A 115,343-nucleotide genomic window follows, 5' to 3' on the forward strand; every position below is an offset into this window, starting at 1 on the left:
GCCGAACATGGTGGCGGGGTCCCAGCGTTCCGCGGGCGCCTGGTCGGGGCGGCCCTGGCGGCCCTCCCCCCGCGGCGCGTCCGGGCGGCGGGGGCCGCGCGGCGCCGGCCGTTCGGGTCGCACGACACCGATCCGGGCCGGTGCGGGCGGGCCGAACTGCCCTTCCTCCATCGGCGTCCCGGGCAGCAGGCGGAAGCCCATCGCCTCCAGCGCCATCGGCAGCGTGTCGCCTTTCACGCCGAGGCGCGAGGCCAGTCCTTCGGGCACGGGCGCGGGGGCCCGGCGGGTCAGGTAGCCGATCTCGCCCGCGATCCGCTCCGCGACATCGAGCCGCAGCAGCACGCGGCCGGCCGGCATCCAGCCCATCGCCACGGCGAAGCCCTGCGGCCAGCCATCCGGCCCGCGCGGCTGGTTCGGGTCGGCGGGCGGGGGCAGCGGCGTCTCGGCCAGCGTCACGGAGACAAGGCCGGGATTGGGCAGCAGCGGGGTCGGTATGTTGCGCCGCAGGGCCCAGAGCTGCGCGCGCAGCCCCATGGCGCGCGGCTTCAGCACCTCCGGCAGGTATAGCGCATAGCGCCCGGCGCGGATGCCGATGGCCTTCAGACGCGCCCGCAGCTCGGCCGGCACCTCGCGGTCCGTGGCGCCGGGGGCGAGGCCCATCGCCTCCCGCAGGCGCCAGGCGGGGCCGCGCAGCGTGTTGTCCTCGGCGGCCTTCGCCTCCACCGCCTCGAGCCCGCCGAGTTCGCGCTTCACCATCGCCTCGAGCCAGGCGACGAGGCGCAGCCGGACCCGTTCGCGCTGCGTGTTGTCGAGGAATTCGGAGGCGATGACGTCGAGATGCGGCTTCAGCGGTTCCGGCCCCGGCCGCAGGCGCGCCACCTCGGACCCGTCCCACATCACGCGGTGCTGCGGGGTCAGGGTGAAGGCCTCGTCCTTCGCCGTTTCCAGGCTCGCCAGGCGGCGCGGCATCTCCTCCCGGAGCGCGCGGCGGGCGGCGCGCAGCACCAGGCGGCGCTCCTCCTCCTTCGTCGCCTCCGGGTCGGGCTCGAACTGGAAGCCGCGGATGCGGCCGACCGTGTGGCCTTCCACCACCACCTCGCCCTGGCGGGTGACGGCGGAGAGCAGGTCCTTCTCGGTGTCGTCGAGGCTGCGGATCAGGTGCGCGGCGCGGCGGTCCACGAAGCGGGCGATCAGGCGCTCATGCAGCGCGTCGCTCACCGCGTCCTCGGCCTTGCGGGCCTCGGCCTGGTGGGCGGCGGCGTCGGCGATCCAGTCGGCGCGGGCGGCGACGTAGGACCAGACCCGGATGTTGGCCAGCCGCGCCATCAGCGTGTCGAGGTCGCCCTCAACGTTGCCGAGCGCGGCGATGCTGCCGGCGACCCAGTCCGTCGGCAGGCGCCCGGCGGTGGACAGTTCGCGGAAGATGCGCGCGCAGAGCCGGGTGTGGCTGTCATCGGCGATCTTGCGGAAGTCTGGGACCTGGCAGGCTTCCCACAGCAGCCGCACGCGGGCGCGGCCCTGGGCGAGCTTCCGCACCTCCTCCTCCCGCGCGAGGTGGGAGAGGGTGATGTGGTCCGTCGCGTCGTTGCCCTTGGCGAGGCCGGGCTGCGGCGGCGGCAGGGCGAGGCTGTCGAGCAGCGCGTCCACCGACCCGAAGTCGAGATCGGCGTTGCGCCAGGCGATCTGCGACAGCGGCTCGAACTCGTGGCCCTCGATCTGGCGGGCCATCTCCTCGGGCAGGGGCGGGCAGTCGGCGGTGGTGCCGAAGCTGCCGTCGCGCATGCCGCGGCCGGCGCGGCCGGCGATCTGGGCGGCTTCCTGGGCGTTCAGCGTGCGGATCTGGTGGCCATCGAACTTCTGCAGCGCGGCGAAGGCCACATGGTCCACATCCATGTTCAGGCCCATGCCGATGGCGTCCGTCGCCACCAGGAAGTCCACTTCCCGGTTCTGGTACAGCGCGACCTGGGCGTTGCGCGTGCGCGGGCTGAGTCGGCCCATCACCACCGCGCAGCCGCCGCGGCGCCGGCGCACCGCCTCCGCGATCGCGTAGACCTCGGTCGCGCTGAAGGCGACGACGGCCGAGCGCGGCGGCAGCTTGGTGAGCTTGGCGGGACCCGCATGGGTCAGGCGCGACAGGCGGGGCCGCGTCTCGATCTCGGCCTGGGGGACCAGCCGCTGCAGCAGCGGGCGGATCGTCTCCGCGCCCAGGAACATCGTCTCCACCAAGCCGCGGGCGTGCAGCAGGCGGTCGGTGAAGATGTGGCCGCGGTCGGCGTCGGCGCAGAGCTGGATCTCGTCCACCGCGACGAATTCCGCCCGGCGGTCGAGCGGCATGGCTTCCACCGTGCAGGCGAACCACCGCGCCTCGGGCGGGACGATCTTTTCCTCCCCCGTGATCAGCGCGACATGCCGTTCGCCCTTGGCGGCGACCATGCGGTCGTAATTCTCGCGCGCCAGCAGGCGCAGCGGGAATCCGATGATGCCGGAGGCATGCGCGAGCAGCCGCGTGATGGCGAGGTGCGTCTTGCCGGTATTGGTCGGGCCGAGCACGGCGCGGACCCGGGGGGCGAACATCTGGCGGTCGGACATCTTGTTGGTCGGCTTGGTCCGTCGGGGGTATGGGTTCCGTGACACGATGAGCCGCCCTTGGCAACTGCGGGCGGATCGCCGCGCCCGGATGGCGGTGCACCGAACCGGCCTTGGCGCGCGGGCAGGCAGCGGGCAGCTTGCCGCATCGTGAACGTCGCCGCGCGCCATTCCTGGCTTTTCGCCACCCAGTTCTTCGCCTTCGGCATCGTCCTGCCCTTCCTGCCGGCCGTGCTGGCGGCCCGCGGGCTGGATGCGGCGGAGGTCGCGGCGGTGCTGGCCCTGGGCTCCGCCGTGCGGCTGGTCGCGGGGCCGGCCGGGGGCTGGGCGGCGGATGCGCTGGGCGCGCCGCGCCTGGTGCTGGCCTGCGCGGCGGCGGCAAGCGCGCTGGCCGCCTGCGGCCTGCTGCTGCTGGCGGGCTTCGTCGCCATGCTGGCGGTGCATGCGGTGCTGAGCGCGGCCATGGCGCCGATCGTGCCGCTGACGGATGCGGTGACCACGGCGGCTATCCGGGGGGCGCGCTTCGACTACGGCCGGGTCCGGGCCGCGGGTTCGGTGGCCTTCATCCTGGCCGCGCTGCTGGGCGGACAGGCGGTGGCCCGCTTCGGGGTGGATGGCGCGGTGGCGTTGATGGTGCTGGGCTGCGCCGGCGCGGCCGTGGCGGCGCTGCTGCTGCCGGCGGCGCCGCAGGCGGTGGTGGGCCGGCCGCGCGGCCTTGCCGCCTTCACCCTTCCCCTCCGCATCCCCGCCTTCCGGCGCCTGCTCCTGGTCTCCGCCCTGGTGCAGTCGAGTCACGCCTTCTACTACGCCTTCGGCACCCTCCATTGGCAGGCGGCGGGGCTTGGCGCGGGGCTGATCGGCGCGCTCTGGGCCACCGGCGTGGTCGCGGAGATCGCGCTGTTCGTCTGGGGGCGCGGCCTCGTGCTGCGGCTCGGGCCGGTCGGGCTGTCGCTCCTCGCGGCGGGGTGCGGCGTGCTGCGCTGGGGGGTGACGGCAGTGACGGCCGATCCCTGGCTGCTGTTCCCGGCGCAGGTGCTGCATGCGGGCACCTTCGGGGCGCAGCACCTGGCGACGATGGCGGTGCTGGGGCGCGTCGTGCCGGTGGCGCAGGCGGGCACGGCGCAGACGGTGCATGCCGCGCTCGGCCCCGGCCTGGCGATGGGCGTGCTGACCCTGGCCTGCGGGCCGCTCTACGAGGGCGCCGGCGGAGGCGGATTCTGGGCCATGGCGCTGCTCTGCGCGGCGGCGGTGCCGGCCTCGATCATGCTGGGGCGGGCGCTGTCGCGGGCGTAGCGGGCTGGTCGTGCCAGGCCTCTCCGTTCCAGACGCGGGTGGCGACCCGCGCCTGCCCGTCGCGTACCGTGATGCGATGGTAGGCGTTGGGCGTGCCGCGCAGCCGGTGGGAGGTGGCGGTGGCCGCCTGCACCAGCAGCATCCCGTCCGAGACGGCGGCGGGGCGGATGTCCGGCAGGTGCAGGTGCCCGGTCAGCACCAGGCGCACGCCGTGCCGGGCGAAGGCCGCAAGGGCGGGGCCCGCATTGCCCACGGTGCGCGCCCCCGGCGCCAGCGCCGGCGGCGCGAAGGGGTGGTGCGCGACGACGATGCGGAACAGGCCCTTCGGCAGCGCGCCGAGCCGATCCTCGACCTTCGCGAGCCGCGACCGGCTGACCCGGCCGCGCGCCCAGTTGAGGTAGAGGCCGCCGCGCCGGGCGGTGTTGATGCCCACCACGGCGATGCCGCCGCCCTGCCAGACCGGCTCCGTCTCCGCCGAGACGTAGTGACGCCAGCGCCCCCAGGGGTCGGCGAAGCGTTCCAGCAGGTCATAGGGGGTGACGTCGTGGTTTCCCGGCACCGCGAGGACGGGGGCGGGCAGGGCGCGGAGGAAGCGGATCGCGGCCTCGAATTCGCGGTGGCGGGCGCGCTGCGTCAGGTCGCCGGAGACGGCGACGAGGTCGGGCGGCGTGAGGGCGATGTCGGCCGCGAGGGCGGCGACCACGGCCGGGTCCTCGGCGCCGAAATGCAGGTCCGACAGATGCGCGATGCAGGTCATGCGGGACGGGGCGGCCGGCGCTTCGCGCGACGCTGGCGGGGGCGCATGCGGCTAGGCAAGCTGGCGCCCGGCACCGGTGGTGGCCATGGCGCCCGCCGCCCCGGACGGCGGCGGCACGATCACCCGCAGGGCCCGGGGGTGGATGCGGTAGACGAGGGGCGAGGCCAGGATCATCGCCTCCCCATCGCTCATCACGCGCAGCGCAGCGCGGGGGGAACGGATCGTCACCTGCCTCGCCGTGCGCTCATGCACCAGCCGCGCGCCGCGCCAGCTGCCGAGGAACATGCCGGTGACGAGCCGCACCCACCACCACAGCCCGTAGCGCCGCGCGACGTAGAGCGTGAGTTCCCCCGCATCGAGCCGCGGGCGCGTCATCACCAGGCCGAACCCCTCCGCATAGCGGTTGTTCGCCACCGAGAGCGCGCGTGTCCAGAGCCGCACCGGCCGCCGCCCACCATCGAGCTCGACCCGCAGCCGCATCGGCCGGTGGCGCCAGGCGGCCCGCAGCCCGGCGATGGCGAAGGCGATGCGCGTGCGGAGGCTCGCCCGGCCCCGGTGGCGTTCGCGGTGCCGGCCGAGCCAGGAGGGCGAGCCGATGACGGAATTGCACAGGTAGACGTGGCCATTCACCTCGGCGACGTCGATGGCGCGGATCGTGCCATGCGCCAGCGCATCCGCGGCCGCGCCGAGTTCCAGCGGGATGCCGAGGTCCTTCGCCAGCATGTTCATCGTGCCGAGCGGCAGGATGCCGAGCGCGGTGCCGCTGTCCTTCAGCCGCGCGGCGGCGGCGGCGATGGTGCCGTCGCCCCCGCCCACCACCACCGCATCCGCGCCATGGGCGACGGCGTCGTCGAGCCGCGCGAGCAGTCCGCCGGGGTTGTCGGGGATCAGCACCGCGTCGAGCCCGGCGGCTTCGAGATGCCGCGCCACCTCGGCCTCCGCCTCGTGGCGGCCGAGCATGGAACCGGCGGAGGCGTTGAGGACGACGGCGATGCGCATGCGTGATGCGGAACGGTGCCGCGGCGCGGGGGTTCGCCGCGGCGCGAAAGGAAAGGGGCGCGGCCCTTGCGGACCGCGCCCCAGGCACTTCGCCAGCCAGTCCCCGCCCCCTTTCCCGCTTGGGGCAGGGGCAAGGGGGTCAGGCGGCCTTCGCCATCCCACGCAGCACGTAGTTCAGGATGCCACCGTTGCGGTAGTACTCGACTTCGTCCGCCGTATCGACGCGGCAGAGCAGCGTCGTGCGATGGGTGGAACCGTCGGGACGGTGGATCACCATCGTGACGTCCATCCGCGGCTTCAGCTCCTCGATCCCGAGCAGGTCGATCGTCTCGGCGCCGGTGATGCCGAGCGACTTGCGGTCCTCCCCTTCCTTGAAGACCAGCGGAAGCACGCCCATGCCGACCAGGTTCGAGCGGTGGATGCGCTCGAAGCTCTCGGCGATCACCGCCTTGACGCCCAGCAGGAAGGTGCCCTTCGCCGCCCAGTCGCGGGACGAGCCGGTGCCGTATTCCTTGCCGCCGAAGATCACCAGCGGCACGCCTTCCTTCTTGTACTTCATTGCGGCGTCGTAGATCGGCAGCACCTCGCCCGAGGGGTGGTGCTTGGTGACGCCGCCCTCGGTGCCGGGGGCCAGCTCGTTCTTGATGCGGATGTTGGCGAAGGTGCCGCGCATCATCACCTCGTGGTTGCCGCGGCGCGCGCCATAGCTGTTGAAGTCGCGCTGCAGCACCTGCCGCTCCAGCAGGTAGTCGCCGGCGGGCGACGCCTTCTTGATGGAGCCGGCGGGGGAGATGTGGTCGGTGGTGATGCTGTCGCCGAGCGAGGCGAGGATGCGCGCGCCCTGCACCGGGGCGATGGCGGAGACCTCCATCGTCATGCCGGTGAAGTAGGGCGGGTTCTGCACGTAGGTGGAGCCGCCGTTCCAGCGATAGGTGTCGCTGTCCGCATCGACGCGGATGGCCTGCCACTGCGCCGGGCCCTTGAAGACGTCGCCGTAGCGTTCCATGAACATCTTGCGGGTGACGACGGAATGGACGGTGTCGTTCACCTCCTTCTGCGTCGGCCAGATGTCGCGCAGATAGACCGGCTGGCCGTCGCTGCCGGTGCCGAGCGGCTCGGTCGTCAGGTTGATCTTCACCGTGCCGGCCAGCGCATAGGCCACCACCAGCGGCGGAGAGGCCAGGTAGTTGGCGCGGACATTGGCGTGGACGCGGCCTTCGAAGTTGCGGTTGCCGGACAGCACGCTGGACACCACCAGCCTGTTGTTCTCCACCGCATCCACGATCTCGTCGGCGAGGGGGCCGGAATTGCCGATGCAGGTGGTGCAGCCATAGCCGACGGTCTGGAAGCCCAGCGCGTCGAGATCCGCGCTCAGCCCCGCCTTGTCGAGGTATTCGGTGACCACCTGCGAGCCGGGGGCGAGCGAGGTCTTCACCCAGGGCTTCGGCGTCAGGCCCTTGGCGCGGGCCTTGCGCGCCACCAGGCCCGCGGCGACCAGCACGTAGGGGTTCGAGGTGTTGGTGCAGCTGGTGATGGCGGCGATCACCACGTCGCCATGGCCGAGGTCGTAGTTCGCGCCCTCGACCGGCACGCGCAGCTCCGCCTTGTCGCCCGGCACGCCCATCGTCCCGGCCGCGAGATCCTTCGAGAAGGAGGCCGCGACGTTCGACAGCGCGACCCGGTCCTGCGGCCGCTTCGGGCCGGCCATCGAGGGTTCGACGGTGGAGAGGTCGAGTTCGAGCGTGTCGGTGAAGACCGGGTCGGGGGTGGAGGCGTCGCGCCACATCCCCTGCGCCTTCAGGTAGGCTTCCGTCAGCGCGATGCGGTGCTCGTCGCGGCCGGACAGGCGCAGGTAGTCGATGGTGGTCTTGTCCACCGGGAAGAAGCCGCAGGTCGCGCCGTATTCGGGCGCCATGTTGCCGATCGTCGCGCGGTCGGCCAGCGGCAGGTCCTCGAGCCCCGGGCCGAAGAACTCCACAAACTTGCCGACCACACCCTTCTTGCGGAGCATCTGCGTGACGGTCAGCACCAGGTCGGTCGCGGTCACGCCTTCGCGCACCTTGCCGATCAGCTTGAAGCCGATGACGTCGGGGATGAGCATCGCGATGGGCTGGCCGAGCATCGCGGCCTCGGCCTCGATCCCGCCCACACCCCAGCCGAGCACGCCGAGGCCGTTGACCATCGTGGTGTGGCTGTCGGTGCCGTAGCAGCTGTCCGGGAAGGCATAGGTGTCCGGCCCGTCCTGCGCGGTCCAGACGACCTGCGCGAGGTATTCCAGGTTCACCTGGTGGCAGATGCCGGTGCCGGGCGGCACGACGCGGAAATTGGCGAAGGCGGACTGGCCCCAGCGCAGGAACTCATAGCGTTCGCCGTTGCGCTCGAACTCGATGTCGACATTCTTCTGCAGCGCGTCCTTGCTGCCGGACACGTCCACCATCACCGAATGGTCGATGACGAGGTCCACCGGCACCAGCGGGTTCACCTTGCGCGGGTCGCCCCCCAGCGTGCCCAGCGCGTCGCGCATCGCGGCGAGGTCCACCACCGCGGGCACGCCGGTGAAGTCCTGCAGCAGGATGCGGGCGGGGCGGAACGGCACTTCCTTGGCGGAGCGCGCATCCTTCACCCATTCGGCGATCGCCTTCGCGTCGGCCACGGTGTAGCTGCGCCCATCCTCGAACCGCAGCACGTTCTCCAGCAGGACCTTCAGGCTGAAGGGCAGGCGGGAGATGTCGCCGATGCTGGCTGCCGCCTCGGGCAGGCTGAAATAGTTGTAGTCCTTGCCGTCCACCTTGAGGGTGCGGCGGGTCTTCAGGCTGTCCTGCCCGATCATCCGCATGGTCCGGGGTCCCCGTATCGCCCAGAAGGGCACGCTGTTGGGCGCCAGGCCCGGTGCGTCCCGGCTGCGGGGCGCGTTACGCCGGATCGAGGCGCGGTTCCGCCGGGCCGCTTTCGCGGCCGCAGCATGCGGCTTAAACCACAGGGGCGGGGGCCGGTCCATCCGGCCCGGAAGGGGACCATACCGGACAGATGCTGGAAGCGCAGGACCTGGCCTGCTGGCGAGGGGAGAGGCCGGTCTTCGCCGGGCTGTCCTTCACCCTTCCCCCCGGCGGGGCGCTGCTGCTGACCGGCGCGAACGGCGCGGGCAAGTCCACGCTGCTGCGGCTGCTGGCCGGGCTGCTGCCGGCAGCCGAGGGACGGCTGCTGTGGCGGGGGGAGGATGTGGCGGCGGACCGCGTCGCCCATGCCGCGCGGCTGCGCTACCTCAGCCACCAGGACGCGCTGAAGCCATCGCTGAGCGTGGCCGAGAACCTGCGCTTCTACGCCCGGCTCTGGGGGGGGGAGGTCGCGCCGGCGCTCGATGCGCTGGGCCTTGGCGCGCTGTCGGACCTGCCGGGGCGGGTGCTTTCCTCCGGCCAGAAGCGGCGTCTCGCGCTCGCGCGGCTCGCGCTCGCCCCGGCGGCGCTCTGGCTGCTGGACGAGCCGACGGTGGGGCTCGACGCGGCGTCCGTCGCGCGGCTCGGCGCGCTGCTGGCGGAGCACCGGGCGAGGGGGGGGGCGGTGATCGCGGCGACCCATCTGCCGCTGCCGCTGCCGGATGCCGGGGGCCTGCGGCTGTGACCGCCTTCCTGGCCGTGCTGGGGCGCGAATTGCGGCTGGCGATGCGGCACCCCGCGGACACGCTCGCCGCCGTGCTGTTCTTTGTGCTGGTCTGCGCGCTGTTCCCCTTCGGCGTCGGCCCGGCTCCGGAGACGCTGGCGCGCATCGCGCCGGGCGCGCTGCTCGCCGCCGCGCTGCTGGCGGCGCTGCTGCCGCTCGACCGGCTGTTCGGGGCGGAGGCGGAGGACGGGTCGCTCGACCAGCTGCTGCTGTCGGGCCTGCCGCCGGCGGCGCTGGCCGCGGCGAAGGCCGCGTGCCACTGGGCCACCACGGGGCTGCCGCTGCTGGCGGCGACACCGGTGGCGGCGGCGATGCTGAACCTGCCGACCGAGGCCTGGGTCACGGCGGTGCTGGCGCTCGGGCTGGCCACCGCGGTGCTGTCGCTGTTCGGCACGGCGGGGGCGGCGCTGACGCTGGGCGCGCGGCGCGGCGGCGTTCTGCTGCCGCTGCTGGTGCTGCCGCTGGCGATCCCGGCGGTGATCTTCGGCGCCGCCGCGATCGAGGCGGCGGCGGCGGGGCTGGAGCCGCGGCCCTACCTGCTGCTGCTGGCGGCGGTGCTGGCGGTGGCACTGCCGATGGCGCCGCTCGCCGCCGGCGCGGCGCTGCGGGCGGAGTAGCGCCCGGCCGGGAACCGCACGCCCCGCGCAACGCTTTCCTCCGCACGATGGCGTGAGAGGGAGCCATGGCGTTCAAGGGTAAGCCGCCGGGCGCCGGATCGGGCGAGATGTCGCGCCGCACCGCGGCGCTGCGGCCGGCCATCGCGCTCACCCCGGAGGAAGCGTCGAAGGCCCGCGCGCTGCGCCGGCGGGGAGCGGAGCCCGACGCCATCGCCGCCCATTTCGGCGTGCCGGTGGTGGAGGTGGAGAAGGCGCTGGTGCAGATGCGCTCCCCGCGGCCGGAGACGACGCGCGGAACGCTCAACGTGACGCTCGCCGCGCACCGGCTGGTGATGGCCGAGCGGATCGGCGACGAGCCGCTGTGGCGCACCGTCGACCGCCTGCTGGACGAATTGCTGCGGCGGCGCGCGGAGGCCATGCGTCGCCGTCCTGGCCCGGGCCGGCGACCGGGAGCCGCGCCGTTGCCGCTGTTCCCGGCCGAGGGCAGTTGAGGCCGCGCCCGGCGCGTAGGGGCACGAGAGGAGCAGGCGGCCGATCGGATCAGATGATGAAGATGTCCGGCGTGATCTGCGCCACCCGGATGCCGGTGAGCACGACCGAGCCCTGCCCGCCGAGAGAGAGCTCCGCCCAGCCAGCGCCCCCCAGCGCCGCCATCGCTTCGTCGAGGCCGGCGAAGAACGCCGAGACATGGAGCCGATCCTCGCCGAGGGTGAAGCCGAGGATGAGGTCCCTTCCCTCCGTGTCGCCCCCGAATTCGAAGACATCCGCGCCGCCGCCGCCGATCAGCGTGTCGACCCCCTGCATCCCGAGCAGGGTATCTGCCCCGTCGCCCCCCAGGATCTGGTCGTCACCCCGATTGCCCGAGAGCAGGTCGTCCCCCGCGCCGCCCAGGATCGTATCCTGGCCGTCCTGGCCCAGCACCGTGTCCGCCCCGGCCCCGGCGCGCAGGAGATTGGCGAGCAGATTGCCCGACAGCATGTTGTCGGCGCCGTTGCCGGTGCCCTCGACCGCGTAGCCGGCCAGGGTCAGGCCCTCCACCCCGTTCGGCAGGCGGTAGGACAGGCGCGACACCAGCAGGTCCACGCCGCCGTCCGGCGTCTCGATGATGCGGTCGGACAGGTCGTCCAAGATGTAGGTGTCGTTCCCCGCCCCGCCCGAAAGCGTGTCCTGGCCGGCGCCGCCGACCAGCCGGTCGCCGCCGGCGCCGCCGAACAGCGCGTCGTTGCCGGTGCCGCCGTCGATCAGGTCGTCCTCCGTCCCGCCATCCAGGCGGTCGTCGCCGCCGAAGCCGAACAGCTGGTCGTTGCCGGCGCCGCCGCGCAGCAGGTTGGCGAAGCCGTTGCCGTGCAGGCTGTTGACCAGGGCATTGCCGGTGCCCTGCGCAGCGCCCGCGGCCTCGGCCAGCCGCAGGGCCTCGACATGGTCGCCGAGCCGCCAGGAGGTGGAGGCGAGGACGGTGTCCGCACCGCCGTCGCGCAGTTCCAGCACGCGGTCGCCCGCATCCTCCACCAGGAACAGGTCGCCTCCCGTGCCGCCCGCCAGGCTGTCCGCGCCGGCCCCGCCATCCAGCGTGTCGCTGCCGGCGAGGCCCGAGAGCGTGTCGCCCCCCGCACCCCCCTGCAGCCGGTTCGCGGCGGCGTTGCCGAGGATGCGGTCGTCGCCGCTGCCCCCGATCGCGTTCTCGATCAGCGCGCGTGGGTCACCTTCGTGCAGGAAGGCGTTGTAGACGCTGGCCTGTGCGCGGAAGGGCGCGCCCGGCTCCGCCTCCATCCCATCCGGCGTCAGGTTGGCGAGCTGCACGTCCGAGAGCACCGAGCCGGCGCCGGGGGTGAGATCGATCCTCAGCGCGTCCGCATATGCCGAGAAGTCGTACGTGTCCCGCCCGTTGCCGTCCCAGATGGTCAGCAGGATGCGGTTCGCACCTGGCGCGCCCTGGCCGACCCCGTCGACCTGCACTTCCCCCGTCGCCGGGTCGAACCGGTATGTGGTGTCGCCGGCATTGGTCGCGTAGTTGGCGCCGTAGAGATGCTGCAGGGCGCGGATGTCGTAGGCCATCCAGGTCTGCGGGAAGTCCCAGCTCAACTCGGGCGGTCCGTCGCTCGTGTCGCCCCCGGGGTGCATCTTGTACGCCATGTTCGTGAATTCGATGGCGTTGAGCGCGGACGGCATCTCGACGACGCCGCCACCGGCCAGGCCGGGACCCTGGTGCGGATGGGCGAGGCCGAGCGCGTGCCCCAGTTCATGCATGATGACATGCCAGGCGACCGAGCCCGGCTGCGGGTCGAGCAGCCCGCCGAAGCCGGCGCGGAAGAGCGAGGTGTTGAGCCAGACATCGCCGCCGCGGCCGGCCGGCGAGGCGTCCGAACCCTCGGCGCCCCAGGTCTCGAAGCCCGGAAACCAGGCGAAGCCGTAGACGCCCTGGATCGAGGGTGCCGCGCCGAAGCGGAGCGTCGCCGCCTCCGCATCCTCGGTCCGGGTGACCGTAAGATGGGTGAAGGACGCGAGCGAGCCGAACCGTGCGGCCGTGCCGCCGGGAATGTCGGACGTGCCAGCCAGGATGAGGTCCAGCGCGCGGGTCAACGACGCGGTGGGCGCATCGAAGCCGGTGGCAAGGGCGCGGGGATAGGCGTCCCCCCACCCATCGGGACCGAGTGTCCGCGGCAGGGCGAAGGTGATCTGCGCCGATGTCCAACGCGTGCCGACCAGCAGGGCATCGAGGGTCGGATCGCCGGTATAGGCCACCCCTTCCCATGCGCGGCCATCCGCTGCGCCGGAGTTGTCGAGGAAGGAGGATCCGCTCACCGCATATACCCCGAGGCGCTGGACTATGCGGCACGGATAGCGTGCGATCGGATTGAATTCAATTGTGAGTTGAATATCAGATAGTTGGATGCGGAGTTCCAGGGCAGGAACGCGGCCGCTTCGTATGGCGCCCCATGAAAAAAGAAGCCCGCTAATCCATTGGATTAGCGGGCAGTCAAACAGGGAGGCTTCACGTCTGGGAGACGAAGGGGTTCGGAACAGTCATCCGAATGACCCTGTTCCAGCGTCGCCGCTGGAACGCCCCCAATCTAACCCCGAAGGTCGCATGCGCGATTGGTGAAAACGCCCGATCGGACATGCAGAATACGCATGGGTAGATCCTCGGCCTAATGAGGAACCCTATTGCGCGGCCATCCGTCCGGGTGCGGCAAGTTCCGCCACCAGGAAGTCCCGGAACACCGCCACGCGCTTCGAGTGTCGGAGCTCCTCGGGGTAGACGAAGAAGGCTTCGATGCGCGGGGCCTTCAGCTCCGGCAGGACCTGCACCAGGCCTTCCAGCTCATCGCCCATGTAGTCGGGCAGGGCGGCAAGGCCGAGGCCACTGCGCACCGCCTGCAGGATGCCGGGGAGGCTGTTCATCTCGAGCACGGCGCGGCGGGGTGAGCCGGGGCGCCGCCCGGCATCGGACAGCCAGTTCACGCTTTCCACCGGGGGGCGATAGTCGCCATAGACGATCATGCGATGGGCATCGAGATCCTCGGCCCGGTTCGGCATGCCCATCTTCTTGAGGTAGGAAGGTGCACCGCAGACGCGCCATCCGAAGGTGCCGAGGTTCCGCTGGATCAGGTCCGGCTGCCGCGGCGGGTGCATGCGGATCGCCACATCGGCTTCCCGCATGGCCAGATCGAGGTCGGCATCGTCGAGCAGGACGGTCAGCGTCACATCGGGGTGCAACTGCATGAAGCGGTGCAGGCGTGGGGCAAGCCAGACGCTGCCGAAACCCGTGGTGGTGGTCACCTTGAGCCGCCCGGTCGGCCGTTCCCGGCTCTCGGTCAGCAGGGCTTCCGTCATCGCCAGCTTGGCGAAGACCTCGCGCACCGCCCGGTTCAGTGTCTCTCCCTGCTCCGTCAGGATGAGGCCGCGCGCATGGCGGTGGAACAGCGGGACCTGAAGGGCTTCCTCCAGCGCCTGGATCTGGCGGGACACGGCGGACTGGGAAAGATTCAGCGTCTCGCCGGCATGGGTGAAGGACCCGGCCTCCGCGACGGCGTGGAATACCCTCAGCTTGTCCCAGTCGAGCGGCATTCCCGCGGCATCTCCCGTTGCGTCCGAATCGTGGCAGGCTGCCACGATCCGCTGCGCCCTGGGTAGGCCATGCGCGGAGGGAATGGCAGCACTTTTCTCGCGTTCGATGTGTGCGGATCAATCCCACGCCGCAAGGGCGGGCGCATCCTCAGGCATGTGCGCCAGGAATTTCTCGGCTTCCAGCGCGGCCATGCAGCCGGTGCCGGCGGCGGTCACGGCCTGGCGGTAGATGCGGTCCTGCACGTCGCCCGCGGCGAAGACGCCGGCCACCGAGGTGCGCGTGCTGCCTGGCTCGGTCAGGATGTAGCCGTCCCCGTCCATCGCGACCTGGCCACGGAACAGCGCCGTCGCGGGATCATGCCCGATCGCGACGAAGACGCCATGCACGGGCAACTCGCTCCGCTCCCCTGTCACGCTGTCACGGAGCGCGAGGGCGCGCGCCACGGGCACGCGGCCCGTCGTGTCGGCCAGCACCGCTTCCGCCACCGCGTTCCATCGCAGCGTGACGTTGGGGCGGGCGAAGAGCCGTTCCTGGAGGATCCGTTCCGACCGCAGGCTGTCGCGCCGGTGCACCAGCGTGACCGACCGCGCGAGGTTGGAGAGGTAGAGCGCCTCCTCCGTCGCGGAATTGCCGCCGCCGATCACCGCCACGTCCTTGCCGCGGTAGAAGAAGCCGTCGCATGTGGCGCAGGCGGAGACACCGAAGCCCGACAGCTCCTTCTCGCCCGGGATGCCAAGCCACCGCGCCTGCGCACCCGTCGCGATCACCAGCGAGGCGGCGATGAACCGGTCGCCGGAATCGGCCTCGGCCACGAAGGGGCGACGGGAGAGATCGACGCGGGTGATCACGTCCTGGATGACGGCGGTGCCGACATGCTCCGCCTGGGCCTTCATCTGGTCCATCAGCCAGGGACCCTGGATGGGCTCGGCGAAGCCGGGGTAGTTCTCCACCTCGGTCGTGATGGTCAACTGGCCGCCGGGCTGCATCCCGGCCACGAGCAGGGGCTTCAGCCCGGCGCGCGCGGCGTAGATGGCGGCGGTGTATCCGGCGGGGCCGGCGCCTATGATCAGCAGGCGGGTGCGGTGGGTCTGGGGCACGGTCTGGGTCCGGAAGGTGGGGCAGGTCCGGGGCATTCGGCCCGCCCTGCGCATCACGCCATCGATTCCGCGAATTTGGCCGCAGCACAAGTCTTGCAAAATTTTAATGTGGAACTATATTTCGTCCAACGAAATCGCCGGGACATGAAAGCCTGACCATGAAGCGCGCCGAAGCCCCCGACCTTGATCAGGTGGACTGGACGATCCTTGCCGAACTCCAGGCCGACGGCCGGATGACGAATGTGGAACTGGCCCGTCGCGTGGGCCTGTCCGCACCGCCCTGCCTGCGCCGCGTGCGGCGGCTGGAGGAGCAAGGGGTCATCCGCGGCTACCATGCCGATCTCGACCGCCACATCCTGGGATGGCAGATCACCTTCTTCGCCCTGGTGGGGCTTGAGACGCAGAAGGAGGCGGTTCTGTCCGCCTTCGAGCGGATGGTGTGCGGCTGGCCGGAGGTGCGGGAGTGCCACATGATCCGTGGAGGCGGGGACTTCCTGCTTCGCCTCGTGGCGCGGGACACCCAGCACGAGAACGCCCTGACCTCGCGCCTGACGGAGGCGCCCCACGTCCTGCGCGTCCAGACGCTGCAGACCATCCGCACGGCCTGCGACGTGACGGGCGTGCCGGTGGAACGCGAACTGGTCGAGGGCTGATCCGCGCCGCGGTCGTCGCGCTTTCCCTGTGCGCGGCGACGGCGGCAGGGGCCGAGGCGCCGGTGGCCGCCGCCTGTCCCCCCGGCCTGCCGGAAGGGCTGACCTGCCTGCGCGGGCGCGACGGGAACGGCGCGCATCTGCTGCTTGCCAGGCCCGCGCACTGGAATGGCGGATTGGTGGTGCATGTCTTCGGCGGCCCGCGCATGGCGCCGCCCGCGCCCGACACCACCGACGAGGACCTGATCCGCTACGCCGAATTCGTGCGGGAGGGCTGGGCCTGGGCGTCCACCAGCCGCCGCCGCGCCGGATTCGGCGTGACCCGCGGGGCCGAGGACACGGAAGCGGCGCGCCGTGCGGCGGTGGCCGCCTTCGGCCGTCCCGCCTTCACCGCCATCCACGGCCAGTCCTGGGGTGCGGCCGTGGCTGCCAAGGCGATCGAGGTGATGAACGTCCCCGGCCCGGATGGCCGCCGGCCCTGGGACGCCGCGCTGCTCACATCGGGCGTGCTGGCCGGGCCGACGCGGGCCTACGACATGCGGGTCGACCTGCGCGCCGCCTATCAGGCCGTCTGTGGCACCCACCCCGCCCCGCACGAGGCGCAGTATCCGGTGGTGCTCGGCCTTCCTGCCGGCGCCACGATGCCGCGGGAGGAGGTGATCACCCGCTACCTCGCCTGCACCGGCGCCGATCTCGCGCCGCAGGCGCGCAGCGCGGCGCAACGCCAGGCACTGGCCGACCTGGTGGCGGCCAGCCGCGTTCCGGAATGGGCCATCCCCGGCCATCTCTGGTGGGCGACGCAGGTCTTCGCCGACATCTCCGCCAACCTGACCGGGGGGCGGAGCGCCTTCGGCAATGCTGGCGTGCGATACCGCGGCACCGCCGACGACGAGGCGTTCAACGCCCGCATCCCGCGCTATGCCGCCGATCCGGCGGCGCGCGCGCGATTGGCCGCGGATGGCGACCTCGGGGGCGACGTCGCGATCCCCGTCCTGACCCTGCATGGCGTCGGTGACACGACCGTCTTCGTCGAGAACGCGGCCGCCTATCGCACCACGCTCGAACGCGCCGGACATGGGGACCGGCTGTTCCAGGTCTTCGTGGACGATGCCGAGCACCAGAAGCTCTCGCCCGTGCTGTATCCGGCGGCTCTCGCCACCCTGCGGCACTGGGCGGAGACGGGCCAGCGCCCGACCGCCGCGCTGTTCCGCGCACGCTGCGAGGCGATGCGCGCCGCCTACCCCGGCGACTGCCGCGTGCTGGAGGACTATGCCCCCCAGCCCTGGGAGGCGCGGGTCAACCCGCGGGAGCCGGGCGCGCAGCAGGCCGCGCGCTGAGCGTCAGCCGCGGCGCACCACGTAATTGCCGGCCTGCAGCGCCGCGATGATGGCGTTGCCCTGGCCCGCGTCGCGGACCTCCACCATCAGGTCGAGCTCGGTGCTCTGCACCGTCGGCGCGCCGAACAGCTGCTGGTGGTTGACCTCGATCACGTTGCCGCCGAGGGCGGAGATGCGCGTGGCGATGTCGGCCAGCATCCCCGGACGGTCGGGAATGTCGAGATGCAGGCGCAGGATCCGCCCGTCGCGCAGCAACTGGCGCAGCAGCACGTTGGACAGCGCCCGGGCGTCGATGTTGCCGCCGCAGACCGGAATGCCCACCGCCTTCCCGGCAAAGCGTGCCGGATGGGCGAGGAGCGCCGCCAGCCCGGCAGCCCCGGCCCCCTCGGCCACCACCTTGGCGCCTTCCGCCAGCATGGCGATCGCTTCCTCGACCGCCCGTTCCGGCACGACCAGCACCTCGATGCGGTGGTGCTTCAGCCAGGCGAAGGGCTTTTCGCCGACGTCGCGGACGGCGATGCCTTCCGCCACGGTGGGTCCGCCGACGCTGACGGGTTGGCCGGCGAGCCGCTGCGCCATGGCGGGGTAGCCCTCGACCTCGACGCCGAATACCTCGATCCCCGGCTTCAACTCCAGTGCCGCCGCGGCGCAGCCCGTCAGCAGCCCGCCGCCGCCGACCGGCACGGCCAGGGCCTCCAGCCCCGGGGCGTCCTCGAGCATCTCGAGGGCGGCGGTGCCCTGCCCGGCGATCACCGCGATGTCGTCATAGGGGTGGACGAAGGTCAGCCCGTCGCGCAGCGCGAGGTCATGCGCATGGGCCGCGGCCTCGGCCAGGGTTTCGCCGTGCAGCACCACCCGCGCGCCCCAGCCTTCGGTCCGCGTGACCTTGGTGGCGGGCGTGAAGCGCGGCATCACGATGGTGGCGCCGATGCCGGCGAGCGCGGCATGCCGCGCCACCGCCTGCGCATGGTTCCCCGCCGACATGGCGATCACGCCCGCGGCACGCTCGCGCGCCGTCAGCAGTGCGATGCGGTTGGCCGCCCCGCGTTCCTTGAAGGCGCCGGTGGCCTGCAGGTTGTCGAGCTTGAGGTGGACCCGCGCGCCCGTCGCGCGCGACAGCGCGTCGCAGCGGATAGTGGGCGTGCGCAGAACGGCGCCCCCGATCCGCGCCGCGGCCGCGCGCACATCGGCGAGCGTGACATGCGGCACGGCCGCGGGTTCGAGGATCGCGGCCTCGCCACGCAGGGGGGACATGCCGCGTTCAGGCGAAGCGGACGGCGGCGATCTCGTACACCCGGGCGCCGCCCGGGGCCGGCACCTCGACGCTGTCGCCCACCTTCTTGCCGATCAGCGCCTTGGCGAGCGGGGAGGAGATGGAGATGGACCCGGTCTTCATGTCCGCCTCGTACTGGCCGACGATCCGGTACGTCTTCTCGTCCTCCGTCTCCTCGTCCACCACGGTCACATGCGCGCCGAAGCGCACCTGGTTGCCCGTCATCTTGGAGACGTCGATCACCTCGGCCGAGGGGATGATCGATTCCAGTTCCGCGATCCGGCCCTCGATGAAGGACTGGCGCTCTCGCGCCGCGTGGTACTCGGCATTCTCCGACAGGTCGCCATGCGCACGCGCCTCGGCGATCGCGCGGATGACCGCGGGGCGCTCCTCGGCTTTCAACTGCCTGAGTTCGTCCTGCAGGCGAGCCAGTCCCTCCGCGGTCATGGGGAACTTCTGCACGTCGCGTCCTTCCTCCAGACGAGCCCGCCGGCCCCGCCTGCCGGCGCCGCGCCCGGGTTCCGGGACAGGCGCATGCACGGGGAAGCCGGTCGGGGGAAAACAGGCAGGGCGGGGGAAGGGTGACCCCTTGCCCCCGCCCGCTCAGAATGATCGCTCAAAGTAGGCCTGAAGCGGCGCCACATCAAGTGTTCCGCCCTTGAGCGCCGCGATGGCATGCACCGCGGCCCGGGCGCCCGCCATGGTGGTGTAGTGCGGGACGCCGTGCGTCAGGGCGCTGCGGCGGATGTCGAAGCTGTCGGACACGGTCTGCCCGCCGCTCGCGGTGTTGATCACCAGCTGGATGGCGTTCGACTTGATGGCGTCGACGCAATGCGGCCGGCCTTCCAGCACCTTGTTGACCACCCCGCAATCCAGCCCGGCCTCCCGCAGGCGCGCGGCCGTGCCGCGGGTGGCGATGACCCGGAACCCCATCTCGAGCAGGCGCCGCGCGAGCGTGACGGCGCCGGTCTTGTCCGCATCCTTCACCGAGATGAAGGCGGTGCCGGCTTCCGGCAGCTTCACCCCGGCGCCGAGCTGGGACTTGAGGAAGGCGCGCTCGAAGGAGCTGTCGAGGCCCATCACCTCGCCGGTGGACTTCATCTCCGGGCCGAGCAGCACATCCACGCCGGGGAAGCGGTTGAAGGGGAACACCGCCTCCTTCACCGCGACGTGGCGCGACACCGCGCTGTCATCCAGCCCGAACTCGCGCAGCGGCGCGCCCGCCATCACGCGCGCGCCGATCTTCGCCACCGCGACGCCCGTGGCCTTGGCCACGAAGGGCACGGTGCGGGACGCGCGCGGGTTCACCTCCAGCACGTAGATCTCGCCGTCCTTCACGGCGTACTGCACGTTCATCAGGCCCTTCACCTTCAGGGCCTTGGCCATCGCCTCCGTCTCGGCCTTCAGCTCCGTGATGATGGCGGGCGGCAGCGAGTAGGGCGGCAGCGAGCAGGCGCTGTCACCTGAATGGATGCCGGCCTCCTCGATGTGCTCCATCACGCCGGCCACATAGACCTCGCCATGGCCGTCGGCGATGCAGTCCACATCCACCTCGATGGCGTCGACCAGATACTGGTCCACCAGGATCGGGTTCTCGCCCGAGACCCTCACCGCCTCTGCGCCGAAGCGGCGAAGCTGTTCGCGGTTGTGGCAGATCTCCATCGCCCGGCCGCCGAGCACGTAGGAGGGGCGGACGACGACGGGATAGCCGATCCGCTCCGCCTCCCGCTCGGCCTCGTCCAGGTCGCGAGCCGTGCCATTGGCCGGCTGCTTGAGGCCGAGGCCCTTCAGGAGGTGCTGGAAGCGTTCCCGGTCCTCGGCGATGTCGATGGCTTCCGCGCTGGTGCCGAGAATGGGGATGCCCGCCCGGTGCAGCGCCTGGCTGAGCTTCAGCGGTGTCTGCCCGCCATACTGCACGATGCAGCCCAGCACCTCGCCGCGTTCCTGCTCCTTGCGGACCAGCGCGATCACGTCCTCGTCCGTCAGCGGCTCGAAATAAAGCCGGTCGGAGGTGTCGTAGTCGGTCGAGACCGTCTCTGGGTTGCAGTTGACCATGATGGTCTCGAAGCCGGCGTCGCGCAGCGCATAGGCGGCGTGGACGCAACAGTAGTCGAACTCGATCCCCTGGCCGATCCGGTTCGGCCCGCCGCCGAGGATGACGATCTTCTTCCGGTCCGTCGGGCGGGATTCGCAGGCGGGCGCGCCGAAGCCGCCCTCGTAGGTCGAGTACATGTAAGGCGTGTCGGAGGCGAATTCGGCGGCGCAGGTGTCGATGCGCTTGAACACCGGCACGACGCCGAGCGCCTGGCGTGCCGCCGCCACCTTCGCGTCCGGGAGCCCGGCGAGCTTCCCGAGCCGCCGGTCGGAGAAGCCGAGCGCCTTCAGCGCGCGGAAGGCCGTCGCGGTCCTCGGCAGGCCCTCCGCCTTCACCACGGCCTCAGCCTGGACGATGCGGTCGATCTCGCGGATGAACCAGGGATCGAAGCGGCAGGCCTCGTGGATCTCCTCCACCGACATGCCGGCGCGAAGCGCCTGGGCGACGACCAGGGAACGGTCGGGCGTGGGCGTCGCGAGCGCGGTGCGCAGCGCCGTGGTGTCCGCGATGTCGAGGTCGTCGAGGCCGGAAAGCCCGGTCTCGAGCCCGCGCAAGCCCTTCTGGAGCGCCTCCGCGAAGCTGCGCCCGATCGCCATCGTCTCGCCCACCGACTTCATGGAGGTGGTGAGCGTGGCGGGCGTGCCGGGGAACTTCTCGAAGGTGAAGCGGGGGATCTTCACCACGACATAGTCGATCGTCGGCTCGAAGCTTGCCGGCGTGACCTTCGTGATGTCGTTCGACAGTTCGTCCAGCGTGTAGCCGACGGCGAGCTTCGCGGCGACCTTGGCGATCGGGAAGCCGGTCGCCTTCGAGGCGAGCGCGGAGGAGCGGCTGACGCGCGGGTTCATCTCGATGATGACCATGCGGCCATCGGCGGGGTTGATGCCGAACTGCACGTTCGACCCGCCGGTGTCCACGCCGATCTCGCGCAGGCAGGCGATGGAGGCGTCGCGCAGGCGCTGGTATTCCTTGTCCGTCAGCGTCAGCGCGGGGGCGATGGTCACGCTGTCGCCGGTGTGCACGCCCATCGGGTCCAGGTTCTCGATCGAGCAGACGATGATGCAGTTGTCCGCGCGGTCGCGGACCACCTCCATCTCGAACTCCTTCCAGCCCAGCACGCTCTCCTCGACCAGCACCTCGGTCGTCATGGAGGCGGCGAGGCCGGCGGAGACGATCTGCTCGAACTCCTCGCGGTTGTAGGCGATGCCGCCGCCGGTGCCGCCGAGCGTGAAGGAGGGGCGGATGACGCAGGGCAGCCCGACCTCCTCCAGCGCGGCCTGGGCTTCCGCCATGGTGTGGGCGATGGCGGATTTCGGGCTCTCGATGCCGATCTTCGCCATGGCGTCGCGGAATTTCTGCCGGTCCTCGGCCTTGTCGATGACGTCGGCCTTGGCGCCGATCAGCTCGCAGCCGTATTTCGTCAGCACGCCCGATGCATCGAGCTTCAGCGCGGTGTTCAGCGCGGTCTGTCCGCCCATGGTCGGCAGCAGCGCATCCGGGCGTTCCTTGGCGATGATCTTCTCGACGATCTCGGGCGTGATCGGCTCGATGTAGGTCGCATCCGCCAGGCCGGGATCGGTCATGATCGTGGCGGGGTTCGAGTTCACCAGGATGACGCGGTAGCCCTCGGCCCGCAGGGCCTTGCAGGCCTGCGCGCCGGAATAGTCGAATTCGCAGGCCTGGCCGATGACGATCGGGCCGGCGCCGATGATCAGGATCGAATGGATGTCGGTGCGCTTCGGCATGTTCGTTCGGACCTATGCGTTGTCGTCCGGCGCGGTGCGGACCGGCCGGATGATCTCGGAATGGGATTCGCTGCGCAGGCTCTCCGGCCGGCGCAGCGCGGCATGCAGCACCAGCCCCAGGCCGCACAGCAGCGTCGTCGCGCCAGCGATGGCGGACAGCCAGGCGATGCCGGCAGGCAGGGGGATGGCCGCCAGGATCAGCCCCGCGCCGACGAGAAGCAGGCAGACCAGCAGCATCGGCAGGCTGCTATGCGTCGCGCTGCTGCGCAGCCGCTCGCCGGGCATGTCGCGCGGCGTCACTGCGCCGTCTCCTGCCGGCGTGCGGACCACAGCAGCACGGGCAGCAGCAGCACATGCGGCACGCCCCAGAAGGCCAGGGCGAGGGACATGTGGTTGCCGCCCAGCAGCGGCGTCGTCAGGCCGTGCACGGCGGCCGAGATGCCGAAGGCCGTCCAGGCGGCGCGCACCGGCGGGAAGACCCGCCGCAGCGACCCCGCCAGCACGAACAGCACCAGCCCCGAATAGCCGAGCGCAAAGAGGCCGAGCGCGAGTTCCATCAACGCTCCCTTCCCAGCAGCGGCCGCAGGGCGGCGAACAGCACCAGGTGCACGCCCAGCCACAGCCCGGCGAGCAGCGCACGGCCATCCGGATGATCGTCACCGGAGAGCACGATGAGCCCGACGACGAGCGCCGAGAGCGCCACGCCGCCGGCCCAGGCCCGCGGTCGTGCCTGGCCGAGCCGGCGGAGCGCCCACCAGCCCAGCAGCGAGATCGGCAGGGCGAGGATCAGCGCGCGGATCATGCGCGGCTCTCCGCCGCCAGCTTCACGGCCAGCAGCGCCAGCGCAAAGCCCAGCACCCATCGCTGCGCCGCCATCCAGGCCGGCTTGGTGGACAGGAACCGCGCCGTCCCGGCCGCGCCCCAGACCAGCAGCGCGTCCCAGGCCGCGCAGACCGCGATCTGCGTCGCGCCGAGTATCGCCGCCTGCAGGAACAGGCTTCCGCGATCGGCATCCAGGAAGGGCGGCAGCACCGCCATGTAGAACAGCGCCACCTTCGGATTGAGCGCCGCGGTGGCGAAGCCCACGCCGAACAGCCGTCCCGCCGGTTCACGCGGCAGGGCGCGCGGCGCGAAGAGCGGCTGCCCGCCCGGGCGCACGCATTGCCAGGCGAGGAACAGCAGATAGGCCGCGCCGCCGAGCCGCAGGACGTCCCATGCATAGGGAACGGCCAGCAGCGCCGCCGTGATCCCCGCCGCCGCGCAGAGCATGATCGCCAGCGACCCGGCCTGGCACCCAACCAGCGAGATCATCCCCGCCCCCGTCCCCTGCGCGAGCGAGCGCGAGACGAGGTAGAGCATGTTCGGCCCCGGCGTGACGGCGAGGCCGAGCGACAGCAGCGCGAAGACGAGCAGCGTGTCGGCGGACGGCATGCGTGCTTCAGCCGGTCCCGATCTTCCTCGGGGAATGCCGCTCGATCATCGCGGTGAAGCGGTGGAACAGGTAATGGCTGTCCGTCGGCCCCGGGCTCGCCTCCGGGTGGTACTGCACGGAGAAGGCCGGCCTCGACGTGCTGGCGATCCCCTCGTTCGAGCCATCGAACAGGCTGCGATGGGTCACTTCCACGCCCTCGGGCAGCGTCGCCTCATCCACCGCGAAGCCGTGGTTCTGGCTGGTGATCTCCACCTTGCCGGTCTTCAGGTCCTTCACCGGCTGGTTGGCGCCCCGATGGCCGCGTTCCAGCTTGTAGGTCTTCGCGCCGAGCGCCAGCGCAAGCAACTGGTGGCCGAGGCAGATGCCGAAGGTCGGCACGCCCCGCTCCAGCACGGCGCGGATCGCGGGGACGGCGTATTCGCCGGTCGCCGCCGGGTCGCCGGGGCCGTTGGAGAGGAAGACGCCGTCCGGTTCGTGGCGCAGGATGTCCTCGGCCGTCGCGGTGGCGGGCACCACCGTCACGGCGCAGCCGGCGGCGGCGAGGCAGCGCAGGATGTTGCGCTTGGCGCCGTAGTCCACGGCGACGACCTTGAACCTCGGCTCGGTCAGCTTGCCGTAGCCCCGGCCCCAGGCCCATTCGGCCTCGTCCCAGCCATAGGTCTGGCGGGTGGAGACCTCCCGCGCCAGGTCCATCCCTTCCAGCCCCGGCCAGGCCGCCGCCTTCTCGCGCAGGGCGGCGAGGTCGAACTTGCCGTCGGCCGGGAAGGCCAGCACGCCGACCGGCGCGCCACCGTCGCGGATGCGTGCCGTCAGCGCGCGTGTGTCGACGCCGGCGATGCCCGGGACACCGTGCGACTTCAGCCAGTCATCCAGGTGCCGCGTGGCGCGGTAGTTGGACGGCTCGGTCACGTCCTGCTTGACGATCAGGCCGCGAGCCGCGGGCGTCACCGCCTCGATATCCTCGGGGTTCGCGCCGACATTGCCGATGTGGGGGAAGGTGAAGCAGATGGTCTGCCCGGCATAGGACGGGTCGGTCAGCACCTCCTGGTAGCCGGTCATGGAGGTGTTGAAGCAGATCTCGGCGACCGTCGTGGCCTGCGCGCCGAAGCCGCGGCCCCAGAAGACGGCGCCATCGGCCAGCACCAGCACGGCGGTGGCGCCTTCGGGCGCGGTGTCCTCGGTGGTCACGTCGGCAGTCTCCGTGCGGGTCTTGCGGGCGGGGGTGTCGCTGCCCCTGGGCAGGTCGTCCAGGGTCAGGCCGGTGGCGGACAGCACGGCCGGCCAGTGCTTCGCCGGGATGGAACGGGCCTGGCGCCACTTGCGCACCGCTTCCGTCCCGATGCCGAGGCGCTGCGCCGCGGCGTCCTGGCCCCCCATGAGGGCGATGATGGCTTCGACCGTCCGCATGGGAGGGCATATGTGGGAAATTTGTTCCCCAGGCAAGGAAAAGGCGCGACTGGGAAGAATTTTCCCAGTCCCTGCCAGGATCACAGCGGGTCTTCCGGGGTGCTATCCCGTCGCCATGGATGACAGGGCAGAACCGCCCTGAAGGAGACCCTATCATGGCCGACGACCTGCGCAGCCGCTTCAACGCCTCCCTGAAGGAAGCGATGCTGGCCAAGGATGCTGCCAGGACTTCCACCCTTCGGATGATCCTGGCGAAGCTGAAGGACGTGGATATCGCTGCCCGCCCTTCCGGCGTGGACAAGGTGCCGGACGAGCAGGTGGTGGCGATGCTGCGCTCCATGGTGAAGTCCCGGCGGGAGAGCGTGGAGCTCTACCGGCAGGGCAACCGCCCCGAGCTGGTCGCCAAGGAGGAGGCGGAGATCGCCACCATCGAGGCCTTCCTGCCGCAGCAGATGGACGAAGCAGCGATCGCGGCGGCGGTGGATGCCGCCATCGCGGAGGCCGGGGCCGCGAGCGTGAAGGACATGGGGAAGGTCATGGCGGTGCTGCGGAAGCACGGAGGCGCGCTCGACATGTCGAAGGCGAACCCCCTCGTGAAGGCGCGCCTCGGAGGGTGATCCTGTGGTAAGGGAGCTGCGCCCATGGCGCTGCCTCCTCAATTCCTCGACGAACTCCGGCTGCGGACGCCGCTGCATGCGCTGATCGGCCGGAAGACACGGCTGGCGAAATCGGGGCGGAACTGGAAGGGATGCTGTCCCTTCCACGGCGAGAAGACGCCGTCCTTCTATGTCTATGACGACCATTTCCACTGCTTCGGCTGCGGGGCGCATGGCGACGCGATCAGCTTCGTCATGCGGGCGGAGGGCGCCTCCTTCCCCGAGGCGGTGGAGCGCCTCGCCTCGGAAGCCGGGCTCGAAGTTCCGAAGCCGACACCTGAAGCGGCGGCGCGCGAGCGCCGCGCCCGCGACCTGTTCGGGGTGCTGGAAGCCGCCACCGCGGCCTTCCAGCGCCGGCTGCGCCTGCCCGAGGGGGCCGAGGGCCTGGCCTATCTCAAGCGCCGCGGCGTGTCTGACGACACCATCGCCACCTTCGGCCTCGGCTGGTCCGGCGGCGGTCGCGGGGCGATCGCCGCCGACCTGAAGGCAGACGGCATCACGCAGGAGCAACTGGCCGAGGCCGGGCTGATCCGGGGGAGGGAGGAGGGCGAGGGCTTCTCCGACCTGTTCTACAACCGGGTCATGTTCCCGATCCGCGACCGGCGCGGGCGGGTGATCTCCTTCGGCGGCCGCATGCTCGGCGATGGCCAGCCGAAATACGTCAACGGACCGGAAACCGCGCTGTTCCAGAAGCGGCGCAGCCTCTACGCGCTCGACCTCGCGAAGGAGGCGGCCTTTCGCGGTGCGCCCGTAGTTGCCGTGGAAGGTTACATGGATGTCATTGCCCTGCACCAGGCGGGCTTCGGCGGCGCGGTCGCCCCGCTCGGCACCGCACTGACGGCGGAACAGATGGAGGAACTCTGGCGGCTGAGCCCGGAGCCGGTGCTCTGCTTCGACGGCGACGCCGCTGGTGCCCGCGCCGCGGCGCGGGCCGCCGAAGCCGCGCTGCCGCTGCTGTCGGCCGAGAGGACGTTGCGGCTTGCCACACTGACGGGTGGCGAGGATCCGGACACGCTGGTGGCCAAAGGGGGGCGGCTGGCCTTCCAGGCGGTGCTGGACGGCGCGCGGCCCCTTTCGGAAGCGCTTTACGGGCTGATCGCGGAGGGTCGGCCGGCGGTCACGCCGGAACAACGCGCCGCGCTGCGGAACCGGCTTGCGGCCGTGGCGGCCACCATTCCGGACAAGGGCCTCGCTGCGGAATACCGGCGCAGCCTTCTCGACCGCTTCTTCGAGGCCACGCGGTCCCGTGGGGGCGGCGGGCGCCTGGCCGCGCGGCCGGCGGGCAAGGTCGCCCGCCCCGCCATCACCGGCACCCGCACGCGCCAGGCGCAGGCCCGCGCGCTGCTCGGGGTCACGTTGCGCCATCCCTGGCTGCTGCATGACGTGGAGGAGAGCCTGGCGGCGATCGAGATCGAGGATGGCGAGATCGCGCGGTGCCGTGCCCTTGTTCTCGCATGGCTCGGATCGGCTCATGAGCTTGACTCCGGCGCCTTGATGGACCACCTCGCGAAAGGCGGAATGGGGGAGTTCGCGGCGGCACTCCTGCGTGATCCCGGGCTTCCTGCGGCGGCGCAGGCCGATGCACAGCCGAAGGAGGCCCTGGATGCCTGGTGGCATTTCTTCGGCCTTCTCCGCGGCGAGGCGGAGCTGGCGGAGGATCGCCAGGCGGCGCTGAGGGCCCTGGCGGACACCAACGACCCGGCCGCGCAGCAGCGCCTGATCCGCCTGACCGAGGCGCTCGGCGCCTTGCGTCGCGGGGAATGGGCCGAGGCGGACGGGACGACGGGCGGCGGGGGCGCAGGCGGCACCCCATAGGGTAGAGGACATTCGCACACGCGCCCGGGGTTGCCCCGCGGCGCGGCGATGCGGCGTTGACGGAGCAGGTCTGGCATGGCGACCAAGGTGGCGAACGGTGCGGAGACCGCGGAAGGCCGCGACGAGGCGGTGGAAGGCGTCCTGGCCGATACGCTGACCGCCGCGGTCAAGAAGCTGATCGCCCGGGGGAAGGAGCGCGGCTACGTCACCTATGACGAGCTGAACGCGGCGCTTCCCTCGGAACAGGTCTCCTCGGAGCTGATCGAGGACACCATGGCGATGCTGAACGAGATCGGCGTCAACGTGGTGGAGAGCGAGGAGAGCGAGGACGGCGAGGCCGCGCCCGCCGCCAAGCCCGTCGCCAAGGCCGACGAGGAAGAGAAGGAGGACGAGGAGGGCAGCGGCAATGTCGACGAGGAAAGCCTCGGCCGCACCGACGACCCCGTCCGGATGTACCTGCGCGAGATGGGCAGCGTCGAGCTGCTCTCGCGCGAGGGCGAGATCGCGATCGCCAAGCGGATCGAAGCCGGCCGCGACATGATGATCGGCGGGCTCTGCGAAAGCCCGCTGACCTTCAAGGCCATCGTGAAGTGGCATGAGGACCTGAAGGCCGGCCGTATCCTGCTGCGAGACGTAATCGACCTGGAAGGCACCGCCAGCGCCAACACGCCGGAAGGCGCTCCGGCCGAGCCCGAGGAGTATGAGGAGGGCGACGAGAGCGAGGGTGCCGTCGGCCTCTCCCTCTCCGCGCTCGAGGAGAAGCTGAAGCCGGAGGCGCTGGCCGCCTTCGAGGCGATTGAGGGCGCCTACGGCAAGCTGCACAAGCTGACCTCGAAGCGGATGGACGCCTACACCTCGGGCGGCGAGACCTCGGCGCGCAGCGAGAAGACCTACGAGAAGCAGCGCCAGGAACTGGTCGCGCTGGTGGAGAAGGTGCATCTCCACAACAACCGGATCGAGGAACTGGTCGACCAGCTCAAGGGCCTCAACCGACGGCTGACGACGCTCGAAGGTCAGATCCTGCGCCTGGCGGAGGCGAACAAGGTCAAGCGCGACGAGTTCATCGAGCAGTGGCGCGGCAGCGAGCTCGACCCCGCCTGGTTCGAGCGCATCGGGAAGCTGAAGGGTAGGGGCTGGCAGAACTTCACCGCCCGGTCCAAGGACGACGTCGAGGCGGTGCGCGGGGAGATCGGCAAGGTCGCGGCCGAAACCGGCCTGCCGGTGGCGGAGTTCAAGCGCGTCTACAGCACGGTCAGCCGCGGCGAGCGCGACATGACCCAGGCGAAGAAGGAGATGATCGAGGCGAACCTGCGCCTGGTGATCTCCATCGCCAAGAAATACACCAATCGTGGCCTGCAGTTCCTGGACCTGATCCAGGAAGGCAACATCGGCCTGATGAAGGCGGTCGACAAGTTCGAGTACCGCCGCGGCTACAAGTTCAGCACCTATGCGACCTGGTGGATCCGTCAGGCGATCACGCGCAGCATCGCAGACCAGGCGCGGACCATCCGCATCCCGGTCCACATGATCGAGACGATCAACAAGCTGGTCCGCACCAGCCGCCAGATGCTGCACGAGATCGGCCGCGAGCCGACGCCCGAGGAGCTTGCCGAGAAGCTCGGCATGCCGCTCGAGAAGGTGCGGAAGGTGCTGAAGATCGCGAAGGAGCCGATCTCCCTCGAGACGCCGATCGGCGACGAGGAGGACAGCCACCTCGGCGACTTCATCGAGGACAAGAACGCGATCATCCCGCTCGATGCCGCGATCCAGTCCAACCTGCGCGAGGCGACGACGCGGGTGCTGTCGAGCCTGACCCCGCGCGAGGAGCGCGTGCTGCGCATGCGGTTCGGCATCGGCATGAACACCGACCACACGCTGGAGGAGGTCGGGCAGCAGTTCAACGTGACGCGCGAGCGCATCCGCCAGATCGAGGCGAAGGCGCTGCGCAAGCTGAAGCACCCGAGCCGCAGCCGAAAGCTGCGCAGCTTCCTGGACAACTGAGATGGGGGCGGCGGCGGGCGCGATGCGCGAGGCGGTGACGCGCATCGCGGTGGACGTGACCTTCCTGCGGATGGACGCCCCGCCCGAAGGCCCCGCGCCGGCCTTCCCGGACGGGGCGGCGATGACGCGTGTTGCGCGTTGTTCGGTGCCCTTCTACCGCTACCTCTATGACACGGTCGGGCGGGACTGGGTCTGGTGGCTGCGCCGGACGGTCGCGGACGAGGAGGTCGCGGCGCTGCTCGCCCGGCCCGAGGTGTCGATCCATGTGCTCTACCAGGATGGCGAACCTGCCGGCTTCTACGAACTGGAGCGGCGGGGCGGCGATGCCGGCACGAACCTCTCCTATTTCGGGTTGATGCCGCATGCGATCGGGCGGGGGATGGGAACGGCGATGCTGCGGCATGCCATCGACACCGCCTGGTCAGATGGGCCGCGCATGCTGACGGTGAACACCTGCACGGCCGATCACCCGCGCGCCCTGCCCAACTACGTCGCGGCCGGCTTCCGAATTCTGCGCACGATGCGGGAGGTCTGGCCCGTGCCGAACCGGCTCGGCCTGCGCATCCCGGACCGTCTGCGCGTCGGCTGAGCCTCAGCCCGGCCCGGCGGGCTCAAGGCCGAGCGTCTGGTAGCAGGCGCGGAAGGCGTGCACCGGCTCGGCATAGCCCGGCACGGTGCCGCGGGGCTCGCGCCGGCCGAGATCCGGCCGCGATACCTGCACACCCCCGTCCAACCGGATGACCTGCTCCGGCCCGACCGTCACGATGGCGACGGTGACCTTCGACCCGAGCCGGGACCGGATGCCATCGACCAGTTCCTGCGGCGCGATCGCGCCGTTGAGGTGCCGGTCGGGGCGCCCCGTTCCGCCCGGCTCCTGCGGCCAGCCGCGTGCGATGCCGTTGACCAGCGCCAGCGGCGCGCGCGCATCCGCGACATCCTGGCGGAAGCGCGCGAACAGGGCCGCGTATTTGTCGTTCAGGGCGGCGATGTCGTCCGGCCGGATTTCCTGCACCTGCCGGTCCCTTCGCGGGAAGTCGTGGTGGTGCAGCAGGTTCAGGCGGCGATTGTAGACGGAATTCTCGCCGTCCCCGACGGTCGGCGTGACCACCAGGTCCCCGGGCAGGACATGGAAGGCGAAGCCGGGGTCCAGCATCTGCAGCATCGCCTTCGCGGGCGTGATCCACCAGTCGAAGGGATAGGCGCGGGTGACGCCGAAATGGCTGCGCGTGTTCCAGGCGTTGCGGCAGTTCGGTCCCAGGCTGAAGACCAGGTCATGGGGTGGCATGTCGCGGGCTTCCCGGGGTGGACGTGAAAAGGGCCGGCGGATCGCTCCGCCGGCCCTGCTCGTTCGGTGGTGCCGGCGTGGTCAGTGCGCCAGCATTGCCAGCAGCAGCAGCGCCACGATGTTGGTGATCTTGATCATCGGGTTCACCGCCGGGCCCGAGGTGTCCTTGTACGGATCGCCCACGGTGTCGCCCGTGACCGCCGCCTTGTGGGCCTCGGAGCCCTTGCCGCCGAAGTGGCCTTCCTCGATGTACTTCTTGGCGTTGTCCCAGGCGCCACCACCGGTGGTCATCGACACCGCGACGAAGAAGCCGGTGACGATGACGCCGAGCAGCATCGCGCCGACCGCCGTGAAGGCCGCCGCCTTGCCGCCGATCAGCAGGATGACGACGAAGACGAAGATCGGGCTGAGGACGGGCAGCAGCGAGGGGATGATCATCTCCTTGATCGCCGCCTTGGTCAGCATGTCCACCGCGCGCCCGTAGTCGGGCTTGTCGGTGCCGGCCATGATGCCCGGCTTCTCGCGGAACTGGCGGCGCACCTCCTCGACCACCGCGAAGGCCGCGCGGCCGACCGCCGTCATCGACATGCCGCCGAACAGGTAGGGCAGCAGGCCGCCGAACAACAGGCCCACCACGACATACGGGTCGGAGAGACTGAAGTTCAGCACGCCGACGCCCGCGAAGTAGGGATAGGTCTGCGGGTTGGCGATGAAGTAGTTCAGGTCCTGCGTGTAGGCCGCGAACAGCACCAGCGCGCCAAGGCCCGCCGAGCCGATCGCATAGCCCTTGGTGACCGCCTTGGTGGTGTTGCCCACGGCGTCGAGCGCATCGGTCGAGACCCGGACCTCCTTCGGCAGCCCCGCCATCTCGGCGATGCCGCCGGCATTGTCCGTGACCGGGCCGAAGGCGTCGAGCGCGACCACCATGCCCGCCAGCGCGAGCATCGTCGTCGTCGCGATGGCGATGCCGTAGAGGCCGGCCAGGCCGTAGGAGGACAGCACGCCCGCGATGATGATCAGCGCCGGCAAGGCGGTGGATTCCATCGAGACCGCGAGGCCGCGGATCACGTTGGTGCCGTGGCCGGTCTGCGATGCCTCCGCGATGGACTTCACCGGGCGGAAGTCGGTGCCGGTGTAGTATTCCGTCACCCACACGATCGCCGCCGTGACCGCCAGCCCCACCGCGCCGCAGAGGAACAGGCTGAAGGCGCCGAAGGTATGGCCGCCGGCCGTGACCGTGCCGGTGCCGAAGGTGATGTAGGCCAGCGGCAGCAGCACCAGCAGCGACAGCACGCCCGTGACCACGAATCCGCGGTACATGGCGCCCATGATGTTGTTGTTCGCCGGCAGCTTCACGAAGTAGGTGCCGACGATGGAGGTCACGACGCAGACCGCGCCGATGGCCAGCGGGAACAGCATGGCCGCCACGCGCGACTGGTCCGCGAAGGAGATCGCGGCCAGCACCATGGTGGCGACCATGGTGACCGCATAGGTCTCGAACAGGTCGGCCGCCATGCCGGCGCAGTCGCCGACATTGTCGCCCACGTTGTCGGCGATGGTGGCGGGGTTGCGGGGGTCGTCCTCGGGGATGCCGGCCTCGACCTTGCCCACCATGTCGCCGCCGACATCGGCGCCCTTGGTGAAGATGCCGCCGCCGAGGCGGGCGAAGATGGAGATCAGCGAGGCGCCGAAGCCGAGCGCGACCAGCGCGTCGATCACCAGGCGGCTGTTCGGCGCCGCGCCGCCGATCGGCACCAGGATCAGGAAGTAGACCGCGACGCCGAGCAGCGCGAGGCCCGCGACCAGCATGCCGGTGATCGCGCCCGACTTGAACGCGACATCGAGGCCCGCGGCCAGCGACTGCGTCGCGGCCTGCGCGGTGCGGACGTTGGCGCGCACCGACACGTTCATGCCGATGAAGCCCGCCGCGCCCGACAGCAGGGCGCCGATCAGGAATCCGATGCCCACCGCGAAGGCATGGCCGCCGAAGCCGAAGGCCACCACGATCAGCACGAACAGCACCGCGCCGACGATGGCGATTGTCGTGTACTGGCGGCTCAGATAGGCCGAGGCGCCTTCCTGGATCGCCTTCGCGATCTCCTGCATGCGTGCGGTGCCGGCGTCCCGCCCGAGCACCTCCTTCGCGGTGATCACGCCATAGGCGATCGATAAGGCGCCCAACGCGATGATCAACAGTAGTGCCAGCGTCATCAAGGCGACGTCCCCCTCTGCTCCCCCCGCCTTGCGGTACCGCCGGCCACGCGGACGCGCGGCCACCGGCCCCCGGCACGGGCTGTGGAGAACCTAGGCGGGAAGCAGACGCACTGGCAACGCCGCCCCGGGTGGAAATCGGCAACAAACCCCCGTGGCCCGGGTGGCGGGGGACTTCAGCCCTCCTGCGCGGCGGCCTCGTAGGCGGCCATCGACTTCAGGATGATCTCCGCCGCCTCGCTGGCGCTGCCCCACCCGCGGACCTTCACCCACTTGTCGCTCTCGAGGTCCTTGTAGGTGGCGAAGAAATGCTCGATGGCGCCGCGGGTGATGTGCGGCAGTTCCTCGGCGCTCGTCACGCCGGAATACATCGGGTGGACCTTGTCGTGCGGCACGCAGACGATCTTCTCGTCCGAACCGGCCTCGTCCACCATGTGCAGCACGCCGATCGGCCGGGCGCGGATGACGCAGCCCGGCACTACCGGGGCGGGGGTCAGGACCAGGACATCCGCCGGATCCCCGTCATCGGCCAGCGTGCCCGGTATGAAGCCGTAGGCGGCCGGATAGGCCATGGGCGTGAACAGGAAGCGGTCCACCACCACGGCCCCGCTTTCCTTATCGAGCTCGTATTTGACCTGGCTGCCCTGGGGGATCTCGACCACAACATTGACATCGTGGGGAGGCGCCTTCCCGGTCGGGATCTTGGCCAGGTTCATCGTGCGGGGACCCTACCTGCGGGGCGCCGCCCGACCCACTCCGGCAGTACCGAAGCGGGATGTTGCGACGCACAATCGCGCAGCACTTACCAGCCTTCCCCCGCCGCGGCAATCGCGGCGGCTTGCACGGCCGCCGCCGGCCGCCCCACCATGGCGGCCCGAAGGGGAGGAGGGATCACATGGCACGACGCCGCCAATGGCTGGCCGCTGCCCTCGCGCTCGTCTGGCTGTCCGCGGTCCCGCCGGTCTCCGCCCAGACCGAACTGGTGGAGAAGCAGGTCTTCGAGGCGGGGGAATACCGCACCCGCGGCGGCGGCGTGATCCCGAATGTCAGGATCGGCTACCAGACGGCCGGGCGCCTGAATGCCGCGGGCGACAATGCCGTGCTCGTCACCCACTTCTTCTCCGGCAACAGCCATGCCTTCGGCCGCTATGCCGAAGGCCAGCCGGCCGGCTACTGGGACGCGATCATCGGCCCGGGCCGGGCGATCGACACGGACCGCTGGTTCGTCATCTCCTCGGACACGCTGGTGAACCTCAACGTGCGGGACGGCCGGACGGTCACCACCGGCCCCGTCTCGGTGAACCCGGCCAGCGGGCGCCCCTGGGGGGTGGAATTCCCGGTCGTCTCGATTCGGGACTTCGTGGAGGTGCAGAAACGCCTGCTGGACCATCTCGGGGTGCGCCGCCTCGCGCTGGTGGCGGGCGCGTCCATGGGCGCGCTGCAGGCCATCGAATGGGCGGCGGCCTACCCTGACATGGTGGACCGGGTCATGCCGGTGATCGGCACGGGGGAGATCGACCCCTGGATGATCGGCTGGCTCGACATCTGGGAGGCGCCGATCCGCCTCGACCCCAACTGGCGCGACGGCGACTACTACCTCCCGGGGCGGGAGCCGCCGCTGCGCGGCTTGGCGGAGGCGCTGAAGATCGTCACGGTCCATGCGCAGGATCGCCCGGCGCTCGCCCGGTTCGGCCGCCGCCCTGCGGAAGGCCAGGACCCCGCGCGCAGCATCCGCGACCGGTTCGAGGCGGAGCGTGCCCTGGACGAAGCCGCCCTGGCGCGCGCGCGCATCTCGGACGCCAACCACTTCCTCTACCTTACCCGCGCGAACCAGCTGTTCCTCCATGAATACCCCAGCACGGAGGACGCGCTGTCGCGCAGCCGCGCGCGCTGGCTGGTGGTCGCCTCGCCGACCGACCGGGTGTTCATGATTGACTACAACCGCGAACTCGTCGCGCTGCTGCAGCGCCTCGGCCGGCCGGCGGAACTGGCCGAGGTGACCGGGCCGCTCGGCCACCTGAACGGGGTGGTGGCGATGGCGCCAGTCGCCGACCGCATCCGCGCGCTGCTCGGATCGTAGCCGCAACCCGCCGGCTCCGGACGGGGCCTTGGCAGGAGGCACGCGGGCTTGCCATTCTCCCGCCCGAACCGGACCGGGATTCCCTTCATGCGCCGCGCCCTGCTTGCCGCCATCGCCTGCCTCGGCCTCGCCGCGCCGGCCCTGGCGCAGACCCAGCCCGGCGGGCGGATGACGCTGCAATCCTATGCCGGCATCTTCCGCGACAACTACACGCAGGTGGTGGTGAACCCCTTCACCGCCGCCCGTGGCACGCAGGTGCAGTATTTCGAGGGGGGCACCAGCGCGCAGATGCTCGGCACGCTGCGTGCCCAGCGTGCCGATCCGCAGATCGACGTGGTGCTGATGGATGTCACCACCGCCGCGATCGCCTGCGCGGAGGGGCTGGTCGAGCCGCTGGACGCGACGACGCTGCCCGTGATCGGCGAACTCGACCAGATGGCCCGCGACTCGGGCGGCCGCTGCGGTCCGGCTGTCACCTACGACCATCTGGCGCTGGTCTACGACACGCGTGCCGTGACGCCCGCCCCGACGCGCTGGGCCGCCATGTGGGAGCCGGCGCATCGCGGCCGCGTCGCGCTCTCCGCGCCGCCCAACATCCAGGGCCTCGGCATCACCGCCATCCTGGCCCATGCCGCGAGCGGCGACTGGCGCAATGTCGGCGCGGCCATGCCGCGGCTTCGGGAACTGGCACCGGGCGTGCAGACCTTCGATCCGAACCCGGACGGCTACACCCTCATCCTGAACGACCAGGTGCGCTTCGCCACTGGCTGGAACGCGCGCGCGCAGCTCTACCGCGACCAGTCCGGTGGACGGATCGGCGTGGTCCTGCCGGAAGAAGGCACGGTCTTCCAGGTGAACACGATCAACGTCGTGGCGAATGCGAAGAACCGCCCGCAGGCGCTGGCCTTCGTGGCGCATGCGCTGTCGGCCGAGGCGCAGAAGGCCTTCACCGAACGCATGTTCTACGGTCCCACCAACACGCGCGCGCAGATCTCGCCCGAGGCGCTGGCCCGCACCGCCCTGGCCCCGGAATTCCGCCAGCGCGTCATCCCGCTCGACTGGAACGAGATGGTGCGGCTGCGCGACGGCTGGAACCAGCGTTGGCGGCGCGAGGTGATCTCGGCGTCCGGCCGGTGACGCATCTGCGCCTGGAGGCGCTGACCCGGCGCTTCCCCGGTGCGGCCCATCCGGCGGTGGACGCCATCTCGCTCGAACTGCCGCGTGGCGCGTTGCTGGCGCTGCTCGGCCCGTCGGGCTGCGGCAAGACCACCACCCTGCGGATGATCGCCGGACTCGAGCTGCCCGATGCCGGGCGCGTCGTCGTGGCTGGGCAGGATGTCACCGCCCTGCCGCCGCACCGGCGCAACATGGGCGTGGTGTTCCAGTCCTACGCCCTGTTCCCGCACCTGTCGGCCGCGGCCAATGTCGCCTTCGGGCTCGAGATGCGCGGCGTCCCGCGGGCCGACCGCCAGCCGCGTGTGGCGGAGGCGCTGGCGCTGGTCGGGCTGTCGCAGCTGGCGACCCGCAAGCCGCGCCAGCTGTCGGGCGGCCAGCAGCAGCGCGTCGCACTGGCCCGTGCGCTGGCGCCACGCCCCGACCTGCTGCTGCTGGACGAACCGCTCTCCGCCCTCGACGCCAAGCTGCGGGAGGAGGTGCGCGACGAGATCCGGACCCTCCAGCAGCGGCTCGGCGCCACCACCGTCTTCGTCACCCATGACCAGACGGAAGCACTGGCCATGGCCGATCTCGTGGCGGTGATGAACGAGGGGCGGGTGGAACAGCTGGACGCACCGGAGGTCATCTTCGAACGTCCCGCGACGCGCTTCGTCGCGACCTTCGTCGGCCGCGCCGCGCGGCTGCCCGGCCAGGTGGAGGGCGCGGGTGCCATCCGCTGCGGCGGCGTCACCCTGCGCGCCGCGGAGACTCCATCCGCGGGCGCGGTCGAGGTGTTCATCCGCCCGCACCGCATCCACCCCTTGCCGGAAGGGGCCGGCGCCGACAACGTGGTCGAGGCGACGCTGGCGCGCCGCGTCTACACGGGCGACGTCGTGACCCTGGAATGCGACAGCGCGGCGGGGCGGCTGGTGGCCGAACTTCCCGGCGGCACGCGGGAGGCGGCGCTGCCGGTCGGGGCGGTGCTGCGGCTCGGCTTCGCCGCCTCCGACCTGCGCGTCTTCCCCGCATGACCGGGCTGCTGCTGGTCCTGCCCGCGGCGTTGATCCTCGCGGCAGGGTTCCTCTATCCGATGGTGCTGCTGGCGCGGATCAGCCTGAACCGCACCAGCGACATCGGGGCGATGGAGCCGGCGCTCACCCTCGAGACCTACGGGAAGATCATCGGCGACGACTTCACCTGGGAACTCGCCGGCAACACCGCCACCCTCGCCGCGGGCTGCGCCGCCGCCGCCGTCGCGCTCGCGCTGCCGGTCGCGCTGCTGATCCGCGCGGCGCCGCCGCGGTGGCGCGGCGTGCTGTCGCTGATGGCGGTCGCGCCGCTGCTGGTCTCCGGCACCGCGCGGGTGGTGGGGTGGATGGCGATCCTCGGCGACCGCGGCATGGTGAATGCGGCGCTGGCTTGGCTTTCGCTGGCCGATGCGCCCGTGCGGCTGATCAACAACTGGACCGGCGTGCGGATCGGCCTGACGGAGAGCCTGATGCCCTATGCCTGCCTCGTGCTGATCGCGGGGCTCGGCCGGCTCGACCCGCGGCTTGAGGAGGCGGCGGCGACGCTCGGCGCCACCCGCGCGCGCACCTTCCTGCGCGTCACGCTGCCGCTGGCGGCGCCGGCGCTGCTGGCGGCCTTCCTGCTCACCCTCGTGCTCGGCATCTCGGCCTTCGTCACGCCGCGGCTGATGGGGGGAGGGCGGGTCTTCGTGGTGGCGACAGAGATCTTCGACCTGGCGCTGGAGACGGTGGACTGGCCAGCGGCCTCGGCCATGGCGATGCTGCTGCTGGGCGCGCTCGCGGCCGCGATGCTGCTGCGCGGCCTGCTGGCGCGGCGGGGCGCGGCATGAGGCCCGGCTGGGTGCTGCGCGCCTTCGCCGGCGCGGGCTATGCGCTGCTGCTGGCGCCGGCGCTGCTGGTGGCAGTCATCTCCTTCTCGGCGGGTGACTTCCTCACCTTCCCGCCGCCCGGCCTGTCGCTGCGCTGGTATGCGGCGCTGGTGGCGAATGCCGAGCTGATGGCGGCGCTCCGCAACTCCGCCCTGCTGGCACTGGCCGTCGCGGCGGTGGCGCTGCTGACGGGCATCCCCGCGGCCTATGCGGTGGCGCGGCTGCGCTTCCCGGGGCGCGACGCGATCGCCGGCCTGCTGGCCGCGCCGCTGCTGCTGCCCACCCTGGTGCTGGGGCTGGCGCTGCTGCTCGCCCTGCAGCCGTTGCGGCTGGCCGCCACCTGGCCGGGGCTGCTGCTGGCACATTCCATGATCGCGCTTCCCTTCGCGGTGCGGATCATGACCACCGCCCTCGCCGCCGTGCCCCGCGACCTGGAGGAAGCGGCCTGGACGCTCGGCGCCACGCCGCTGCGCGCGGCGCTGCGCGTGACGCTGCCGATCGCCGCGCCGGGCGCGGTGGCCGCGGGGGCGCTCTGCTTCCTCGTCTCCTTCGACGAGACGGTCATCAGCCTCTTCCTGGTCGGGCCCCGGCTCTCGACCCTGCCGGTCGAGATGTTCCGCTATGCCGAGAACCGGACCGACCCCCTGGTGGCGGCGCTGGCCATGACGCTGATCGGCGTCGCGCTGGGGGTCGTGCTGCTGGTGGAGCGCCTGGTCGGATTCACCCGAGCCCTGGGAAGGGAGTGACGAGAGTGCCGAAATACGTGGTGGAGAGGATGCCCGCGCCGGTCAGCGCGGAGGTCGTCGCCCTGCTGGAGAAGACCGAGACGGCGACGGTCGGGCACTGGCGCCATTGGGGTTTCGTGGACCGGCGCGTGCAGGGCCTGCTGCGCCGCCGGGTGGCCGGCACGGCGGTGACGGTGCAATGCCCGGGGCCGGATTCGACCATCCTGCACCACGCCCTCGGCCTGCTGCGGCCCGGTGACATCCTGGTGGTGGACCGGCTGGGCGACGACCGGCACGCCTGCTGGGGCGGCGGCGTGACGGTGGCGGCCAAGGCCGCGGGCTGCAAGGCGGGGATCGTGGACGGCCCCTGCACGGACATCGAGGAGGTGGAGGCGTCGGACTTCCCGCTCTGGTGCCGCGGCCTCGCGCCGATCACGACCCGCATCTACGACCTGGGCGGGCGGATGAACGTGCCGGTCTCGATCGGCGGCGTGGTGGTGATGCCGGGTGACGCGGTGCTGGCCGACGAGTCCGGCGTGCTGGTCCTGCCGCCCGCGGAGGCCGAGGCCGAGGCCCGCGCCGCCATCGCCCGGCAGGAAAGGGGGCTTGCCAGCCAGGCCCGCTGCGCGGCCGGCGAGAAGCTCGGCATCATCAGCGGCGCATCGGCGAAGGTGGAGGCCGGCCTGGCCTGACGCTTGCGCCCCGGCCCGCCCTGGGCGATTCAGGGGGCGGGCCGGGCCTGTAGCTCAACGGTCAGAGCGGGCCGCTCATAACGGCTTGGTTGCAGGTTCGAATCCTGCCGGGCCCATTCCCGCCGGTTTGCAGCGGGGGGGCGGCCGGGGTAGAACCCGCAGCCCCTCCCCATTTCCGCCGGAAGTCCCAGCCGATGCCCGCTTGGCAGTACATCTATGTGATGAAGGATCTCACCAAGTCCTATCCGGGCGGACGTGAGGTCTTCAAAGGCATCACCCTGTCCTTCCTGCCGGACGCGAAGATCGGCGTGCTCGGCCCGAACGGCGCCGGCAAGTCCACGCTGATGAAGATCATGGCCGGGATCGACAAGGAATTCGGCGGCGAGGCCTGGGTCGCGGAAGGTGCGCGCGTCGGCTACCTGCCGCAGGAGCCGCACCTGAACCCCGACAAGACGGTGGGCGAGAACGTGATGGAGGCCTTCACCGAGCTCTCCGCCAACCTCGCCCGCTTCAACGAGATCTCCGAGAAGTTCGCCGAGGAGATGGGCGAGGAGGAGATGAATACCCTCCTCGCCGAGCAGGCCGAGCTGCAGGAGAAGATCGACGCCGCCGAGGGGTGGGAACTGGAGCGCCGGATCGAGATCGCGCTCGACGCGCTGCGCTGCCCGCCCTTCGACAGCAAGGTCGCCCACCTCTCGGGCGGTGAGCGCCGGCGCGTGGCGCTGTGCAAGCTGCTGCTCGAGAAGCCGGACATGCTGCTGCTCGACGAGCCGACGAACCACCTGGACGCCGAAAGCGTCGCCTGGCTGGAGAAGACGCTGCGCGAATGGCAGGGTGCGGTGCTGGTCGTCACCCATGACCGCTACTTCCTGGACAACGTAACGAACTGGATCCTGGAGGTCGATCGCGGGCGCGGCTTCCCGTACCAGGGTAACTACTCCGCCTATCTCGACCAGAAGCGCAAGCGCCTGCAGCAGGAGGAGCGCGAGGAAAGCGCCCGCCAGCGCCAGCTGGCGCGCGAGCAGGAATGGATCGGCCGCAGCCCCGCGGCGCGCCAGGCCAAGTCCAAGGCGCGCATCACGGCCTATGAGGAACTGCTGCAGAAGAGCCAGGATCGGGCGGGCGGCGAGGCGGAGATCATCATCCCGCCGCCGCCGCGGCTCGGCAACACCGTCATCGTCGCCGAGAACCTCCGCAAGGGCTACGGCAACCGCCTGCTGATCGACGATCTCGACTTCAAGCTGCCGCCGGGCGGCATCGTCGGCGTCATCGGTCCGAACGGCGCCGGCAAGTCCACGCTGTTCAAGATGATCACCGGAGTCGAGACGCCTGATGCCGGCACGCTGGTGGTGGGCGACACCGTCAAGCTCGGCTACGTGGACCAGAGCCGCGACAGCCTCGACGACAACAAGACGGTCTGGCAGGAAATCTCCGACGGGATGGACCAGATCACCATCGGCAAGCGCACCATCGCGTCGCGCGCATATGTCGCCGCCTTCAACTTCAAGGGCGCGGACCAGCAGAAGCGCGTCGGCATCCTGTCGGGCGGCGAGCGCAACCGCGTGCACCTGGCGAAGATGCTGAAGCGCGAGCACAACGTGCTGCTGCTGGACGAGCCGACCAACGACCTCGACGTGGACACGCTGCGCGCGCTCGAGGATGCGCTCGAGGAATTCGCGGGCTGCGCGGTGGTGATCAGCCACGACCGCTGGTTCCTCGACCGCCTGGCCACCCACATCCTCGCCTTCGAGGGCGACAGCCATGTCGAGTGGTTCGAGGGCAACTTCGAGGCCTATGAGGCCGACAAGCGACGCCGCCTCGGCGCCGCGGCGGACCAGCCGCACCGGATCAAGTACCGTCCGCTGGCGCGGTGACCGGCCCCATCCTCGCCGCGCCGCGCACGTTGACGACGGCGCGGCTGTCCCTTCTGCCGCCGGGGCCGGAGCACCTGCCGGAACTCCAGCGGCTGAAGGCGGATGAGCGCGTCTTCGGCCTCATGCTCCACGGCACCCGCAGCCTCGAGCGGACGCGCGAGGAGCTTGAGGACGACATGGAATTCTGGCTGGTGCGCGGCTACGGCACCTGGTCGGTCTTCGAGCGCGCGACGGGCGACTTCCTCGGCATCACGGGCCTGATGGAGCGGCCGGACGGGCGCGGCGTCGCGTTGCGCTTCGCGCTGTGGCCGGAATGCCGGGGCAAGGGCTACGCCCGGGAAGCGGCCGCCGCCGCGCTGGAATTCGGCCATCGCGCCGGGCTTGGGCGCATCATCGCGGTGGCGCGGGACACCAACCTCGCCTCCCGCGGGGTGCTGACCGACATCGGCATGACGGAGTGCGGCGAGTTCCGCCACCAGGGCCACCGCATGCTCGTCTTCGAGAGCGTGCGGTGGCCGGGCGCGGTTCAGCCGCCTTCGCGCGAGGCGAGCTGACGGATCTGCTGGCGCATCGCCACCAGCAGCGCCTCCACGCTGTTGCCGTTGCGGGCGATGACGCTGCTGTATTCGCTCCGCGTCGTCAGGCGCAGGCTGGTGCCCTCGGCGATGACGTCCACCACCTTCGGCTGGCCTCCAACTTCCGCCACGCGCCAGTCGAGCCCGAAGGCCGGGCTGCCGGGGCGCTCGATGACGGTGTTGACCAGCGCATCCTCCTCCGTGCGCGCCTGCGCGCGCCCAAGCGCGAAGCGGACGCCCTGGAACTCGCCGAAGCGGGCGGAGAGGTTGCGGATCAGCACCTCCTCGAACAGGCGCATGTATTCGGCCTGCTGGTCCGGCGTCGCGGTGCGCCACCAGCGGCCGAGGATGAAGCGGCCCACATTCTCGACGTCCACGGCACGGCGAAGGATCCCGGCGACACGTTCCCGCCGCTGCGCAAGGGGAACGCCGGTCGCGTTGATCGCGGCCACCATCTCCTCGCCGGTGGCCTGGATGAAGGTGGCGGCGCGCGCAATGTCGACCTGCTGCGCCAGGGCGGGCCGCGCGGCCATGCTGCCGAGCAGGACGGCAAGCAACGTGCGGCGGGGGGTCCTGGTCATCACTCTCTCCTCCGCGGCACATCGTGCCGCGTATCCATCCTGGGATGCGCTCAAGGGCGCAGCCCCTGCATGCCGGTGCCGATGCCGAAGCCGGTGCCGGACGCGGCAGGCGACGCGGACGAGGGCTGGTTCCGGATTTCGACAACGCGCCGCTGGCGATAGGCGCTTCGCAGGGCCGCGTAATAGTCGATCGACCCCGCGCGAAGCTGGTCGAGCGGCGTGATCAGCCCGGCCCGGGTCTCGGCCACCGTTACCGCGGTTCGCGTGATGTTGATGGCGTCGAGAGTCTCGCCGCCGCTGACCCAGGTAAGCGGGTTGATGGCGACATCCGTTGCCTGTCCCACCAGGTCGCGCGGGTTGCTTGGCCCGAAGACCGGGACGAACAGATAGGGGCCTTCCGGCGCGCCCCAGACGGCCAGGGTCTGGCCGAAATCCTCGGTATGGCCGAGCAGGCCGAAATCGGTCGCACGGTCGAAGATGCCACCGATGCCGACCGTGGTGTTCACCAGGAAGCGCCCCATGGTGGTCGCTGCGCGGTGCGGTTCGCCCTGCAGCACGTCGTTCACCAGGATGACCGGGGTCCGCAGGTTGCCCAGCACGTTGCGGATCGCGGTCCGCACCTCCGGCGGGATGAAGATCTGATAGGCCTCGCCGACCGGGCGCAGCACCAGCGTGTCGATGCCGTCATGGATGAAGAACAGGCCGCGGTTCAGGGGCTCCAGCGGGTCGTTGGTCGCACGGAATTCGGCCACGGCCTCCGCATCGCCCGGATCGGGGCGGGTCGCGCAGGCGGACAGCCCCAGTGCCAGGGCAAGCGCAAGGGCTGGCCGGAAGAAGCGGGGGGGCAGGCGTCGGGTGCGGGTCAAGTCATCCCTCCGGATCGCAGCGCGCCGGGCATGGCCCGACCTGTCGCGCCCAGGGCTTCCTGGGACGTGTCGGCACCCTTATATGCGGCAGCGCAGCGGAGCGGAACGGTGCAATGCGACCGGTCACGCTTCGCCACACGCCCTTATGCAACCCGGAGCGGGGACCCTGCCCGATGAATGTCGCGCTCAATGCCCCCCTGGCCGGAACGCTGCAACGCTGGTTGACGGGACCGCGGATCGCGGGCCTGCCGCAGCCGACCGACCTGCCCCCGCCGAAGCTGTCCTTTGAGTTCTTCCCCCCGAAGAACGAGGCCCTTGAGCAGAGCCTCTGGACCGCGATCCGGAGGCTGGAGCCGCTTGCGCCCCGCTTCGTCTCGGTCACCTATGGCGCCGGCGGCTCCACCCGCGCCCGCACGCATGAGACTGTGGCACGGCTGGCGCGCGAGACCAGCCTGACCCCGGCCGCGCACCTCACCTGCGTCGGCGCGACGCGGGACGAGGTGGACGAGGTCGCGCGCGGCTACCTGGAAGCGGGGGTGCGCCACATCGTCGCGCTACGGGGTGACCCGCCGGCCGGCGCCACCGAATACACCCCCCATCCCGGTGGCTACGCCCAGGCCGAGGACCTGGTCGGCGGCTTGCGGCGGATCGCCGATTTCGACATCAGCGTCGGCGCCTATCCGGAAACCCATCCGGCCGCGAAGTCGGGCGGCGCGGACCTCGATTTCCTCAAGCGCAAGATCGATGCCGGTGCGACGCGCGCCATCACGCAGTATTTCTTCGACACCGATGTGTACCTGCGCTTCCTCGACCGATGCGGCGCGGCGCGGATCACGGTGCCGATCGTGCCGGGCATCCTGCCGGTGTCGAACTTCAAGCAGGTGCAGCGCTTCAGCGCCATGTGCGGCGCCTCGGTGCCCGCCTGGATGGCCCGCCTGTTCGATGGCCTCGACGACGACCAGGAGACGCGCCGCATGGTCGCCGCCGTGGTCGCCGCCGAACAGGTGCGCCTGCTGCAGGCCAATGGCGTGGACGAATTCCACTTCTACACGCTGAACCGCGCCGACCTGACCTACGCGATCGCCCATCTCCTCGGCGTCCGGCCGAAGGCGGCGGAGTGATGCCGTGGCGTCGCCCGGCCGGGCGGCGCCTCACCGCATCACGTTGAACTTGTCGATCAGGAACACCGTGCCGATCAGCGTGCCCGCGAAGACGAGCAGGTGGATGCGGATCGCGTCCTTCCGGTAGACCATCGCCGGCGGAGGGTCCGGCACGGCCGAGGCGGCGAGCGCGGCGAGGCCGCGTGGCGGTTCGGCCGCCCGTTCGGGCGAGTCCGCCGCGGGGACGGCGGCGGCTTCGGCGATCTGTGCCTGCGTCTCGGCCGGGGTCAGGCAGGGGCCGAGATAGCCGAAGCGCCGCGCCGCCTCCTCCACGGACAGCGTCGCACCGTCCCAGGCGACCCAGTGCCGCAGATGCGGGTTCCAGCCGAGCGGGAGGGGATGCAGGCCGCCATCCTCGCTGCGCGTCACCCAATGCCAGGGCCGGTTCGGGTCCGCCGGTTCCCCGGGGCGTCGTGGATCGGGCCAAGCCATGCACGCTTCCTCCAGTGTCGGAGACGAAGCCTATGGCACCGCCCCCGGCGCGTCACGCGCCATGCCGTCCAGGCGCGTCACGCGCCATGCCGTCCAGGCGCATCACGCGCCCTGCAGTCCAGGCGCATCACGCGCCATGCCGCCGGATGCGGTCGTAGACCGGCCGCAGCAGGAAGGGGCTGAGGAACAGGGGAAACTGGCAGAGCGCGAAGAACAGCAGGATGCGCGGGTCGGTCGCGGCCGGCAGCACAGCCAGGTAGAGCGCCATGTTCCGGTTGCCCGACAGCAGTCCCGCCGCCAGCGCCACGCCCGGCCCCGCCAAGGGCCGCATCGCCAGCGCGGTCAGCAGGTTCAGGCCGAAATTCCCCGCGAAGGCCAGCAGCACGCCGCCGAGGACCCAGAGCGGCTCGGCCAGGATCCTCGCCTGCAGCCCATCCATCACGCCGAAGCCGTACAGCACGACGAGCAGCACCACCGCGCCGTCCACTGCCCGCCCGTGACGCGTCAGCCGCGCCTGGCCCGCAATGCGCCGGATCGCGAGGGAGATCAGCAGTGGCAGGCCCACCACCAGCGCCAGGCGCAGCATCAGGCCCTCGAGCGAGATCGCAAGGTCGATCCCGAGCAGGCCAAGCGCCAGGGGCGGGGCCGTGAAGGGGACGAGCAGCGTGGAGAGCACGGCCACCACCAGGCTGATCTCGCCGTCCAGCCCGACCAGTCGCGCGAAGGCGGGGGAGGAGGTGGCCGCGCACCCCGTCGCCATGATCACGACCGCGGCGCCGAGAGGCCCGTCCAGCCCCGCCGCACGCACCAGCGCGAAGACGATCAGCGGGCAGGCCAGCATCACCCAGACCAGCAGCGTGGCGACCAGGAACGGGCGCTTCAGGTAACCCAGCACCTGCCCGAAATCGACACGCAGCAGCACCAGCGTCATCAGGCAGGCGACAACGGGCGTCACCACGTCGCGCGTCGCCGCGGCAAGCGGCGGGACCAGCACCCCGGCGAAGACGCCGAAGCCCAGCAGCGCCCCGCCCCGGCGGGCCGACCATTCGAGGAATGCGGAAATCTGGCCCAAGGGTGCGAGGATGCGACGAGGTCGGTTGGAGATGTTCGGCCCTTGTTCTATATCCCCGCGCGTGTCCCAGCGCCAACTCCCCATCCTCGTGCTGCTCGCGGCCTGTCTTGCGGGGCCCGTGGCCGCGGCCTGCACCGATCCGCCCGCGCCGGAGGTGGTGTGGCGACGCTGCCTGCTCGACGGGCGGGACCTGACGGGCGCCGACCTCGCCCGTGCGCATCTGCGCGATGCCTCCTTCCAGCGGACCAGGCTGCACGACGCGCGGATGGCGGGCGTGGACGGCACCGATGCGCGTTTCGTCTCCGCCGACCTGGCCGGCGCGGACCTGACGGAGGCGACGTTGCGGGAGGCCGACTTCACCCGGGCATCGCTGCGCGGGGCGGCGCTGCGCCGCGCCGACCTGCGGCGGGCCCGCCTGTTCCGCGCCGACCTGACCGGCGCCGACCTGACGGGGGCGGAACTGCTGGGTGCGGATTTCTCGGGCGCGGTGCTGGACGGCGCACGCTGGACGGACGGGCAGCGCGTCTGCGCCGCGGGCAGCGTGGGAACCTGCCAGTGATGCGGCCCCGCCACGTGCGGCCATTCCCCCATCGGCCGGAGGACCGGGCGTGAACTCCATGGGCGGTGCCGACTACCTCGCGAAGCTCAACCCCGAGCAGCGGGAGGCCGTGGAGACGCTCGACGGCCCGCTGCTGGTGCTTGCCGGCGCCGGAACGGGCAAGACCCGTGTGCTGACCACCCGCTTCGCGCATCTCCTGATGACCGGGCGCGCGCGCCCGTGGGAGGTGTTGGCCGTCACCTTCACCAACAAGGCCGCGCGGGAGATGCGGGAACGCGTGGCGGCCATCCTCGGCCGGCCGGCGGAAGGGCTGTGGCTCGGCACCTTCCACGCGCTCTGCGCACGGATGCTTCGCCGCCACGCGGAGGTTGTCGGCCTGCGCACGAACTTCACCATCCTCGATGCCGACGACCAGCTGCGCCTGCTGAAGCAGGTCATGGACGCCGCGTCGGTCGACCTGAAGCGCTGGCCGGCGCAGGGCATGATGGCCGTTGTGCAGCGGTGGAAGGACCGCGGCCTGACGCCCGCGCGCGTGACGCCGGCCGAGGACACCGACTACGCGAACGGCCGCGGCCGCGCCCTCTACGAAGGCTACCAGAAGCGGCTGCTGGAGCTGAACGCCGCCGACTTCGGCGACTTGCTGCTGCACATGACGGAGATCCTGCGCACGCGGCCCGACATACTGGCCGACTACCACCGCAGCCTCCGCTACATCCTGGTCGACGAGTACCAGGACACCAACCTGGTGCAGTATCTCTGGCTGCGGCTGCTGGCGCAGCGGCCCGATCCGCAGCCGCAGAACATCTGCTGCGTCGGCGACGACGACCAGTCCATCTATTCCTGGCGCGGCGCCGAGATCGAGAACATCCTGCGCTTCGAGAAGGACTTCCGCGGCGCCAAGGTGGTGCGCCTGGAAGCCAACTACCGCTCCACCCGCCCCATCCTCGGCGCCGCCGCCGGCCTGATCGCGCGCAACACCGGGCGGCTCGGCAAGACGCTGCGCGCCGGGCGCAACGATGCCGAAGGGGAGAAGGTGCGCGTCGTCTCGCTGTGGGACAGCGAGGAGGAGGCGCGCATGGTCGGCGAACGGATCGAGGCCGCGCGCCGGTCCGGCCACTCGCTGGGCGAGATCGCCATCCTGGTCCGCGCCGGCTTCCAGACCCGCAGCTTCGAGGAGCGGTTGATCACCCTCGGCATCCCGTACCGCGTCGTCGGTGGGCTGAAGTTCTACGAACGCGCCGAGATCCGCGACGCGATGGCCTATATGCGCGTGCTGCACCAGCCCTCCGACGACCTCGCCTTCGAGCGCATCGTGAACACGCCCAAGCGCGGCCTGGGCGAGAGCGGGATGCGCGCGATCCACGAGGTCGCGCGCGCGCAGTCCATCCCGCTCGCCCACGCGGCGGAACGCCTGGCCGAGGGCGAGGCGCTGAGGCCGAAGCCACGCACGGCGCTGCGGGATCTGATGCGCGGCTTTGCGCGCTGGCGCGAGGTGAATGCGAAGGAAGGGCATGTGGTCGCCGTCGCGACCCTGCTGGAGGAAAGCGGCTACACCGCCATGTGGCAGGCCGACCGCAGCCCGGAGGCGCCCGGCCGGCTCGAGAACCTGAAGGAGCTGCTGCGCGCTCTGGCCGACTACCAGTCGCTCGCCGGCTTCCTGGACCATGTCGCGCTGGTGATGGAGAACGACGAGAATGCGGAGGGCGAGCGCGTGCAGCTGATGACGCTGCACGCCGCCAAGGGGCTGGAGTTCGACACCGTGTTCCTGCCCGGCTGGGAGGAAGGGGTCTTCCCGTCGCAGCGGAGCATGGACGAGGGCGGCGAGCGCGCGCTGGAGGAGGAACGGCGGCTCGCCTATGTCGGCATCACGCGCGCGCGGAAGCACGCGGTGATCAGCCATGCGGCGAACCGGCGCATCTACGGCAACTGGACCTCCTCCCTGCCGTCGCGCTTCCTCGACGAGTTGCCGCACGATGCCATCCTCCGCGAAGGCGCGGCGGGGATGCGGGCGCAGCGGATGGTGGATGCACCATCCGTCTTCGCCGGCGGCGGGCTGCTGGCGCGGCGCCCGAGGGTGATCGACGCCGGCGCGTGGGAGGTGCGTGAACGCCCCGCGCCGGAGGCCGGCTTCGCCGCCGGGGAGCGTGTGTTCCATGACAAATTCGGCTACGGCACCGTGCGCGGCACGGAGGACAGCCGCGTGGATGTCGAGTTCGACCACACCGGCGCGAAGCGGCTGATGGCCGGCTTCCTGAAGAAGGCGAGCGAGGTCTGATGCCGAGGGACACCTATTCGCAGCGTCGGGACCGCCGCGCCGACCCGCTGGAGACGATCTGGATCGACGCCCTGCCGGAAGGCGCCGTGCCCGCCTTCGAGGCCGCCTTGCAGACCGTGTGCCGATCCGTCGCGCTGTTCCGCGACGAGGCGACCGACACCTGGCGTGTGGAAGGCGTGCGCCCGCAGGGGGCGGGGGACGAGGAACTTGCCGGGGCGATGGCGCTGGCCGCGCTGGTTTCCGCCATCGAGCCGCCACCCCTGCAGGCTGCCCCCGTGGAAGCCGAGGGCTGGCTGGCCCGCACCTTGCAGTCCTTTCCCGAATCGCCGGTCGGCCGACGGTTCCTGATCCGCCCGACGCATCTGCCGGACCGGCGGGTGCATGGCCGCATCGTGCTGAAGCTGGATGCCGGGATCGCCTTCGGCTCCGGTGAACATGGCTCGACTCGCGGCTGCCTGGTCGCCTTCGAGCGTGTGGCGCAGGACGGCCGCCGGCGGAGCCGGGTCCTCGATCTCGGCACCGGCTCCGGCATTCTCGCGATGGGGGCGGCGAAGCGGCTGCGGCGGAAGGTCCTGGCCACGGACATCGAGCCGTGGAGCGTGCGTGTCGCGGAACAGAATGCCCGGATGAATGGTGTCGGCGCGCTGGTGCGGGCGCGCGTCGCGGATGGCTGGCGGGACCGGCATGTCCGGCGCGGCCGCCCCTATGACCTGGTTTTCGCCAACATCCTGGCCCGGCCGCTCTGTTCCATGGCGGCGTCGCTGTCGATCGCGCTGGCGCCGGGCGGCACGGCGATCCTGGCGGGGCTTCTCGACACGCAGGCCCGGATGGTGCTGGCGGCGCATCGCCGACGCGGGCTTGTGCTGGAACGCCGGCTGCCCCAGGGCGCCTGGACAACGCTGGTACTCCGGCGTCGCGCCTGACCCCGTACGAAGCGACGGGGCCGGCGCGGGGGGCGGCGCCGGCCCCGTGAGTCCATGGGGACCTTCAGGGGAGGGGCTTGGCCCCCATGGAATGGCCGTCAGGCCGCGCGGGGGCGTGCCCCACCCGGGACGGGCGCATTGGCATTGGCAGGCGTCTTGGCCGGAGCCCGGAATTCCGGTTCGAACACCCGGGCGATGTCGCCGCGCGTGAGGCCGATATCCGCCAGTTCGCGATCGGTCAGGCTGCGCAGGCTCTCATAGGTGCGGCGGCGCTCGGGCCAGTTCAGCAGTGCCTGGCCGACGCTGCCGAGAGCCTGACCGATGCGGGTGAAGGCGCTGCGCAGCGCCTTGGCAAGCGCCTCGTCACGGGCGCGCACCGCGGCCGCGCGGATCGCGTCGATCTCGCTGGTGGCAGCCGGGTTGAAGCTGGTGAACAGGCCGATCTGTTCCTGGTTTCGGCGGGGGTCCATGATGCTCTCTGTCGTGCGGCGTGGTCCGGAGGCCCCGATGGCCTGCTCGCGACCGCGCTTCGCAGGTGCAACATAGGTGTTTCCGCGCCACATCTGATGCATGGAGGTCACAGTAGAGGCATGCGAAAATCGCATGATTCCACAGCGTGTTATGTTTCAAGGTTAACGCTGGATACACCAAACCCGTGATGGATCACGTCCGACGCCTCTCCGCCCTTCGCGCCGAACTCGCCCGCCTCGGCGTCGACGGCATGCTCATCCCACGCGCCGATGACTTCCTCGGCGAATATGTTCCTCCGTCGGGGGAGAGGCTGGCCTGGCTGACCGGCTTCACCGGCAGCGCCGGCCTGGCGCTGGTCCTGCCGGACAGGGCCTTCCTGTTCGTGGATGGCCGTTACGTCACACAGGCGGCGGCCGAGACGGACCCGGTGCTCTGGCAGCGCCGGCACCTTGTCGAGCAGCCGCCGGCGGAGGTGTTGCGGACCGAGGCCGCCGGGCTCCGCATCGGGTTCGATCCCTGGCTTCATGCCGAAGCCGCGGTCGAGCGCCTCGGGGCCGGCGGGACGGCGCAACTTGTCCCGCTTTCCGTCAATCCCATAGATGCGGTGTGGCTGGACCGCCCGGCCGCGCCCGCGGCGCCAGCAACCGTCCACCCGCCCCGCCTTGCCGGCAGCGACGCGGCATCGAAGCGTGAGGCCGCCGCCGCAACTCTCCGCGATGCTGGCGAGACGGCGGTGGTGCTGGCCGATCCACACAGTGTCGCCTGGCTGTTCAACATTCGTGGCGCGGACCTCGCCTACACGCCGCTCATCCTGGCCCGCGCGATCCTGCGGAGCGATGCCGGGGCGGAGGTGTTCCTCGACCCGTCCCGCGCCGATGCGGAACTGCAGGCGCATCTCGGCAACGCCGTCGTGCTGCGGCCACCTTCGGAGTTCGAGGCCGCGCTCGGAGCCCTCGCCGGGCAGCGGGTGCGGATCGACCCGGACATCACGCCGGCATGGATCACCGGGCAGCTGCGCGCCGCCGGTGCGACCGCGGTCGCCGGTGACGACCCCTGCCGGCTGCCGCGTGCCTGCAAGAACGCGGCGGAGCAGGACGGCGCCCGGGCGGCGCATCGCCGCGACGCGGTGGCGCTGATCCGCTTCCTTGCATGGTTCGCGGCCCATGCGGCGGCAGGGGGCGAGACCGAGATGTCCGCCGCTGCGCGACTGCTGGCACTGCGGGCCGAAGGTTTCGACTTCGTAGGCGAGAGTTTCCCGGCCATCAGCGGCGCCGGCGAACACGGGGCGATCATCCATTACCGCGCGACGGCGGGCACCGACCGCCGGATCGGGCCCGACGAGGTCTACCTGCTCGACAGCGGTGCGCAGTACCGCGACGGCACGACCGATGTCACGCGCACGCTCTGGACGGGTCCGGGTGCTGCGCCCTCGGAGGTTGCGGAACGCTACACCCGCGTCCTTCGCGGGCACCTCGCGCTGTCCAGGCTGTGCTTCCCGGAAGGGGTCGCGGGGGCGCATCTGGACGCGATCGCGCGCGCGCCCCTGTGGCAGGCCGGTCTCGACTACGACCACGGGACCGGTCACGGGGTCGGCAGCTTCCTGTCCGTGCATGAAGGGCCGGCAGGCATCAGCCGGGCTGCCAGGCCGGTTCCCCTGCGGGCGGGCATGGTCCTGTCCAACGAGCCCGGATTCTACCAGCCGGGCGGCTATGGCATCCGGATCGAGAACCTGCTGCTGGTCCGCCCCGCCCCGGAACGCCCCGGGCAGACGAGGCCCTTCCTGCAATTCGAGACGCTGACCCTGCTGCCCTATGACCGTCACCTGATCCGGGCCGACATGCTGACGATGGAGGAGCGCGAACAGGTGGATACGTATCATGCACGCATCCTGCGCGACCTCGGGGACGCACTTCCCTCTGATGTGCGGGAGTGGCTGGCCAGATCCTGCGCGCCCCTGTAGACCGCCGGCCCGGCGAGACAACCTTAAGGAGAAATACATTAGACAGCAGGCCGCCCATCGTGTCCCATCGCGTGGTCAACGTCGGCTTCACAAACCCCTGCGATCCTTTCGCCATGATCCCTCCTTTCCCGCGTCGCCTGGTGCTGGCCCTGGCCGCTCTTCCCGCGGCGACGGGGCTGGCCGGCGCGCAACCTGCATCCCGCCCGACCGATCTGGCGGAGTGGCAGTCCTTCCGGACTCGTTTCGTTCGTGCCGATGGCCGCGTCATCGACACGGCGAATGGCGGCGTCTCGCACAGCGAAGGGCAAGGCTGGGGCCTGCTCTGCGCCGAGAGGGCAGGGGACCGCGCGTATTTCGACCTGATGCTGTCCTGGACGCGGCGGGTCCTCGCCCGGCGGCAGGACCACCTGTTCGCTTGGCGCTTCCGCCCGGACGGTTCCGGTGCCGGCAGCGTGGACGACCCCAACAATGCGACGGACGGCGACCTGATGATCGCCTGGGCGCTGCTCCGCGCCGGCCAGCGTTGGCGGGAGCCTGACTACCAGGCGCAAGGCACGGCGATCGCGCGCGACGTGCTGCGCCTGCTGGTCCGGCAGGTCGGGGATGACGTGGTGCTCCTGCCCGGCCTCAACGGCTTCGAGCAGCGCGAGCACATCATCATCAATCCGTCCTACTATGCCTTCCCCGCCCTCCGGGCGCTCGCGCAGGCGGTGCCCGACCCGCTGTGGCTGCGGGTGGCCGCGGACGGCCTCGGCCTGCTTCGGCGGGCGCGCTTCGGCCGCTGGGGGCTGCCCTCGGACTGGGTCGCCCTGCCGCGGGGGGGTGGCCGCCCAGCGCCGGCGCCAGGTTGGCCGCCGCGCTTCTCCTACGATGCGGTGCGTGTCCCGCTCTACCTCGCCTGGGCAGGGATGGCGCGGGAACCGGCGGCGATCGGTGCCGCGCGCTTCTGGACCGACCCGATCCACCCGAGGCTTCCGGCCTGGGTGGACCTGAATTCGGATGCCACCTCTCCCTACCTTGCTCCATCCGGTATCCGGGCGATCTCGCAGTTCATCGCGCTGCGGCAGGGCGAGGACGCGGCGGTGACGCCCCTGCCTGCGGTCGGGGAGGCGAAGGACTACTATTCGGCTGTGTTGACTCTCTTAACGCGTCTCGCGATGCGAGATTCGCTGACTACTTCGACATAGGTGTTGTCTCCCTCTACCGTACGGGTATTCCATAAACCTCGCGAACGCGGCATCGTGCGGACGCGCAGGGGGATTGGGGAATGGGGCAGGACACGGATGTAGCCCGGGTCGCCGCAGCATTGCGGGCGCCCGCCATCCGTTATCGCAGTTTCGGTAACGAACCGGTGCGTGCGCCCGCGCCCGCGCCGGATCCCGATTCGCTGGCGATGCAGCATCCCGGCTTCGATCCCGCCGCCCAGGCCGGGCAGCAACCTCCCCCTGCGCCCGCCTGGGCAGATCCGCAGCCCCCCGCGGTGGAGCCCCCGCCTGCCGAAGCGACGTGGTCCGCGCCGCCGACTCCAGGCTGGGCCAGTGATCCGGCCGTGCCGAGCTGGGCCGAGCCCACGGCCGCGCAATGGCAGGAGCCAGCCCCGCCGGAGCCTTCCTGGGTTGCGTCCCCACCTCCCCCGCCTGTCTACCGGGAAGCCGATCCGCCACCTGTTGAGGAGGCCCCGCAATGGGGTCATCCGCCGGCCGCCGCCCTCCAGGTGCCGGAGCCCTTGCCGCCTCCCGCCGAGCTGCCGCGGGCCGAGGCTTTGGCCGTGGCGCCTGCCCCCGCCTGGACCCCCGCCCCGGTCGCGGCGCCGGTGGCATCCGAACCCCGGCCCGAACCTGTGGTGCCCATCCCCGTGCCCGCCCCGGCAGCGATCCCCGTGGTGGCGAAGCCGGTCCAGCCCGAACCGCCGAAGCCCCCGACGGCGCATGTCGCGCCGCCGGAGATGACGCTGCTGCGTGCCATGGACCTGCTGGCGGAGCCCGCGTCCAGGCCGGTGGTGTCCACGCTGTCGAGCCTCGGCGGTGCGGACCCGCAGCCGGCCGTTGCGCGGTCCTCCGACACGGTGTCGTCCTACGCCTTCCCCCTCATCGATGCGCTGGACCTGCCCGGCGGCTTTCCGCTTCGCCGCGCCGCGGCTCCGCCGCGCGTGGCGGCGCCACCCGTCCCGCGGGCCCTGCCGGCAGTGTTGGCGGCGGCCGAGGTCGCGGCGCCTCTGCCTGAACTCTTCCGACTGCTCGCGGCCGGCCCGGCCGCCACTGATGACGCACTTGCCGCGCTGCGCCACCCCCCGCGCGCGGCTGGCAGCTGATACGACCGGAGGCTTCCCCCGACCATGCCCCTGATCTGTTTCGCATCCCCCAAGGGCGGTGTGGGCAAGACGACGCTCGCGGCCAACCTCGCCGATGCGCTGCAGCGCGACGGCCGCCGCGTGCTGGTCATCGACTTCGACCCGCAGAACACGCTTCGGCTGCATTTCGGCGTGCCGCTGACCGACATGGGCGGCTTCACGGCGGAACTGCCGCGCCGCCCGGACTGGCGCAGCTGCGTGCGGGAGACGCCTTCGGGCGTGATGGTGCTGCCGCATGGCGCGATGGAACTGCGCGGCGCGCTCGGCCTCGCCGCCGCGCTGGAGCGTGATCCGGAACTGCTGGCCGCGCCGATGCGCGCCATCCTCTCCGATCCCGGGCTGACCGTCATCGCCGATACCTCTCCTGGCCCTTCGCATGCGCTGGCGGTGCTGGTGCCGATGGCTTCGATGGTGATCGCGGTGCTGCAGGCGGAAGCGATCAGCGCCGCGCTGATCCCTGACATCGACAGCGGCCGCTTCCTCGGTTCGGGCACCATGGCGGCGCTGTTCGCGGGGCGGCTGCGGGTGGTGCTGAACGAGGTCGACCTCAATTCGCGCCTGTCGCGGGCCGCGGCGGATGCGGTCGCGCGCCATCTGGGCCCGCGGCTGCTGGGCGCGGTCAGCCGGGACGAGACCCTGGCCGAGGCGCTGGCCTGCCAGAAGCTGGTGCAGGAGATCGCGCCCGACAGCCGGGCAGCGGAGGATATCCGCGGCATCGCCCGCGCAGTGGAAGCGGCGATGCCGGCGGCCCCCGAAGGCTTCCAGATGGGCTGGGGCGCGCGATGAGCTTCGCCCACGCCCTGCGCCACAACCGCGCGTTCCGCGGGGGCGCCTGGGCATCCCGCTGGATCGCCTGGCCGGTCATGCTGCTGGGCGCGATCATCGCCCTGACCTTCATCGTCGCCCCGCTGGAGGCGGAGCAGCAGGCCTGGCTGGCGGTGGCGGGGTTCCTGCTGTTCATGGTGTGCAACCGCATCCCGGGGCGCGCCGTCACCATCTTCCTCGTGCTGCTGTCCTGCCTGGTGTCGCTGCGCTACATCCATTGGCGCCTGGTCGACACCCTCGAGTTCACCAGCTTCACGCAGACCTTCCTCGGCACCGGCCTGCTGCTGGCCGAGGTCTACGCCATCGCCTGCATGCTGCTTGCCTATTTCCAGGCGATCTGGCCGCTTGACCGCAAGCCGGTGCCGCTGCCCGACGACCCGGAGCAGTGGCCGACGATCGACGTGTTCATCCCCAGCTACAACGAGCCGCTCGAGGTGGTGAAGCCGGCGATCTACGGCGCCCTCGCGATGGACTGGCCGCGCCACAAGATGAACGTCTTCCTGCTGGATGACGGCCGCCGCGATGAGTTCCGCCGCTTCTGCGAGGAGGTGGGCTGCGGCTACGTCATCCGCCCCGACAACAAGGGTGCGAAGGCCGGCAACATCAACCATGCCCTGACGAAGACGTCCGGCGAATACATCGCCATCTTCGACTGCGACCATGTCGCCACCCGCGCCTTCCTGCAGCTGACCGTCGGCTGGCTGCTGCGCGACCGGGATCTCTGCATGGTGCAGACGCCGCACCACTTCTACTCGCCCGACCCGTTCGAGCGGAACCTGGCCTCCGGCCAGCGCGTGCCGAACGAGGGACTGCTGTTCTACGGACTGGTGCAGCAGGGCAACGATCTCTGGAACGCGACCTTCTTCTGCGGCTCCTGCGCGGTGATCCGGCGCGAGGCGCTCGAGGAGGTCGGCGGCGTGCCGACGCAGACCGTGACCGAGGACTGCCACTGCTCGCTGAAGATGCAGAAGCGCGGCTGGCGGACGGCCTATCTCCGCATCCCGCTCGCCGCGGGGCTCGCGACCGAACGCCTGATGCTGCACATCGGACAGCGCATGCGCTGGGCGCGCGGGATGATCCAGATCCTGCGGGTGGAAAACCCGCTGACCGGACGTGGCCTGCGCTGGTACCAGCGCAGCTGCTACTTCATGTCGCAGTTCCACTTCCTGTTCCCGCTGCCGCGCTTCGTGTTCCTGACCGCGCCGCTCGCCTTCCTGCTGTTCGGCGAGAGCATCATCGCCGCGAGTCCGCTCGCGATCCTCGCCTATGCCGGCCCCCACATCGTGCATTCCGTCGGCGCCACAAGCCGCCTGTCGGGGCATGTGCGGCACAGCTTCTGGTCGGAAATCTACGAAACCGTGCTGGCCCTCTACCTCATCCCCGTGATGCTCGCGACGCTGCTTGACCCGAAGAAGGGCAAGTTCAACGTGACCGACAAGGGCGGCACGCTCCAGGAAGGCTTCTTCGACCTGCGCGCGGTCGGGCCCAACATGGTGCTGGCGCTGGCGCTGATCGCGGGCGTGCTGTCGGGGATCTACGGTCTCACGACCAATCCGGTGGAGAGCCTGGACTTCCAGGCCTTCGCCCTGAACATGATCTGGGCCGTCCTGTCCTTCATCGTCGTGCTCGCCGGACTCGCCGTCGGCCGGGAACGCCGGCAGGTGCGGGAACGCGCGCGCGTCGGCGCAGTGGTTGCGGCGAATGTGGTGCTGGCGGATGGACGCGTGATCGAAGGCGAGACCATGGACCTCTCGCTGGGCGGCGCCGCCGTCGCGGCGGACCGGCCGGATGGCGTGTCCGACGATGCCGCCGTGACGCTCGAACTGGATGTCGGCCCCGAATGGGTCGCCATTCCGGCCGAGGTGCTGCGCTGGCAGGATGGCCGGATGCAGGTGCGGTTCGCCGCGCAGACGCTGCATGACGAGGGCAACATCGTGCGCGCCGTGCTCGGCCGCGCCGATGCATGGGTGGATTGGGACGACGTGCGCGAGGACAAACCGCTGCGCAGCCTGGCCGAGGTTGCGCGCTCCATCGGCGGCCTGTTCCGCGGGGACAGCCAGTTCAAGTTCTTCGTGCGGCGGACCCGCCGGGCGAAGCCCGTGCGCCAGGCTGGACCTGCCATCGACGCCGCGGAGGCGCCGACATCCGCAGAAGCGGCGCCGCAGACCCGCCGTGCCCGCGGCGAGAGCAGCGTGAGGCGTGCGGCCGCCATCGCGCTGATGCTGTGCCTCGCCGCGCCCGGCGCCGCCCTGGCGCAGGTGAACCTGCGCGGTGCGCCGCCGCCGCCGCAGCCCCTGCAGCCCGGTCCGCAGGGGCTGCCGCAGGCGCTGCCGCCGCAGTCCCCGGGGATCGGCACCTTCGGCGCGCCTTCCACCCAGGGCGGGGCCGTGCCCATCGCGCCCATGTCGTCCAGCCCCTTTGCCGCGCCGGGCGTGCAGGCGCCGGGCGCGCCGGCCTTCCCCGGGCAGCCGACCGTCCCGCTGGTGTCCGGCCCGATCGGGTCCACGAGCGCGAATACCGGCCTTCCGCCACTGCCCCAGGCGCAGCCCGGCTTCCTCGGCACCATGCCCTCCGTCGGCAGCTTCGGCACGCCGACCGGAGCCGTCGGCTCCTCCCGCACCGAGACCCGGACGCTTCGCCAGCTCGGCCTGCGAGCGCCGATGCAGATGCGCGGCACCTCGGACCTTCAGGGCGTGCTGTTCGGCATCCGCGGCGACGAGGTGGTGACCGGCGCGCGGCTGGTCCTGCAGGGCGCGACCTCGCCCGCGCTGATCCCGGAATACAGCCAGGTCAGCATGGCGCTGAACGAGCAGTTCGTCGGCGTCATCAACCCCGACCGCAACCGGCCCGCCTTCGGCCCGCTGGAATTCCCGATCAACCCGGTCTTCTTCGCCGACCTGAACCGGCTAAACTTCCGCTTCACCGGGCGCTACACGGTGGAGTGCAACGACCCTCTCTCCGGCCTGCTCTGGGCGAACATCTCGGATCTCTCGACCTTGCAGGTGACGCTGGAGCGGCTGCCGCTGCAGCGCGACCTGGCGCGTCTGCCGGAGCCCTTCTTCGACCCGCGGCTGCTGCGCGAACCGCTGGTGCTGCCGGTCGTGGTGGCCGAGGCGGCGGGCAATGACGTCCTGAAGGCGGCGGCGACGGTCGCGTCCTGGTTCGCGGTGCAGGCGGATTACCGCGGCGCGAGCTTCCCGGTCTCGTTCCAGGTGCCGCCGCGGGGCAATGCGGTGGTCATCGCCGGCGGGCAGGACAGCCTGCCGGGGGTTGCGCTGCCGCGCTTCGACGGGCCGACCCTGGCGCTGGTGCCGAACCCGTCGGACCCGCTCGGCCTGCTGCTGGTCGTCGGCGGCCGGACGGGCGCGGAGGCGGCGCAGGCCGCCGTCGTGCTCGCGGGCAGCCGGGAGGCGCTGGCGGGCGAGATCGCGGTGGTGCAGTCCGTGCGGATGCCGCCGCGCCAGCCCTATGACGCGCCGCGCTGGATCCGCAGCGACCGCCCGGTCCGCTTCGGCGAACTGGTGGATCCGTCCGAGCTCCAGGCCTTCGGCTATGCGCCGGGCCCGGTGGCCGTGCCGTTCCGCACGGCACCCGACCTCTACACCTGGCGCGGGCGTCCGCTGCCGGTCGACCTGCACTACCGCGCCCCGCCGGGCCCGATCATGGATGTGGCGGTCTCGCGCCTCGACGTCGCGCTGAACGACATCTTCCTCCGCAGCCTGCCGCTGCGCGACATGGAGCCGGGCTGGCCGCTCAACATCATCTCCCGCCAGTTCGTTCAGAGCGAGCGGCAGAGCGCGCGGTTCGGACTGCCGCCCTATCTCATCTTCGGCATGAACGAGGTGCAGCTCCGCTTCGACATGCGGCCGCTGCACCGCGGCGACTGCATCGCGGTCCCGGCCGATGTGCGCGCGGGGATCGACCCCGACAGCACCATCGACCTGACCGATGCCTACCGCTTCACGACCCTGCCGAACCTCGCCTTCTTCGCCGGCTCCGGCTTCCCCTTCACGCGGATGGCGGATTTCAGCGAGACGGCGGCGGTGCTGCCGGAGCGGCCGACGCAGCAGGAACTGTCGTCCTTCCTCACTCTGCTCGGCCGTCTGGCGGCGCATGTGGGCCATGCGACGACGGGGCTCGAGGTCGTTCGGGGCGGCGCGCTGGATGCCGTCGCGAACCGGGACCTGCTGGTGATCGGTGCGCTGGGGCGGCAGCCGGCGCTGAACACGCTGCTGCGCGACGGCCCGGTGACGCTGGAGGGCAACCGCCTGTCGGTCGCGCTTCCCGACGCCCTGGAAGGGTTCCGGAACCTGTTCCTGGGCGATGAGCCGCGCATCGCGCGGGAGCAGGCGCAGGCCCTGCTCGCCTCGCCCGGCGAGGGTTCGGGGGTGCTGATCGGCTTCGAGAGCCCGCTGCGGTCCGGGCGCTCCGTCGTGGCGCTCACCGGCACCACGCCGCAGGGGCTCGAGATGATGCTGGCCGCGCTCCGCGATCCCGAACAGGCGCCGAGGGTCCAGGGGGACCTGGCGATCCTGAGCGGCGGCCGCGTGAACGCCTTCAACCTCGGCAACCGCTACACGGTCGGCAGCCTGCCGCCGCATGTCTGGCCGCAGTATTTCCTCCAGACCCGGCCGGACCTGCTGCTGCTGCTGCTGATGGTCGCCTGCGCCATCGTGGCCGTTCCCGCCTACTGGGCCCTGCGTCGCCGCGCGGCCATCCGCCTCCGGACCCGAACCCCATGATCAGCTTCCGATCCGGCCTCCTCGCCTCGGCCCTGGTTGCCGCCGCGCTCGTCAGCGGGCCGGTCGCCGCGCAGGAACGTGGCATCGCCGCGCTGCTGGACCAGGCGAACTACTGGAAGCTGCAGAACCGCCCAGACCAGGTGGTCCGGACCCTGGAACGCGTCCTGCAATCGGATCCGCGCAACGCCGAAGCCCTGGCCGGGATCGCCGAGGCGCAGGCCCAGCTTGGCAACACCACCCAGGCGCAGGACGCGCTGGCGCGGCTGCGCAACATGGCGCCGGCCGATCCCCGCACGACGCAGGCGGATGTCGCCGTCCGCACCGCCACGGTGGACGCCGGCGCGCTGGCTCAGGCGCGCCAGCTGGCGCAAGCCGGCCGCAACGCCGAGGCGGTGGAGCGGTACCGCGCGCTGTTCCGTGGCCAAGTGCCGGACAGCTTCGCACTGGAATACTACCAGACGCTCGCCGGCACCGAAGGCGGCTGGCGGGAAGCGCGTGAGGGCCTGGCGCAGCTGGCCCGCCGCGCCCCGACGAACACCGCCGTGCAGCTCGCCCAGGCGCAGGTCCTGACGTACCGCGAGGAAACGCGGGCGCAGGGCATCGAGCAGCTTCGGCGGCTTTCCGGCCAGCCGGACAGCCAGCAATCCGCCACCGCCGCCTGGCGGCAGGCGCTGACCTGGATCGGCCCGGGGCCCGAGGCGATCCGGCCGCTGGAAGGCTACCTCCAGCAATTCCCGAACGACGCCGAGATCCAGCGCCGACTGGAGGAGGCACGGAACCCGCAGCCGGGCGCAGATGCCGCCGGGGATACCCGCGTCGCCGCCTGGCGGGCCTTCAACGCGAACCGCCTGCGCGAGGCGGAGGAGCGGTTCCAGGCCGTCCTCGCGACCGATCCGAACGACGCCGACGGGCTGGGCGGCATGGGGCTGATCCGGCTGCGGCAGGGCCGCCAAGCCGATGCCCGCCGCCTGCTCCAGGCCGCGATCGAGGCGGACCCGGCGCGACGCGCCTCCTGGGAGCGTGCGCTGCAGGGGGCGTCGCAGCGCGGCGGCCCGGCGGCGCCCGCCGGACAGGCCGCGCAGGGCGGCGGCGGTGGCGCCCCTGGACCGGACATCCAGCAGGCCCGCAACCTGGTCGAGGCGGGCAACTTCTCCCAGGCGGAGCCGCTGCTCGGCCGCATCCTCGCCCGCAACGGCGGCGATCGTCCGGACGCCGAGGCGCTGCTGGGCGACATCGCCCTCCGCCAGGGCAATGCCGGCGTGGCGGAGCAGCGCTACCGCGCGGCCCTGGCGCGGCGGGGCAATTTCGGCGCGGCCATGTCGGGCCTCGCCTCCGCCCTGCAAGCCCAGGGCAAGTTCGCGGAAGCCGAGGAGGTGTTTCGCCGGCTCGGCACGGTGCCGCAGCCACAGGTGCGCGCGGATGCGCTGCGCGCCGAAGCGCAGCGCACCGACGACCCGCAGGCGGCGGCGGCGTTGCTGCGGGGCGCGATCCAGTCCGATCCGTCCAACCCCTGGCCGCGGCTCGACCTTGCCCGGCTGCTGGCGCGGTCGGGCCAAGCCAGCGCGGCGCGCCAGCTGATCGACGAGAGCGTCGCCGGCCGCGCCCCGCCCGATGCGCTGCACGCAGCCGCCATCTTCGCCAATGAACAGGGCCGCCCGGCGGATGCGGTGCGCCTGCTGGAACGGCTGCCGGCCGGCCTGCGCAATGCCGACCAGAACCGCATGCTCGCCTCCGCGCGGGTGCAGGCGGAGGTGCGGGCGGCCGCGTCGCTCGCCACCCAGGGCCGCCGGCAGGAGGCGCGGACCCGCCTGCTCGCCATCGCGTCCCGCCCCGATCCGACCGGCGAGGCGGGGCCGGCCGTGGTGCGCGCGCTGAACGCCATGAACGATCCGGTCACGGCGCAGCAGGCCGCCCGAATGAATGCCATCGCGTCCCGCGGGCAGTCGCCCTCGGCGCAGCTGGCCGCGGCCGGCGCGCTGATGGAAGCCGGGCTCGACCAGGACGCCGCCCTCAGGGCGCAGCAGATCGATGCCGGCCGCCTGACCGCCGAGCAGCGCCGCACAGCCAGCAACCTGCAGGCGGGACTGGCCATCCGCGCCTCGGACCAGCTGAACCGCCAGGGCGACCAGGCGACCGCCTTCGAGGTGCTGGCGCCGACGCTGCGCCAGGACCCGCAGAACCCGGCGGCCAACCTCGCCCTCGCGCGGCTCTACCAGGGCGCGCGGGAGACCGAGCAGGCGCAGCGCGTCGCCGAGGCGGTGCTGTCGCGCAACCCGCGGGACACGGATGCGCGCCAGGCGGCGATGGATGCCGCGATCGCCAACCGCGACTGGGGCCGGGCGGAGGCGCTGCTTTCCGAAGGCCGCGCGCTGATGCCGAACGACCCGCGCATCGCGCTGCTGGAAGCCCGGCTGGCGCGGGGCTGGGGCGATGGCCGCCGGGCGCAGGCCGCGTTGCAGCAGGCCGCGCAGATGCGCCGCCAGCAGCTCGGCCTCGATGCGCAGCCGGCGCCCGGGATCCTGGGCGGCAACATGGTGCCGCAGGCGACGCTGCCGCAGCAGCCGACCAGCTACGACAACCCGTTCCGCCGCGTTCCGCTGTCGGGGCAGGGCGGTTCGCCGCAGGTCCAGCCGCAGCTGATGCAGGGCCAGCAATTCGCCCAGGCCATGGCGCCATCCGCCGCCACGCCGCCCGACCCGCTGCTGAACGAGATCACCCGGCAGATGCAGGAGGTGCGGGAGGAAGCGGCGCCGCGCATCACGCCGGCCTTCGGGCTCCGCACGCGGTCCGGCGATGCCGGCATCGACCGCCTGACCGAAACCCATGCCGGCGCGGAAGGCAGCATCGCCATGCCGGGAATCGGCGGGCGACTGACGGCGCGGGCCTCCGCGGTGAATGCGGATATCGGCAGCCTGTCGCAGAGCCTCGGCTCGGCCCGCCGCTTCGGCGGCAACCCGCTGACGCTTCCGGGCAACAACAACCCCGTCACGGCGCGACAGCTCCAGGCCGCGACGCAGACCGAGAGCAGCCAGTCCGGCGTCGCGCTTGGCCTCGCCTATTCGCGGCCGAACTTCACGGTCGACATCGGCACCACGCCGATGGGCTTTAACCAGGGCAACGTCGTCGGCGGCATCGAGATCGCGCCCGAGATCAGCGACGGCGTCCGTATCCGCATGACCGCGGAGCGGCGCGCGATGATGGACAGTCTCCTTGCCTGGGGCGGCCTGCGCGATCCGGCCTTCGGGCGCGAATGGGGCGGCGTGGTACGCACCGGCGGGCGCGTGCAGGTGGAATTCGCCAGCGGCGAGACGAATTTCTACCTCGCCGGCGGCTATTTCCGCTTCGATGGCGAAGGCGTCGCGGAGAACAGCCGCATCGAAGCCGGCGCCGGCTTCCAGACGCCGATCTGGCGCACGCCGACCGAGGAACTCGTCACGGGCCTCGACATCGTCTACTTCGCCTACGACAAGAACCTGCGCTTCTTCACGCTGGGTCATGGCGGCTACTTCAGCCCGCAGTCCTTCATCTCCGCGAACATCCCGCTGGACTATCGCGGGCGGTCGGGCAACTTCACATACCGCGTGGGCGCGACACTGGGGCTGACCACCTTCACCGAGGACCGGACCGAGGTGTTCCCGAACGATGCAGGGCTGCAGGCGCAGCTGAGCGGGCTCGCCGCCGGGTCGACCGGGGTGGACGCCTTCTATCCCGGCCAGACCAAGACCGGCCTGACCGGCGGCCTGCGCGGCGACCTCGAATACATGGTCACGCCGCAACTGCGGATCGGCGGCGCCCTGCGCTTCGACCAGGCGGCGGATTGGAGCGAGGCGCGCGGCATCGTGTATGCGCGCTACCGCTTCGACCGCTGAGCAGGCAGGACAGCCCATGGACGCGACCACGACCGAGCCGGTGACGGCTGCCTACCTTGCACGACGCGGCGTCTCGGCGCAGTGGCGCAGCTTCCTGCGCGCACTGGTCGAGACGCTGGACGAACATCTCGACGCGGAGGGACGTGCAAGCCTGATGCGCGCGGTGGGCGGGCGAATGGCGGATGCCAGCCCGCTGCCGCATTGCGACACGCTCGCCGCGCTGGAGGCCCGGGTCAACGAGGCGCTGGCCTCCTCGGACTGGGGCTATGCGGAGTTCGCCGTGGACACCGCCGCGCGGCGGCTGATCGTCACCCATCATGCCGCGCCGGCCATCGCCGCGGGCGACGATGGGGATGGCCGCTGGATCACCCCCGTGCTGGAAGGCCTGTACGGCACCTGGCTGGCGGGACAGCCAGGCGCCGACGCCGAACTCAGGCCCGCGCTGGCCTCCTACGCTCCGGGCCGCGCGGTCCTGCACTACGGTCGCGCATAGGGCGCACCGGCAGCACGCCGGCGCCGCCCGGCTTCACCCCGGCACCTCGATCTCCAGCCAGCCGCGCGGATCGAGGCGGGCCCGGTCGCCGGGCAGCAGCAGCACCGTCGTGCTGGAACTCTCCACGATCGCCGGGCCGTCGATGTGCTGGTCGGGCGCGAGGGCGGCAAAGGCGTATACCGGCAGATCCTGCATCTTCCCACCGACAAGGGCGCGGCGCGTGCCCGCCGGCGCCGCTTCGGCCCGCGCCGGCACGGGCTGCGGCGGTCGGGACGGCAGCCGGCCGACGGCGGCGACCCGCGCCGTTACCAGCACCACCTCCTCCCCGCGCAAGGCGTAGGTGAACAGCGCCTCGTGGCGGGCATGGAAGGCTTCGGCCAGCGCAACTGGAAGGCCGGGCTGGTCCCAGTCCACGGCATCGAGGGGCACGCCGACCTCGAAGACCTGTTCGCCATAGCGCATGTCGGCACTGCGGCGGATGGCGGGATCGCCGGGCATCCATTCCCGCAGGCGCGCGCGCGCCGCCGCTTCCAGCTCCGCGAACAAGCCGCGCAGCGTCGCCTCCTCCGGCAGGCCCGCCGCGCCCACCAGGCTGCGGGACACCTCGTAGCGCAGGTCGGTCTGCAGCATGCCCCAGGCCGACAGGCCGGCCGCGAGCAGCGGGACCGCGATCCTCCGCATGCCGAGGTCGCGCGCGACCGCGCTGGCATGCAGCCCGGCTGCGCCCCCGAAGGCCAGCAGCGTGAAGCCGCGCGGATCGACGCCGCGTCGCACCGTGGCGATGCGGATGCCATCGGCCATGGCGACATTCGCCAGGGCATGGATGCCCGCAGCGCAGTCCATGCGGCCCAGGCCCAGGCGGGCCGCCAGCCGGTCCACGGCCGCCTCCGCCGCCGCGAGGTCGAGGCTGCGCCGCCCGCCCAGGAAACGCGCGGCATCGAGGTAGCCGAGCACGAGATTCGCGTCGGTCACCGCCGGTTCCGTCCCGCCCGCCCCGTAGCAGGCAGGGCCGGGCACGGCGCCCGCGCTGCGCGGCCCGACGCGCATCATGCCGCCGGCGCCGAGATGCGCGATCGACCCGCCACCCGCGCCGAGCGTCACGATGTCGAGGCTCTCCAGCGCGATGCGTTCGCCGCCGACCACGCGCCCGCGGCCGAGCGCGGCCTCGCCGCCCGCGATCAGCGCCACGTCGGTGGAGGTGCCGCCCACGTCGAAGGTGACGAGGTCCCCGCCCAGTCCCATCCGCGCGAGCGCGAGCCCGGCCGCGACGCCGCCGGCGGGGCCGGACAGCGCGGTGCCGGCCGCCAGTCGTGCGGCTTCCGCCACCGGCGCGACGCCGCCATGGGAGAGGATGACGAAAAGCGGTGCCTGCAAGCCTGCCTCACGCAGCCGCGCCTCGAGCCGGCCGAGATAGCCCGCGACGATGGGGCCGACCGCGGCGTTGACGGCGGTGGTCGAGAACCGCTCGAACTCCTTGATCTGCGGCAGCACGTCCGAGGAGAGGGTGACATAGGCATCGGGCATCGCCGCCCGCACGGCGTCGCGCGCCGCCCGTTCGTGCGACGGGTCGCGCCAGGAATGCAGCAGGCAGATCGCGACCGCTTCGACGCGCTCCTCCCGCAGCGCCGCGACGGCGGCGGCGAGCGAGGTTGCGTCGAGCGCCACCGCGACGTCCCCCTCCGCCCGCAGCCTCTCGCGCACCGGCAGGCGCAGGCGTCGCGGCACGAGGGGCGCGGGCGGCGACAGGCGCAGGTCGTAGCGTTCCGGCTTCAGGCCTTCGCGCATCTCGATGATGTCGCGATGCCCTTCGGTCGTCAGCATCCCGACCCTGGCGGTTCGGCGTTCCAGCAGCGCGTTTGTGGCCACCGTCGTGCCATGCACCAGGCGTTCGGTGTCGCCGAGCAACTCCCGCAGGGTCAGGTGCATCTCCGCGGCGAGGGTCGCGAGCCCGTCCAGCACGCCGCGGGACTGGTCATCCGGCGTGGTCGCGGCCTTGGCGAGGATGGTGGTGCCATCCGCGCCGAGGCAGACCACGTCCGTGAAGGTGCCGCCGACATCGACGCCGATGCGCCAGGGGCCGTGCATCAGAGCAGGCCCTCCGCGACGTCGGCCGCCCGCGCGGCCGGATCACGCGCTTCCGGCGGCCCCCAGCCGCCGCCACCGCCGGACCGCACCAGCAGCACGTCGCCGGGTCCGAGCGCCACGCCGCTTTCCTTGGTGCGCAGGTCGCGGCTGGTGCCGTCCGGATGGACCAGGCTGTAGTGATGCGGCGCACCGTCCCGGCCGCCCAGCATCCCGGCCGCGCCATGCCGCACGCCATCGCCGGCGGTGTTGGCGCGTGCGGGCCCGGCGGTCTCGATCCGCAACTCGAGCTCGGCGCCGAGGCCGCCACGATGCGTCCCCTCGCCAGCGGATCCGGGGCGGAATTCGTGGCGCGCGAAGAACAGCGGGAAGCGCGCCTCCGCCATCTCGATGCTGCCGAACTTCAGGCCGCCCGCCGAATGCCACTCCCCCGCGCATGACCAGCCATCGCCGCGCGAATGACCCCCGCCGCCCGGCCGGGCATGGAACAGGTGCCAGACGAAGCGCCGGTCCGCGCGCCGCGGATCGGCCCCGGTGATCGCCACCCGGAAGCGCCGTCCCCAGCCGCCCATGATGCGGTCCGGGCAGGCGGCGGCGAGCGCCTTGACGATCGCCTCCACGATCTCGTTCGAGCAGTGGCTGGTGCAGAGCGTCACTGCCGCTCCTTCGGCGGCCCGCACCACCGTGCCTTCCTCCGCCAGGACGGTCAGAGGGCGGAAGGCGCCGTCGTTCTTCGCCACTTCCGGGTCGAGGAGGTAGGCCAGGGCCATGCGCGCCGCGCTGACCGTGTTCGGCCAGGAGGAGTTGACGAAGCCCCTGGTCTGCGGGTCGCTCTCCCTCAGGTCCACGGTGACCGAATCGCCGCGCTTGGTCACGCGCGCGCGGATCGTCACGTCGGTCGCGCCGTGCCCGTCGTCGTCGAGCACCGCTTCGCCGATCCACTCGCCATCCCGCCAGCCGGCGATGATGCGCCGGGCATGTGCCTCCGCAAGGTCGAGGATCGCCCTGACCGAGGCCTGCAACGGGGCGGCGCCATGCTGGGCGAGCAGCGTCTCGAGGCGCCTGGCGCCGAGGCGCGCGGCGCCCCACATCGCCATCAGGTCGCCGCGGAAGTCGCGCGGGATGCGGGTGTTGAGGGCGAGCATCGTCACCAGGTCCTCGCGCAGGGCGTCGCCCTCGCCGAGGCGGATCGGCGGGATGCGGATGCCCTCCTGCCAGATCTCTGTCGCGGCGGGGTTGTAGCCGCCATGCGTGGCACCGCCGATGTCGGACTGGTGCGCGCGGACCACGCAGAGGAACTGCAACGCGCCCGCGGCCAGCACCGGCTGGACGATGGTCAGGTCCGGCAGGTGGCTGCCGCCATGCCAGGGGTCGTTGAGCAGGAAGGTGTCGCCCTGGCGCAGGGTATCCCCGAAGGCGTTCAGCACCGCTGCCGCGGCAAAGGGCATGGCGCCGACATGCACCGGGATGTGATCGGCCTGGGCCACCAGACGCCCTTGTGGGTCGCAGAGCGCAATGGAGAAGTCGCGTGATGAGTTGAGGATCTGCGATGTGGCCGTGCGCAGCAGTGCCTCCCCCATCTCCTCCACCAGCGCACGGAAGCGGTTTTCGAGCACGGCGAGGGTGACGGGGTCGGGTGCGGCGGTCATGCCGTGACGGTCCCGCCCGCCCGGGATGGCGTCAAGGGCAGGGCGACGTCGTCGTGATAATGCCAGGGCGAACCGTTTGACGGTCGATGCGTTGCGAGCGCGGTTTCATCGGGGCTGGCTGGGGAAGGTCATGTTCATCGCACGGCCAGGCCGAGAGGAAGGCGGTCGCCAGGGGCAGCCCCGCCTGGCACGGGGTGGCATGGCCGCCATACTCCTCCTCGGCGCCGCGCTGATCCTGCGGCTTCCCGGCTTTCCCGCCGCAGTCCTCGACCCGGACGAGGGCCTGTACCTGTTGCAGGCGGTCGAATGGCTCCGCGGCGGCTGGCCCTTCGTCGCTGTCTGGGACATGCACCCGCTGGGGGCACCGGCCCTGCTGCTGCCGGCGACCTGGCTTCTCCCGGACCCGATGCTCGGCCTGCGCCTGACCGGCGTGCTTGCGGTGGCCGCCACGGCCGTCGGGCTGCGGGCCACGGCCATGCTGCTGGGCGCCGGGCCCTGCACGGCGCTCGCGGCGGGCCTGCTCTACATCGCCCACACGACCGTGCTCGGGGGGCTCGCCACCAACACGGAGATCCTGTTCGCCCCCTTCGTGGTGCTGACCGCCTTCCTGCTGCTGCGCGAAGCCCGTGCCCCCAGCGGCCCATCGGCCGGCGTCGTGTTCCTTGCCGGCCTTTCGGCGGGCGTCGCGCTGCTCGTCAAGCAGGTCGCCGCGTTCGAAGCCTCGGCGCTCTGGGTCTCCATGATCGCGATCGCAATGCTGGGCGGCCGGCTTCGCGCGTCCGCGGTCCTGCGGCTCGCGCTGCCCTTCGCGCTCGGCGCCGGGCTGCCGACCGGGCTGGTGGCGGCGGGATACTGGGCCGCAGGCCATTTCGAGAGTTGGGCCTGGGGCAATCTCTGGGCTCCCCTCGCCTATGGCCGGCAGGGGGCCGACGACGCGCCCGGATTGCGCAGCGGCGTGACGCTGGCCATGCGCGACCTCCTCTGGCTTGGCGTCGCGGGGCTGGGGGTCTTCGCCGCCCCGGCGGAGACCCGCCGCGCGGCCGCACCGATCCTGGCTTGGCTGGCGGGCGGCGCGGTGGCGGTGATCGCGCCCTGGAAGTTCTACGACCACTACTTCCTGATCCTCCTGCCGTCGCTGTCGCTGCTGGCCGCGCTGGGCCTGGCCACGCTGGTGCGGATGGCGGCGAAGCCCGTCTGGCGTCGCGGTGCCTTCGCGGCACTCGCCGGCGTGCTGGCCGCCATGCCGGTGCTGACGATGATGACGCCGCGGCTGGCCAGCGGCTTCGGCCTTCGCCTGGCGGACCCGCCGAGGCAGGTGGCGGCGCTGGCCGCCGCGTCGCTGGCGCCGGGGCAGGTCATGCTGGTCGCCAACTGGCACACCGTGACCTATGTGCTGGCGGGGCAGACGCCGCCGACCCGCTTCGCCTTCCCGCTGCACCTGGCCGGCCGCTACGAGAACCTGTTCGACATCGACATCGATGCCGAGCTGGCCCGCGTGCTGGCCCTGCCGGTTGGCGTCATCGTGCTGGACCCCAGCCGCTGGACCTATCTCCGTCCCCAGGCGCGCGCGGCGATCGAGGCGGCGGTCGCCGAACGGTTCGAGCTTGCCGGGACGGTGCAGGACGGCGCCAGGCGGGTCGAGGTCTGGCGGCTGCGCTGAGGGCGCCGCATCATGGCGCCATGGCGCATCCTGCGACCCTCAGCGAACTCCTCGCCGCCACTGCCGCCCGCCGCCCCGAGGCGCAGGCCTGGGGCGGCCTGACATGGGCTGATGCCGCAGGGCGCGTGCGGCGCCTTGCCGGCGGCCTTGCCGGATTGGGCATCGGGCCGGGCGACCGCGTCGCCCTGTTCCTGCCCAACCGGCCCGACTTCCTGACGCTGCTGTTCGCCCTGGCGCGGCTCGGCGCCTGCGGCATCCTTCTCAACACCCGCTTCCGGTCGGCGGAGCTTTCCGGCCTGCTGGCCCGCGCGCGACCCGTCGCCATCGCCCTCGCGCGCGACTTCGCCGCCGCCGATGCGGCCGCGATCCTGGCGGAGGTGCCGCCCGGGGCGCGCGCGTCCCTGCGCTTCGCGATCGGGGCCGATGCGATGGCCGCCGCCCCGCTCGGTGGCCTCATGGTGCATCCGCTGGCCGGGCTGGCCGGGGCGACCGAGGCGCCGGATGCCGCCCTTCCGGAAGCCGACGCGCTGACCTTCACGACTTCCGGCACGACGGCGGGCCCGAAGCTCGTGCTACACCGGCAGCGCAGCATCGCAACGCATGCCGCGGAAGTCGCGGCGCGGATCGGCACGGATGCGGCCGGCGCCGCGCTGCTTGGCGCCGTGCCGCTCTGCGGCACCTTCGGCCTTGCCGCCGCCGTGGCCGCGGTCGCGGGCGGTGCCGCGATCCACCTGATGGAGCGGTTCGATGCCGCCGCCGCGGATGCGCTGATCCGCCGCGCCTGCGTCACGCACATGGTGGGCGGCGACGACATGCTGCTGATGCTGGCGGATGCCGCGGGCGGGCGGCCCTATGCGCCGTTCGCCTTCACGGGCTTCGCGAATTTCCATGGCGGCGCGGCGCGGGTGATGGCTGCCTCGGCGACGCTGAACCTCGCGGCCCGCGGCGTCTACGGGAGTTCGGAGGCGCAGGCGTTGTTCGCGCTGCAGGACCCCATGGGGCCATATTCGGCGACCGGTGGCGGCATCCCGGCCAGCGCGGAGGCCGCGGCGAGCCTGTCCGCGGAAGGCGAGTTGCTGCTGCGCGGGCCTTCGCTCTTCGACCGCTACCTGGGGAATGAGGCCGCGACGGCACGCGCCTGGACCGAGGATGGCTGGTTCCGCAGCGGCGATCTCGCGACGCTGCATCCGGACGGCCGCGGCTTCGACTTCGCGACGCGGGCCGGGGATGCGCTGCGGCTCGGCGGCTTCCTGGTCGCGCCCGAGGAGATCGAAGGTTTCCTCCAGGCGCAGCCCGGCGTCGGCGCGGCGCAGGTCGTCGCGGCCGGGGGCCGTGCAGTCGCCTTCGTCATCCCTGCCGAGGGCTTCGACCCTGACCGGCTGCTGGCCGACTGCGCCGCGCAGCTGGCACGCTTCAAGGTGCCGGCGCGGATCATCCCCCTCGAAGCCTTTCCCTTCACGGACGGGCCGAACGGGCGAAAGGTGCAGCGCGCCCGGCTGCGCGAGATGGCCGGCGGGTGAACGCGCGCGACCCACGCGCCGTCGCGGCCATCGTCGCGAGCGCGCTGTTCATGCAGAACCTGGACTCCAGCGTCGTCGCCACGGCGCTGCCGGCGATGGCCCGGGACCTGGGCGAGGATCCCGTCCATCTCTCCGTCGCCATCACCTCCTACCTCGTCGCGCTCTGCGTCTGCATCCCGCTGTCGGGATGGGTGGCGGACCGCTTCGGGCCGCGCCGGGTGTTCATGGCGGCAATCATCGTCTTCGCCGGCGCCTCGGCCCTGGTCGGGCTGGCACAGGGCCTCGGCTCCCTCGTCGCGGCGCGGGTCCTGCAGGGGGTGGGCGGCGCGATGATGGTGCCGGTCGGCCGCCTGCTCCTGCTGCGCCGCGTCACGAAGGAGGAGTTGCTGACCGCGATGACCTGGCTGACCATGCCGGGGCTGCTTGGCCCGGTCTGCGGCCCTCCGCTCGGCGGATTGCTGACCGATGCGGTGTCCTGGCGCGCGGTGTTCTGGCTGAACATCCCGGTCGGGCTGCTGGGACTCCTGCTGGTCCGCCGCTTCATCCCGGAGGTCGAGCGGCAGGATCCCGGGCCGCTCGATGCGCGCGGCCTCGCGCTCTGGGGTGCCGCGCTTGCGATGCTGATGGCGGGGCTCGAGACGGTGGGGCGGGGGATCGCGCCCGCTTGGTTCACCGCCCTGGCGTTTGCGGGCGGCCTCCTGCTCGGATGGCTGGCCGCGCGGCATTCGCAGGCGGTGGCGCGTCCCGCCGTCGATCTCGGCCTGTTGCGGGTGCCCACCTTCGGGATGCCCACGCTGGCGGGCACGGTGTTCCGTGCCGGGGCGGGCGCGGTGCCGTTCCTCCTGCCGCTGTCGCTGCAACTCGGCTTCGGCCTTTCAGCCGGCCAGAGCGGGCTGGTGACCTTCGCCTCCGCGCTTGGCGCCTTCGCGATGAAGCCGCTGGTGCGCCCGCTGCTGCGCCGCTTCGGCTTCCGCGCGGTGCTGGGCGCGAACGGGCTGCTGACGGTGGCGAGCGTCGCCGTCTGCGCCGCCTTCGGGCCGGACTGGCCGATGGCGCTGATCTTCCTGGCGCTGGCCGCGGGCGGGCTGGCGCGGTCGCTGCAGTTCACCTCGCTCAACACGCTGTCCTTCGCCGACGTGCCGCAGCAGAAGCTTGCCGCCGCGACCGCGATGTCCGGCACGGTGCAGCAGCTTTCGGTCGCGCTCGGCGTCGTGCTCGGCTCGCTCGCGCTGTCGGTCAGCACGCATCTGACCGGGCACGCCGTGCCGGAGCCGACGGATTTCCGCGTCGCCTTCCTGGCGGCGGCGGCGGTGGTGCTGGCCTCCGTGCCCTTCGCGCTGCGCCTGCCGCGCGATGCCGGCGCGCGGGTGTCCGGTCACCGGCCCTGACCGGCGCGCGGCCGCCGCAAGGCTGCTGCACCTCCGTCGCGGGCCGTGCCATGCTGGCCTGGCCCAGGGAGTCCTGCCCCATGCCACGTCGCCTGCCGTCGCTGCTGCTGCTTGCCCTTGCGCTGCTGCTGCCGGCTCCCGCCCCTGCATTCGAGATGCCGGGCCTCGATCGCGATTCCGGTGCCTACGAGTCGGCGCTGACGCGCCGTTTCCCGGCCGGCGTCACCCCCCAGCAGCGCAGCGCGGCGGAAGGCCGTGCGCGCGCTGCGGAGGGCCGGGGCGACTGGGCCGCCGCCGCGGCGGCGTGGGAGGAGCGGATCGGCGGCGGCCAGGCGACGGCGGATCACTGGATGGCCCTGGCCAACGCCCAGCTCCGCCGAACCCCTGCGGAGCCGGCGCGCGCGTTGCAGGCAGCCTGGCGTGCCTACATGATGGTGCCTGGCGGCCCGCCGGAGATCCCCTCCCTGTTGGTGATGGCGGAGGCGCTGCGGCGGATGGACCGTCCGGCCATGTCCATCCAGGCGCTGGAGGCCGTGGCCGAACGTGCGCCCGACGACGCACGCCATCGCGACGCACTGGCCGCCGCGCGCCGCGCCGCTGGCCTGCTGGTCCGCACCCTGCGCACCGAGCCGGATGCCGAGCCGGCGCGCGCCTGCATCGAGTTCACCACCCCGCCCGCCCGCCGCAGCGACTGGCAGCCGGGCGACTGGCTGCGCGCCGAACCCCCGCTGCCGGGGATGGCCGTGGTGCGTGAGGGCGACGTGCTCTGCGTCGCCGGCCTGCCCTGGGGACGCACCACGCGGCTGACGCTGCGCGCCGGCATGCCGGGCGAGGACGGGTTGCGGCTGAACCGCGACACGGCCGTCAATGTCGCGATGCCCAACCGCGCCCCGCGCATCGCCTTCGACAGCCGCGCCTTCATCCTGCCGCGCGGGCAGGAGCCGCGCGTCACCGTCGCGACGGTCAACGTCGCCGCCGTCAGCCTCCGGCTGATCCGCGTCACCGAACGCAACCTGGTCGGCCTGACGCGGGACTGGCGGCCTGGCGAGCAGATGGAGCAGTGGGTCGCCGAGAACCTGGCGGACGACACCGGGCGCCTCGTCTGGCAGGGGCGCGCCGAACTGCCGCCCGCGGAGGCGAACCGCCTGGCGCGCAGCGCGCTGCCGCTGCCCGATGCGGTGCGCAATGCCGGGCCTGGCCTGTATGTCCTGGTCGCGCAGCCCGGGGACGGCACGCCGCAGCGCTTCGCGGCCGGCGCGGCGTCCGCGCTGCCGATCCTGGCGACCGACCTCGGCATCACCGCCTGGCGTGGGCCGCAGGGAGTTGCGGCGCAGATCCGCGCCTTCTCCGACGCGCGGCCGCGCGCGGGCGTGCGCGTCGCGCTGCTGGCGCGCAACAACGACATCCTGGCCGAGGCGACCACGGCCGAGGATGGGCTGGTGCGCTTCGCGGCGGCCACGCTGCGCGGCACCGGGCCGCTGGCCCCGGTCGCGCTGCACGCCTTCGCCGGCGACGACTTCGCCGCGCTCGACCTGCTGACCGCGTCCTTCGACCTGTCCGACCGCGGAGCCGCCGGCCGGCCGCATCCGGGCGCGCTCGATGCCTTCGTCTGGCTCGACCGCGGGATCTACCGCCCGGGCGAGACGGTGCAGGTCGGCGCGCTGCTGCGCGACGCCGGCGGGCAGCCGGTGGACATCCCGGCACGGCTGCGCGTGCGGCGCCCGAACGGGCAGGTCTTCTTCCAGGCCGTGCCGCAGCGCCTGGGCGGCTCCGCCTTCGTGCTGCCGGTCGAACTCTCGCCCAGCGCGCCGATGGGCGCCTGGACGGTGGAGGTCCTCGCCGATCCCGATGCCCCGCCGATCGGCACCGCCGCCTTCCGCGTCGAGGCCTTCGTGCCCGAGCGGCTGGAGGTGACGGCCGGGCCCGCGCCCGGGCCGCTCGTGCCGGGCCGAGCGCTCGACATCCCGGTCACGGCGCGCTTCCTCTACGGCGCGCCGGGCGCCGGGCTGACCGGCACGGCCGAGCTGCGCCTGTCGCCCGACGAGACGCCGTTCGAGCCATGGCGTGGCTGGCGCTTCGGCCTGATGGAGGAGAGCTTCGCGCCGGAGCTGCAGAGCTTCGACATCCCCGAGACGGACGCGCAGGGCCGTGCGACGCTGACGCTGAACCTGCCCTCCGCCCCCGACACCACCCGCCCCGTCAAGGCGGATGTGACGGTGCTGATCGGCGAACCGGGCGGGCGCACCAGCGGCACGCGCCTTTCGCTGCCGGTGCGCGCGCGCGGCACGCTGCTGGCGATCCGCCCCGCCTTCCAGGGCGGCGCGGTGGACGCCGATGCGGAAGCCGCCTTCGACATCGCCGCGGTCAGTCCCGACGGGCAGGCCATCGGCGCGCAACTGCGGCTCCGGCTGGTGCGGGAAAGGCCGGACTGGCGCATCGTGCTGCGCGGGCAGTTGGCCCGCTACGAGACCGTCTGGCGCGACGAACCGGTCGATTCGACGGACCTGGCCGTGGCCCCGTCGCAGCCGGCCCGCTTCGCCCGGCGCCTGCCCTTCGGGCGCTACCGCATCGAGGTGACGGAGCCGAACGGGCTTGCCGTCGCGTCCTATCGGTTCCGCGCCGGCTGGGCCGGGGAGCAGGCGGCGGAAGTGCCGGACCGCGTCGATGTCGCGGCCGACCGGCGCGCCTATGCCGCGGGCGAGGTGGCGCGGCTGCGCATCACGCCGCCCTTCGCCGGCCGCGCCAGCATCGCCGTGCTGACCGACCGCGTCGTGTCCCTGCGCGAGGTCGAGGTGGCGGAAGCAGGCACCGAGGTCGATGTGCCGGTGGATGGCGCATGGGGGCCCGGCGCCCATGTCGCCGTCACCGTCTTCCGCGCCGGCGATGCACCGGCCGGCCGCCCGGGCCGCGCGCTCGGGCTGGCATGGCTCGGCCTCGATCCCGCGGCGCGGCGGGTGGAGGTGGCCATCGAGACGCCGGACCTGCTGCGCCCGCGCCAGCGGGTGGAGGTGCCCCTGCGCCTCACCGGCGTTGCGGGCGGCAGCGCCATGCTGACGCTGGCGGCGGTGGATGAGGGCATCCTGCGCCTGACGGGTTTCCGATCGCCCGACCCGGTGGAGCACTTCCTGGCGCGCCGTCGCCTCGGGATCGACATCCGTGACGACTACGGCCGGCTGATCGCGCCCGCGGAAGGGGACGCGGCGGCGCTGCGACAGGGTGGCGACGGCTTCGACACGGCGGGCCTGCTGCAGATCCCGCAGCGCGTCGTCGCGCTGTTCAGCGGCGTGGTGCGGGTCGGGGCCGATGGCCGCGCCTCCGTCCCGCTCGACCTGCCGGATTTCGCGGGCGAGTTGCGGCTGATGGCGGTGGCCTGGGACGGCGCGCGCGTGGGTGCCGCGTCCCGGCCGGTCACGGTGCGGGAGTCGGCGGTGGCGGAGGCGCTGCTGCCGCGCTTCCTCGCGCCCGGCGACGAGGTGCGCCTGCCGCTGCTGCTGCACAACCTGGAACTGCCCGCGGGCGAGTTCGCCGTCACCCTCGCCGCATCTGGTGCGATCGAACTGGCCGGGCCGGCGCAGCTTCGGCAGGCGCTCGGGTCCGGCGCGCGCGCGCAGCCCGTCTCCGCCCTGCGTGCCATGGTGGCGGGGGAAGGCGTGCTGCGGCTGTCCGTCACCGGCCCCGGCGGCTTCTCCACCGAGCGGGAGGCGGCGATCACGGTGCGGTCGTCCCGCCCGCCGGTGACCGAGATCGCGACCACCACGCTCGCCGCGGGCGCGCAGGCCCCGGTGCCCGTGCCGTCCGACCGCTTCATCCCCGGCACCTGGCGGGCCGGCGCGATGTGGGGGGCGCCCGTGCGCTACGACACGGCGGCGCTGCTGGCCAGCCTCAGGCGCTTCCCGCTGGACTGCCTGGAACAGGCGGCGTCCCGCGTGCTCGCGCTCAGCTTCGCGCCCCAGAACCCGGACACCGCGCAGGAGGATGCGGCGCTGCTCGGCCGCGCCATCGCCTCGGTGCTCGATCGCCAGCGATACGATGGCCGCTTCGGCTTCTGGAACGCCGAGGGCGACGTGCACCAATGGGCGAGCCTCTATGCGGTGGAGGCGCTGCTGCGCGCCCGCGCCGCCGGTGCGACCGTGCCGGATGCCGCGCTGGACGATGCGCTGAAGGCGATCGAGGAGGGGCTCGACCTGTCCTGGGACGGTCCGGAGGCGCTGGCCGTCCAGGCCTATCGCGTGCATGTGCTGGCACTGGCCGGCCGCAACCGGCTTGGCGCCGCCCGGCGGCTGGCCGAACGGGCGGAGGCGCTGCCCACGCCGCTGTCCCGCGCGCAGGTGGCCGCGACCTTTGCCCGCGCCGGCGACCGCGCCCGGGCGGAATCGCTGTTCACGGCCGCCCTCGCCAATCCGTCCCGCAACATGTGGTACGCGGATTACGGCACCGCGGCGCGCGATTCGCTGGCCATCGCGTTGCTGCTGAAGGAGAGCGGTGTCGCGCAGGACCGCCTTCCGGCGCTGCTCGGGCGCCTGCCGGGCGCGGATTTCACGCCGGCGGTGACAAACACGCAGGAGCAGGCCTGGGCGATCGCGGCCGCGGGCGTGCTGGGGCGTGACGGCAGGCCGGCGCGGATCACTCTGGACGGGCGCGACCTGCCGGTGCAGCCGGTGGTCACCGCGTCGCTCGGCGCACCGGGCGTCGCCATCAACCGCGGCGACCAGCCCGTGACACAGTCCGTCTCGGTCACCGGCGTGCCGACCTCCCCGTTGCCCGCCGCCACGCAGGGCATGCGGGTGGCGCGGCGCTTCTACGACCTTGCCGGCCAGCCGCTGAGCCTGGATGCGTTGCGGGGCGGCACGAATTTCGTGCTGCTGATGGAGCTGCGCGCCACGACGGGCGAACGGCACGAGGCGATGATGGTCCAGGGCCTGCCCGCCGGATGGGAGATAGCTGGGCGTCTGCCCGCCGGCGACGTCGCGGGCATGCCGTGGCTGGGCACGCTGACCGCGGCGCTGTCGGTGCCGGCGCGCGACGACCGTTTCTCGGCCGCGGTGGAGCTGACGCCGGAGGCGCCGCTCGCGCGCCTGGCCGTGCGGCTGCGCGCCGTGACGCCGGGCCGGTTCGAACTGCCGGGGCTCGAGGCGCAGGACATGTACCGCCCGGGCGTCTTCGCGCGCCAGAACAGCGCACGGGTCGCCGTGCTCGGCGCCGACGACCCGGCGCCCCCTGCGCCAGCCCCCGCCACCGGCCAGCGCGGGAGCACGCCCCGGTGAGCCGCGGCGCAACGCTGTCCGCGTCCCCCGCCCCTGGGCGGCGGAAGCGGTCCGGGGCGGGGGGCTGAACCGCGGGCACCATGCGCCGGGCCACCCGATGGATGCTGGAAGCCGCCGTGGTCGTCCTCGTGGCGGCCCTGGCGCTCGACCGCCTGTTCCCGCCGGACCTCACCCGGCTGGAGGCCGCGGGTGTCGAGGTGCTCGACCGGGAGGGGCGCACGCTGTCGGTCCTGCCCGCGCCCGGCGGGACCTGGCGCCTGCGCACCACCACCGCCGATGTGCCGCCGCACCTGGTCGGGATGCTGGTCGCGGCAGAGGACCGGCGGTTCCGCCGCCATCCCGGCGTCGATCCCCTCGCGCTCGGCCGGGCGGCGCTGCAATGGGCGCGTGCCGGGCGCGTCGTGTCGGGCGGCTCCACGCTGACGATGCAGGCCGCGCGACTGCTGGAGCCGCGCCCGCGCACCCTGCGGAGCAAGGCGATCGAGGCGCTGCGCGCGCTGCAGCTGGAATCGCGGTTCGGCAAGGACGAGATCCTCGGCATCTGGCTGACGCTGGCGCCGCAGGGCGGCAACCTGGAGGGGCTGCGCGCCGGCTCCCTCGCCTGGTTCGGGCGGCCGCCGGCGACGCTGGATGCGGCGGAATCGGCCTTGCTGGTGGCACTCGCCCGCCGGCCGGAGGCGCTGCGGCCCGATCGCCACCCGGACGCCGCGCGGCGTGCGCGCGATGCCGTGCTGCTGGCCCGCGCGGCGGGGGCCGGCGGCGTCTCCGCCGCGGAACGCGCGCTGGCCCTGGCCACCGAGGTGCCCGCCCGCCGGCAGCCTATGCCGCGCCTTGCGCCCCATCTGGCGCGCGACCTCGGGCGACGTGCCCTGCCGGGCAGCCGCATCCCGACCACGCTCGACCGCGAGATGCAGGCGGCGGCGGAACGCCTGGCGGCGCGGGCCCTCGCCGACCTGCCCGACCGGGCGGCGGTCGCGCTGGTGATCGCCGAGATCGCGTCGCGCGAGATGCGCGCCCTTGTCGGCGGCGCCTATGCCGAGGAGGGCCGGGCAGGGATGCTCGACCTCACGCGTGCCGTGCGCTCTCCGGGCTCCGCGCTGAAGCCCTTCCTCTACGCCATGGCCTTCGAACAGGGGCTCGCGCGTCCTGAGACGGTGCTGTCCGACCAGCCACTCCGCTTCGGTGCCTATGCACCCGAGAACTTCGACCGAGGCTTCGCCGGCCGTGTCACCGCGGCGGATGCGCTGCGCCAGTCCCTGAACCTGCCCGCCGTCGCTCTGCTGGACGGCATCGGCGCGCTGCGCTTCACAACCGCGTTGAAGGCAGCCGGTGCGCCGCCGCGCCTGCCACCAGGGGGCGAGGCCTCCTTGCCGCTGGCGCTCGGCGGGGCGGGCACGACCCTGCGGGAGATGGTGGGGCTCTACGCGCTGCTCGGCGATGCTGGCCACGCGGCGCCGCTGACGGTGACACCGGGGCGGCCACCGGGCCGCCTGCCCGTCATCGCGCCGCAGGCGGCGGCGCAGGTCGCGGCGGTGCTCGTGCAACCCTTCCCGGGCGGTGGCCCTGCCGGCATCGCCTGGAAGACCGGCACTTCCTGGGGCGGACGGGATGCCTGGGCCTTCGGGCTGGACGGCCGGCATGTGGCGGGCGTGTGGGTCGGCCGTCCCGACGGGACGCCCATCCCCGGGGCGACCGGGCGCAGCCTGGCGCTGCCGCTGCTGGCGCAGGCCTTCGCACTGGTGCCGCCCGTGCCGCGGGCACCGCTGGTGGTGCGCCCGATGTCCTCGCCGCTGGCCGAGCCTGCCGACCGGCTCCGGCTGCTGTTCCCCATGCCTGGTGCGACGCTTGCGGAAGGCGGGCCGGTGACCCTCCGCGCCGCGGGTGGCCGGCGGCCGCTGACCTTCCTGGTGGACGGCGCGCCGCTGGCCCATGAACGCGCCCGGCGCGACGCGGCCTGGGTGCCGCCGGGCCCGGGTTTCTACCGCATCACCGTGCTCGATGCGGATGGCGCCGCCGCCGCGGCCGAACTGCGCGTCAGGTAGGGCCGCCGCAGGCGGCGATGGCGGCGCGCATGTGGCCGGGCACCCCCGCCTCGATCCGCAGCGGCGGATCGAGCGGCAGCGAAACCTCGCGCGCCAGCAGGTGCAGCCCGCCGCCCGCCTCGCCATAGACGGGGTCGCCCAGGATCGGGTGGCCGAGATGGGCGCAATGGACGCGCAGCTGGTGGGTGCGGCCCGTCTCCGGCTGCAACTCGACCCAGGTCATGCCTCCCCCGCGCCCGAGCACGCGCCATGCGCTGCGCGCGGCATCGCCCCCCGGGTGGACCTCCATGCGCCAGCCCCGCGCGGCGCTGCTCACCTTGCGGAGCGGCGCATCGACCACGCCTGACTCGCCGGCGAGCGTCCCGCGCAGCACCGCCCAGTAGATCTTGCCCACGCGCCGTTCCGCGAACAGCGCGTTCAGCCTGGTGAGCATCGGCGCGGTGCGGCCAAGCACCAGGCAACCCGCCGTGTCGGCATCCAGCCGGTGTGCCGGCTGCGGGTCGCGCCGCTTGCCCATGCGGAGCGCGGGCAGCCATCCCTCCAGCGCCTCGCCGCTGCGGGCAGAGACGGGAAGGCCCGCGGGCTTGTCGAGCACGAGCAGTTCCGGCCCGACATGCAGCAGCCGCTGGTGCAGCCACCCGGGCGGCGCAATCTCCCCTTTGCGCGGCGTTGCGGGGGAGGGCAGCCTGGGGCGCATGACCCTTCCCGACCTGCGCCCCGTCGTCGTCTGCCTCGGCAGCGTCGTCATGGACCATACCTTCCACGTGGACGAAGTCGTCCAGCCACCCTCGAAGAACCGGGCGCGATCCTACATGCTCGGTGCCGGCGGGCTCGCCGCCAACGCCTCCATCGCCGTCAGCCGCCTCGGTGGCAACTGCATCTTCTGGGGACGGGTCGGGGATGACCTGAATGGCGGTCCCCTGCTGGACGCGCTTGCCGAACAGGGGGTGGATGTCGCGCATTGCCACCGCGCACCCGGCGGCCGCACCCCCGTCTCGGCCGTGCTGGTCGATCCGGTCGGGGAGCGCAGCATCTACGCCTATCGCGGCGAGCAACTCGGCACCGATCCGGCCTGGCTGCCGCTCGGCCAGCTCGACCGGGCACGGTCCTTCCTTTGCGACCCGCGCTGGCCGGAAGGCAGCGCGCGCGCGCTGGACTACGCCCGTGCGCGGGGCCTGCCCACGGTGATCGACGGCGAGAAGAGCGAGACGCGCATCCTGCTCGACCTCATCCCGCGCACCGACCACGCCATCTTCTCGGTCCCCGGCCTTGTCAACTACGCGCCGGGCGCAAGGCCGGCGGAGGCGCTGCGCCTGGCCATCGCGGCGGGCTGCAAGGTGGCCGGCGTGACGCGCGGGGAGAAGGGGACGCTGTGGCTGACCGCCGAAGACCCGGAACCCCGCGTGACGCCGGCTTTCCGCGTGCAGGCCACGAACACGACCGGGGCGGGGGATGTCTTCCACGGCGCCTATGCGCTGGCGATCGCGGAGGGGCAGCCGGTGGAGCGCGCGATGCGCTTCGCTTCCGCCGCCGGTGCGCTGCGCGCGCGCGACGGCGCGACGCCCACGCGGGAGATGCTGGAGGCGCTGCTCTGCGCACAGCCGGGCTGACGCGGATGCTGGGAGGCGGACCGGTCCTCGACGCCCGATGCAGGAGTTCCGGTCGTCGTCGGAGATGACTGCCGGCAGGAAGCGAAAGGGGGCGGGCCGCGGCCCGCCCCCCTGTCATGCTCCGACCCTGGGGATCAGAAACGGTAGCGCACGCTGGCGCCGACGATCCAGGGATCGAGGTCGGCCTGGCCGCGCACCGGGCCGAGCGCGGTGCTGACGCGCACATCCGGGCTGAGCCAAAGGCGCTTCACGTCGACATTGGCCAGCCAGTTCGGCGTGATCTCGTAGTCGACGCCCGCATTCAGCGCGAAGCCCCAGGCATTCTGGACATCCACGCTGCTGACCGCCGGATGGCGGCTGCCGCCTTCGCCATAGGCCACCGTGTAGTTCACGCCGGCGCCGACATAGGGGCTGAAGCGGGAGGTGGGCAGCGGGTGGTACTGCAGCGTCACGGTCGGTGGCAGCAGCCACACGCGGCCGAGTCCGACATCGCCGACCGCCGTGCCGCGCACCGTGACGTCATGGCGCGTGGTCGCCGCGATCACGTTCACGGCGAAGTTGGGCGAGAGGAAATAGGTCAGGTCGAGCTGCGGGGTGGCCGTGTCGCTCGGATGCGGGGTGCCGCCGATGGTGGTGCTGCCGGCATTCCGCGGAAACACGCCGATGATGCCGGCGCCGAGCACGATGTCGCCCGCCTGCTTGCCGCGCACGTCCTGCGCCATCGCGGGCATGGCCGCAACCGCCAGGGCGAGGGTCGCGGCGATAGTCTTGAACTGCATGGCCTTGCCTTCTTCGTCCGCGGCGCGCCCGTGCGCGACCGCCGGCGCCGACTATCGGCCGGCCGGGACCACCAATCCTTGATCCATGTCATGCAGCCGTTTCGTTGGCGGCATCGCGGGTGCCGACCGTGGCGCGCGCGCCACGGCTGACATTCCGGCAAGGGGAGGCGCAGCTACTCCGCGCGGATGTTGGCGGCCTGCACCACCTGCCGCCAGCGCGCGATCTCCTCCTCCTGAAAGCGGCGGTACTCGTCGGGCGAACTGGCCACCACGTCGAAGCCGATGGCGTTCAGCCGCTGCACCGTCTCGGCGTGCCGCAGCGCATCGGCCACCGTGCCATGCACGCGCGACAGCAGCGGTGCCGCCATGCCGGCCGGCGCCATCACCGCCTGCCAGGAGGTGACGACGAAATCGGGCAGGCCCTGCTCGATCGCGGTCGGCACATCGGGCAGCAGGCGGTTGCGCTCCGCGCTCGTCACCGCGATCGCGCGCAGCCGCCCGCCCTGGATGTGGCCGGCGACGGTGCCGAGATTCTGGAAGGAGAGTTGCACGTTGCCGGCGATAAGGTCGGTCGCCGCCGCGGCGCCGCCCTGGTAGGGCACATGTTCCGGATCGGTCTGCGTCCGCTGCTTGAACAGCTCCATCGTCAGGTGGTCCGACGAGCCGACGCCCGATGTGGAATAGCTCGTCCGCCCGCGGTTCTGCCGCAGCCAGGCGACCAGTTCCGGAAGCGTGCGCGCCGGCACGCGGTCCGGGTTCACCACCATCACGTTCGGCGTCGTGACGGCAAGGGTGATCGGCGTCAGCTCCCGCAGCGGGTCGTAGCCCAGGTTCGGGCGCAGCGCGGTGTTGATGGCGAAGACGCCGATCGAGCCCACGAACAGCATGTGCCCGTCGGCGGCGGCGCGCACCACCTGCCGGGCCGCGACCTCGCCATTCGCGCCGGGCCTGTTCTCCGCGACGACGGGCTGGCCCAGGCTCTGCCCCATGCGGGCCGCGATCGCGCGCGCCACGATGTCGGACGGGCCGCCGGCGACGAAGGGAACCAGGATGGTGACGGGGCGGGCCGGCCACTCCGCGGCCTGCGCAACCGCGGGCCGCGGCAGCATTGGCGCGGCGGCAAGCAGGCCCAGCAGGTGGCGGCGATGCATGGCGTTCTCTCCCGCGGATCGACTTGGAGGCAGCATGCATCGCCACGGGCCGGGCCGGAAGGGTGCCACGCCGCAGCTACTTGCGTCGCTTCGCCGCCTTGCCCGTGGGCAGGCCGACCGCCGCCAGCGCCGCGAGACGCCCCGGCAGGGCATCCCTGATCGCGGGGCGGGCCGGCTTCTCCTTCTTCCACAGCTTCTTCTCGTGCCGCGTCATGCCGCAGCCGAGGCACCACCCACGTTCGTCGTCGTAGCGGCAGATGTCGATGCAGGGATTGGCCATGCGGCTGCAACGGCTGTCGCGCCATCCGGCTCCGGCCGGGGGAATCTCACCGTGCCGGGAAGGGGTCTGCCCCCGGGTTGCCGTGCTCCGGCTGGTGCCTATCATATACCACCGAAAGGGGGAGTGCGGCGTGGGAGGCCCGCGACACGCCGCCGGCAATGTCCATCTGACGGAGCATCCGCATTGCGTCCTGCGGCGCGCGCCGAACCCTCTGCGGGCGATGACGGCGGAGGCCAGCCTCCTCTGCCCGTGGCCGCCGCGCGGCCGTTCCGCTGGCACCTCCTGCGGCTGGTCCTCGCGGTCACGCTTCCGCTGGTCGTCCTCGCCGTCGGGCTGGTGGCCTGGGCGGCCGAAGGCCAGCGGCGCGACCTGCTGCGCGGCATCGAGGACACGGCACGCACGCTGCAACTGGCGGTCGACCGCGAACTGGACCTGATCCTCGCCAGCCTCGACGTGCTGGCCACCTCGCCCGCGCTCGACCAGGCGCTGGCGGCGGGGGCGGGCGATGCCGGGGTGGCGGCGCTGCATGCGCAGGCCAGCGAGATCGTGGCACGGCGGCCCGGGACGCTGTCGATCATCTGGTTGCTGCCGACCGGTTCGCCGACCCCGGTGCTCAACACCCTGCTCCCGCCAGGCGTGGTCCCGCCGGCGCTGACCGGATCGCGCTATCCGCCGCGCGGCATCGGCCAGGCACCCGCGGCGGGCAGCGCCTTCGCCGCCGCGATCGCGACCGGGCGGCCCTATGTGGGCGACCTCGTCCGCGGTCCGGTCGCGGACTGGACCATCGCCGTCACGCTGCCCGTGCGCCGGGGCGACCGCATCGTGGGCGTGCTCGCGGCCGGCCTTCGCCCGGCAAGCCTGGGGGAGGTGCTGCGCCGGCACATGCCGGTGGGATCCGGCACCGCGGCGGTGCTCGACCGCGGCGGCATCATCGTCGCCCGCACGGCGGAGGAGGAGCGGTTCGTCGGAACCTCCGCCACGCCGGACGTGCTCGCCTTCCTCCAGGACGAACGGGCCGTCGCCGCCGCCTCGGTCGGCCGGACGGCCCATGGCAGCAAGGTCTATTCGGCCTTCCGGCGCCTGCGGGTGGCGCCCTTCGCCGTGGCCTATGGCGCGCCGCGCGCCGAGATCGATGCCCCGCTCCGGCAGGGTCTCGCGATCGCGGGGACGAGCGCGCTGCTCGCCCTCGCCCTGGCCGTCGTCGCCGCGCTGCGGATCGGCAGGCGGCTGGGGGCGGAGGTCTCCGCGCTCGGGGCCGACGCGCCGCTGCTGGTGCGCGGGGAGCCCCCGCCCGCGCGTCCGCGCTTCCAGGTGCGGGAGATCGCCGCGGCACGGGATGCGCTGCTGCGCTCCACCGCCTCGCTCGCGGAGAGCGAGGCGCGGTTCGCGCGCGCCGTGGAGGCGGCGCGGATGGGCACCTGGGAGTGGGACGTGCGGGCCGACCGCCTGACCGGCTCGGCGGGGCGCGAGGCGCTCTACGGCCGCCCGCCCGGCACGATCTCCACGCGCGCCGACCTGCTCGCGGCCATCCACCCGGAAGACCGGGCGATGGTGAAGGCGGCCGCCGACGCGGCGCTGGCAGGCGAGAGGGACGGGCTGTACGAGGCCGAGTACCGCACGCTCTGGCCCGACGGGACGACCCGCTGGCTGCACACCCAGGGGCGGGCCGAGCTTGGCCCCGATGGCGCGCCCCTGCGGCTGAGCGGCGCGCTGGTGGACGTGACGGAACGCCGCCTGGCCGGCGCGGCCCTGCGGGAGAGCGAACGCCGCCTGCGACTGGCCCAGGACGCCGCCGGCATCGGCGTGTGGGAGCGCGACCTGGTGACCGGCGCCGCGGCCTGGACGGAACGGGAATACCGGCTCTACGGCATCGACCCCTCGCTGCCGCCACCCGATGCCGAGACGCTGCGGGCGCTGATCCTGCCGGAGGACCGTGCGCAGGGCCTGCTGTTCGAACGCCTGCGGGACCGCGGGCTGGCGGGCGAGGATCCCTCCGCGGCCCTGCGCGTGGAATACCGCATCCGGCAGCCGGATACCGGGGAGGTGCGGTGGCTGCAGGTCTTCGGCCGTGCCCTGCCGGGGCCAGATGGCCGGCCCGCGCGGGTGGTGGGCGTCAGCCTCGACGTCACCGACCAGCGGGAGGCCGCGCAGCGGCAGGCGCTGCTGATGCGGGAGGTGGACCACCGCGCGAAGAACGCGCTGGCGGTCGCCCTCTCGATCGTGCAGCTGGCGCCGCGGGACGTGCCCCCCCGCGCCTTCGCCGCCGGCGTGACCGGCCGCATCGCCGCCATGGCCCGCGCGCACTCGCTGCTGGCGGCTGAACGCTGGTCGGGTGCCGATCTCCGCTCCCTCGCGGCAGGCGAACTCGCGACGCATGAGGGGCGGGTGGACCTCGATGGCCCGCCGGTGCGGCTGGCGGCGGATGCCGCGCAGCCGGTCGCGATGCTGCTGCACGAACTGGCCACCAACGCGGCCAAGCACGGCGCGCTGTCGGCGCCCGGGGGGCGCGTCGCGCTGTCCTGGCGGGTGGGCACCGGCGAGGGCGAGCCCGGGCTGCGGCTGGTGTGGCGCGAATCCGGCGGGCCGCCGCTGCACGGAACCCCGGCCCGCATCGGCTTCGGCTCCCGGCTGCTCACCTCCCTCGTGCGCCAGCAGCTTGGCGGGAGCATCGCCTTCGACTGGTCGCAGCCCGATGGCCTGGTCGTCACGCTCGACCTGCCGGGACGGCACCGGGGCGGGGCTGCCGCCGACGCGGCGCCGGGCATCGTCCCGGCCGCGGGTGCGCGGGTGCTGCTCGTCGAAGGGGATGCCAGACAGGCTGCGGCAGCCGAGGCCTGGTTGCGCGACCTGGGCTGCGAGGTGGAGGGCCCGGTGGCCGACCTTGCGACGGCGCTGCAGCATGCCGGGGCTGGCCCCGATTTCGCCCTTGCGCTGCTCGACCGGGACCTGGGCGAGGGCATCGGGCCCGTGATGGAGCAACTGCGCGCCCGCAGTATCGCCTGCCTTCTCACCACAGGCAGGGAGGGCGGCGTGGCGGCGGAAGGGCAGGGGGACGATGCGGTCGCGGTGCTGCGCAAGCCCTACGGGCGCGAGGCCCTGGCCGAGGCCGTGGCCGAGGTCCTGGCAGGGCGGTAGCGGCGCCGCGCCTTTCCCCGGATTGGCAGGCCCCCGACGGGGCGCGACACTCCGCGCATGACGCATCCCGACTTCCCCCGCCGGCGCTTCCTCTCCTCCGGCAGGGCGCATCACTGCGCGGACCTGGCGGCAGCGGCCGGCGCGGGATTCGCCATGCTGCCCTTCTCGCTGCGCGTGGTGCTGGACAACCTGCTGCGCGGCGGCGCGGCGGCGGAGGACATCGCGGCGGTGCTCGCTGTCGGGCGGGGCGAGACGACGGAGCGCGGCATCCCCTTCCGCCCGTCGCGGGTGCTGCTGCAGGACCTTGCGGGCATCCCGAGCCTGGTCGACCTCGCGGCGCTGCGCGATGCGGTCGCGGCACGCGGCGGCGATCCGGACCGGGTCAACCCGGTGGTGCCGGCCGATCTCGTCGTCGACCATTCGCTGGTGGTGGACCAGGCCGGGCATCCCGGCGCGATGGCCGCGAATGTCGCGCGCGAATACGCGCGCAACGGCGAACGCTATGCCTTCCTCCGCTGGGCGGAAGGCGCCTTCCGCAACTTCCGCGTCGCACCCCCGGGCGGCGGCATCCTGCACCAGGTCGCGATCGAGCACCTGGCCCGCGTCGCCCGGATCGGGCCCGGCGATCCGCCGCTCGTCTTCCCGGAGACGCTGGTCGGCACGGACAGCCACACGACGATGGTGAACGCGCTCGGCGTGCTCGGCTGGGGCGTCGGCGGGATCGAGGCGGAAGCCGCACTGCTCGGCCTGCCGCTGGTCTTCAACCTGCCGGAGGTGGTGGGCGTTCGCCTGACCGGCCAGCTGCCGGAAGGCGCGACCGCGACCGACCTCGTGCTGACGCTCGCGCAGCTGCTGCGCCGCGCGGGCGTGGTGGAGCGTTTCGTCGAATTCACCGGCCCCGCGCTCGACCACGCCCTGGCGGTGGCGGACCGGGCGACGCTCGCGAACATGGCGCCGGAATACGGCGCCACCTGCGCCTTCTTCCCGGTGGACCGGCTGACCTGCGACTACCTGGCGCTGACCGGGCGCGAGGCCGCGCATGTGGCGCTTGTCGAGGACCATGCGCGCGCGCAGGGCCTGTGGCGTGAGCCCGGCGCGCCGGAGCCGCGCTTCTCCCGCGTGGTGGACCTCGACCTCGGCGCGGTGCGCCCCTGCCTCGCCGGGCCCCGCCGCCCGCATGAGCGCGTGCCCCTGGACGAGGTCGCGGCCGCGCACCGCGCCGCCGCGCCCGGGGCGAAGGCGGCCGCCATTCCCGATGGCGCGGTGGTGATCGCGGCCATCACCTCCTGCACCAACACCTCCAACCCGGACGTGATGATCCGCGCGGGGCTGCTGGCGCGCAACGCGGTGGCGCGCGGGCTGACGCTGCCGGCCTGGGTGAAGCCGTCGCTCACGCCGGGGTCGCGCGTGGTGGCGCGCTACCTGGAGGAGAGCGGGCTGCAACGCGACCTCGACGCCCTGGGCTTCCACCTGGCGGGCTTCGGCTGCGCCACCTGTTCGGGCAATTCCGGGCCGCTGGCCGAGGGCGTCGAGGCCGCGACCCGCGAGGAAGGGGTGGCCACCTGCGCCGTGCTGTCCGGCAACCGCAACTTCGAGGGCCGCATCCACCCCGCCGCGCGCTTCGCCTGGCTCGCCTCGCCGCCGCTGGTCGTGGCCTATGCGCTGGCCGGCACCGTCGCCCGCGACCTGACGCGAGAGCCGCTCGGCACCGGGCGCGACGGCGCGCCCGTCTTCCTGCGCGACATCTGGCCCGATTCGGCGGAGGTCGCGGCCCTGGCACGGCGCGTGCTGACGCCCGCCGCCTTCGCCGAAGCCTATGCCGGCCTGTTCGAGCCGGACGCCGCCTGGCGCGCGCTGCCCGGCGCGGGCAAAGCGCGCTTCGCCTGGGAGGAGGGGAGCGACTACATCCGCCGCCCCCCCTTCCTCGACCTGCCGGGCTTCGACCCGGCGGCGGATATCCGCCGCGCGCGGCCGCTGCTGCTGCTCGGCGACGGTGTGACGACCGACCACATCTCCCCGGTCAACGCCATCCCGCCCGGCTCGCCCGCCGGGCGGCATCTCGGCGCGCGCGGCGTGCGGGCCGGGGATCTCTCCGCCTACGGCCAGCGCCGCGCGAACCATGAGGTGATGCTGCGCGGCACCTTCGCCCATCCGCGGCTGGAGAATGCGCTCGCCGGCGGGCGGCGCGGCGGCGTCACGCGCCACCTTCCCTCGGGCGAGGTGCTGGAGGTCCCGGACGCCGCCGCGCGCTACGCCGCGGAAGGCGTGCCGCTGGTGGTGGTCGCGGGACGCGACTACGGCACCGGCTCGTCGCGCGACTGGGCGGCCAAGGGCACGCGGCTGCTCGGCATCCGCGCCGTGCTGGCGCGGGGCTTCGAGCGCATCCACCGCTCCAACCTCGTCAGCATGGGGGTGCTGCCGCTGGAATTCGCCGGCGAGGCGCCTGCCCTGGACGGCACCGAGGTGCTGGACATCGAGGGGCTCGGTGCGTTGGCGCCGGGCGGCGGGCTGCGGCTGGTCATCCGGCGCGGCGGGGGCGACGCGCAGGGCTGCGCGTTGCGTGCGCGGCTCGACAACCGGCAGGAACTTGCGACCTGGCGCGCCGGCGGCATCCTGCCGGAGATGCTGGACCGATTCACCAACGGGGACACGCCATGACCACGAACCGCCGCGCTATCCTCGCCGCGGGCGCTGCCGCCCTGGCCGCGCCCCACGCCGCGCGCGCCCAGGCGCGCTGGCCGAACGGGCCGATCCGCCTGGTGGTGCCCTTCCCGCCGGGCGGCAGCCTGGACACCATCGCGCGGCTGGCCCAGCCGCACCTGTCGACCGAACTCGGCGTGCCGGTGGTGGTGGAGAACCGGCCCGGCGCTTCCGGCGCGCTCGGCACGCAGGTGGTGGCGCGGGCTGCGCCGGACGGCCAGACCTGGGGGGTGGTGTTCGACACCCATGCCTCCAACCCCGCGCTGATCCAGAACATCGGCTTCGACACGCGGCGCGACCTGGTGCCGGTGATGCTGGTCGCGACCTCCCCCATGGTCATCGCCTGCAACCTCCAGCGACCCTGGCGGGACCTGCGCGACATGATCGCGGCCGCGCGCCGCGCGCCGGACACGGTCACCTACGGCACCGTCGGCAATGGCAGCCTGTCGCACCTGACGATGACGCTGATGCAGCGCCGCGGCGGCTTCCAGATCGTGCATGTTCCCTTCCGCGGCGGCAGCGCGATGACGACCTCCGCCATGGCGGGGCAGACCGACATGGCGATGGCGTCCAATGCCGGGCTGCTCGGCCAGGTGAACACCACGCTGCGGCCGCTGGCGCAGACCAGCGCGACTCGCAGCCCCGCGCTGCCCGACGTGCCGACGGTGCAGGAACAGGGCATCGCCGGCATCGATGCGCGCGCCTTCTGGGCCGTGGTCGGTCCCGCCGGCGTGCCGGACGAGATCCTGCGCCGCTTCCACGGCGCGCTCGCCCGCGCCTATGCCCAGCCCGAGGTGGTGGCCCGCGCCACCGGCCCGATGGGGGTGGACCTCGTCGTCTCCTCGCCCGAGGAGTTCGGCGCTTTCCTCGATCGGCAGATGGAGACCTGGGCGCAGGTGGTGCGGGACTACGACATCCGCGCGGATTGAGCGTGGGGCGGGGGCGGCGCCTTGCCCGCCCCCCGCGGCCCGGTTAATCGCCCTTCGAACGAACCGGGAGATGCCGCCCATGCCCACCGACCTCGAGATCGCGCGCGCCGCAACCCTGCGGCCGATCGCCGAGATCGCCGCCCGGGCCGGCATCCCGGACGAGGCGCTGGAACCTTACGGGAAGCACAAGGCCAAGGTCTCGCCCGCCTTCGTCGCCGAAGCCTCGGCCCGGCCGCCGGGCGCGCTGGTGCTGGTCACCGGCATCAGCCCGACCCCGGCGGGCGAGGGCAAGACCACCACGACCGTCGGCCTCGGCGACGCGCTGAACGCGCTGGGCACGCGCACGATGATCTGCCTGCGGGAACCGTCGCTCGGCCCCTGCTTCGGCGTGAAGGGCGGGGCGACCGGCGGCGGCTACGCGCAGGTGCTGCCGATGGAGGACATCAACCTTCACTTCACCGGCGACTTCCACGCCATCACCAGCGCCAACAACCTGCTCGCCGCCATGGTGGACAACCACCTCTACTGGGGAAACGAGCTCGCGCTGGACCCGCGCCGCGTCAGCTGGCGGCGTGCGATGGACATGAACGACCGCAACCTGCGGAGCACTGTTGTCGGCATGGGCGGGCCGACGCAGGGCGTGGTGCGGGAAGACGGCTTCGACATCACCGTCGCGTCCGAGGTCATGGCGGCCTTCTGCCTCGCGCGTGACCTGGCGGAGCTGCAGGACAGGCTCGGCCGCATGATCGTCGGCCGCACGCGGGAGGGGAAGGCGGTAACGGCGCGCGACATCAAGGCGGACGGCGCGATGGCCGTGCTGCTGCGCGACGCGCTCGCCCCCAACCTCGTGCAGACCATCGAGGGATCGCCCGCGCTGGTGCATGGCGGGCCCTTCGCCAACATCGCGCATGGCTGCAACAGCGTCGTCGCCACGCGGCTCGGGCTCGGCCTTGCCGAGGTGGTGGTGACGGAAGCCGGCTTCGGCGCCGATCTCGGCGCGGAGAAGTTCCTCGACATCAAGTGCCGCCTCGCCGGGCTCGCCCCCGCGGCCTGCGTCGTCGTAGCCACCGTGCGCGCGCTGAAGATGCATGGCGGCGTCGCGAAGGCCGATCTGGGGCGCGAGGACGTGGCGGCGGTGGAGCGCGGGGTGGTGAACCTCGCCCGCCATGTCGAGAACATGCACAAGTTCGGCCTGCCCGTGGTGGTCGCGCTGAACCGCTTCACATCCGACACGGATGCGGAGATCGGTGCCGTGCGCCAGGCGATGGCGCGGCTCGACACCGAGGCGGTGGTCTGCACGCATTGGGGCGATGGCGCGAAGGGGGCGATCGGACTTGCGCGCGCGGTGCAGGCGCGGATCGCCGGGGGGGCGGCGCGGTTCGCCCCGCTCTATCCGGATGCGATGCCGCTCGCGGAGAAGTTGCGCACCATCGCGCGGGAGATCTACCGCGCCTCCGATGTCGCGATCCCCGCGAATGTGATGCAGCGCCTCGCGCGATGGGAAGCGGAGGGATTCGGCGGGCTGCCGGTCTGCGTCGCCAAGACGCAATACAGCTTCAGCGCCGATCCGACGGCGCTTGGCGCGCCCACCGGCCATGTGCTGCCGGTGCGCGATGTCAGGCTTTCCGCGGGCGCAGGCTTCGTCGTCGCGGTCTGCGGGGAGATCATGACGATGCCCGGGCTGCCCCGGCGTCCAGCGGCGGAAGGCATCGGCATAGACGCTGACGGGAACATCATCGGCCTGTTCTGACGCGCCGCGCGCCGTCCCGCTTGCGCTGACGAAACGTTGTTGCCGCCGGGTCCCTCGGCGTCGTCCCCCTGCCGCGTCCAACGCGATACGCTGCCCGCCGAAGACGACCCGCGCCGGATGGGAGCGTTTGGTAGTGGATGGACGCAGGCGGGAGATGCCGCCGGAGCTCTTCGCGGCGGAGGTTGCGCGGGAACTGCCGCGCCTGCGGCGCTTCGCGCGGGTGCTGATGCGCCCGGCGGAAGCGGCCGACGACCTGGTGCAGGAGACGGTGCTGCGCGCGATCGCGGCGCGGCGGCAGTTCACGCCCGGAACGAACCTGCGCGCCTGGCTGTTCGTGATCCTGCGCAACGCCCGCAACGCCGAACTGCGGCGCCTGCGCAATGCGCCGCTCCTCGGCGAGGCCGGGCAATTCCACCCCGGCATCTCGGGCGGGCAGGAGGAACGGCAGCACATGCGCGACCTCGCCTCCGCCTTCCTGCGCCTGCCGCAGCCGCAGCGCGAAGCCCTGTGGCTGGTGGTCGTGGAAGGGGTGGACTACGGCGAGGCCGCGCGGGTGCTCGGCATCCCCGTGGGAACTGTCAGGTCGCGGCTTTCCCGCGCGCGTGAGGCGCTTCGCATCGCACTGATGGATTGATTGCAGCGGACCTGTCCACCGACCATTTCCCGAATGCGCCTGGCCACCACATGGCCGCCACGAAGCCACCGCTTCGGGCGCATGGCGGCACGGCCTATTTGCGCTCGGTTTCCTTGAGCAGCCGCAGCAGGTCGTCCGGCACCGGCTCGGACAGCGCGGCGTCGTAGAGCCGCGACAGTTCGCGTTGCAGCCAGCGGTCGAACGCCGCCTCGCCAGGGTCGCGCGGCAGGCCCGGTGGCAGGGGCGCCGCCCCTTGGGCCGGGGCGCCCATCGTCTGGAGGTTGGCGCTCATACCCGCAGGAGCGTCCGGGGCGGCCCCGGGTTCCGCGATGCGGCGGCGCCTGTTCCGGGCCGTCATGGGCGGCAGGCGTGAGCGGGGGCGGGTGACAGCGAGAGGTCCTCAGCCGCCACGGACGTCAGATGGCCCCCATCATGCGCCGGAACGGCGATGCCGGCGTCTGGCAGAGGCCGACCCACGCCGTGCCTCTCGCCCGTTTGATGCCCCATCGACATGACGTCACACATAGGCATCGGGTCTCGGTTTCCGCAAGGATCGATCTCAGCGGTGGTGCAGCGTACCGGCAAGGATGAATTCCGTCAGTGCCCGTGCGAGGCAGTCGTGGAGTTCGTCCGCCACCGCCACCCTCTGGCCCCGCGCTGCCCGTTCCAGGTCCAGCCGTTCCGTCTCGGCCCAGTGCTTCATGATGGTCCAGCGGCTGAACAGCTGCGCCCCGCCGGCCGCCGCCGCCAGCCGCAGGCGGTCGCGGTAGGTCTCCACATCGGCATTGGCCCGGAAGAAGCGGGAGAATTGCGGGTCCATGAGGATCACGTCGGTCCGTTCCCCCCGGGTGGCCCGGAGCCGCGCGATCGTCTCCTGCACCGTGTCCGACATGTCATCGGCCGGCAATCCGCGCGCGGCCTCGACCGTGCCGAGCTGCCAGACGATGAGGTGGGGGCGCAGCCGGGGCGCCTGTTCCGCGATGATGCGGGCGTGGTCGGCCGCCGTGGTCCCGCGCCCGCCGAACACCCGGACCTGCACGGAGGCCGGAGAGACGCGCGCACCGAGCACGCTGCGCAGGCGTTCCGGCCAGGTGGCGTTCGGGCCCGAGGTGCCGCCCGCCTCGGTCGATGCGCTGCCGACGACCATCACCCGCAATTCCCCGCGTGCGAGGGCGGCGAAGGCGCCGGGCAGCGGGGCGGCTTCCAGCATTTCCGGCGGCGCGCCGCAGCCCGGCGGCTCCGCGCGCGCCACCCCGGCCCCGAGCAGCGCCAGCCCCAGGGCGACCGCCGGCAGCAGCAAGGGTGGCAGTGCGCGCATAGTGGTCATGGCCTAGCCCCCTGAGCAGGGGCGGGCAAGGCGCCTTTGCGGCCCCGCCCGCCTTCCGCGTACCAGGCGGAGACGATGCCGACGAGGATCAGCGCCGCGAGCCCGGCCAGGTTGACCGCCACCTGCATGGCCGCCCCGGCCGAGGCCTCGATCGCCAGCCGGCCCAGGAAGGACAGGAAGATGCCGGCGCAGAAGACGGGCAGGCTGTGCTGCCCCATCAGGGCGAAGGGCGCCGCCAAGGCGCCGTTCAGCCAGCCGGATCCGGCCGGGATCAGGTGCCCGAGCAGCCAGGTGAGGAACAGGACGGAGGCGAGGCGCGCCGGGTGCAGGCCGGTCTTGTCCACGCTCGACAGGGCGGAAGCCAGCCATTCCGGCGCCTCCACCCCCCGGAACGGCCCGTGCCAGACGAGGTTGAGCAGCAGCGCCGTGCCGGCCATGGCGAGCAGCCCGAGCACGGCCATGCCGCGGTTCCAGGGCAGCAGCCGCGCCAGGCGCTGCGGGTCCGCCCGCGCCAGCGCCACGCCGATGGCGAACAGGAACTGCCAGGCGAGCGGGTTGAAGAACCAGCCCGATCCGGTCCAGCTCGGCAATTCCCAGTCCAGCAGCCGCGCGGCGACATACAGCGTGGCGGACAGCGCCAGCAGCAGCCCCGGCCGCGCCAGCAGCGGCAGGGCCGGCACGAACATGGCCAGCAGCACGATGTAGAGCGGCAGGATGTCCAGGAAGGCCGGCTGGTAGCGGAGCAGCAGCGCCTCCAGCAGGGCGCGGTAGGGCTCCTGCCCGAAGGGGTCCAGCTGCAACTCGTCGAGGTAGGCGGCCTGGTCCAGCGCGGCGGCCGAGAAACCGACCTGCGCCGTGAACACCACGAACAGGAAGATGTGGGCGACATACAGCGTGCCGACCCGCCCGGCCACGCGCCCCGCGGCCCGCAGCCAGCCCTCGCGTTCCAGCATGCGGCCATAGGCGATGCCCCCGGCATAGCCGGCCAGCAGCACGAAGAACTCCGTCGCGTCGCAGAAGGCCACGTTGCGCAGCGTCGCCTGTCCCAGCAGATTGCCGGGCGTGTGGTCGACGAAGATGAACCAGAGCGCGATTCCCCGCAGTACATCCACCCGCAGGTCGCGCCCGGGCCTCACCAGCGATCCGATCGGGGCGGGCATGTCCTGCCACATTCGCGGAGTCCAACCCGATGGCGCAAGCCTCGCCTGACGACCTTCTGCGCGAAGGCGCGGCGCGGCACCGGCGCGGCGACCTCGGCGCGGCGGAACGGCTGTACCGCCGGGTGCTGGCGCTGCGGCCGGCCGACGGCAACGCGCTGAACCTCCTCGGCGTGCTCGCGCGCCAGCGCGGCGACCTTGCGGCGGCGCTGGACCTGTCGTCCCGCGCGGTCGCGACCATGCCGGACAGCCCGGTCTACCTGGCCAATCACGGCGCCGCGCTGGCGGAAGCGGGGCGGCTGGACCATGCCGTGCCGGTCCTGCGCGCCGCGCTGGCGCGCCGCCCGGATGATGTGGTGAGCCTGCGCAACCTCGGCCAGGCGCTGTGCGGCGCGGGTGAAGCCCGTGCCGCGCTGGCCCCCCTGCTGCGCGCGGCCGAACTGGCGCCGGACGCGCCGGAACCCTGGCTCGCCCTCGCCCATGCCCGGCGCGAGGCAGGCGAGCCCGGCGCGGCGGAGGCGGCGCGGCGGGCCCTGGCCCGCCCCGGCCTCGCGCCCGCCCTGGCCGCCCAGGCGCGCTTCCTCCTTGCCGCCCTGGGCGAGGAAGCCGCGCCGGACCGTGCGCCGGCCGCCTATGTGCGCGACCTGTTCGACCAGTATGCCCCCCGCTTCGATGCGGAACTCGAAGGCAGGCTTGCCTACCGGACCCCCGCCCTGCTCGCGGCGCTGCTGGAGGCGCATGGCGTGGCGCCGGATCGCTCGCGCCGGGTACTCGACCTCGGCTGCGGGACGGGCCTGTCCGGGGTGGCGCTGGCGCCCTTCGCGCAGCGCCTGACCGGGCTCGACCTGTCGCCGCGCATGCTGGAGGAAGCGCGGCGGCGCGGTCTCTACCAGGCGCTGGAGGAGGCGGACCTGCTGGATTGGCTGCCGCGGCGGAAGGCGGCCTTCGATCTGGTGGTGGCGGCGGATGTGCTGAACTACCTCGGCGACCTCGGCCCGGCGCTCTCGGCGGCGGCCGGCGCGCTGGCGCCTGGCGGCTGGATGGCCTTCAGCGTGGAGGCCGGGCAGGGCGCGCCCTTCGCCCTCGGCCCCGGCCTGCGCTACCGGCACGATCCCGACCATGTCGCGGCACTGGCGGAAGGGACGGGCCTGCACGTCCTGGCGCGTCAGCCGGCCGTGCTGCGAGAGGAACGTGGCGAGGGGGTGCAGGGCGTGCTGGTCCTGCTGCGCCGCGCCGCGGGCTAGGCGAACAGCCCCAGCTTCCGCGCCAGCGTCCAGACGGGGCCGACCAGCAGGTTGCAGGCCACCTGCCGCACCAGGTGGAAGCCCAGCACCAGCGGCACGCCCACTTCCAGCGCCTTGGCGGTGATGGTCATCTCCGGCATGCCGCCCGGCGCCATGCCGAGGATGGCCGCCGCCGCCGGCAGTCCCGCAAGCCCCGCCAGCCCGGCCGCGAGCAGCGCCAGCAGGGCCGAGAGCAGCACGGTGGTGACCGCCGAGGCGACCACCAGCCGCCGCGCGGACAGGATGAAGCGCCGCGTCATCCGCTGGCCGAGCGACGCGCCCATGCCGATCTGCGCGGCGTCGATCATCCAGAGCGGCACGCCGGACGGCAGCAGCCCGAAGGCCGACAGCAGGATGACCATGGCGCAGGGGCCCAGCATCCAGGGATTGGCGAAGTCCAGCGCCCGCATCGCCAGCGCCACCGCCAGCCCCGCCGGCACCAGCAGCGCCAGGCCGGGCAGCACCACCTCCGGCCGTTCCACCAGGAAGGCGCCCGCGCCGCCATGCGGGGCGAGCCAGGTGATCAGCGGCGGGACGACCACCACCACCGTCATCACCCGGATGGTCTGCGCCAGCGTCACAGCCGGGACCGAGACGCCCGCGCGCTGCGCCAGCACCGCCATCACCACCACGCCGCCCGGCACCGCGGCGAAATAGCCGGTCTTCGGATCGGTCCCGGCGAAGCGCGCGAAGGGGCGCGCCAGCACGATGCCGGCCGCCACGCTGAGCACCGCTCCCAGTACCAGCCAGGGCAGCGCAAGGCCCAGCGCCTCGATCACCGGGCGGGTGAAGGTCTGGCCGAGCCCGAGGCCGAGCACGAGCAGCGCGGTGGGCCGCGTCGCCGCCGGCACCGTGGCGCGGTCGAACCAGGCCAGCAGCCCGGTCGCCATCATCGGCCCGAGCATCCAGGGCAGCGGGATGCGCAGCCACCAGAACAGCGCCCCACCGGCCATGGCGACGGCGGCTGTCAGCAGCATGGCAGGCAGGCCGGCCAGGCCGGCGGAAGGGGATGGGGAGGATGGCACGGGACTGCCGCGCATCCTCGGGGCCGCGGGACGGCCCGTCAAATCCTGCGCAGGGCGGGTCTGCCCTGTGCCGGCGGGGGTTCACGCCGCGGCCGGCCGCGGGGCGCGGTAGGGCGGGAAGAAGCCCGCCCCCGCATCGCCGCCAAGCCGCGCATGCGCCCGCGCATCGAGCACGGCGCCGAGCAGCAGGCTCGGGCGCGTCGCATTGCCGAAGCCCGCCTTGAAGCGGTCCAGCCCGCAGGGTGGAGCGCCGATCGGCGCCAGGCCTCCGCCGAGCACGATGCGCGTCACGCCCTCGGCCAGCAGGGTGCGGATCGCGAAATCCATCACCGCATGGCCCGCGCCGCCTTCGCGCCCCGCGTCATCGGCGGCGCCGAGATGGTACCACGCCGTCCCGCCATGCCGGAACCACATCCCCATCGCCACCACCGCGTCGCCCCGGAAGGCCGCGAAGGCGCGCAGCCCAAGCCCGGCCAGCGCATCGATCGTGGCGCGGGGAAAATCCTGCATCCCGCCCGTGAAGCCGCGCCGGGCCGCCAGCCCGGCCTGGAGCCGCAGCCAGTCATCCACGCGATCGGCCGCCGGCACCTCCGCGACGCCGCCATGCCGGGCGGCGCGGCGGATGTGCCGCAGGTGGTGCGCGGCCGGGGCGTAGATGCCCGCCGCGTCCAGCACGAGGTGGTGGCGCTTGTAGGGCCGGTGATGGGCGAAGGCCGTCGCCGCGCCGGGGGGCGAGAGCGGGTCGGCCACCGCCACCAGGCTCACCGCCCCCGCGGCCGCGATCTCCGCCAGCCCCGCAGCGATGTCCCAATCCGCCCCGAAGGGAAGCAGGGGATAGGGGCCGCAGGCATCCACCAGCCCGGTCGCGCCGATCGGCCGCAGCAGGACCGCAGCGCCGCCCCAGGCCGCGACGCGCAGCGCATGGTGCCCGCCGCCGAATGCCGCGGCCAGCGCCGTCGCATAGGCCGGGTCGGCATAGGGCGGCAGCGTGCCGGTCATGCGGTGGCGACGTCCCGCCAGGCCGCCGGCAGGCGCGACTCCGGCTGCCTTGCCTCACGCCAGACATGGAAGCTGCATTCCCAGAGCCCGTAGGCCGCCCGCATCTCGACATGGCGTGCGAGTTGCGCGCGGCAGAAGCGCATCACCTCGTCCGCGCCCCAATGTAACAGGTCCTCGCGTTCCCAGTCGACATGCTTGCTCATCGCGTTGAAGGCGAGGCCGTGGCGGGTGCTGCGCCACAGGGCCGCGAGGCTGGCTTCCGCATAGGCCAGCATCTCCGCGTGGCTGTTGGCGAAGCGGCAGGTGAAGATGCCGCAGGCCAGCACGGCGTCGTAGCGCCCGCCCTGCAACGGCGCGGGCACCCCTGCCGCAAGGATGTCGGCCTGCAGGAAGCGCAGCCCCGGCCACCGCGCGCGCGCTGCCGCCAGCACCGGGGCGCTGATGTCGATGCCGGTGTAGTCCACGCGGTCGAGCAGCCCGTTGGCCGCCAGCCAGTCCGGCAGGAAGCCGGCGCCGCAGCCGAAGTCCAGCAGCGTGGGCCGCTGCGCCGGCTGCGCATCCAGAAGCGGGCGCAGCATCACCTCGTAGCGGAGCGCGAGGTCCCGCGCATTCGGCCACCAGAGCCCCTGCGGGCTGGCGCCGAGCGTGGCGAAGCGGTCCTCGATGCTGTCGAGGATGCGGGCGAGCGTGCGCGCATGCGGCGCCTGGCGGGCGGGGTCCATCCGTGTGGTCTCCGGTGCGGGGCTCATGCGGCCATCGCGGGTGCCGCCGCCTCGGCCAGCCGCGCGGCATCGGCCACGAGGTCGCCGACCAGCGCGTGACCGCCCGTGGCGGATCGCAGCACGGCGAGGTTGGGAATGCCCCGCAGCTCCGCCAGCGCCGCCTCCCGCGCGGCGGCAAGCTCCACCGTCTCCACCGCGAAGCGGCCGGCGCCGACCGGCCTGTCGGCCGCGATGCGGGCGCCGCGCGGCAGGACCCCGAGCCCGGCGAGCGCATCGGCCAGCGCCCGCGTGCCCGGCGCCGCGCCGCCCGCGATGGGCAGCTCCGCCAGGATCCGCCAGGGTGCGCCGGGCGGAAGCCGCCGGCCTTCCAGCCGGTCGGGGAAGCCGAGCCGCAGGAAGGGCGTCGCCGGATCGTAGGAGGCGAGCCAGTGGAGAGCCGGCGCCGTGCCGCCCTCGACCGTCAGCAGCCGCGCCGCGGCCGGCAGCGTCACCTCCGGCAGGGCGGGCAGGAAGGGAAGGGCGTTCGGCCCGGCGGCGAGGACGAGAAGGTCGGCCGGCAGTTCCGCGCCCCCATCCAGCCGCACCGCCACCACGCCCCGGGCGCCATGCCGCAGCGCGGCGACCCGTGCGCCGGACCGGACCTCGACCCCGGCGGCCGAGAGGGCCGCGTCCAGCGCCGTGGTCCAGCGGCCGATCCCGCCCTCCCGCGGGTAGAGATAGGCGGGCGCATCGGCAGCGCGCGGCGCTTCGGCAGCCCGGGGATGGGCCAGCCGCGCACCCAGCGCGCCCATCTGCCGCAGCCGCTCGGTCTCCTCCCCGTCCGCGACGACCAGCCGCGCGGGCAGGCGTGCCTGCGCCGCGTTCCAGGCCAGCGCCTCCGGCTCGGCGCCGAGCAGCGCGCGGCAGGCGGGGCGCAGCAGCGTGTCGAGCAGCGTCGGGCCGAACAGCGCCCCGAGCCGCGCCGCGAGATGCGGCGCCGCCCCCGCCGGGTCCGTGTCGAAGGCGCGGGCCAGAAGCTCCGCCCGCGCCCGCGCCAGCACCACGGGCGGCAAGATGCGCGCATCGGGGCAGGGCGTGTCGTGGTTCAGCCTGCCGCAGGCGACATGCCCCTGGGAGGGCTCGGCGCCGAGCCGGTTCCAGGCACATGCCGCGCCGGCATGGAAGACGCCGGCATGGAAGACGCCGGCATGGAAGACGAGGGCGTCGGCCCGGGCATTGCCGCTCTCGCGCGGGACACGGATGCCGAGATCGGCCGGCCCGGCTTCCGTCGCCGCCGACCGCCACCCTGCGCCGGGACGCGGGCCGGCTTCCAGGATGCGGACGGCGAAGCCGCGGTCGGCCAGCAGCAGCGCCGCCGCCATGCCGCCGATCCCGCCACCGATGATGACCGCGCGGCGGGGCATCACGCGCCGGCCCGCGCCGGCCGCGTGCTGTCGCCCAGCGCCGCCTGCATCGCTTCCACCACGCGCAGCAGCTGCGCGTCGGTCATGTCCGGGAAGAAGGGCAGGCCGAGCGTGCCGTCCGCCAGGCGCGTCGTGACCGGGAGGGGGTCATCGCCCGGCATGCGCGGACATTGCGCGAAGGCCGGGTGCGCCTGGCACCCCCCGCCCCACCAGGCCCGCGTCGCCACGCCGTCGAGCCCGAGGGCGAGCGCGACATCGGCGGCACGGCGCCCGGCCGGCAGGCGCACCACGCAGGTCGAGCCGACCCAGCCTTCCGCGAAGCCGGGCAGGAAGGCGCAGCCCAGCGGTTCCAGCGCGGCGCGCAGCCGCCGGCCGACCGCCATGTACTCCGCCCGCCGCCCCGGCCACGCCTCCAGCGAGGCGAGCCCCACCGCGGCGTGGTACTCGCTGAGCTTCGCGTTCAGCCCCGCCACTTCCGCGACGCGCGCGCCGAAGAAGCCGAAATTGGCGGTGCGCTTGACCCGCCGCGCGAGGTCCGCATCCGTGGTGGCGACGAAGCCGCCTTCCCCCGCGCAGACCGTCTTTGTGGCATGCATGGAGACCACCGCCGGCGTGGCCGAGACCGCGAGCCCGTCGAAGGCCGCGGCCGCGTCGATCACAACGGGGATGCCGGTGCGGCCGGTGAAGTCGTCCCAGGGGCGCGGGTCCACGGGCAGGCCGAAGGGGGCCACCGCGACGACGGCGGACACCGGCGTTTCCGCCGCGCCGGGCCCCTGCCGCGCCATCCTGCGCAGCAGCACATCGCGCACGCGGTCCGGCGTCAGCGTCCAGCCCGCCTCCTCCACGTCGAGGAAGCAGGGCGTCAGGCCCGCGGCCAGCGCCGCATGGGCAGTGGCCACGAAGGTCCAGGCCGGCATCAGGCAGAGCCCGCGCCGCTGCGCCGCCGGCTTGTCCTCCAGCGAGGCGCGCAGCGCGCAGACCAGCCCGTCCGTGGCGGTGGACACGGTGACGACGGAAGCGCCGAAGCGCGCGCCGAGGCGCCGTTCGAGTTCGGAATTCAGCGGGCCCCAGTTGGCATAGACCCGCGCGCGGTCGATGCGCCGCAGCCAGGGGAGCAGCGCCTCGGCCTCCGGCAGCTTCGGGCGGGCGACGGGCAGGGCGGGCAGGGGTGCCGCGATGTCCGGCAGCGCGGCGGGCAGCGCGGCCGGCGGTGCGGCGAAGGGGGCGGCGAAACCATCCATCCTGGCATGCTCCTCGGGTTCAATCGTCCGCCGCGGCGTCGAGGACGGAGCCGGTCGGCAGGGTGACGTCGAAGCCTTCGGCCGGCAGGCCATGGCACCAGCGCCGCCACATGCCGTGCAGCGCGACCTCGAGCCCATCCACCACGCGGCGCGCATCGGTCATGCCCAGGGCGAGGCGATGGCGGAGCGTGGAGCGGATCTCCGCCAGCCGCCCGGGGCGCGCCGCCCAGGCCACCGCCTTCGCGGCGTAGTCGTCGGCCGACTCCGCGATGAAGCCGTGCAGGCCGAGATGCGCCATCAGCGACGCGCCGACGCGCGACTGCATGGTGCCGCCAGCCAGCGTCAGCGTCGGCACGCCCATCCACTGCGCGAAGCAGGTGCTGGTGCCGCCGGCATAGGGGAAGGTGTCGAGAAGCAGGTCCACCTCTCCATGCAGGGCGAGGTAGCGGTCGAACCCCGTCCGCTGGTGCAGCACCAGCCGCGCCGCATCGATGCCCTGCACGGCGAAGGCGGCACGCAGCCGCGCCTCGGCCGCCGCATCCGGGATGGCCGCCACCATCAGCCGCGCGTCGGGAACGGCATGCAGGATGCGCGACCAGAGCGCGATCACCTCCGCCGTTACCTTGCTCAGCCGGTTGAAGCTGCCGAAGGTGACGTGCCCCTTCGCCAGGGCCGGCAGGGGCCCCACGCCGGGCTCCGAGCGGAACGGCTCGAACACGGTGGAGAAGGGAAGGCGCACCAGCTTCTCGGTGAACTGCGCCTCCAGCAGCCCGTGCGGCGCGAGCATCGCGTTGCACAGGAAGTAGTCCATCCGCGCCAGGCCCGTGGTGCCGGGATAGCCGATCCAGCTGACCTGCACCGGCGCGGCACGCCGTGCGAAGACCGGCAGGCGGTGATGCGCGGTGTGGCCGGACAGGTCGAACAGGATGTCGATGCGGTCCGCCGCGATGCGCTGCGCGAGACCCTCGTCCGGAAGGGAATGCGCTTCCGTCCAGCCGGCGAAGGCACGCTTCAGATGCGCGCTGACGTGGTCGTCCGAAGGAATGGTGGAATAGGCGTGCAGCTCGAACCCCCGCGACGACAGCTCGAACAGGAAGGGGGCCACGAAATGCGAGACGGCATGCGCCCGCAGGTCGCCCGACACGAAGCCGAGCCGCGGTGCCCCCGCATGGCGCCGCTCGCGGCGGTCGTGGTGCATCGGCGCGACCCGCCGCTCCAGCCCCTCGCCATAGGCGCGATGCGCGCGGAACAGCGCCGCCGGCGTCGCTGTTCCGCTATGCGTCTCGCAGAACAGCAGGCCGGAGCCGGCGAGGACGTCCTCGGGGTCGCGGGAGAGGGCGGCGCGGAAGCAGACCAGTGCCTCCTCGGTGCGGCCCTGCAACTGCAGGACGTGGCCGAGCGTGGAATGGGCGGAGACGCTGTCCTCGCCGAGCGCGATGGCGCGCCGCGCGGCGGCCTCCGCTTCCGACAGCGGACCCGTCACCTTCAGCGCACTGGCCAGCCCGACCAGGGATTCGCCGTTCTCGGGGTCCAGCCGCAGCGCCTCGCGGAAGGCCGCGGCCGCTTCCTCGTGCAGGAGCCGTTGCAGCAGCACGCCGCCATGCGCCTGGCGGAGATGCAGCGAAGCCGGCTTCAGCGCCACTGCCCGAGCCAGGGCGGCGCTGCTCTCCTCCAGCCGGCCGGTTGCCTGCAGCAGTGCCGCAAGCGCGTGCTTCAGTTCCGCTATGTCGGGGCAGATGGCATCGGCCTCGCGATAGGCGGCGATCGCCTCCTCCAGCCGGCCCTCGCGGTGCAGGCGATTGGCGCGCTGCCAGGCCTCGGCCGCCGGGGCGGCATCGGCCGGCAGGGTCGCCGTGCCGAAGCCCGCCGCCTGCCCCGGCGCCGCCACGCCGCCCCGCGCGCCGATCAGCCGGTCGAGCCGCATGCGCGCGCCCGTGTCGCCGGGCAGCAGGGACACGATGCGGCGCGCGGGGGGGATCGCCTCCTCCCAGCGACCCTGGGCCTCCAGCGCGGCGGCAAGGAATTCGTGCCCGGCCACATGGCCCGGCCAGCGCCGCGCCACGCGCCGGGCCAGCGCCGCGGCATCCGCGTGGCGCCCCTGGCGGAACATCGCGAACAGCCTGCGCGAATGGGCGAGGAGGCCGGGCGGCGGCGCAGCGGGGCGTGCGGGCGCGGGCGGCTGTTCCGCCTCGGGCGTCGCATCGGGTGCGTTGCGTGGCGCGCCGTGCTCAGCCTGGACCCGCAGCAGGATCTCGAGGGCGCCGGCGGTGGCCCGCGGCAGGCCGAGCGCCACCGCCTGCCCCAGCGCCTGCCAGGCCGCCTCCAGCAACCCGGCCTCGGCCAGCGCGGCCACGAAGTCCCGCCAGTGCTCCGGCCGTGTCGGGTCCTGCTCCAGCATGTCGATGGTGGCCGTCAGCGGCCCCGCGGCGGCTGCCGGCCCGTGCATCTCCGGCGGTCGCACCATCTCCAGCATGTCCACGCAGCACCCCCGCATCCTGCCGGCCGCATCCGTGGGTGATCCGCACCGCACGCGACGCATGGTCCCATGCGGAGGGTTGACGAAGCGTCACCGTGGGGCGCAGGCAGGCGAGTGGCGGAAGGCGGCAACACTTCGGCAAGACTTGTCGCCCATCTTGCGACCCCCGCCGACCGCGCCGCATCGCCCGCGACGGTCCGGCACCCACGGCGCCAGGAGGGCGCCTGCACGAAGGCCCTCTCCCATGATCCGCGACGCCACCGGCGTCACCGCCGCGCTGCCCGTTCCCGCCGCCCGCCAGGGCGCGGAAGCCGCGCAGCCCGCCACGCCCCCGCTCCCCGCGGCCGCGCCGGAACTTGCCGCGCAGTTCAACCCGGCGCTGCGCCTCGACCCCGCGCTGAACCTGGTCGTCATCGAGTTCCGCGGCGCGGATGGCGAAGTCCTCCGCTCCATCCCCTCCGAGCGCGAGATCGCCGCCTATCGCAGCGGCGAACGCCCGGAGCCGAAGACGCTGACGCCGCAGCTCGACGTCAAAGGCTGAGCGAGACGCGCCGCGCGGCCAGGGCGGGCAGGCCCTCCGCGCCGCCGCCGAACAGCGAAAGGACGGGGTTGGCCGCCCCCGCCTGTTGCAGCTGCGCGACATAGCGCTGCGCCATCCGCGCCACCTCCCTCGGGTCCTGCAGCTTCGCCACGTCCAGCCTGCGCGCCAGTGTGTCGCGCTGCTGCTCGAAGGGCAGCATCGCGAAGGAGGCGGGCAGGCCGAGCGCGCCGCGCGCGACGGTGAGCAGCGCGCGGTCGCTCATCAGCTGGGCGATGCTCGTCACCTGGCCGGCCATGCGGCGAAAATAGAGCGCCTCCCGCAGGCCGGGGCTCGCCTCCCCCATCGCCTTCTCGAAGCGGTTCGTCATTGCGGCCTCGACGATGCGATCCACCAGCGCCGCGTCGCCGAGCGGCAGGCGGCGCGCGCCGGCGGGTTCCTCGTCGGGCAGGAAGGGCGCGGCGCGCAGCAGCGCACGCTTTTCCGCCGAAAGGGCGCCGAGCTGCGCGTCGTCCAGCACGCCGGCCTGCGCCCCGGTGAAGGCGGCGACCTGTTCGGTGCTCATCGCGCCAAGCTGCGCCGGGGTCAGCGCCCCCACCTGCTCGCGTGTCAGCGCGCGCAACTGCGCGGTGCCGAGGGCGCCGATGTCCGCGGGTTCGATGGCCGCCACCTGCCACAGGAACAGCGCCCGCACCTGCGCGGGAGCGAGCGCACCGATCTGCTCCGCCGTCAGGGCCGCCACATCCGCCGCATCCATCCCGCCGATCGCGTCGGTGGAGATGGCGGCGACCTGCGCAGGGGACAGCGCGGCGAGCTGCTCCGCCGTCAGCGCCTGCACCTGGAGGAAGTCGAGCCCCGCGATACGGTTGCGTTCCAGCTTGCGGATATCCGCCGCCGGCGTCGCGGCCAGGGCGGCGGGGGCGACATCCAGCGACCGGCGTTCCGCGAAGGCGTTGGCGAAGGCCCGCCAGCGCGGATCGGCAAGCCGGTTCGCAAGGCTCGCGGGGTCCGACGGGTCCTCCGTCAGAACGCGCCGCAGGGTGACGCGCTTGTCGATCTCGGATTCGAGCTGGAAGGACTCCAGCACGAGTTGCAACGTACGCCGATCGCGCAGCAGGGCCTCGGCATCGGTGATGCGACCCGCCTGTTCGCGCAGGCGCGCCGCATCCGCCTGGTTGTCGCGCCGCGCCGCGAAGCGGGCGCGCAGCGTCTCGCCCTGCCTCTCGGCGATGGCCAGCGCGGCGGGGGCGCCGATGCCGGCCAGCATCCCTAGGCGGCGCCCGCGCGGAAGGTGGGCCGGGCGCCGACCGATGCCTGCGCCTCCAGCCCCGCGATCATGTCGCGATGCAGCTCGATCAGCGGCGCCAGGCTGCCCGCGTCGAGCATCCGCGCCGCCGCCTCCCGCTGCGCCCAGAGGCCGAGGGAGATGAGCCTCGCCCGCAGCTCCAGCGGCAGCCCGTTGGCATCGAGCGAGAGGTCGCCGATCAGGATGGACCAGAGCTGCGTCGTCTTGCTGAGCGCGGCGGCGCGGGCCGGCACGTCCGCGGCGCCGGCGAGCAGCCCGTTGACGTAGCGGAAGGCGCGCAGCTCGATCTCGCGCGGGGAGGCCGCGGCATTCTGCGCGGCGGCGTAGCGGGCGATGCTCATGCGGCGGGCTGGCCTTCCTGGAAATGGGCGGCGCGGGCGGGGCGCGCGCCCCGCCCGCCCGTGGTCAGCGGAACAGGCTGAGGAGGCCCTGGCTCTGCTGGTTCGCGATGGACAGCGACTGCGTCGCGAGCTGCTGGCGCGTCTGCAGGCTGGACAGCCGCGCGCTCTCCTCCGCCAGGTCGGCATCGACCAGCGCGCCCAGCCCCTCCCGCAGGCTGTCGCGAAGCTGCACGCTGAAGTCCCGCAGCCCTTCCACCTGCTGCAACGCGGCGCCGAGCCGCGCGAGCACGTTGCCCGATGTGGTGATGGCGCCGTCCACCCGCGCGATCGCGCCCTGCGCGCCGCCGATCTGCGTCACCGTCGCGCCGGTGACCGCGGTGGAGCCGTTGCCGCCGGAGGCAACGTCGGTCGCGTTGCTGATAATGATGTTGCCGTTGTTGTCGAAGCTGGCGTTGATGCCGTCCTGCGCCATGGTCTGGAGCAGCGTGCCGAGCCTCTGCAACGGCGACTGCGTCGCCGTGAACTCCACCGAGCGCACGACCGTGTTCGGCCCGGCCGATCCGGCGAGGGTGGCGTCGCTGTTGAACTCGAAGACGAAGGTGGTGGTGCCCACCGTCACCGACAGACCCATCCCGTCGGAGATGGCGAGCGAGCTGTCGAAGGCGATCTGGCGCGCGCCCTGCGTCACCGTCAGCCCCGCCAGGTTCAGCCCGCCCGCCGAGGAGCGGAGGTCGGAGGCGGCGATCTGCGTGTTGCTCCCGCTTATGTCGCGCAGCACCTGCAGCGACCCGCCGCCGCCGTTGATGAGGTTCACGCCGTTGAAGGAGGCCGAGCCCGCGAAGGCATCGATGTTGGACAGCGCGGAGGTGATCTGCGCGTTCATCGTCGCCTGGTTCAGGCCCTGCTGCTGGCCCTGCGTGATGGTCTGCTTCAGCTTGCCGAGCTCGTTGCTGATGCGCGTCGCGGCGTCGCGCGCGACGGACAGCGCGGCGCGGCCGAAATTCTGGCTGTCCACCACCGCGTTCAGGCCGTTCAGGTCGGCGCGCATGCTCTGGCCGATGGTGAAGACGGCGGGGTCGTCATTCGCCTTGCCGATCCGCAGTCCCGTCTCGATCCGCTGCTGGGTCCGCCCCATGTCGGTCGAGATGGTGTTGAGCGAGCGCACCGCGGCCATCGCGGCGACATTGGTGTTGATGGAGGACATGGTCCTCTCCCTTTTGGGCGTTCCGCGGCGGGGTGGGCATTTTGCTGCCCGCCGCGGTACCGGGTGCGGCCCCGCCGCACCGGATGGAACCCGCACCGGATGCGGGCCCCGTCGCCGCATCCTCCCACGGGAGGATGAAGCGGGCGTGAAGACGGCGCCTAATCCATCGCGCCGACATGCGCGGCGCCGGCCGGGCGCAGCGCCGCGATCGCGCCCGGCGGCAGCGGCGTGCCGCTCGCCGGGTCGAGGCCCAGCACCGCCGCCTCGTGCCGCATGACGTGCCGCACCAGGCGGAGCGCCTGGTACCACTCGTCCTGCTCGGCGAGCGCGAGGGCGCGTTCGAGCAGCTGGCGCGCCATGTTGGAGGTGGTCGCCTCCTGGAACTCCGCCACCAGGCGGTGCGCGTCGGCCATCCCGGTCTCCCGCTCCTCCTCCGGGCCGACATAGGCGCATTGCAAAGCGAAGTAGATTCGCCGCGCGGGCGTGGTCGCCGATTCCGGCGCCATCACCTGCTTGCCGAACAGGAACCTCGCCTTCGCCACCAGCTCCACCCGCGTGCGGCCGCGGAACCGGAGCGAGGCGCCATTCACGACCATGAGGTCGCCTGCCCGCAACTCGAGCACCAACGTGGACATGCCACTCTCCCCAACCAGTCGATGCGGCGGCCGCGGCCGAAGCACCGGGCGGCCGGCCTTCGCCGGCCTTCGCGAGTTTTTCGCCGCCACGCGGGCCGTCCTGGCGGATCGGGGAGCCGCATGCTCGATCATCGAGGCCGTGCCGCACCGCGCCCGGAGAGGCGGACACGACGGCACCGCCGCAATGTCGCAGCCCCGGCTTAACCGGGCCTTACGGCAGGCCATCACCGCAGCAGCGCCGCGAGGGACAGGCGCGCCACCATCGAGGTCGCCTCGTAGGAGGCCTCGAGCCGGGATTGCAGTTGCCGCATGGCGGCGGATGCGGCGGCGAGGTCCACCTCCTCCGCCCCGCCGAGCTGCGCGCGCAGGGCGACCAGCGTGTCGCGGTGGCGGTCGCGCGTCGCCCCGATGCGTGCCTCGGCCGTGCCGAGCGCGCCCTGTTCCTCCGCCAGGCCTGCCGCGGCGCCGGCCAGCCCCTGCCGCACGCCGTCGAGCAGCGCCTGGTAGCCATCGCCCTGCGCCGCCTGCGCGGGCGTCAGCGCCGCGAGCGTGGCAAGGCCGCGCAGCAGCTCCCGGCCCCAGGACAGCGTCGCCTCGTCCGCCTGGTCGCGATTGGCGAAGACGCCGAGCGCCACGCGCTCCCCCTCCGCCACCTGCACCGCGCGCCGCGGCTCGGCCAGGCCGGGCCCTTCCAGGAAGGCCGAGAAGGGCGAGGTCGCGCCGCCCGCCGCCGCGGCGGTCGCCGCCAGCACGCCGGCCGCGTTGCCGGGGCCGAGCGTCAGCACCGCCGCCGAGACCGCGCCGGCCATGGCGCCGGCGCCGATCGCGGCGCCATCCGGCACCGGCGCATGGGCGACGTCGGAGCCGGCGAACAGGTATTCGCCGTCATGGCGGGTGTTGAGCAGCGTCGCCGCCTCGGCCAGCGCGGCGCGGGCGCCGATCGCCAGCGCCTCCACCCCCGCGGTGCCGAGGGTGCGCGCCCGCAGCGCCTCCGCCGCCATGCCGCCGGCCAGCCGGTCCAGCCGGCCCAGCACGCCCTGCGTGACATCGGCGCGGGCCAGCGCGCGGTCCGCCGCCGCGGCCTGCGCCTCCCGCCGGGCGATCTCGCCGCGCAGGCCGATGGCGCGGCGCGCCTCGGCGCCGAGGTCCCCGTGCCGTTCGCCCTTCTGCCCGGTCGCGACCTGGCGCGAGACGACGTCCATGCGGTTGCGCAGCGCCGCCTGGTCGATCGCCAGCGCGCCGATCGTGCCGATGATGCTCATGGGGGCCTCCGCCTGCCTATCTCACCGCGCCGAACAGCGCGTCCCACATCGCCTGCACGGTCGAGACGACGCGCGCATTGACGCCGTAGGCGGTCTGGAGCTGCACCATCGCCGCGACCTCCGTGTCCACGTCGACGCCGGACCTCGCCGCGATCCGCTCCGCAAGGAGGTCGCGGAAGGCGCCGGCGCGGCCCGCTGCCTCCTCGGCGCCGGCGCGCGCGGCGCCATGCTCGGCGACGAGCGCGGCACCATAGGCCTCCAGCGTGCGGAGCCCCGAGAGGGACGAGACGAGCAGCCCGTCCGGCCCGAGCCCCGCCGCGGCGATCGCCGGCTGCGCCACCCCGGGCGCGACGGTGGCGCCGAGCGCGTGGTCGAGCAGCCGGTCGATCAACTGCGCGAAGCCGGCGGGCCCGGCCGGCGGGTTGGGGATGAAGGCGGTGGGTCCGCCCGGCGCGGCCGCCACGGCATGCGTGCCGTCGCGCACCAGCGCGGGATCGGCGCGCACCGCCGCGCCCACCCGGATGGCGCCCGCGAAGCCGATCGCGGGGCCGCCGGCATAGGGCAGGGTCGCGTCCGGCACCGCGCCGCCACCATCGGTGAACAGCCGCAGGCCCTGCGCCTCGAAGCGATGGGCCAGATGCGCGGCGGCAAGGTCGAGCTCCGCCTGCATGCGCGGCAGGGTCGCGTCGCGCAGCTCGGCCGCCGCCGCCAGGCGCCCGCCGGCCAGCCGGCGCGTCACGTCCTGGCCGCCGAGCATCACGCCGGGCAGGCCGGCGCCGTGATGGAGACCCGGCGCGAGCGTCGCCGGCGCCACCGAGAAAGGCGCGCCCGCATCGAGCGGCAGCACCATCCCCCCGCGCGCGAGGAGCGTCACGTCGCCATCCGCCCGCCGCACCACGCGCAGCTCCAGCGCCTCCGATAGGCGGGCGATGGCCAGGTCACGTCTGTCCTCCAGCGCCGCCGCGCCGCGGCCGGCCGCCGTCTCGCGCCGGATGTCGGCGGTCAGCGCGCTGATCTCGGCCAGCGCGGCATTGGCCAGCGCCGCCTCGGTCTCCAGCGCGTCATGCGCGGCCTGCCGCGCCTCCCCGATCGCCGCGGCGACTCCGTTGAATCGCGTCGCGAGGTCCGCGGCGGCCTGCACCACCGCGCCACGGCGGATGGCGTCGGCCGGCGCCTCGCGCAGGGCGACGAGGCCGGCATGGAGGCCGGAGAGAAGGCCGCCGAGGCTGTCGCCATCCTCCGGCCGGCCATGCGCCGCCTCGACCCCCGACAGCAGCCGCAGCCGCAGCCCGCCGGCCGCAGCCTCGCCGCGCGCGCGGTCGGCCGCGGCGGACAGCGCCGCATCCACGTCGCGCGTCGGCACCTGGCCGCGCACGCCGATGCCGGTGCCGGCCATGCCGAGCGCGACGCCCGCCAGCGTCTTGCGGGTGTGGCCCTCGGTGCCGGCATTGGCGATGTCGTCGGCGGCGCGGGCCATCTGCCGGTCCAGCAGGCGCAGGCCGCTCCGCGCGACGGTCAGGGCGAGGTCGAGGCTCATGTCGCGTCATCCGCGCGGCGTCGGCGCCGCATGTTGCCCGCGGCGTCAACGCCGCATATTGCCCGCGGCGTCAACGCCGCATATTGATCGTGTCCTGCAGCATTTCGTCGCTGGCGGTGACGATGCGGGTGTTCGCGGTGTAGGCACGCTGCGCGAGGATGAGCTTCGAGAATTCGCTCGCGATGTCCACGTTCGACCGCTCGATCGAGCCCGTCACCAGCTTGCCGACCCCGTTCGACGCGGCATCCGTCAGCCGCGCCTCCCCGCTCTCCAGCGTGCGCATGAAGGCCTGGCCATCCAGCCGCTGCAGCCGGTCCGGCTCGTTGAAGGCGGCGACCGGGATGCGCGCGATGACGCGGGACTGACCGTTGTCGTAGTTCACCACGATGTCGCCGGTCTCGCGCAGCGCCACGCCGGAGAAGGAGCCTCCCGGCACGCCGTCCTGCCCGAAGTTGCGGACGTTGTAGCTGGCGCCGGCATATTGCGTCAGCCCCTCCGGCCGCCCGAAGCGCCCGAAGGAGAAGCTGAGCGGGCTTGCCGGCAGGCCGCCGAGCGGCATGGTGACGGTGAGGTCCGCGGCATCGCCCGATGCCGTCGTCGCGGGCGGGGTGGTGCCGTTGACGTCGTTGATGTCGATCAGCGTGCCGGCGGGCTGGGCGGGGTTGCTGCCATCCGCGAAGACCAGCTCGGCGATGCGGCTGCCGGTGGAGACGGGCGCGCCGGGCTGCTGGATGCGGACCTGCCAGGTGTGGTTGCCGGTGCGGCGCCAGTCGAGCTGGAGCTGGTGGGCCGTGCCCAGCGCATCGTAGATCTGGATGGTGGAGCTGACCTCGCGGTCCGCCAGCGCGGGCGGCAGCACCGCGCGCTGCGCGAAGCCGATCGGCGCGTTGGCGGCGACCGCCGGGCCCGCCTCGTCCACGTCCGGCGTCGCCGCGTTGTCGGTGGCGGCCGCGAGGGCCGCGGAGAGCGACGGGATGGCAAGGCCGGCGGGCAGGTTCGCCGCGAGGTCGATGCGCGTGGTCGCCACCGGGTTGTAGATCTGGTCGGTGATGCGGATCGGTGTCACCGAGGTGCGGTCGACGGCGCCGCTGCCGTTCACCTGCCAGCCCTGGAGGTAGTAGTTGGCGCTGTTCACCAGGTAGCCGTCGCGGTCGAGCTGGAAGTCCCCGGCGCGGGTGTAGAAGGCGCGTTCGTCGAACACCACCCGGCCATCCGCGCTGCCGCGCGCCTGCGCCACCGAGAAGAAGCCCTGGCCCGCGATCGCCATGGCCAACGGGTTGTCGGTCTGCTCGACCGTGCCCTGGATGGTGTTGGTGTAGTCCGGCCGCGCCTCCACCGAACCGGGCGCGTGCGCGCGTTCGCTGGACCGCGTGAGCCAGGAGACGAAGCTGGTGTCCACGCGCTTGTAGCCGACCGTCTGGCTGTTCGCGACATTGTCGGAGATGTGGCCGAGGTTGCGGGCCTGGGCGGACAGGCCACTGATGGCGGTGGTCATCGAGCCGAGCAGCGACATCGCGGCATGAACTCCTGTGAGGGCGTGTCGGAGTGATCCGCGGCGGCCAGCGCAAGGCCCGTGCCAGCCCTGGCGCGGTCCGCCCCTGCGGATGCTGCCGCGCGCCGGCAGAAGCTGCCGCCGCGTGGAGCCCCCTGCCGGGCGGCGCGGCGCGGCGGCTGGCATGCGCATTGCCCTGCGTCGCCCCGGACCCGGGATCGCGCGCCGATGGAATGTCTCGCCCTGCCGCCGACGCTGACCAGCCCCCCCGTGGCGCCGCCACAGGCCGCGTCCGCGGTGCCCGTCTTCGCCGCGCTGCTCGGCGAGGCGATGACGGTGGCGTTGGCGGACCCAGCGACGGTCGCCGCCGGGGCGCCCGCCGGGCTCCCCGTCACGGATGCCGCGGCCTTCGCGATGGGCGGGGAAGCTCCGCAGCCCCTGCTTCCTCCGTCTGGGCTGCCCGGGATGGTGCTGCCCCCGGCCCCGCAGCCGCCCGCGCCGCTGCCGGCGCCGCCCGTGGTGGCGCAGGGGGAGGAGGCCGAGGCCCGGACCGGTCCCCCCGCGACGGCCCCGGCGCGCCATCCAGGGGCGACTGGACCCGCGCCGCCGCCCCTGCTGCGGCGTGCCGCGGGCGAGGCGGCGGGCGAGGACGGGGCCCTGCCCGAGACCCCCGCAGCCAGTCCCGCGGCAAACTCCGCGGAGACCGCAACGCCGCCCCCGCCTGTGCCGCGAGGTGCCGTGGTGCGGCCGGCGCGTGAAGGAGCGGCCCGGGCCGACCTGACCGCCGCCGTACCGGAGCGGGAAGCGGGAGTTGCCGGAGCGCCGGAGCCCGCTGCCCCGTCGCCGCCCACCCCCGCCGCCGCCGGCCCGCCGACGCGCGGGGATGCCGGCCGCCGCGCCGCGCCCGCCGAGCCCCGGGAGCCCGCCCAGGTCGAGGGGGACGCCGAGTCCCCGGCCATGAACGCCCCTCTGCCGGCGGCCGCGACGGTGGTTCCGACCGCCCCGCCCGTGCCCGCCCCGGGCAAGGAGCCTTCCCAAGGCAAGGAACCCGCGCCAGCGCGGCGGAGCCCGGCGGCCCCGCCGGGGGCAGCGCCGCGCCCGGCGGACCCGGCGGCTGCCCCGCCGGGCGATCCGGCACCCGGCCCATCCCCGCCGATGCGACCACCCACCGGACTGCCGCGCCCCTCGGCGCAGGGGATGGGTCCTGCGCCGCCGCCGGCGGATGCGGCCCCCCCGCAGGTCCCGGCCTCCGGACAGGGCATGGGGAATGGACAGGCCCCGGCCGTGTCCGATGCTGCCTCGGACACGGTCGCGGCGATGCCGGCCGCCTTGCCTGGGCCGTCGGACCCTGCCGCGACGGTGCCGCCGGGCCTCGAGCAGGCCGTCCACGCGGCATCCGCACCGGCCATGCGGCCCGGACCGGCCGGCACCGCGGCCGCAGCCGCGCCGCCTCCGGCCGCCATCGCGCCGCCGGCCGTCATCCCGTCCCGCGAAGGCGGCACCACGGGGGTGGACGGCCCGCCCCGACAGGCAGCCGGCGCCGTGCCCGACAAGCCCTCCCGCGCTCCGGCCGCCATCCCGAGGGCCGGCGAGGCGGTGCCAACGCTGGAACTCCGCCCCGCCGGCCCGCCCGACATGCCTGCCTCCCCGCCGGCCATCGCCGCCGCGGCGCCGATGGATGCGCGGGCGGCCCCGGCGCCCCTGACCGATGCGTTGGCCCCCGCCGTCCTGGACCCCGTGCCGCCGGCCACCGCCGAGCCGCCCGCCCGCCCGTCATCGCCGGACCCGCCCGCCCCGCCCCCCGCGCCACCCTCATCCCCGCCCGAGGTCCCCGCAGCGGCGCGGGCCGCAACCCCGATTCCCTGGCCCGCGCGCCAGGTCGCGCCCTTCGTCGTCGCGCTCGCCCTCGGGCCGGATGCGCGCGTCACCCTCACGCTCGAACCGGCGGAGCTCGGGCAGGTCGAGGTCGCCATCGAGCGCGGCGCGGCGGGCGAGGCGCAGGTGCGCGTCACGGCGGAACGGCCGGAGACGCTCGCGCTGCTGCAACGCGACGGGCGGGAGCTGGAGCGTGCGCTGCACGCCGCCGGCCTCGGCGAACGCGGGACGCAGCTGTCCTTCGGCCTGTCCGCCGGCTCCGGCGGCGACACCGGGCGCGAGGCTGCGCAGCGCGACGCGCAGCGCCAGCCGCGCGGTGCGCCCGCCTTCCACGCCGCCCCGGTGCCGATGCCCGGCACCGGCGCCCTGACGCCGCGGCGCGGCCTGAT

Annotated in this window: 88 protein-coding genes and 1 tRNA gene (1 of these 89 running past the window's edge); 44 read left to right on the forward strand and 45 right to left on the reverse strand. The window is 72.9% G+C overall.

Going from position 1 to position 115,343, the window contains the following annotated elements; all coding sequences use genetic code 11:
- The coding region (locus ACK8OX_RS05940; protein ID WP_430663023.1) for a helicase-related protein at positions 1-2,589 on the reverse strand (2,589 nt) is incomplete at its 3' end.
- Positions 2,590-2,736: 147 nt separating this feature from the next.
- Between ACK8OX_RS05940 and ACK8OX_RS05945 the strand changes: the two genes are divergently transcribed.
- Positions 2,737-3,879 carry an MFS transporter gene (locus ACK8OX_RS05945; protein ID WP_430663024.1) on the forward strand — a complete coding sequence of 381 codons (1,143 nt, stop codon included), beginning with the start codon at positions 2,737-2,739 and terminating at the stop codon, positions 3,877-3,879.
- Here ACK8OX_RS05945 and ACK8OX_RS05950 read toward each other — a convergent pair.
- The 3 genes from ACK8OX_RS05950 to acnA (ACK8OX_RS05960) form a co-directional block, all read right to left on the reverse strand.
- Positions 3,848-4,636: a metallophosphoesterase family protein gene (locus ACK8OX_RS05950; protein WP_430663025.1), complete on the reverse strand. Its 789-nt coding sequence runs from the start codon at positions 4,634-4,636 to the stop codon at positions 3,848-3,850. The genes ACK8OX_RS05945 and ACK8OX_RS05950 overlap by 32 nt on opposite strands.
- Before the next feature lie 51 nt (positions 4,637-4,687).
- Positions 4,688-5,635, reverse strand: coding sequence for a diacylglycerol/lipid kinase family protein (locus tag ACK8OX_RS05955; protein WP_430663026.1), 948 nt, complete (start codon positions 5,633-5,635; stop codon positions 4,688-4,690).
- A 139-nt stretch (positions 5,636-5,774) separates the two neighbouring features.
- Positions 5,775-8,471, reverse strand: a complete 2,697-nt coding sequence (gene acnA, locus ACK8OX_RS05960; RefSeq protein WP_430663027.1) for an aconitate hydratase AcnA — start codon at positions 8,469-8,471, stop codon at positions 5,775-5,777.
- Positions 8,472-8,662: 191 nt separating this feature from the next.
- On the opposite strand from acnA (ACK8OX_RS05960), the gene ccmA reads away from it, so the two are divergent.
- From ccmA to ACK8OX_RS05975, 3 genes are all read left to right on the forward strand, one after another.
- The gene (ccmA, locus tag ACK8OX_RS05965; RefSeq protein WP_430663028.1) at positions 8,663-9,253 is read left to right on the forward strand and encodes a heme ABC exporter ATP-binding protein CcmA; all 591 of its coding nucleotides are present in this window, start codon (positions 8,663-8,665) and stop codon (positions 9,251-9,253) included.
- Complete coding sequence (gene ccmB / locus ACK8OX_RS05970; protein ID WP_430663029.1) at positions 9,250-9,909, forward strand: heme exporter protein CcmB; 660 nt, start codon at positions 9,250-9,252, stop codon at positions 9,907-9,909. Before ccmA ends, ccmB begins: the two co-directional genes overlap by 4 nt.
- 65 nt (positions 9,910-9,974) lie before the next feature.
- A complete protein-coding gene (locus tag ACK8OX_RS05975) occupies positions 9,975-10,400 on the forward strand; it encodes a hypothetical protein (RefSeq protein ID WP_430663030.1) in 426 nt (141 codons plus the stop codon).
- A gap of 49 nt (positions 10,401-10,449) precedes the next feature.
- Here the strand turns inward: ACK8OX_RS05975 and ACK8OX_RS05980 are convergent, their stop codons facing one another.
- The 3 genes from ACK8OX_RS05980 to trxB all read right to left on the reverse strand — a co-directional run bounded on the left by ACK8OX_RS05980 (position 10,450) and on the right by trxB (position 15,111).
- Positions 10,450-12,711 (reverse strand): M10 family metallopeptidase, encoded by a 2,262-nt coding sequence (locus ACK8OX_RS05980; RefSeq protein WP_430663031.1) that lies wholly within the window; start codon positions 12,709-12,711, stop codon positions 10,450-10,452.
- Between the two features lie 360 nt (positions 12,712-13,071).
- Positions 13,072-13,977 carry a LysR family transcriptional regulator gene (locus tag ACK8OX_RS05985; protein WP_430663032.1) on the reverse strand — a complete coding sequence of 302 codons (906 nt, stop codon included), beginning with the start codon at positions 13,975-13,977 and terminating at the stop codon, positions 13,072-13,074.
- 117 nt (positions 13,978-14,094) lie between these two features.
- The gene (gene trxB, locus ACK8OX_RS05990; protein ID WP_430663033.1) at positions 14,095-15,111 is read right to left on the reverse strand and encodes a thioredoxin-disulfide reductase; all 1,017 of its coding nucleotides are present in this window, start codon (positions 15,109-15,111) and stop codon (positions 14,095-14,097) included.
- A 122-nt stretch (positions 15,112-15,233) separates the two neighbouring features.
- Here trxB and ACK8OX_RS05995 point away from each other — a divergent pair, with 122 nt between their 5' ends.
- Positions 15,234-15,728 carry an Lrp/AsnC family transcriptional regulator gene (locus tag ACK8OX_RS05995; RefSeq protein WP_430663034.1) on the forward strand — a complete coding sequence of 165 codons (495 nt, stop codon included), beginning with the start codon at positions 15,234-15,236 and terminating at the stop codon, positions 15,726-15,728.
- Positions 15,729-15,790: 62 nt separating this feature from the next.
- On the forward strand, positions 15,791-17,062 hold the full coding sequence (locus tag ACK8OX_RS06000; RefSeq protein ID WP_430663035.1) for a hypothetical protein: 1,272 nt from the start codon (positions 15,791-15,793) through the stop codon (positions 17,060-17,062).
- A 3-nt stretch (positions 17,063-17,065) separates the two neighbouring features.
- On the opposite strand, the gene ACK8OX_RS06005 is transcribed toward ACK8OX_RS06000, so the two are convergent.
- The 8 genes from ACK8OX_RS06005 to carA all read right to left on the reverse strand — a co-directional run bounded on the left by ACK8OX_RS06005 (position 17,066) and on the right by carA (position 25,014).
- Positions 17,066-18,316, reverse strand: coding sequence for a threonine ammonia-lyase (locus ACK8OX_RS06005; RefSeq protein WP_430663036.1), 1,251 nt, complete (start codon positions 18,314-18,316; stop codon positions 17,066-17,068).
- 7 nt (positions 18,317-18,323) lie between these two features.
- Positions 18,324-18,797 carry a transcription elongation factor GreA gene (gene greA / locus ACK8OX_RS06010; RefSeq protein WP_430663037.1) on the reverse strand — a complete coding sequence of 158 codons (474 nt, stop codon included), beginning with the start codon at positions 18,795-18,797 and terminating at the stop codon, positions 18,324-18,326.
- A gap of 141 nt (positions 18,798-18,938) precedes the next feature.
- On the reverse strand, positions 18,939-22,175 hold the full coding sequence (gene carB / locus ACK8OX_RS06015) for a carbamoyl-phosphate synthase large subunit (protein ID WP_430663038.1): 3,237 nt from the start codon (positions 22,173-22,175) through the stop codon (positions 18,939-18,941).
- Positions 22,176-22,187: 12 nt separating this feature from the next.
- On the reverse strand, positions 22,188-22,475 hold the full coding sequence (locus ACK8OX_RS06020; protein ID WP_430663039.1) for a hypothetical protein: 288 nt from the start codon (positions 22,473-22,475) through the stop codon (positions 22,188-22,190).
- A complete protein-coding gene (locus tag ACK8OX_RS06025; protein WP_430663040.1) occupies positions 22,472-22,732 on the reverse strand; it encodes a hypothetical protein in 261 nt (86 codons plus the stop codon). Before ACK8OX_RS06025 ends, ACK8OX_RS06020 begins: the two co-directional genes overlap by 4 nt.
- Entirely contained in the window at positions 22,732-22,977 is a 246-nt protein-coding gene (locus ACK8OX_RS06030; protein WP_430663041.1) for a hypothetical protein, read from the reverse strand. Before ACK8OX_RS06030 ends, ACK8OX_RS06025 begins: the two co-directional genes overlap by 1 nt.
- Complete coding sequence (locus tag ACK8OX_RS06035; protein WP_430663042.1) at positions 22,974-23,606, reverse strand: LysE family translocator; 633 nt, start codon at positions 23,604-23,606, stop codon at positions 22,974-22,976. The genes ACK8OX_RS06030 and ACK8OX_RS06035 overlap by 4 nt, the downstream gene beginning before the upstream one ends.
- Positions 23,607-23,613: 7 nt before the next feature.
- A complete protein-coding gene (gene carA / locus ACK8OX_RS06040; RefSeq protein ID WP_430663043.1) occupies positions 23,614-25,014 on the reverse strand; it encodes a glutamine-hydrolyzing carbamoyl-phosphate synthase small subunit in 1,401 nt (466 codons plus the stop codon).
- A 155-nt stretch (positions 25,015-25,169) separates the two neighbouring features.
- Here carA and ACK8OX_RS06045 point away from each other — a divergent pair, with 155 nt between their 5' ends.
- The 4 genes from ACK8OX_RS06045 (at position 25,170) to ACK8OX_RS06060 (ending at position 30,075) form a co-directional block, all read left to right on the forward strand.
- Entirely contained in the window at positions 25,170-25,631 is a 462-nt protein-coding gene (locus ACK8OX_RS06045; RefSeq protein WP_430663044.1) for a GatB/YqeY domain-containing protein, read from the forward strand.
- 24 nt (positions 25,632-25,655) lie between these two features.
- On the forward strand, positions 25,656-27,485 hold the full coding sequence (dnaG, locus tag ACK8OX_RS06050) for a DNA primase (protein WP_430663045.1): 1,830 nt from the start codon (positions 25,656-25,658) through the stop codon (positions 27,483-27,485).
- A gap of 75 nt (positions 27,486-27,560) precedes the next feature.
- A complete protein-coding gene (rpoD, locus tag ACK8OX_RS06055; RefSeq protein WP_430663046.1) occupies positions 27,561-29,486 on the forward strand; it encodes an RNA polymerase sigma factor RpoD in 1,926 nt (641 codons plus the stop codon).
- 1 nt (position 29,487) lies between these two features.
- Positions 29,488-30,075 (forward strand): N-acetyltransferase family protein, encoded by a 588-nt coding sequence (locus ACK8OX_RS06060; protein WP_430663047.1) that lies wholly within the window; start codon positions 29,488-29,490, stop codon positions 30,073-30,075.
- 3 nt (positions 30,076-30,078) lie between these two features.
- On the opposite strand, the gene ACK8OX_RS06065 is transcribed toward ACK8OX_RS06060, so the two are convergent.
- The 3 genes from ACK8OX_RS06065 to ppa all read right to left on the reverse strand — a co-directional run bounded on the left by ACK8OX_RS06065 (position 30,079) and on the right by ppa (position 33,698).
- A complete protein-coding gene (locus tag ACK8OX_RS06065; protein WP_430663048.1) occupies positions 30,079-30,771 on the reverse strand; it encodes a hypothetical protein in 693 nt (230 codons plus the stop codon).
- A gap of 81 nt (positions 30,772-30,852) precedes the next feature.
- The gene (locus ACK8OX_RS06070) at positions 30,853-32,982 is read right to left on the reverse strand and encodes a sodium-translocating pyrophosphatase (protein ID WP_430663049.1); all 2,130 of its coding nucleotides are present in this window, start codon (positions 32,980-32,982) and stop codon (positions 30,853-30,855) included.
- Between the two features lie 176 nt (positions 32,983-33,158).
- Positions 33,159-33,698 carry an inorganic diphosphatase gene (ppa, locus tag ACK8OX_RS06075; protein ID WP_430663050.1) on the reverse strand — a complete coding sequence of 180 codons (540 nt, stop codon included), beginning with the start codon at positions 33,696-33,698 and terminating at the stop codon, positions 33,159-33,161.
- 179 nt (positions 33,699-33,877) lie between these two features.
- On the opposite strand from ppa, the gene ACK8OX_RS06080 reads away from it, so the two are divergent.
- The 9 genes from ACK8OX_RS06080 (at position 33,878) to ACK8OX_RS06120 (ending at position 41,959) form a co-directional block, all read left to right on the forward strand.
- Positions 33,878-35,062 (forward strand): E22 family MetX-like putative esterase, encoded by a 1,185-nt coding sequence (locus tag ACK8OX_RS06080; protein ID WP_430663051.1) that lies wholly within the window; start codon positions 33,878-33,880, stop codon positions 35,060-35,062.
- Between the two features lie 87 nt (positions 35,063-35,149).
- The gene (locus tag ACK8OX_RS06085) at positions 35,150-36,199 is read left to right on the forward strand and encodes an ABC transporter substrate-binding protein (protein ID WP_430663052.1); all 1,050 of its coding nucleotides are present in this window, start codon (positions 35,150-35,152) and stop codon (positions 36,197-36,199) included.
- A complete protein-coding gene (locus ACK8OX_RS06090) occupies positions 36,196-37,248 on the forward strand; it encodes an ABC transporter ATP-binding protein (protein WP_430663053.1) in 1,053 nt (350 codons plus the stop codon). Before ACK8OX_RS06085 ends, ACK8OX_RS06090 begins: the two co-directional genes overlap by 4 nt.
- Positions 37,245-38,075, forward strand: a complete 831-nt coding sequence (locus tag ACK8OX_RS06095; RefSeq protein ID WP_430663054.1) for an ABC transporter permease — start codon at positions 37,245-37,247, stop codon at positions 38,073-38,075. Before ACK8OX_RS06090 ends, ACK8OX_RS06095 begins: the two co-directional genes overlap by 4 nt.
- Positions 38,072-38,860, forward strand: coding sequence for an ABC transporter permease (locus ACK8OX_RS06100; RefSeq protein ID WP_430663055.1), 789 nt, complete (start codon positions 38,072-38,074; stop codon positions 38,858-38,860). The genes ACK8OX_RS06095 and ACK8OX_RS06100 overlap by 4 nt, the downstream gene beginning before the upstream one ends.
- A 5-nt stretch (positions 38,861-38,865) precedes the next feature.
- Positions 38,866-39,531 (forward strand): RraA family protein, encoded by a 666-nt coding sequence (locus ACK8OX_RS06105; protein ID WP_430663056.1) that lies wholly within the window; start codon positions 38,866-38,868, stop codon positions 39,529-39,531.
- 43 nt (positions 39,532-39,574) lie between these two features.
- Positions 39,575-39,647, forward strand: a tRNA-Ile gene (locus tag ACK8OX_RS06110).
- A 78-nt stretch (positions 39,648-39,725) separates the two neighbouring features.
- Complete coding sequence (gene ettA / locus ACK8OX_RS06115; RefSeq protein WP_430663057.1) at positions 39,726-41,405, forward strand: energy-dependent translational throttle protein EttA; 1,680 nt, start codon at positions 39,726-39,728, stop codon at positions 41,403-41,405.
- A complete protein-coding gene (locus ACK8OX_RS06120; protein ID WP_430663058.1) occupies positions 41,402-41,959 on the forward strand; it encodes a GNAT family N-acetyltransferase in 558 nt (185 codons plus the stop codon). The genes ettA and ACK8OX_RS06120 overlap by 4 nt, the downstream gene beginning before the upstream one ends.
- On the opposite strand, the gene ACK8OX_RS06125 is transcribed toward ACK8OX_RS06120, so the two are convergent.
- Entirely contained in the window at positions 41,932-42,561 is a 630-nt protein-coding gene (locus tag ACK8OX_RS06125) for an MlaC/ttg2D family ABC transporter substrate-binding protein (protein ID WP_430663059.1), read from the reverse strand. The two genes, ACK8OX_RS06120 and ACK8OX_RS06125, sit on opposite strands and share 28 nt — an antisense overlap.
- 50 nt (positions 42,562-42,611) lie before the next feature.
- The gene (locus ACK8OX_RS06130) at positions 42,612-43,427 is read right to left on the reverse strand and encodes an MlaA family lipoprotein (RefSeq protein ID WP_430663060.1); all 816 of its coding nucleotides are present in this window, start codon (positions 43,425-43,427) and stop codon (positions 42,612-42,614) included.
- 173 nt (positions 43,428-43,600) lie between these two features.
- Between ACK8OX_RS06130 and metF the strand changes: the two genes are divergently transcribed.
- On the forward strand, positions 43,601-44,548 hold the full coding sequence (metF, locus tag ACK8OX_RS06135) for a methylenetetrahydrofolate reductase [NAD(P)H] (protein ID WP_430663061.1): 948 nt from the start codon (positions 43,601-43,603) through the stop codon (positions 44,546-44,548).
- A gap of 30 nt (positions 44,549-44,578) precedes the next feature.
- Here metF and ACK8OX_RS06140 read toward each other — a convergent pair whose 3' ends face one another.
- Both ACK8OX_RS06140 and ACK8OX_RS06145 read right to left on the reverse strand, forming a co-directional pair.
- Positions 44,579-45,019, reverse strand: coding sequence for a hypothetical protein (locus tag ACK8OX_RS06140; protein ID WP_430663062.1), 441 nt, complete (start codon positions 45,017-45,019; stop codon positions 44,579-44,581).
- Between the two features lie 127 nt (positions 45,020-45,146).
- Positions 45,147-46,091 (reverse strand): bile acid:sodium symporter family protein, encoded by a 945-nt coding sequence (locus tag ACK8OX_RS06145; RefSeq protein WP_430663063.1) that lies wholly within the window; start codon positions 46,089-46,091, stop codon positions 45,147-45,149.
- Between the two features lie 61 nt (positions 46,092-46,152).
- Between ACK8OX_RS06145 and ACK8OX_RS06150 the strand changes: the two genes are divergently transcribed.
- Genes ACK8OX_RS06150 through ACK8OX_RS06160 form a run of 3 tightly spaced genes read left to right on the forward strand, consistent with a single transcriptional unit; the run spans position 46,153 to position 49,848 of the window.
- A complete protein-coding gene (locus ACK8OX_RS06150) occupies positions 46,153-46,650 on the forward strand; it encodes a pentapeptide repeat-containing protein (protein ID WP_430663064.1) in 498 nt (165 codons plus the stop codon).
- A gap of 58 nt (positions 46,651-46,708) precedes the next feature.
- Positions 46,709-48,925, forward strand: a complete 2,217-nt coding sequence (locus tag ACK8OX_RS06155; RefSeq protein WP_430663204.1) for an ATP-dependent helicase — start codon at positions 46,709-46,711, stop codon at positions 48,923-48,925.
- Positions 48,925-49,848 (forward strand): 50S ribosomal protein L11 methyltransferase, encoded by a 924-nt coding sequence (locus ACK8OX_RS06160; RefSeq protein ID WP_430663065.1) that lies wholly within the window; start codon positions 48,925-48,927, stop codon positions 49,846-49,848. Before ACK8OX_RS06155 ends, ACK8OX_RS06160 begins: the two co-directional genes overlap by 1 nt.
- A gap of 98 nt (positions 49,849-49,946) precedes the next feature.
- Here ACK8OX_RS06160 and ACK8OX_RS06165 read toward each other — a convergent pair whose 3' ends face one another.
- On the reverse strand, positions 49,947-50,420 hold the full coding sequence (locus ACK8OX_RS06165) for a DUF1127 domain-containing protein (protein ID WP_430663066.1): 474 nt from the start codon (positions 50,418-50,420) through the stop codon (positions 49,947-49,949).
- Between the two features lie 86 nt (positions 50,421-50,506).
- Here ACK8OX_RS06165 and ACK8OX_RS06170 point away from each other — a divergent pair, with 86 nt between their 5' ends.
- The 7 genes from ACK8OX_RS06170 to bcsD all read left to right on the forward strand — a co-directional run bounded on the left by ACK8OX_RS06170 (position 50,507) and on the right by bcsD (position 64,558).
- Entirely contained in the window at positions 50,507-52,279 is a 1,773-nt protein-coding gene (locus tag ACK8OX_RS06170) for an aminopeptidase P family protein (protein ID WP_430663067.1), read from the forward strand.
- 113 nt (positions 52,280-52,392) lie between these two features.
- A complete protein-coding gene (locus ACK8OX_RS06175) occupies positions 52,393-53,466 on the forward strand; it encodes a glycosyl hydrolase family 8 (protein WP_430663068.1) in 1,074 nt (357 codons plus the stop codon).
- Positions 53,467-54,122: 656 nt separating this feature from the next.
- Positions 54,123-54,590, forward strand: coding sequence for a hypothetical protein (locus tag ACK8OX_RS06180; RefSeq protein WP_430663069.1), 468 nt, complete (start codon positions 54,123-54,125; stop codon positions 54,588-54,590).
- Between the two features lie 24 nt (positions 54,591-54,614).
- Entirely contained in the window at positions 54,615-55,415 is an 801-nt protein-coding gene (gene bcsQ, locus ACK8OX_RS06185; RefSeq protein ID WP_430663070.1) for a cellulose biosynthesis protein BcsQ, read from the forward strand.
- On the forward strand, positions 55,412-60,196 hold the full coding sequence (bcsA, locus tag ACK8OX_RS06190; RefSeq protein WP_430663071.1) for a UDP-forming cellulose synthase catalytic subunit: 4,785 nt from the start codon (positions 55,412-55,414) through the stop codon (positions 60,194-60,196). Before bcsQ ends, bcsA begins: the two co-directional genes overlap by 4 nt.
- A complete protein-coding gene (locus ACK8OX_RS06195) occupies positions 60,193-64,065 on the forward strand; it encodes a cellulose synthase subunit BcsC-related outer membrane protein (protein WP_430663072.1) in 3,873 nt (1,290 codons plus the stop codon). Before bcsA ends, ACK8OX_RS06195 begins: the two co-directional genes overlap by 4 nt.
- Positions 64,066-64,081: 16 nt before the next feature.
- Positions 64,082-64,558, forward strand: a complete 477-nt coding sequence (gene bcsD, locus ACK8OX_RS06200; protein WP_430663073.1) for a cellulose biosynthesis protein BcsD — start codon at positions 64,082-64,084, stop codon at positions 64,556-64,558.
- A gap of 33 nt (positions 64,559-64,591) precedes the next feature.
- On the opposite strand, the gene ACK8OX_RS06205 is transcribed toward bcsD, so the two are convergent.
- On the reverse strand, positions 64,592-66,643 hold the full coding sequence (locus ACK8OX_RS06205; RefSeq protein WP_430663074.1) for a hydantoinase/oxoprolinase family protein: 2,052 nt from the start codon (positions 66,641-66,643) through the stop codon (positions 64,592-64,594).
- Positions 66,643-68,289 (reverse strand): hydantoinase B/oxoprolinase family protein, encoded by a 1,647-nt coding sequence (locus ACK8OX_RS06210; RefSeq protein WP_430663075.1) that lies wholly within the window; start codon positions 68,287-68,289, stop codon positions 66,643-66,645. Before ACK8OX_RS06210 ends, ACK8OX_RS06205 begins: the two co-directional genes overlap by 1 nt.
- A 199-nt stretch (positions 68,290-68,488) precedes the next feature.
- Here ACK8OX_RS06210 and ACK8OX_RS06215 point away from each other — a divergent pair, with 199 nt between their 5' ends.
- From ACK8OX_RS06215 to pbpC, 5 genes are all read left to right on the forward strand, one after another.
- The gene (locus tag ACK8OX_RS06215) at positions 68,489-69,949 is read left to right on the forward strand and encodes a hypothetical protein (protein WP_430663076.1); all 1,461 of its coding nucleotides are present in this window, start codon (positions 68,489-68,491) and stop codon (positions 69,947-69,949) included.
- A 20-nt stretch (positions 69,950-69,969) separates the two neighbouring features.
- Positions 69,970-71,469, forward strand: a complete 1,500-nt coding sequence (locus ACK8OX_RS06220; RefSeq protein WP_430663077.1) for an AMP-binding protein — start codon at positions 69,970-69,972, stop codon at positions 71,467-71,469.
- On the forward strand, positions 71,466-72,857 hold the full coding sequence (locus ACK8OX_RS06225; protein WP_430663078.1) for an MFS transporter: 1,392 nt from the start codon (positions 71,466-71,468) through the stop codon (positions 72,855-72,857). The genes ACK8OX_RS06220 and ACK8OX_RS06225 overlap by 4 nt, the downstream gene beginning before the upstream one ends.
- An 80-nt stretch (positions 72,858-72,937) precedes the next feature.
- Entirely contained in the window at positions 72,938-78,121 is a 5,184-nt protein-coding gene (locus ACK8OX_RS06230) for an alpha-2-macroglobulin family protein (protein ID WP_430663079.1), read from the forward strand.
- An 80-nt stretch (positions 78,122-78,201) separates the two neighbouring features.
- Complete coding sequence (gene pbpC / locus ACK8OX_RS06235) at positions 78,202-80,163, forward strand: penicillin-binding protein 1C (protein ID WP_430663080.1); 1,962 nt, start codon at positions 78,202-78,204, stop codon at positions 80,161-80,163.
- On the opposite strand, the gene ACK8OX_RS06240 is transcribed toward pbpC, so the two are convergent.
- The gene (locus ACK8OX_RS06240) at positions 80,156-80,860 is read right to left on the reverse strand and encodes an RluA family pseudouridine synthase (protein WP_430663081.1); all 705 of its coding nucleotides are present in this window, start codon (positions 80,858-80,860) and stop codon (positions 80,156-80,158) included. The genes pbpC and ACK8OX_RS06240 overlap by 8 nt on opposite strands.
- Between ACK8OX_RS06240 and ACK8OX_RS06245 the strand changes: the two genes are divergently transcribed.
- Positions 80,859-81,773 carry a PfkB family carbohydrate kinase gene (locus ACK8OX_RS06245; protein WP_430663082.1) on the forward strand — a complete coding sequence of 305 codons (915 nt, stop codon included), beginning with the start codon at positions 80,859-80,861 and terminating at the stop codon, positions 81,771-81,773. The two genes, ACK8OX_RS06240 and ACK8OX_RS06245, sit on opposite strands and share 2 nt — an antisense overlap.
- A 134-nt stretch (positions 81,774-81,907) precedes the next feature.
- Here the strand turns inward: ACK8OX_RS06245 and ACK8OX_RS06250 are convergent, their stop codons facing one another.
- From ACK8OX_RS06250 to ACK8OX_RS06260, 3 genes are all read right to left on the reverse strand, one after another.
- Complete coding sequence (locus ACK8OX_RS06250; RefSeq protein WP_430663083.1) at positions 81,908-82,552, reverse strand: OmpW/AlkL family protein; 645 nt, start codon at positions 82,550-82,552, stop codon at positions 81,908-81,910.
- 173 nt (positions 82,553-82,725) lie between these two features.
- Positions 82,726-83,703 carry a Bug family tripartite tricarboxylate transporter substrate binding protein gene (locus tag ACK8OX_RS06255; RefSeq protein WP_430663084.1) on the reverse strand — a complete coding sequence of 326 codons (978 nt, stop codon included), beginning with the start codon at positions 83,701-83,703 and terminating at the stop codon, positions 82,726-82,728.
- Positions 83,704-83,779: 76 nt separating this feature from the next.
- Entirely contained in the window at positions 83,780-83,983 is a 204-nt protein-coding gene (locus ACK8OX_RS06260) for a DUF1289 domain-containing protein (protein WP_430663085.1), read from the reverse strand.
- 249 nt (positions 83,984-84,232) lie between these two features.
- Here ACK8OX_RS06260 and ACK8OX_RS06265 point away from each other — a divergent pair, with 249 nt between their 5' ends.
- From ACK8OX_RS06265 to ACK8OX_RS06285, 5 genes are all read left to right on the forward strand, one after another.
- Positions 84,233-87,118, forward strand: coding sequence for a PAS domain-containing protein (locus ACK8OX_RS06265; RefSeq protein ID WP_430663086.1), 2,886 nt, complete (start codon positions 84,233-84,235; stop codon positions 87,116-87,118).
- Positions 87,119-87,175: 57 nt separating this feature from the next.
- Positions 87,176-89,776, forward strand: a complete 2,601-nt coding sequence (gene acnA, locus ACK8OX_RS06270; RefSeq protein WP_430663087.1) for an aconitate hydratase AcnA — start codon at positions 87,176-87,178, stop codon at positions 89,774-89,776.
- On the forward strand, positions 89,773-90,747 hold the full coding sequence (locus tag ACK8OX_RS06275) for a tripartite tricarboxylate transporter substrate binding protein (protein ID WP_430663088.1): 975 nt from the start codon (positions 89,773-89,775) through the stop codon (positions 90,745-90,747). Before acnA (ACK8OX_RS06270) ends, ACK8OX_RS06275 begins: the two co-directional genes overlap by 4 nt.
- Before the next feature lie 79 nt (positions 90,748-90,826).
- Positions 90,827-92,497 (forward strand): formate--tetrahydrofolate ligase, encoded by a 1,671-nt coding sequence (locus tag ACK8OX_RS06280; protein WP_430663089.1) that lies wholly within the window; start codon positions 90,827-90,829, stop codon positions 92,495-92,497.
- A 133-nt stretch (positions 92,498-92,630) separates the two neighbouring features.
- Positions 92,631-93,131 (forward strand): RNA polymerase sigma factor, encoded by a 501-nt coding sequence (locus tag ACK8OX_RS06285; RefSeq protein WP_430663090.1) that lies wholly within the window; start codon positions 92,631-92,633, stop codon positions 93,129-93,131.
- 94 nt (positions 93,132-93,225) lie between these two features.
- Here the strand turns inward: ACK8OX_RS06285 and ACK8OX_RS06290 are convergent, their stop codons facing one another.
- The 3 genes from ACK8OX_RS06290 to ACK8OX_RS06300 form a co-directional block, all read right to left on the reverse strand.
- The gene (locus ACK8OX_RS06290) at positions 93,226-93,423 is read right to left on the reverse strand and encodes a NepR family anti-sigma factor (protein ID WP_430663091.1); all 198 of its coding nucleotides are present in this window, start codon (positions 93,421-93,423) and stop codon (positions 93,226-93,228) included.
- Positions 93,424-93,690: 267 nt separating this feature from the next.
- Positions 93,691-94,458, reverse strand: coding sequence for an SGNH/GDSL hydrolase family protein (locus ACK8OX_RS06295; protein WP_430663092.1), 768 nt, complete (start codon positions 94,456-94,458; stop codon positions 93,691-93,693).
- Complete coding sequence (locus ACK8OX_RS06300) at positions 94,455-95,618, reverse strand: OpgC family protein (protein ID WP_430663093.1); 1,164 nt, start codon at positions 95,616-95,618, stop codon at positions 94,455-94,457. The genes ACK8OX_RS06295 and ACK8OX_RS06300 overlap by 4 nt, the downstream gene beginning before the upstream one ends.
- A 29-nt stretch (positions 95,619-95,647) precedes the next feature.
- On the opposite strand from ACK8OX_RS06300, the gene ACK8OX_RS06305 reads away from it, so the two are divergent.
- Positions 95,648-96,859, forward strand: a complete 1,212-nt coding sequence (locus ACK8OX_RS06305) for a methyltransferase domain-containing protein (RefSeq protein WP_430663094.1) — start codon at positions 95,648-95,650, stop codon at positions 96,857-96,859.
- Here the strand turns inward: ACK8OX_RS06305 and ACK8OX_RS06310 are convergent.
- The 6 genes from ACK8OX_RS06310 to ACK8OX_RS06335 all read right to left on the reverse strand — a co-directional run bounded on the left by ACK8OX_RS06310 (position 96,856) and on the right by ACK8OX_RS06335 (position 104,761).
- Positions 96,856-97,875: an AbrB family transcriptional regulator gene (locus tag ACK8OX_RS06310; protein WP_430663095.1), complete on the reverse strand. Its 1,020-nt coding sequence runs from the start codon at positions 97,873-97,875 to the stop codon at positions 96,856-96,858. The two genes, ACK8OX_RS06305 and ACK8OX_RS06310, sit on opposite strands and share 4 nt — an antisense overlap.
- A gap of 129 nt (positions 97,876-98,004) precedes the next feature.
- A complete protein-coding gene (locus ACK8OX_RS06315) occupies positions 98,005-98,922 on the reverse strand; it encodes a GNAT family N-acetyltransferase (RefSeq protein ID WP_430663096.1) in 918 nt (305 codons plus the stop codon).
- The gene (locus ACK8OX_RS06320) at positions 98,919-99,644 is read right to left on the reverse strand and encodes a class I SAM-dependent methyltransferase (protein ID WP_430663097.1); all 726 of its coding nucleotides are present in this window, start codon (positions 99,642-99,644) and stop codon (positions 98,919-98,921) included. The genes ACK8OX_RS06315 and ACK8OX_RS06320 overlap by 4 nt, the downstream gene beginning before the upstream one ends.
- 23 nt (positions 99,645-99,667) lie before the next feature.
- Complete coding sequence (locus tag ACK8OX_RS06325; protein ID WP_430663098.1) at positions 99,668-101,047, reverse strand: FAD-dependent oxidoreductase; 1,380 nt, start codon at positions 101,045-101,047, stop codon at positions 99,668-99,670.
- Positions 101,047-102,288 carry a DegT/DnrJ/EryC1/StrS family aminotransferase gene (locus ACK8OX_RS06330; protein ID WP_430663099.1) on the reverse strand — a complete coding sequence of 414 codons (1,242 nt, stop codon included), beginning with the start codon at positions 102,286-102,288 and terminating at the stop codon, positions 101,047-101,049. Before ACK8OX_RS06330 ends, ACK8OX_RS06325 begins: the two co-directional genes overlap by 1 nt.
- A 19-nt stretch (positions 102,289-102,307) precedes the next feature.
- Positions 102,308-104,761 carry a tetratricopeptide repeat protein gene (locus tag ACK8OX_RS06335; RefSeq protein ID WP_430663205.1) on the reverse strand — a complete coding sequence of 818 codons (2,454 nt, stop codon included), beginning with the start codon at positions 104,759-104,761 and terminating at the stop codon, positions 102,308-102,310.
- 247 nt (positions 104,762-105,008) lie between these two features.
- Here ACK8OX_RS06335 and ACK8OX_RS06340 point away from each other — a divergent pair, with 247 nt between their 5' ends.
- The gene (locus ACK8OX_RS06340; protein ID WP_430663100.1) at positions 105,009-105,305 is read left to right on the forward strand and encodes a hypothetical protein; all 297 of its coding nucleotides are present in this window, start codon (positions 105,009-105,011) and stop codon (positions 105,303-105,305) included.
- Here ACK8OX_RS06340 and ACK8OX_RS06345 read toward each other — a convergent pair.
- The 7 genes from ACK8OX_RS06345 to flgE all read right to left on the reverse strand — a co-directional run bounded on the left by ACK8OX_RS06345 (position 105,295) and on the right by flgE (position 113,100).
- Positions 105,295-106,569: a DUF1217 domain-containing protein gene (locus ACK8OX_RS06345; RefSeq protein ID WP_430663101.1), complete on the reverse strand. Its 1,275-nt coding sequence runs from the start codon at positions 106,567-106,569 to the stop codon at positions 105,295-105,297. The two genes, ACK8OX_RS06340 and ACK8OX_RS06345, sit on opposite strands and share 11 nt — an antisense overlap.
- Positions 106,570-106,571: 2 nt before the next feature.
- A complete protein-coding gene (locus tag ACK8OX_RS06350; protein WP_430663102.1) occupies positions 106,572-106,949 on the reverse strand; it encodes a flagellar biosynthesis regulator FlaF in 378 nt (125 codons plus the stop codon).
- A 64-nt stretch (positions 106,950-107,013) separates the two neighbouring features.
- The gene (locus tag ACK8OX_RS06355) at positions 107,014-108,153 is read right to left on the reverse strand and encodes a flagellin (RefSeq protein ID WP_430663103.1); all 1,140 of its coding nucleotides are present in this window, start codon (positions 108,151-108,153) and stop codon (positions 107,014-107,016) included.
- A 158-nt stretch (positions 108,154-108,311) separates the two neighbouring features.
- Positions 108,312-108,788, reverse strand: a complete 477-nt coding sequence (locus ACK8OX_RS06360) for a flagellar biosynthesis repressor FlbT (RefSeq protein ID WP_430663104.1) — start codon at positions 108,786-108,788, stop codon at positions 108,312-108,314.
- A 224-nt stretch (positions 108,789-109,012) separates the two neighbouring features.
- Positions 109,013-110,050: a flagellin gene (locus ACK8OX_RS06365; RefSeq protein ID WP_430663105.1), complete on the reverse strand. Its 1,038-nt coding sequence runs from the start codon at positions 110,048-110,050 to the stop codon at positions 109,013-109,015.
- A gap of 16 nt (positions 110,051-110,066) precedes the next feature.
- Positions 110,067-111,587 (reverse strand): FlgK family flagellar hook-associated protein, encoded by a 1,521-nt coding sequence (locus ACK8OX_RS06370; protein WP_430663106.1) that lies wholly within the window; start codon positions 111,585-111,587, stop codon positions 110,067-110,069.
- A 70-nt stretch (positions 111,588-111,657) separates the two neighbouring features.
- Positions 111,658-113,100 (reverse strand): flagellar hook protein FlgE, encoded by a 1,443-nt coding sequence (gene flgE / locus ACK8OX_RS06375; RefSeq protein ID WP_430663107.1) that lies wholly within the window; start codon positions 113,098-113,100, stop codon positions 111,658-111,660.
- A gap of 1,263 nt (positions 113,101-114,363) precedes the next feature.
- On the opposite strand from flgE, the gene ACK8OX_RS06380 reads away from it, so the two are divergent.
- Positions 114,364-115,343, forward strand: the 5' portion of a protein-coding gene (locus tag ACK8OX_RS06380; RefSeq protein ID WP_430663108.1) for a flagellar hook-length control protein FliK. 16 nt of this gene lie beyond the right edge of the window; only the first 980 of its 996 coding nucleotides appear in the window; it begins with the start codon at positions 114,364-114,366; the stop codon falls past the right edge of the window.

The organism is Falsiroseomonas sp. CW058, assembly GCF_050563535.1.
Taxonomy (GTDB): domain Bacteria; phylum Pseudomonadota; class Alphaproteobacteria; order Acetobacterales; family Acetobacteraceae; genus Falsiroseomonas.

Coding starts and splice junctions, on each gene's coding strand:
- ACK8OX_RS05950 (WP_430663025.1), bottom strand. CDS start 4,636: ATGACCTGCATCGCGCATCTGTCGGACCTGCATTTCGGCGCCGAGGAC.
- ACK8OX_RS05955 (WP_430663026.1), bottom strand. CDS start 5,635: ATGCGCATCGCCGTCGTCCTCAACGCCTCCGCCGGTTCCATGCTCGGC.
- acnA (WP_430663027.1), bottom strand. CDS start 8,471: ATGCGGATGATCGGGCAGGACAGCCTGAAGACCCGCCGCACCCTCAAG.
- ccmA (WP_430663028.1), top strand. CDS start 8,663: ATGCTGGAAGCGCAGGACCTGGCCTGCTGGCGAGGGGAGAGGCCGGTC.
- ACK8OX_RS05975 (WP_430663030.1), top strand. CDS start 9,975: ATGGCGTTCAAGGGTAAGCCGCCGGGCGCCGGATCGGGCGAGATGTCG.
- ACK8OX_RS05985 (WP_430663032.1), bottom strand. CDS start 13,977: ATGCCGCTCGACTGGGACAAGCTGAGGGTATTCCACGCCGTCGCGGAG.
- trxB (WP_430663033.1), bottom strand. CDS start 15,111: ATGCCCCGGACCTGCCCCACCTTCCGGACCCAGACCGTGCCCCAGACC.
- ACK8OX_RS05995 (WP_430663034.1), top strand. CDS start 15,234: ATGAAGCGCGCCGAAGCCCCCGACCTTGATCAGGTGGACTGGACGATC.
- ACK8OX_RS06005 (WP_430663036.1), bottom strand. CDS start 18,316: ATGTCCCCCCTGCGTGGCGAGGCCGCGATCCTCGAACCCGCGGCCGTG.
- carB (WP_430663038.1), bottom strand. CDS start 22,175: ATGCCGAAGCGCACCGACATCCATTCGATCCTGATCATCGGCGCCGGC.
- ACK8OX_RS06025 (WP_430663040.1), bottom strand. CDS start 22,732: ATGGAACTCGCGCTCGGCCTCTTTGCGCTCGGCTATTCGGGGCTGGTG.
- ACK8OX_RS06030 (WP_430663041.1), bottom strand. CDS start 22,977: ATGATCCGCGCGCTGATCCTCGCCCTGCCGATCTCGCTGCTGGGCTGG.
- ACK8OX_RS06035 (WP_430663042.1), bottom strand. CDS start 23,606: ATGCCGTCCGCCGACACGCTGCTCGTCTTCGCGCTGCTGTCGCTCGGC.
- carA (WP_430663043.1), bottom strand. CDS start 25,014: ATGCGGACGGTCGAAGCCATCATCGCCCTCATGGGGGGCCAGGACGCC.
- ACK8OX_RS06045 (WP_430663044.1), top strand. CDS start 25,170: ATGGCCGACGACCTGCGCAGCCGCTTCAACGCCTCCCTGAAGGAAGCG.
- dnaG (WP_430663045.1), top strand. CDS start 25,656: ATGGCGCTGCCTCCTCAATTCCTCGACGAACTCCGGCTGCGGACGCCG.
- rpoD (WP_430663046.1), top strand. CDS start 27,561: ATGGCGACCAAGGTGGCGAACGGTGCGGAGACCGCGGAAGGCCGCGAC.
- ACK8OX_RS06060 (WP_430663047.1), top strand. CDS start 29,488: ATGGGGGCGGCGGCGGGCGCGATGCGCGAGGCGGTGACGCGCATCGCG.
- ACK8OX_RS06065 (WP_430663048.1), bottom strand. CDS start 30,771: ATGCCACCCCATGACCTGGTCTTCAGCCTGGGACCGAACTGCCGCAAC.
- ACK8OX_RS06070 (WP_430663049.1), bottom strand. CDS start 32,982: ATGACGCTGGCACTACTGTTGATCATCGCGTTGGGCGCCTTATCGATC.
- ppa (WP_430663050.1), bottom strand. CDS start 33,698: ATGAACCTGGCCAAGATCCCGACCGGGAAGGCGCCTCCCCACGATGTC.
- ACK8OX_RS06080 (WP_430663051.1), top strand. CDS start 33,878: ATGGCACGACGCCGCCAATGGCTGGCCGCTGCCCTCGCGCTCGTCTGG.
- ACK8OX_RS06085 (WP_430663052.1), top strand. CDS start 35,150: ATGCGCCGCGCCCTGCTTGCCGCCATCGCCTGCCTCGGCCTCGCCGCG.
- ACK8OX_RS06095 (WP_430663054.1), top strand. CDS start 37,245: ATGACCGGGCTGCTGCTGGTCCTGCCCGCGGCGTTGATCCTCGCGGCA.
- ACK8OX_RS06100 (WP_430663055.1), top strand. CDS start 38,072: ATGAGGCCCGGCTGGGTGCTGCGCGCCTTCGCCGGCGCGGGCTATGCG.
- ettA (WP_430663057.1), top strand. CDS start 39,726: ATGCCCGCTTGGCAGTACATCTATGTGATGAAGGATCTCACCAAGTCC.
- ACK8OX_RS06125 (WP_430663059.1), bottom strand. CDS start 42,561: ATGACCAGGACCCCCCGCCGCACGTTGCTTGCCGTCCTGCTCGGCAGC.
- metF (WP_430663061.1), top strand. CDS start 43,601: ATGAATGTCGCGCTCAATGCCCCCCTGGCCGGAACGCTGCAACGCTGG.
- ACK8OX_RS06140 (WP_430663062.1), bottom strand. CDS start 45,019: ATGGCTTGGCCCGATCCACGACGCCCCGGGGAACCGGCGGACCCGAAC.
- ACK8OX_RS06155 (WP_430663204.1), top strand. CDS start 46,709: ATGGGCGGTGCCGACTACCTCGCGAAGCTCAACCCCGAGCAGCGGGAG.
- ACK8OX_RS06160 (WP_430663065.1), top strand. CDS start 48,925: ATGCCGAGGGACACCTATTCGCAGCGTCGGGACCGCCGCGCCGACCCG.
- ACK8OX_RS06165 (WP_430663066.1), bottom strand. CDS start 50,420: ATGCATCAGATGTGGCGCGGAAACACCTATGTTGCACCTGCGAAGCGC.
- ACK8OX_RS06170 (WP_430663067.1), top strand. CDS start 50,507: ATGGATCACGTCCGACGCCTCTCCGCCCTTCGCGCCGAACTCGCCCGC.
- ACK8OX_RS06175 (WP_430663068.1), top strand. CDS start 52,393: ATGATCCCTCCTTTCCCGCGTCGCCTGGTGCTGGCCCTGGCCGCTCTT.
- bcsQ (WP_430663070.1), top strand. CDS start 54,615: ATGCCCCTGATCTGTTTCGCATCCCCCAAGGGCGGTGTGGGCAAGACG.
- bcsA (WP_430663071.1), top strand. CDS start 55,412: ATGAGCTTCGCCCACGCCCTGCGCCACAACCGCGCGTTCCGCGGGGGC.
- ACK8OX_RS06195 (WP_430663072.1), top strand. CDS start 60,193: ATGATCAGCTTCCGATCCGGCCTCCTCGCCTCGGCCCTGGTTGCCGCC.
- bcsD (WP_430663073.1), top strand. CDS start 64,082: ATGGACGCGACCACGACCGAGCCGGTGACGGCTGCCTACCTTGCACGA.
- ACK8OX_RS06205 (WP_430663074.1), bottom strand. CDS start 66,643: ATGCACGGCCCCTGGCGCATCGGCGTCGATGTCGGCGGCACCTTCACG.
- ACK8OX_RS06210 (WP_430663075.1), bottom strand. CDS start 68,289: ATGACCGCCGCACCCGACCCCGTCACCCTCGCCGTGCTCGAAAACCGC.
- ACK8OX_RS06215 (WP_430663076.1), top strand. CDS start 68,489: ATGGCCGCCATACTCCTCCTCGGCGCCGCGCTGATCCTGCGGCTTCCC.
- ACK8OX_RS06220 (WP_430663077.1), top strand. CDS start 69,970: ATGGCGCATCCTGCGACCCTCAGCGAACTCCTCGCCGCCACTGCCGCC.
- ACK8OX_RS06230 (WP_430663079.1), top strand. CDS start 72,938: ATGCCACGTCGCCTGCCGTCGCTGCTGCTGCTTGCCCTTGCGCTGCTG.
- pbpC (WP_430663080.1), top strand. CDS start 78,202: ATGCGCCGGGCCACCCGATGGATGCTGGAAGCCGCCGTGGTCGTCCTC.
- ACK8OX_RS06245 (WP_430663082.1), top strand. CDS start 80,859: ATGACCCTTCCCGACCTGCGCCCCGTCGTCGTCTGCCTCGGCAGCGTC.
- ACK8OX_RS06240 (WP_430663081.1), bottom strand. CDS start 80,860: ATGCGCCCCAGGCTGCCCTCCCCCGCAACGCCGCGCAAAGGGGAGATT.
- ACK8OX_RS06250 (WP_430663083.1), bottom strand. CDS start 82,552: ATGCAGTTCAAGACTATCGCCGCGACCCTCGCCCTGGCGGTTGCGGCC.
- ACK8OX_RS06255 (WP_430663084.1), bottom strand. CDS start 83,703: ATGCATCGCCGCCACCTGCTGGGCCTGCTTGCCGCCGCGCCAATGCTG.
- ACK8OX_RS06260 (WP_430663085.1), bottom strand. CDS start 83,983: ATGGCCAATCCCTGCATCGACATCTGCCGCTACGACGACGAACGTGGG.
- acnA (WP_430663087.1), top strand. CDS start 87,176: ATGACGCATCCCGACTTCCCCCGCCGGCGCTTCCTCTCCTCCGGCAGG.
- ACK8OX_RS06275 (WP_430663088.1), top strand. CDS start 89,773: ATGACCACGAACCGCCGCGCTATCCTCGCCGCGGGCGCTGCCGCCCTG.
- ACK8OX_RS06280 (WP_430663089.1), top strand. CDS start 90,827: ATGCCCACCGACCTCGAGATCGCGCGCGCCGCAACCCTGCGGCCGATC.
- ACK8OX_RS06290 (WP_430663091.1), bottom strand. CDS start 93,423: ATGAGCGCCAACCTCCAGACGATGGGCGCCCCGGCCCAAGGGGCGGCG.
- ACK8OX_RS06295 (WP_430663092.1), bottom strand. CDS start 94,458: ATGACCACTATGCGCGCACTGCCACCCTTGCTGCTGCCGGCGGTCGCC.
- ACK8OX_RS06300 (WP_430663093.1), bottom strand. CDS start 95,618: ATGCCCGCCCCGATCGGATCGCTGGTGAGGCCCGGGCGCGACCTGCGG.
- ACK8OX_RS06305 (WP_430663094.1), top strand. CDS start 95,648: ATGGCGCAAGCCTCGCCTGACGACCTTCTGCGCGAAGGCGCGGCGCGG.
- ACK8OX_RS06310 (WP_430663095.1), bottom strand. CDS start 97,875: ATGCTGCTGACAGCCGCCGTCGCCATGGCCGGTGGGGCGCTGTTCTGG.
- ACK8OX_RS06315 (WP_430663096.1), bottom strand. CDS start 98,922: ATGACCGGCACGCTGCCGCCCTATGCCGACCCGGCCTATGCGACGGCG.
- ACK8OX_RS06320 (WP_430663097.1), bottom strand. CDS start 99,644: ATGGACCCCGCCCGCCAGGCGCCGCATGCGCGCACGCTCGCCCGCATC.
- ACK8OX_RS06325 (WP_430663098.1), bottom strand. CDS start 101,047: ATGCCCCGCCGCGCGGTCATCATCGGTGGCGGGATCGGCGGCATGGCG.
- ACK8OX_RS06330 (WP_430663099.1), bottom strand. CDS start 102,288: ATGGATGGTTTCGCCGCCCCCTTCGCCGCACCGCCGGCCGCGCTGCCC.
- ACK8OX_RS06335 (WP_430663205.1), bottom strand. CDS start 104,761: ATGCTGGAGATGGTGCGACCGCCGGAGATGCACGGGCCGGCAGCCGCC.
- ACK8OX_RS06340 (WP_430663100.1), top strand. CDS start 105,009: ATGATCCGCGACGCCACCGGCGTCACCGCCGCGCTGCCCGTTCCCGCC.
- ACK8OX_RS06345 (WP_430663101.1), bottom strand. CDS start 106,569: ATGCTGGCCGGCATCGGCGCCCCCGCCGCGCTGGCCATCGCCGAGAGG.
- ACK8OX_RS06350 (WP_430663102.1), bottom strand. CDS start 106,949: ATGAGCATCGCCCGCTACGCCGCCGCGCAGAATGCCGCGGCCTCCCCG.
- ACK8OX_RS06355 (WP_430663103.1), bottom strand. CDS start 108,153: ATGTCCTCCATCAACACCAATGTCGCCGCGATGGCCGCGGTGCGCTCG.
- ACK8OX_RS06360 (WP_430663104.1), bottom strand. CDS start 108,788: ATGTCCACGTTGGTGCTCGAGTTGCGGGCAGGCGACCTCATGGTCGTG.
- ACK8OX_RS06365 (WP_430663105.1), bottom strand. CDS start 110,050: ATGAGCATCATCGGCACGATCGGCGCGCTGGCGATCGACCAGGCGGCG.
- ACK8OX_RS06370 (WP_430663106.1), bottom strand. CDS start 111,587: ATGAGCCTCGACCTCGCCCTGACCGTCGCGCGGAGCGGCCTGCGCCTG.
- flgE (WP_430663107.1), bottom strand. CDS start 113,100: ATGTCGCTGCTCGGCTCGATGACCACCGCCATCAGTGGCCTGTCCGCC.